Origin of the sequence: Limisphaera sp. VF-2, assembly GCF_049537125.1 — a bacterium.
Lineage (GTDB): Bacteria > Verrucomicrobiota > Verrucomicrobiia > Limisphaerales > Limisphaeraceae > Limisphaera.
In genome coordinates this window covers 346,029-461,371 of sequence record NZ_JBMVQY010000002.1, presented here as the reverse complement: position 1 = coordinate 461,371, position 115,343 = coordinate 346,029, and the positions used below count along the sequence as shown (strand labels likewise).

Genomic DNA, 115,343 nt, shown 5'->3' with positions numbered 1-115,343 from the left:
TCTGTGGGCTCTCAAACTCTGTAGCCGCCGACGTAAGTCGGCGGATCCAAGCCGGGCCGGCACCGACGCAAGTCGGTCAATCACCTTCCATCTGCGTTTTCCGCGTGCTCTGTGGGCACTCCACTCCGTAGCCGCCCGCGGCAGCCGGCGGACCCTTCCATGATCCGCCGCGTCGCCACGGCGGCTGGCCGATGACTTCTGCGTGGTCTGCAGGCTCTCCCCTCTGCCGGTCTTTGGGTGGCGCGGGGTTCCAGCCTGCCGGATCGCGGATCTCTGGTCTGCGAGGCACCGGAGTTGGATGAGGGCCGCAAGTTCAGGAGCGCTATGGAGCTTGCCCGGGGTGTGTCTGGGTCTGGCTTCCTTGGTACCCTTGTCCGGAGCAGTGTCAAGGGGCCATCGAAGCGGCCTTTCCGCCCGCGGGCGGGAAGGCCGGGGGGCCGACCCGTTCGCGCAAACCTGGCGGAGTCCTTGACGCCACCCAGTCGCAGCTGGAACCGCCGATGCCCGTGTTCCCAGCTCGAACCGTTCCCAGAGCGGCCCCACCGGGCCAGCTCGCATCGGCAAGAAGGAGCGGAAACACCATGAACACCCTCTCCGCAGGTCTCGACCTTCGCCCTGGAAAACCCGCAGCTCCCCTGGGCCGGTTGCCTCTACGACCTGCCCAACGCCCCGGCCAGCCATCGCCGCCTGGTCCAGTTGCTCAGCGGCGACCCCGCCGCGCACGTCCTCTGCGAGGCCGCCGGCGGCTGGAAACGGTCCCTGCGGGCCGCCCTCCACCAGCCCGGCATGCGCGTCACCGTGCTCAACCCCGCCCGGGTGCGCCATTTCGTCCAAGCCCGGGGCCCTCGCCCAAGACCGGCCCCTTGGAGGCCGCTCGGTTAACCGCTCTCCCGCTTCTTTCCCGCCGACGCGGCCCATGGGACGGCCGGGACCGCATCAGTGGCCGGCCGGGCGCCGGTGGGACGCGCGCTCTCCGCGGCAGCCCTGGTAGTGGCGCGGGCCCACCGCCGGATGCGCACCTTGTATCCGTCGCTGTGTGTAGCAGCAAAACCCGCCAAGGCGGCCTGACAGCGGCGATGCGCACACTGCTCATCCTCCTGAAGCACCGGCTCAACGACCGCAGGCTCGCTCCGGCTCGAGCAGTCCCGTTGCTCTGAACCGTCCAACCGACTCGCCGGTCACACCAAAAACGCCGTATACGGCCCTGTGCAGCAGGCCGGCTGGCACACAGACTTTGTCCCAGCCTGGGGCTTTCCGACGTTCCTTCTCACCGGCTCCGGACAAAAGCCGTCTCCTTGCGTTTGGCCGAACGACGTTCCCACGCCATACACACACCGAACCCACATCACAGGCCGACACCACATCCTGCTGCAACACATCCAGTCCAGAGTGAGGCAGAGCCGTTCGAGATCGTCCCAACACACTCGCCACGTGCAAATGAGAGATATGCTGCCCCAATTGCCAGCCACAGCCACGTGGGGACGGATCGCAATGGTCTGGCTCTGCCCGTCCGGCCATGCATGAAACCCACCACCCCTTTCTCACGGACCGCGCGAGGAACTCCCTGAAACGCATGGCAGGCGCGGAACAACACAACCCAATACAAAGGATCGCAGCCATTTGGCGACACTCGCGTGCGTCTACGTCATCGACTCCGATCAACAGCCCGGCCAAGAAAAGGCCGACGCACACCAGGATCGCAGTCCACGTTATGCTCTTCGTCGGCTTGTGGTCTTCCTATTTACCCTAGGCTCACACTTCGTCCAGGACGTTGCTTTGGGAATCCCAGAGGCCCGTCAACAAGAGACCCGTCACACCCCCAGGCTCCTGCCAGCCAGGCGGAGTCCACGGATCGATCTGGCGCGTCCACGCAAGGACCGCGCCACGTTTGACATCGCGCGTCGCGGAACCGATGACGTAAACACCCGCCCTCGTCACGGCTGGGATGATGTCGAGTCACGCCTCGGCGTTTGCTGCAATACTTCCGGTGGCATCACCTGAGACTTTCAGTTCGACGCCGAGCCCGACTGGTCCACCACCAACAACTGACATCCCACCATTCGGCCCACGGTCCTCGTCGAGCAGATAACCCTTGCCACCACCAGACATTTCACCAGAACACCACGTGACGGTCGTATTTGCGTGCGTTTGTTGTTGAGCCAGCGAGACGATCGCATCACTTCCATAATACACCCCGATCGGGTCACCTCACGGTATATCGACAGTGGCGGCAACTTGCCTCCGGAACCTTTCCCCACCCCCACTTCCACTCCGGCCTCAATGCTTGCGGTAGAGCAACCATCGCACTTCTCGACAACGCCTGAAGCATCCCATGCACGATAGATTCCCATGGCAATATTTGCAGAACATCTCCATTTCATTGTCCCTAACTTGCAGCCTCGATGTTGGCCGAGAATATCGATATGCTTCCTCGGAACCCGCGCAATGAATGCGTAACGATTCACATCCCCTCGGCCCTCGCCGACAGGATCTTTGGTTAACCCATGGACAACGGTGCAAGGGTAACCACGGAATTCATACTGCACTACGTCACTCGTAGAACAAGTGTGCTTGGTCGAGGACCGAAGCGGGTTCTCCTTGGGCATGAGACCGGTGGCGCGAATCGACTCGCCACACGGACCTTATTCGTAACGGCCGGTCTCGGTGCCGGCGGCCGCGGACAACAACCGCCAGGCGTTCCCGTTGCCCTCGTAGGTCACAACCTGCCTCCCCGAGGCCGGACTGCTCGCCAGCCGCACCCAGAGCAGACCACCCACCTCACCGTCCAGCGTCTCGCTGAGGCCAAGGCTCCACACGTAGCTGCGCACCAGCGCGTCGTTCGTCGTGTTCAGCTCGACCACGTGTCGGCCGAAAAGCACCGGATCGCTCACGGATTTCAGGTCCTCCGTCACCACCCAAACCCCGTTGCTCAGCACGTAGCTGGTCTGCCTCGTGCGCCGGCCCAGCGCATCGTACGCCCAGTCCACCCGACGCCAACTGGCCCGGTCGCTGGCCCCGTAGCTCATCACCCGCACCAGCCGGTTCTCCGCGTCCCAACTGTACATCCACCGCCCGTCCCGTACAAGGTTGCCATCCCCATCGTACACCAAGCTTTCAGCGCTCTGCGCCACAAAGTCCCCCCGCATCTCCGATTGCACCCGGTCCGGATGGCCCCGCACCACCCCAGGTTCGTCACCACCACCCACACCCCGCCGGTCCGATTGTTCACCTGCGCCTCCCCGTACCAATACCGCCCCTGTCGTACCACCGGCGCCCATTCGTTGGTCCCCCACCACAGCGTCACCGTCGCATTCGCCGCCAACTCCCCCGACACCGCCAATCCACGCCGCTACCGTTCGACCTGCAAGTGGTCTAAAGATTCTCGCCCTGCGTAGCACAGCCACCTCGCTGGAATCCGACGTCCCCTCAGCCCATTGCGCCTTCAGCGCTAGCGGAACACAGCAGCCCAGCCGATGCACCCTCCGCCGTCGCTGCCTTTGCCTGCGAACACAGGCACCAGCTATCCAGCACAGGATGCTGAACGAACAAGCCACGCTCTAGCCCGCCCGCGCTACGCTACATCTCCCCGCCCATCTGGCACAAACGCAGACTTGGGCCTTATTGCAGGAATACATCTGGAAACCTGTATCGTTTCCCTGGTTGCAGTTGCTTTATACAACTTATGCCGTTACTTGGCGCATTCATTCCAGCTACCGTACGTTCGCGACCGTCAGGGACACGAAATACTATCCCGTAGAGATTTGTAATTAGCGGACTGTGGTTGGTGAGCCCGTGTTCCGCCGCGATGTTGGTGGATTCGCGTACGAAAGTGTGCACCACCTCAGCTTCGAATGATGCTTGCGTTTTTAGCTCGACAAGTGTCTGCGCCACGTCCGTGACGTTACCCACTCTAAAGAAATCCCCGCGGCGGGCCGCTTCATAGCGGACGCCTGACATCACCACGAACACTAGGCCAAGCACCGCAATACAGCTGCCGACAAAAGCAAGTGGTAAGCGTGGAATCATTTCCAACAGTTAGAGAGGAGGGAACCTTCCAGGATCGGGAGGCGGTGGAACCTCCAGTTGGTGGACCAGCTTCGTTCCATCCGACGACACGCATTCAAGTGTGATCGATGGTGGAGTCACCACCGCGGAAATCCAGTACCCATCATCCGCTGGCGATATGAAGGTGGCACCAATGCTGTCGGTGTACTCGCGCCGGCCCCATCTACAGGTGCCGTGACTGTCTGCAACTTCATGGCTGGCTGACCACATGGCATCTTTCGGGGGCTGTGTCGGCTTGCTGAGGTTGTACCACCGAAAGGCTCCAGTTTCCCGCTGCACGTACTTGCATCGGGAGGCTGGCCCTTGGACCTTCCAGACGACGCGCATGTTGTTCCCAAAGCGCAAAGACCCATCAAGATTAATGACCCATCCCCACTCAAACTGGTCGTTCCCGGGCGAAAAGGTCACCGTGACACTAATGCATTTGCAGGGACAGTACGGCGGATGAGCCTCTGCGCACATGCCAGGGATGGTAAGGCCCAAGAGGTCATAACGCTTCACCGGGGAATTCTCCGCGTAGCCATAGAGATTGAGACCTCCCCATTCCCTGACAGGGTCCCTGCTTAACCACCTCCCCAAGCCCGCGTTGTAAGTACGATACTCATAAAGGACCAAACCGCTGTGCGCATCCGTCCGCTTGGTGCTCAAGCGGAAGGGGTGGGAGGGAGCAGCGGGGCCAGTGGTGCGGAGGGGTTCGCCGAAAGGACCGTATTCGTAGCGCGCGGTCTCCCTGCCGGTGCTGCCGGAAAACAACTGCCATACGTTCCCGTTGCCGTCGTAGGTCACAAAATGCGTTTCCGAGGCCGAACCGCTGGCCAGCCGCACCCAGAGCAAGCCGCCCACGCCACCGGCACCGTCCAGCGTCTCGCTCAGATCCAAACCCCACACGTAGCTGCGCACCAGCGCGTTGTTCGTCGCGTTCAGCTCCACAATGTGCCGGCCAAACAGCATCGGATCGCTCACGAATTTCAGGTCTTCCGTCACCACCCAGACCCCGTTGCTCAATACATAGCTTGTTTGCCTCGTGCGCCGGCCCAATGCATCGTACACCCAGTCCACCCGACGGCAACCGGCCCGATCGCTGGCCCCATAGCTCATCACCCGCACCAGCCGGTTCTCCGCGTCCCAACTGTACACCCACCGCCCGTCCCGTACAAGGTTGCCATGTGCAACGTAGCTAAACCGCGCACGCATTTTCGACACGAACGCCTGACCCGTGATCCTGCTTTCCTGCCGTCGCCCGAAGCCAATCGGTGCCGCAGCCCACGTTCATGACCGCCGCCCGACCAGATCCTCGGCATTCTCTCTAGGCAAGTTCCCGAAGCAAGAGCCGCTATTCCCATCCGGCAGCTCCATGTTAAGGCCCATTCTGAGCGCGTCGGTGGCATCGTTCAGCACCTGCGCACAGCCCCGCGGCCTGCGGCTGACAACTCTTCTGACAAAGCTCGTCGTTCACTGCAAACAATTGCCATGAAATACAGTACTGGTGTTACACATCATTCTCGCTAGCCGTAGCAAGTAACGCGGTATCGCACCCCGCGACGTCCGTATGGTTTACCTACGTGCCATCTATCCTATCACCGGCGAGCTGCAAGCGGCCGCGGATGTATCGGATTATTTGGTGGCGCCACTGTGTACCAACGCTCTTACGTAGTTGTGTATCTGCTCAGGTGTCCCTTCACGGACAAGCGTCCGAAACGTGTTTAGCCGTTTGCGCTTTTCTTCCTCGTTCGCTTTGTCCTCCAGCTGTAACCAGATAGCGAACATCGTCGCATCGGCTGGCAGTCTCGAATATTGAAAGTGCATGTGCTGAGTTTTGAGAAGCCGTCTGAGCCCCAGTTCTCTCGAATTCGCGAGCCTCCAGTCCGCTGGTAATTCGTGAACACCATACTGCTTTAACAGTTTAGAATACTCGGTGTCTGCAATGGATTCGCGGTAAATACGGCCAAAGCTCACGCAGACCACCTTCACCCTGCCGCTATTTATGTCGAAATAACTGTACGAGGTCGCGGCCACCTGGGGAAAGGCCAAGACAACAATGGTAACGATCGTGAGCGCGGAGAAAACGCCCGCGGCAACTTTCGCGTACATTGTCATCTACCCGCTGGTTTGCACTGTCTGTCGGCGTTCTGCTTGTCACGCTTGAAGACGATCCAGTCCTCCTTGTCAACGTGCATCAAGACCTCAAGCAGGTAGGCATCATTGTAAGGATTTGAGGTCTCGTCATCAGTTCCCTGGCCATGTGAGATCTCGTGAAACATCGTCGAGTCTCGATCGTTGGCGCTTTGCTTGAACCATCCATTGTCCAGAGTGAGTTCATCGTCATACCAAGGAACCGGCGAGTTCCAGTACTTCGCATACACGTCTCCCAAATCCCCGCGGTAGATTTCCAGATTCCAGCCGGGATCTTCAATCTCCCTGACCATGCCCTCCAAGATCCTTTTGAGGTGTTCGAGATTTTTAATGAGCTTCGCGTACGCGGCACAGCGACACAGCTTGGAAAGCTTGCTGATGTTGTCGTCCATCTGCTGGATCAACGCTTTGGCCCTGTCCCTGACTCGCGCGATCGAGTTCTGGATTCCCTGCTTCTCCGCTTCACTGAAGCTGTCCTTCCACTCGTATTCGTAGAGGCCGAGCAAATCGAAGGCGCCGAGAGGATCGCAGCAGAGGAACCCGTACAGATTGTTCTCTGCTTGCCGAGCACGACCAGGCCAGCGCCCTGCACTCTCAAAGCCCGCCTCCACGACAGGATCGCGGCTAAGCCACTTTCCCAAGGCCGGGCTGTACAACCGGTACTCGTAGAGTACCAGTCCCGTGGCCGGGTCGGTGCGTTTGGTGCTGAAGCGGAAGGGGCTAGAAGCGGCGGCAGGACCGGTGGTGCGGAGGGCGTCGCCGAAGGGACCGTATTCGTAGCGCCCGGTCTCCGTGCCGGTGCTGGAGGAAACCAACTGCCACACGTTCCCGTTGCCGTCGTACGTGACGAAATGCGTCCCGGACGCCGGACCGCTCGTCACGCGCACCCAGAGCAGACCACCCACGCCACTCGCACTATCCAGCGTCTCGCTCAGGTCCAGGCCCCAAACATAGCTGCTCACCAGCGTCTGGTTCGTGGCGTTCAGCTCGACCACGTGCCGGCCGAACCACACCGGATCGCTCACGAATTTCAGGTCCTCCGTCACCACCCAAACCCCGTTGCTCAGCACGTAGCTAGTCTGCCTCGTGCGCCGGCCCAGCGCATCGTACGCCCAGTCCACCCGACGCCAACTGGCCCGGTCGCTCGCCCGGTGGCTCATCACCCACCCCAGCCGGTTCTCCGCTCCCCAACTGTACACCCACCGCCCGTCCCGTAGAAGGTGTCCAGGAGCCCCCCGAGCAGGAGACTTACATTTCCCCGTCGCTCAGCAACGCTCGGCAAATGGACTCTGTCTGACTTCCGCCTGGCCTCCAAAACCATGCGCTCCGCCTTGTCACTGAGGCGAAGGAAACACTGCCTCAGGGCAACTGCAACAGTATACGACTGGCCTTCTGGGCGACAAGCCCCATCCCCATGATCAAGCCAGTACAGAGCCCCAGGAACGCCGCCACGATGATGAAGCACATCCTTAATCCGCGCTCCTGCTGCTGGTGCGACCGGTACGAACTCCGCAGCGCCGCTACCAGGTCGCTGTGGCTTCCTCCACGCCACACACCGACAAACACCCACGCCGCATAAAAAACAACTACGTACGCCAGATAAAGATGAACGAGAAGTGAAAGCAGTTGCAATAGCAGAAATGGCCACAACTCGCCCGCTTGATGTTCACTCGCCATACTGAGGCCGAGCGTCGTCGCCATCCCAACTAGGCAAGCAACCGGAAAGGCCATGAAATGCATCGCAGCACGCTGGTCATAACTGCCCACACTGAGGGAATGCTTGCGAATGTACACAAAGCACCTTACCCAGATGCCAATGCCGGCTACATAGGGCAACGCCCACAACAGCGATGTGCCAAGATGTCGCATGCTGTCACTCAGTCACCCGCTCCATACAGCGTTCATAGCCTTTCTGGCATTGCTCCAAGCCGTCATTGAAGGCGTCAAGACACCGTGCGCTTGAGACGAGGAACACGATGCTGTCGACTCCGGCGCAAAGCACGACACAGGTGGCGTAATGTCCAGAAGGTAGCCACTTTAAGCAGCCGAGGACGCAGGCGGCAAGACCTATTCCGATACTTGGCCCCGTGCAGCCCAAACAGCTTCGGAGGTTCTGCAGATTGTCACTCACGCACCTCGTGAACCACTGTTGGCACCACGCCGCCTCGATCCTCAGGCCAAGAACGTCCACGCGGCTCACACCGTTATTAGCAACCCATCCGTATGGTGGGCCCAAGCTTTCGGCTCTCAAGAGCTTTTGGTCTCTTAGAGGCTTTCCGGTGGAATAAAAAGAGATGAAACTTTCATCTGCCAACGGATCTCGGGTCAACCATCTTGCCAAGCTCAGGCTGTAAGCGCGGTATTCGTAGAGTACCAGCCCCGTTGCCGGGTCTGTGCGTTTGGTGCTGTACCGGAAGGGGTTGAAGGGAGCAGCGGGGCCGGTGGTGCGCAGGGGTTCGCCGAAGGGGCCGTATTCGTAACGGGCGGTCTCCGTGCCGGTGCTGGCGGAAACCAACTGCCAGACATTCCCGTTGCCGTCGTAGGTCACAAAATCCGTCCCCGAGGCCTGACCGCTCGCCATCCGAACCCAGAGCAAGCCGCCCACGCCACCGGCACCGTCCAGCGTCTCGCTCAGGTCCAGGCCCCACACGTAGCTGCGCACCAGCGCGTGGTTCGTAGCGTTCAACTCTGCAAGGTGCCGGCCGAACCACACCGGATCGCTCACGAATTTCAGGTCCTCCGTCACCACCCAAACCCCGTTGCTCAGCACGTAGCTCGTCTGCCGGATCCGCCGGCCCAGCGCATCGTACGCCCAGTCCACCCGACGCCAACCGGCCCGATCGCTCGTCCCGTAGCTCATCACCCGCACCAGCCGGTTCTCCGCGTCCCAACTGTACACCCACCGCCCGTCCCGCACAAGGTTGCCATGCCCGTCATAGATCAGGGTTTCGGGAGTCTGTGCCACAAAGTCCGACCGCACCTCCGATTGCACCCGGTCCGGATTGCCCCGCACCACCCCCAGGTTCGTCACGCCCGCCAATCCACCTGTGCGCTTGGGCGTCCGCCAGTTGCTGCGAGACATTTCCGCCGACTTCCGTCGGCGGCTACCGATTTGTCTCCGGTGGTTCACCTGCGCCTCCCCGTACCGGTACCGCCCCTGCCGCACCGCCAGCGCAACGAATGGTCCGCACTTTCCGGCAGGGCCCGCACTGCGTCGGCCGCAGTACGACCTCCGGTCAGGGCCAATCCCGGCTGAGGCGCGGGTCACCGGACCAAAGCGGGTGCGAAAACCGTGCTCATGCTCTTGACTCAGCCGCCGGCAAAGACCGGGCACCAGGGCGAGGTGACATCGGCCCCGACCCGGGGAGCAGCCTTCACGAGGCGGGGCTGAACTGGTTTGGGCCGAATCCACTCGCTGGCCCCCAATGCCACGGGGTGCAACCCCGACGGCCATGGGGCGCGCCGCACGGACCGGTTCGACCGTCCGTTCCACCGCCACTGCCCCCAACTCCGAGGACCAACCCGAAGCCGGGCTCCGCGAAGGGACCGCGGCAAAAACGCAAATGGGTTTCGTCGCTCTCTCCTCGCTCTGCATCGCCGTGACCCGTGCGCAAACATCGCAAGGGTTCGATCAGCGCCCGGACAATCTGCCTTTCACTGGCGCTCCGAGAGGGCACCCTGATTCGTGGCATGTTGAACCTCGAGCAGACCTTTGTGGTTCGGGGAGAGGTGCAGGAACGGCTGGCCCGGGTCATGCACGAGCGCGAGAGGCTGGTTCAACAGCTGCAGCGTCTGGTGCGCGGTGCCAAGGTGCTGGGCCTGCCCGTGGTGTGGGCCGAGCAAAACCCGGCACGACTGGGCCCCACGGTGGCGGAGTTGCGAGTTACTGACCGACCAGACTCCGGTGACGAAGATGACCTTCAATTGTTGTGCGGACGGCGGCTTTCAGCGCGTGCTCGAGGCGGGAGCTCGGCCCCAGGTGTTGATGGCCGGAATCGAAGCGCACGTGTGCGTCTATCAGACGGCGCGAGCACTCGCGGCTGCGGGGTACGAGGTGGAAGTGGTTGCGGATGCGGTCTCCTCTCGCAATCCGGAGCACAAGGCACTTGCGCTGGCCAAGCTGCAGCAACCGGGGGTGGGATGGACCTGCGTGGAGATGGCGCTGTTCGAGTTGTTGCAGACTGCGGAGGCGCCGGCGTTCAAGGCGATTCTGGAGATTGTGAAGTGACCGCGAGGCGCCGAAGGTCGGCGGCTAGGAGACTCGGCCCACAGAGCACGCCAAGAGAAAAGGCCCACAGAACACACAGATCACGCAGAAGAAAAAAAACAATGCTGGCAGGGTCTGCCGATGGATGTCGGCGGCTCCGAGTCTGTGGACGGGAAGGCCGCGGTCCGGCAGGTTGGAAACCTCCACTGCGGAGGCAGCGGGTTGGTCGATGCCAGCCCACCGCCATTGCCCATGTGCGTGCTCCATGGGCCATCCAAAAGGCCCTCTGAGTGATCTGCGTGATCTGTGGGCTGAAGAGAAGAATCTGGTTGGCGTCCGCCGCCTCAAGGCGGCGGCTACGAGGCGCAGAGCCCACAGAGCACACAGAAAGAAAAAGCCCACAGAGCACACAGAACACGCAGAAGAAAAAACAATCCTGATCCGATCCGCCGACGATGTCGGCGGATACGAGTCTGCGGACGGGGAGGCTGCAGCCCGCCAGGTTGGAAATCACCGCTACGGATGCGGCGGGATCGCGGCCGTCCAATCCATGCGAGACCGACAGTGCCGTTCCGTTTTGAGCGGATTGCGGAATCGTGCGGAGCGTTGAGTTCTTGGTCGTGTCAAGAGCGGATTTGGCAAGCGATCCTGGCCTCCCCTCATGGGTTTGGAGGTGGCAAGCCGGGCGCGGGTTGGACCAGGTGCGCTGGGCCGGAACAATAATGGCCATTGGAAACTCGATTTTGCGCCACTCCGGGTTGCGGATCGCCCTGGCCCGCCCCGCCTTTGCCCCTTCAGCTGGGTAGGTTTACGGTTTCTTTCCTCGCCCGCCGTGGGTGCTCAACGACTGTCCTGCGCTCCCCTCCCGCGCCCTCGGAGTTTGGCCTTGCTCCGGGTGGCGCGGGCGGGTATGGTGAAACGCGGTTGGCTGGGGACGGCTTGCCACAGTGCAGCCTCCTCTTGTGCTGCAAAAGATTTGGAACGCCGGTTCCGCAGCGGCCCGCACAGGACGGAGAGATGGCCGAGTGGCTGAAGGCGACGGTTTGCTAAACCGTTATACGGGCTTAAACCCGTATCGGGGGTTCGAATCCCCCTCTCTCCGCCAGTTTTATTTTCGAGACCCGGCCTGTGGCCGCGGCCGGACTTGACGCACACCCGCGCTGCTGGTTAGCGGTGGTTTCCCGGGTCCCCGACAAAGGGATCGGAGCACGGCCAGGTTCTCCACGTCCTCGTGTAGATCCTCGGATTTCGGCGTCTCCAAGCAGGCAGGATGCCGCTCGAAACGCGGGTCGTTCACAATGTGCCGGAAGCCATCCAGCCCCACATGGCCGCGTCCGATGTGTTCGTGCCGGTCCACGCGCGATCCCAACGGGGCCTTCGAGTCATTCAGGTGAAAGGCCACGATCTGGTCCAGTCCAACCGTGCGATCCACTTCGGCCATCACCCGGTCCCAGCCTGCAGGCGACCGGATGTCGTGGCCGGCCGCCAGCAGATGCGCCGTGTCCACGCAGATGGCCAGTCGCTTCGGATCCCGCACGCGGTCGTACACCCAGGCCCAGTGCCACAGCTCGGCTCCCAAACAGGTCCCCTGACCGGCGGTATTCTCGAGGGCCACTCGGACCTTCGCCGTTTTCGTGGCCTCGAAGGCCTCGTCCAGGGCGCGCACGACCTGTCGCAACCCCGCTTCTTCGCCGGCCCCCAAATGGGCACCGGGGTGGAGCACGAGGAAGGGCAATCCCAACGCCGCTGTCCGTTCCAGCTCCTGAATCAGGGAGCGGATGGATTTCTGCCGATTGGCCGAGTCCGGCGCCGCCAAGTTGATCAGGTAGCCGGCGTGGGCGAAGATCCAGGCCAGCCCCGAGGCCCTCGCCGCGGCGCGAAAGTTCGCCGCCTCTTCCTCCTTCAGGGGCCGGGCCAGCCACTGCATGTTGTTTTTCACGAACAGCTGGCAGCTGTCGGCACCGATGCGCCGGGCACGGTCCAGAGCTGTGACCAGCCCGCCGGCCGTCGAGCAATGGGCTCCCAAAAGCATGCGCGATGGTAGCGAGGGTCGGCCGGGCCTGTCGATGCGCCGGAGCCGGGTTGCGCGAAACATCAGCCTCGGGCAATTTGTGCACCGTTATGGACGTCGTTACCTTATCACGGGTGCAGTTCGCGGTTACGGCCGCGTTTCACTACCTGTATCCGCCCCTGAGCATTGGTCTGGGTGTGATGCTGGTGATTTTCGAGTCGCTCTGGCTCCGAACCAACAACCCGCTCTTCCACCAACTGGCGCGTTTCTGGACCCGCGTGTTCGCGCTGACCTTCGCCATCGGGGTGGCCACGGGCATCGTCCTGGAGTTCGAATTCGGCACCAATTGGGCCAATTATTCCCGGTTTGTGGGGGATGTGTTTGGGAGCGCGCTGGCGGCGGAAGGGATTTTCGCCTTTTTCCTGGAGTCGGGTTTCCTGGCGGTCCTGTTGTTCGGCTGGGACAAGGTCAGGCGGGGCACGCATTTCCTGGCCACGTGCATGGTCTGTCTGGGGGCCCACTTCAGCGCCATTTGGATCGTGGTGGCCAATTCGTGGATGCAAACACCGGCGGGGTATCACATCGTCGAGACGCCCCTGGGGCCGCGGGCGGAGATCACGGATTTTTGGGCGATGGTGTTCAATCCCTCTGCGATGCACCGGCTGTCGCACGTGATTTGCGGGTGCTGGCAGGCTGGCGCGTTCCTGGTGGTCAGCGTGGGAGCGTGGTATCTGCTCAAGGGGCGGCACCGCGACTTTGCCCGGCAATGTCTGAAGTATGGATTGGCTTTTGGCCTGGTCGCGTCGTTGTTGCAACTGGTCACGGGCCACATCAGCGCGGTCGGCGTGGCGAGGAATCAGCCGGCCAAACTGGCCGCGTTCGAGGGGCACTTCGAGACCAGCGCGCGCGCGCCCTTGTATCTGTTCGGGTGGGTCAACGAAAAGGAGGAGAAGGTGTACGGGCTGGCCATCCCGGGTTTGCTGAGCTGGCTGATACACGGCGATGTGAACCAACCGGTGACCGGCTTGAAGGAATTTCCCCGCGAGGACTGGCCCCCGGTGAACCGCTCGTTCCAGTTTTACCACCTGATGGTGGCGGTTGGTTTTGCCTTGATTGGGATTGCCCTGGTGGGGTGCTATCACGCTGTTCGTGGCACGCTGGAAAATCACCGGTGGCTGTTGTGGGTGTTGGTGTTCTCCGTGCTCGGACCGCAAATTGCCAATCAGGCCGGCTGGTTTGCCGCGGAAACCGGGCGTCAGCCATGGATCGTGTACGGGTTGATGCGCACGGCGGAAGGCGTGTCACCCCATCTCAAAGCCGACGTGGTGCTGGCGTCGCTACTCTTGTTCACGTTCATCTACCTGCTGCTCTTCGCCGTGTTCCTCTACCTGCTCAACGAGAAGATTCAGCATGGCCCAGATGAGGCGGACCTGATCCCGACCGGAAAGCTGGCTCTGCCATTCCGACCAGAGAAGGCCTGAGATCGGGACAGACCGTGGAGTGAGAAAGCTCGGATTCCTGCTTCCATCGCGCAAGGCCACGGAGGCGCACTCCGAATCCGGCCCCTCGTGGTCTGGAGCCCCGGACGGCCCGGCCGCCTCGGCGCGCTGGCGGGGTTCACGCGGCAACCCCCGAGCCGTTCATTCGTGTCGAAGCGCCTCGACCGGGTCCATGCGCGCGGCGCGCAGGGCCGGATAAAGGCCGAACACGACGCCCACCAGGGCCGAGATGGTAAAGGCCAGGACGGGTGACCACCAGGTAATCAATGTTTTCATGCCCGCCGTCCACGTCACCACGAAGGGAATGGCGGCTCCCAACAACACGCCGAGGAGGCCCCCGGAGGCGCTGAGCAGCACTGTCTCCACCAGAAACTGCAGCACAATGTCACGGCGCCGCGCCCCCAGGGCACGGCGAATCCCGATTTCCCGGGTGCGTTCGGTGACGCTGGCCAACATGATGTTCATGATTCCGATGCCGCCGACCAGCAGGGAGATGGCGGCAATCGACCCGAGCACGATGTTAAAGATCTGTTTGGTTCGTTCGGCCCGCTTGAGCAGTTCGAGCGGGATGATGATTTCATAATCGCGCTTGCCGTGTCCGTGCTCCAGGACACGCCGGATGGCTTCTGCCACGGGCATCACGTCTTCCTGCCGATGCACCTTGACGATCACCTCGTGCAGGGCCACGCGCTCCCTCTCAATGCTGCCGGCCCGCCGCCGGATCAGCGTTTCCCCGTAGCGGATGCGCGCGGTCTCCAGGGGGATGTAGAGCCGGGGGATGCCGGCGCGGCCGGCCTGGCCGGGGTTTGAGGGTTGCATATCCGATTCCTCCTCCGCGGCAATCGGACGCGGGCTCATGACTCCGATGACCCGGTAGTAGTGCCCGCCGACGCGCAGTTCCCGACCCAACGGTGATTCCAAGGGGAACAACAGCGGCACCAGTTCGGACCCCAGGACGCAGACACTGGCCCGTGTCTCCATGTCCCAATCGTTGAAGAAGCGCCCCTGCGCGACCTGATGATTGCGCATTTCCGGGTACCACGGCACCGTGCCCACGACTTCGCAGTCCACCCGACGGGTCCGGCTCCATGCGTATTCGCGAATGGTCCGGGCCGGTACGACGATGGTGACACCGGGAATCGTGGCGCGGATGCGCCGCAGGTCGGTGTAGGTCAGACCATACTGCAGTACGAAACTCCGCGTGGCCTGGTCCGTCAGTTTTTGATCCTCGGGCGGCTTGACGCTGCGCAGGATGATGTTCTGACTGCCGAGGTTTTTGATCTGTTCCTGCGCCTCGTAACTAGCGCCCTCCCCGATGGCCAGCATGGCGATCACCGAACAAACGCCAAAGACAATCCCCAGCACGGTCAGCAGAGACCGCAACCGATGCAGCCACAGACTGCGAATCCCCAGCCGCAGCGTCCGCCGGAACCGGCTCCAGACCGCGGGATGCGAGAAGCCGGACTGGATCGTGTCAGTGTTCACCAGGCTCAGTCCTCCGAAGAGCATGCCGGGTTCCGGGCGATCGCGTCCAACCGCAACCTCGGAGCCGCGCCAGCAGGCGCGGGGCCTCTCCCCGGGTGGGAAGCCCGGTGAACAACCACGGACGCCAGATGAACCACGGCGGGCTCATGCGGTCGGAACTGTCACCGGAGCGGTTTTACGGACGTCACTTTCCACCAACCCGTCGCGCATCCGCAGAGTGCGCTGGGCCCGATCGGCCACTCCGGGGTCGTGTGTGACCAAAATCAGGGTTTTGCCCTGGGCATGGAGCTCATCGAAAAGCTCGAGGATTTCCCGACCCGAGGCAGAATCGAGGTTGCCCGTGGGTTCATCGGCCAGGATCAACAGCGGATCGTTGACCAGGGCCCGGGCGATGGCCACGCGTTGTTGTTGCCCACCCGACAATTCGTAGGGCCGGTGGTGCAGTCGGTGGCCCAGGCCCACCCGCTCCGCCATCTGGCGGGCCCGTTCCCGGCTGCGATCCTCCGGCCAGCCCTGGTAGAAGAGGGGTACTTCGATGTTTTCGAGGACGGTGAGTTGCGGGATGAGGTTGTACGACTGGAAGACAAAGCCCAAACGCGAACCGCGGATGGCCGACAGGGCGTCATCGTCCAGGGCGGACACGTCCTGACCCCCCAGCCAGTAACGGCCCGAGGTGGGGCGATCGAGGCAACCGAGCACGTTCAGCAAGGTCGATTTGCCGCAACCGGAAGGGCCCATGATGCTGACATACTCTCCCGGCTGGATCACGAAGGAGACCCCGCGCAGGGCCTCCACCACCACCGGGCCCATTTCGTAGTGCTTGCGTACCTGCTCCAGCTGAACAATGGGCGGGGACATGGAAAGGTCAGCTTCGCCGGGGCGGGCTTGGTGGGCCGGGCAGTTGCGCCGCCCGGGCCGGTGCCGGGGAGGCTTCTCCCTCCTCCTCCGGCCGGCCCCCCGGGCTCTCCAGGGACACCGGGGGCCGCAGGAGGACCAGTTCGCCTTCGCGCAGGCCCTCGCGAATCTGGATGAACTCGTCGTTGAACTCGCCGATTTGCACCGGTCTGCGTTCCACGCGGCGGCCGCGGGCCACGTAGCAGACGTGCCCCCGTTCGGCCGGCACGACGCACTGGACCGGCACGTACACCGCGTCTTCCAACCGGTTGACCAGAATCTCCACTTTGGCACTCATGCCCGGCTTCAGCCACTCGTGAACACCGTCAATGGTCACGGTCGTTCGGTAAACCTTCATGTCCGGGTTGATCCATCGGTTCTGGGAGTCCGGCAGCACGGCCACCCGGGTGACCTCACCGGTGAGCACGAGGTCCGGAAAGGCGTCCACCGTGATGCGGGCTTTCTGACCCCTGCGGATTTTTTTGATGTGGCTTTCATGGATGCGAACGGTGACGGCCATGCGCGTCATGTCCGGAATGGTGATGATGGTCTGGCGCTCGCGGACGGTGGCCCCTTCCCGAATGGCGTCTTCATCGCGGTAGATGTAATCGTCGCGTCCACTGCCATACACGACCAGGCCGGGTTTCTGGGCGCGAATGACGCATTTGGTCAGTTGGTCCCGGAGATCCTCACGCTGTCGGCGTTGGACCTCGTATTGGGCCTGCGCCGAGCGGAGGCGCGCCTCGGCCTGGGCCAGCCGGGAAAGGGCCTGACGGCGGGTCTTGTCCAGCTCCCGAATGGCATCGAGATACTTGGAGAGGGTTTCCTCGGCGGTTCGAGCAAACTCGTATTTCAAGTACAAGGCACGAGCGGTTTCGGCGGTCTGGACCTTGAGTCGGGCGTTTTCGTAGGCAATCTCATCGCGCTGCAGATCGTTGCGGGTGACGAAGCCTTTTTCGAAGAGCCGCCGGGTGCCTTCCAGCGTCACCGTGGCCTGGCCGAGCTCCTTCTGCGCCACCTGGAGGTCGTCTTCGAGCTTGCGCAGTCGTTGTTTGGCCTCTCCATCGCCCAAGGCATCCAGACTGGCGTAGCGGGAAAAGTCCACCTCGTGCGGAGAGGGCAGACGAAGACTGGCTTCGGTGGGCAGGGGCGAGACGCCGTTGAAAGGCAGCAATCCAGCTCTCGGCACCTGACCCGAGGATGAGATTTCCACGGGCTCCGGCAACTGCGCCAGGACGGGCAGGGACTGTCCGTCTGCCCCCTCGACCGTGTCCCCCGGGCTCGAGGATCCCTGGAGGCGGGGGGCGGCACCTGCGCCGTCCCGGGTAGGCGCGTGCAGTTTCGGGGCGAGTGCAGCAGTGGACGATTCCGGGACACCGCCCGGGCTCGTGGTGGTCAGGGAGTTGGTCATGACGCTGGCCACGATGAGATCCAGGCCGAGTTGGCGCAGGATGGCCTCGGCCACCTGGTCGCCCAGCAGCTTGTCGAAGTCCATGCGGGCAAACCGCACTTTCTGCTGTGCTGCCGCGAGGTCGGTCAGGTTTTGATTGAGCTGGATCTGATAGTTCTGCTCGGCGTCGGCCAGGCTGGCGGCTGCGTTCTGGAACTGGATTTCCTGTTGCACAAGCTGCTTTTCAATTTCCGAACCATCCAGTTCCACCAGCACCTTGCCCTGGCGCACGTCCTCTTCGGTGACCAGGTAGCCTTCTTCCACGATGCGGAGGATTTTGGTGCCCTGGTAGCCAACCCGCACCTCGCATTTGATTTCCTGTGATTCGAGGGCCTCGATGCTGCCGGACTCCAGGACCGTGATCTCCAGGGGGCCGCGCCGGACGGCAAACGTGGCGCCCTGTGACTCGCCGGTCGATCCCGGCCGCATCAGCCACCAGCCCAGCAGAGCCACGGCCAGGGCGGCGATCCCCCAACGCGCCCGCGGGTGTTGGGTCCACCATTGTCGCCAATCAAGGAGCCTGGACATGTTCCACCTCCTGCCATTGACCGCGGTCCTTGATGTAAAGGATACCCAGGTTGTTCCAGAATTGCAGCCGTGCGATGGTGTGGGCCACGAGGGCCTGGGTCCGTTGGTTGCGGGAATTGACCAGGTCGTTCTGGGCGTCCACGAGGTCCTGGGCGCGCGCGCGGCCCAGCTCGGCCAACAGGTTCTGCTCTTCGACGCGGCGTTCCGCCAGGCGCACGCCAATCTCGCTGATCTCGTAATTCCGTTTGGCTTGGTCGAGGGCCCGCCAACTGTCGCGGACCTGGAGCTTGATCTCGTCCTGCCGCTGTTCCACGCGGCGTGCGGCCTGATCCAGACTGATGAGGGCGGTTCGGTAGGCGTTGCGCTCGCTGGTGCGGTCCAATCCGGGATCGATCTCGAGGCCCGCGTTGTAGCTGTAGCGACCGGTCTCGGGCAACGGCAATCCCGTGGTGTCGTCGGGATCGCTGCGCAGGGTGACGGAAGTGGTCAGATCGACGCGTGGCTTGAGCATGTTGGCGGCCAAACGAACCCTGCGTTCTGCATCTGCAAACTGATCCTGCACATTGAGATAATCCAGCCGAGCGGCCAGGGCGATCCGGATGGAGTCTTCCACACTGATGTCCGGGTGTTTGATCTGCAGAGTTTCCAGCTCCCGGTCGTCCAGCACGATGTTGGCGTCCAGCGGCAATCCCAGCAGGAGCTTGAAGTTGTCCAACGACTGCTTGTAGTTGCGGACGGCATTGATCCAGGCGCTTTCGGCGGAGAGTTCCTGTTGGGCCAGGCGCCCCAGATCGCTCTGGGTCACGCGGCCTTCCTCGGCCAGGGCACGCGTGCGTTCCGCGTTGCGCCGGGAGCTCTGGAGATTCAGATAGGCGTTGCGCACCCGGTCCCGATCTCCGAGCACGTTGTAGTATGCGGAGGCGACCTGAACGCTGAAATCGCGCCGGTACTGCACAAAGTCCCGCAGGTCATAGAGCATCTGCCGTTCCGCCTGGGTCAGTGCCTCCATTTGCTGCTGGTAACCGGCATCGCGCACCAGGGGACGTACGAAGGTGGCGGTCAGTTGGGACGACGGACGCTGGCCACCGGTGAGGAACCGGAGGAAGGAGGTGGTCAACGAGGCACTCAGGCGGCCCACGTCCTGGATCAGCCAGGAGGCTTGCACGGCACCGGACCCGCTGACGCTCCGCTGCTCCACCAGGGCATCACTGAGGACCGGGCGCAGCTCGCCCGTGGTCTGATCCAGTTCGTAGCGGACTGCGCGTTCGGTCTGGCCGCCGAAGGTGCCCTGCCCTCGCGCCGCGAACAGCGGTCGAAAATTGTGCCGGGTCAGCGTCAGGGCCAGGGCCGACAAATAAAGTTGTTCTTTGCGGGCTTGATAGGCGCGGCTGTGGGTCACGGCCAGCGCAAGGGCGTCCTCGAGTCGCACGATTCGGGCGCCGCGTTCGCTTTCTCCATCCGGTCCGAGAAACTCCTCCACCTTTTCATTGACGGGCAGCGAGTCCCACCGGATCAGATTCGTCCGTTCCAGCGTGAAATTGGGATCCATGTTGGGCACCAGCGGGCTTTTCTCCCGGATGACGTCGTACGCAGCCCGGTCGGCCGCGTCGCGGTAGTGGGCCGTGGTGCAACCGGTCTCCAAGAGCGCCCCTGCCAGGGCCGCGATGGCAATGGAACCCCTCCATTGGAACCAACGTCGAGAACGTGAGGCCGGGTCCGATTTGCAGCCAGTATCCGCACGCGACATAGCGCCCCTCGTTTGGACCTTACGGATTCCCAGACTGTTCAAGAGTCGGACAAAACCTGGCTTCGGGAACACCACCCTGCGGCCCTCCCCACGGCGCGCCGGGCCCCTTACCCCTTATGCGATAATCCAATCGAGGAGCCAAGTCACCTCCGAAACGTGTGGCCGACGCAATGCGGCCGATGGGCCCCGGCCGTGGGGCCCGGAAAGTTCCCGGGGCGGGCCGTGCCGGGATCCGAGCCTGTGCCGGCTTCCGGAGCATCGCACAGGAGTCCGGGCTGATCAGCCCCCGGGGGCCGACGTCCGTGCAAGAAACTCCTCAAGCCGCAAGCACTGCCCAAGTGCACCGGCTCTCCTCGAGGTCATCGGGCGGCCCTTTGGGCCGCCTCAACCCGTGGCTCCGGTCGCGACACCAGCAGCCGGGACGAGGTCGGCGCCATTTTGTGGCCCCGGGCAACGCAGGGCCGAGTCGGCGGCAGTTCCGGCAGGGCCGGTGACCCCGCCCGAGCGCGTCTGCCCCGGGCGCACGCGCCGGGATCGGACGCGGTGGGCGTCGGGAGCCCGCTCAGCCTCCTCGGGCGGGCGCGTTCAGAGACTTTCTCCAAAGAGATTGGCCAGTCGGGCGGCCAGTTTCCGCCGCGCCACGGCGAACGAGAAGTATTTCAGCCCGAGCTCGTAGTTGATCCGGGCCCATTCCTGCCGCAGCGTCGCGTTGTGCAGGATCTCGCGCACCTGTTCGACGATGTCGCGGGTGACAAGGTTCGACATCGAGATGGTGCGGAAGCCGAGCGGGGCCAGGTCGCGGGCGTAAACGGCGTACGTGTTGACCACGACGGGCTTGCCGAAATAGATCGCCTCGAGAAACGCGTTGCCAAAGCCCTCGTAGTAGCTGGGGTAAGTGACCAGGTCGGCGTGGAGATAGACATCGAACAGTGTGTACACCTTTTGCCCGGCCGCGTTTCGGCCCCGATGCTCCGCCACCCGGTCCGCGATGAACCGCACGTCAATCCCGGCGTCGGCGATGCGGTCGTGCAACATCGCCACATAGGCATTGCCCTCGTCCCCGGCCGGGTGGGAGATGACCAGTTTCGCCCGCGGATCTTTCAGGCGCCGGACCAGCTCGATGGCGTGTTCGATGCCCTTGCGGGGCACCACGCGCGTCGGTTGCAGGATCAACCAATCTTCCTCCGTCAGTCCGATCTCCTGCCGCAAATCCCGGTTGTACTCGTCCAGGCCCGGCGGCGGGGTCTCAAAATCGAGGACGTTGGGGATGATGGCGGAGGGCAGGCTGCAACGCCGGGCCAGCTCTTTCTGGGCCATGGAGTTGATGACGACGTGCTCGATGCGGTGCAGCGAAGGCGGAAATGCCGCGTGCAGGTAATCGTTCACCGCCGACAGCACATAGCGTTCTCGTTCCCAGGTGAAATCATGGTGATGGGCGATGGCCGGCAAGCCGGTTTCCGCCAGCACCTCGGTCATGGCCAGGCCCAGCGGCACGTGCATGGGCAGGGAAAGGATGTTCTCCGGGATGACCACCTCGATCTGGAACCGGTCCAGGAACCGGTAGATTTCGTCCTTGAGGCGTTCCTTGAGGTGCTGGATTCGGTTCGTGAGCTGTCGGGATCGAGTGGTCACGCCGAACAGTTGCGCCTGCAGTTCGGCAACCTCGGGATGGCCGAAGAAGGCCAGGGGCACGGCGTGGCTGATTTCGGCGGGCGCATCCAGTTCCCCCGCCATCCAGAAGCATTGGTGCTCCATGCTCTGGAGGATCTGCGCCCACTTCCGCGCTTCCAGGGTGACGCCATCGGTGCCGCGAAAGCGCGTGGAGATGAATCCGATTCGTTTCGGAGTCGCGGTGGTGAGGATGCAGGTGGTCATCGGTTTCGCGCCGTGCACGGGGGCGCCGGTCGGGGCGTCGATCTTCACCGGAGTTTTTTGACCAGAATCTTGGAGCGTCGCCCGCTCTGTTCGTACTTTTCGCGCCGGGTCGGGGGCAGGTCCTCCGGGGTGCCCTCGCTGAAGCCGGCCTTGCTTTGGAAGTAGGTAAACGTCTGGGTGGAAAGGGCGAACAGCTCCCGCAGACCCAGCTCGCGGGCGCGGTTTTCGATGAACTGGATCAATTTGCGGCCGATGCCCTGGTTCTCATGGCTGGGTTTGACATACAGACAGGCCAGTTCGCCCTTGCCTTCTTCCGGGTACACGTGCAGGGCCACGCAGGCCACCGGGTTTCGGTCGATCTCGAACAGGAAGTAGTCGCCGATCTGTTTCTCGATGGCGGCCCGGCTGCGGCGCAGCAGTTCCTCGGTGGCCATTGCCTGCTGGATGAGGGCATAAATGGTCCGGGCATCCTTCTTCTGCGCGCGGCGGATCTGCTGGTACTCGTCGGCGTACACCAGGGTGCCGATGCCCTCGTTGGAAAACACTTCGGCCAACAGCCCTTCGCTGATGCGGCCGTTGATGATGTGGACGCGCTGGACGCCGGCGCGGCAGGCGGCAGCGGCGTGACGGGCCTTCGAAAGGAGCTCGGGGGGAAATCCGCCCGGGGCCTGTGCCAGCAATTGTTCCAGTTCCGCCACCATGGCCTGCCGGATGGGTTTGCCCTGGTGCTCGAGGGCATCCCGCGTGGTGACGAAGATGAGTTTGACCGCCTTCAGACCGGTCGCCACCGCCAGGGCCACGCTGTCGGAATTGACCCGATAGGTGTGGCCTTCGCCGTCGAAGCCCAGCGGGGGAATCACCGGGATGATGTCGTGATCCAGCAAGGTTTGCAGCAACGCCGTGTCCACGCGCTCCACCTTGCCCGTGAACAACTGGTCCACGCCGTGGAGGATGCCGGCCGGAAAGGCCACGATGGCGTTGGGACAGGCGCCCCGGAGATCGGTGGCGGCCAGGCCCTCGAGAATCTCGTGCGTGAGCCGGTTGGCCGCGGTCAAGGCCAATCGCAATGTGGCCGCATCCGTGATTCCGTCCCCGTCCAGGTCCGAGGCCCGGACCTGCTGTTCCCGGGCCAGGGCCTCGATCTGCGCCGAGGCGCCGTGCACCAGCACCACGTGAATGTTCAGGGAGCGCAGGACGGCGATGTCCAAGAGCAGGTTGGAAAAGTTGTCGTCCGTCACCACCGCCCCGTCCAGCGCAATGACAAAGGTGCGTTCGCGGAACTGGGGGACGTACTGCAGAATCCCACGAAGATCGGTCGGTTTCACAACCCTCCTCCACGCTGCAGGCAGCCACGGCGGGTTACCGCCCCACGGTTCCCCTCGGGAGCCCGGTCCCGTCCGGTGCTTTGCCACTCCGGCGCATCGGGTCCTACCATGCCTCGTCCGGCGGAAAACAATTCCGGTAACGCACGCTGTTGCGGGGCACGGCCATCATGGGGGCGACTGCATCCCGCCAGGCCGCATAATGCGGGGTGGCCTTGTGCGCGGCGGGGGCCTCGGCGGATCGATAGACCTCCACCAACACAAACCGGGTGGGATCGTCCTCCTGCTGCAACACGTCGAACCTGGCGACGCCGGGTTCCTTGAGGCTTTCGCGCGCATTGGCCAGCGTGGCATCCAGGAAGGCCTGCATGCATTCCGGTTTCACCTGCACATGCACATGAACCACCAACATATGGGCGTCGTTGTCTCGTTTGCGTTCGGACCTTAACGCAAGGACCCGGCGCATAGCAACCATCCCATGGCCCGCCCCGCCCCAGCCGAGCGGCGCGCCACCGGCAGCGCCCAAAGGGTCACCGGGTCCGCCTGAGCCGGTGTCCGCGCGGCGGCATCCACCGAGCCCGGCGTGCTGCCATTTCCCACTTGGGCTCGCCCGGTCCACGGGGGTAGTTTGGGACCGTGCCCGAGAACGATTTGTTCCATCCATCCCGGCAGGGGCCGGACGCCCGAATTGAACGGCCCCCGTCCCGGCAGGAGCCGCTGGCTGCGCGCATGCGCCCGCGCACCCTTGAGGAATTCGTGGGACAAACCCACATCCTCGGCCCTGGCCAACTGCTCCGCCGGGCGATCGAAGCCGACCGGATTCAATCCCTGATCCTGTATGGGCCCCCGGGCACGGGCAAAACGTCGTTGGCGCAGATCATTGCCCGACGGACCCGATCGCATTTCGAGCGGTTGAGTGGCGTGGAGGCGACCGTAAGCGATTTGCGGCGGGTTCTGACCGGGGCGGCGCATCGGCTCGCCAACACCGGTCAACCCACCATCTTGTTCCTCGATGAGATCCATCGGTTCAATCGCGCGCAGCAGGACGTGCTGCTGCCCGAGGTGGAGAGCGGGGTGATCCGTCTGATCGGCGCCACCACCGAGAACCCGTTCTTCTTCGTCAATGCGCCGCTGGTGTCCCGCTCGCAAATCTTCGAGTTGCAACCTTTGTCGGAAGAGGAACTTCTTGTCCTGCTGCGCCGGGCCCTGAGCGATGCCGAACGCGGGCTGGGGTATCTTCGGTTGGAGGTGAGCGAGGAAGCCCTCCGTCACCTGGCGCGCGTGGCCGATGGCGATGCCCGCAAGGCCCTCAACGCCCTGGAAATCGCCGCCCTCACCACCCCTCCGGGATCCGACGGCGTGATTCGGGTGGGCCGTGTCGAGGCCGAACAAAGCATCCAAAAGAAAGCCGTGGTCTATGATGCCACGGGCGACGCCCATTACGATACGATCTCGGCGTTCATCAAATCCCTGCGCGGCAGTGACCCGGATGCAGCCCTGTACTGGCTGGCCAAGATGATTCATGCCGGCGAAGACCCGCGTTTTATCGCCCGGAGGCTGGTCATCTGTGCTGCAGAAGATGTGGGGTTGGCGGATCCCATGGCGCTGGTCCTGGCGGTGGCGGCCCAACAGGCGGCGGAGTTCGTCGGCTGGCCGGAGGCGCGGATTCCCCTGGCTGAAGCCACCGTGTACATCGCCACGGCGTACAAGAGCAACAGTGCGTATCGCGCCATCGAAGCCGCGCTGGCCGACGTCCGGCAAAACCGAACGCAGCCCGTTCCCCGGGCGCTGCGGGATGCCCACTATGCCGGAGCGGAGCGCCTGGGTCACGGCGCCGGCTACCAATATGCCCATGATTTCCCGGGACACTTCGTGGCCCAGGACTATCTGGGTGTGGACAAGGTCTTCTACGAGCCGGGCGACCAGGGTGCGGAGAAAAAGATCCGGGAACGGGTCGAGTTCTGGCGTGCCCAGTTTGCCCGCGCGCGCTCCGGCGCCGGGGGCAAGGCCTCCTCGAATGCAGAGGGCGAACCGGATCGCTGAGGTTGTGCCACCGGATTCTTCCCACTCTCTCCAGCAGGCCAAGGCCGCTCTGCGACAGCAGGTGCGCCGGGCGCTTGCCGCCATGGACGCCCACACGCGTGAAGCGCAGGGCCGGGCCGTCTGCGACCGCATTCGCCATAGCCGGGAGTGGACCCAGGCGAGGTGTGTGGGCCTCTTTGCCCCGCTCCCGGACGAACCCGATCTGCGGCCGCTTTGGCAGGAAGCGCTGGTCGGGGGCAAAACGCTGGTCCTGCCCCGGTGGGACTCGAACACCGGCACCTACGTAGCCGCCAGGATTCAGGACCCGGCCGCTGACCTGGTGGCCGGCCGTTACGGCGTGTTGGAACCCCGGCCCGAGCTGCCGATCGTGGCCTGGGAATCTCTGGACTGGCTGGCCGTGCCGGGGGTGGCGTTCGATCGCCGGGGCGGGCGCCTGGGCCGCGGCGCCGGCCATTATGATCGCATCCTCGCTGCGACGCCGGCGTTCCGTTGCGGCGTGGCTTTCGCGTGTCAGTTGGTCGAGGCCGTGCCGGTGGCGGAACACGACCTTCGCGTCGATGCCGTGGTTACCCCTTCGGAGTGGATCCGCTGCTTTGCCGCGACAGCGCCGCGGCGATGACTTGTTCGAGTCCAGTGCGAAAGGACCCGGCTTCCATCCTCAACCCCGGTCAGGTTCGCAATTGCCCCTGCCCAAAGCCGATCCACTTGTAGCTGGTGAGTTCCTCCAGGCCCATGGGCCCGCGGGCGCCCACCTTGTCGGTACTGATCCCGATTTCGGCGCCCATGCCGAACTCGCCTCCGTCGGTAAAACGCGTGGAGGCGTTCCAGTACACCGCGGCCGAATCCACGCCGGCGAGGAATTGGCGGGCCGTGGCTTCGTTGGAGGTAACGATTGCGTCGCTGTGGGCACTGCCGTAGTGGTTGATGTGCTCGACGGCGGCCTGGACGCCGTCCACCACGCGCACGTTCAGGATGAGATCGTTGTATTCGGTGTACCAATCCTGCTCACTGGCGGGTCGCAGTTCCATGGCCAGCTCCCGCTGCAGAGGTTGCAGGGCTTGCAGGGCTTCCGGGTCGGCGCGCAACTGGACCTTGCGCTGGGCCAGGGCACGCCCGATACGCGGCAAAAAGCTCGGGGCGATTCTGCGGTCCACCAACAGGGTCTCCATGGCGTTGCAGACGGCCGGTCGCTGGCACTTGGCGTTGAGCACGATCTGCTCGGCCATGTCCGGGTCCGCCTCTCCATCCACGTAGACGTGGCAGACGCCTTTGTAATGCTTGATGACCGGCACCTTGCTGCAATCGGCCACCGCCCGGATGAGCCCCTCGCCCCCGCGCGGAATGCAAAGATCCACGTAGGAGGTCAGCGACAACAGAATGGGAATCGCCTCGCGGTCCGGGGTGGGTACGACCTGAATGGCATGAGCGGGGAAGCGGGGTCCGAGGGCGGCTTGGCCGGCCGAGACCATGAGGCGGGCGATGCATTCGTTGGACCGTTGCGCCTCGCGCCCGCCGCGGAGGATCGTGGCGTTCCCGGACTTGAAGCAGAGGCCGGCCGCATCCGCGGTGACGTTGGGCCGCGCCTCGTAAATGATGACGATGACGCCGATGGGCACGCTGACCTTCTGCAGCCGCAAGCCGTTGGGCCGGACCCGCTCCTCCAGGACACGTCCCACCGGATCGGGCAGCGCCGCCACTTCGCGCAGCCCTCGTGCCATGGCGCGGATGCGGGCCGAATCGAGCCGGAGTCGGTCCAGCATGGCCGGGCGCAACCCCTGCGCCGTGGCCAGGGCCATGTCCTCGGCATTGGCCTCCAGCAGGTCCGCCTCCCCCGCCTCAAGCGCCTCGGCCATCGCCAGCAAACAGGCGTTTTTCTCCGCCGTGCTCAACAACCCCAGCGCGCGGGATGCGGCTTTGGCCTGCCGGGCCAGCTCCGTCAGTTGCTCTGTCAGCGTCATGGCCATCACCTTAGCCTGTCCGCTCCCACAGCGAAAGTCAGCTCGAGGTTGCCACTCCCCTTGCCCCACCCGCCCCGGTGGTGCGAAACCACTCCACAAACCGTTGGATACCCTCCTCGATGGGCACCCGGGGCTGATACCCCAGTCGTTCTCGGGCCTTGGTCAGATCCGCGTAGGTGATCGGCACATCTCCCGGCTGCGGCGGCAACGTTCGGCGGACTGCTTTTCGGCCCAGCGCATGTTCCAGCAACCGAATCAAATCGTCCAACCGCACCGGACGCGAATCTCCGAGATTGAAGATTTCGAAACCGAAGGACTGGCGCATGCAGGCCTCGATGCCATCGAGGATGTCGGTGATGTAGGTGTAATCGCGTGCCGAGGAGCCGTCTCCGTACACCGGCAGGGGCTGTCCGGCCTGGATCAGCCGGGCAAACTTGTGAATGGCCAGGTCCGGTCGCTGCCGCGGACCGTACACGGTGAAGAACCGCAGCATGACAATGTCCAGGCCATACAGGTGGTGGTACACATGGCCGAGAGCCTCACACGCCACCTTGCTGGCCGCGTACGGCGAGATCGGCGCGCTGACGGGATCCTGCTCTGCAAACGGCACTTTCGCATTGCACCCATACACCGAAGAGGAGGAGGCCAGGATGAACTTTCTCACCCCGCTCCGCCGGGCCGCTTCCAGTACCCGGACCGTGCCCTCCACGTTCACCCGCTGGTACAGTGCCGGGTCTTCGAGGCTCGGCCGCACCCCGGCTCGCGCCGCCAGATGAATGACCTGGTCGAAACCCGCCTCACGGCACAGGCTCCCCAGGGGTTCCGGCTCCGTGATGTCGCCCTGGACGAAGGTGAAAGCACCCCCGGCACGGGCAATTTCTCGCAAGTTGCGGCGTTTCAGTTCCGGGTCGTAAAAGGGATCCAGGTTGTCGAAGGCCCACACCGCATGACCGGCCGCCAGGAGCCGCTCACACAAGTGCGACCCGATGAACCCGGCCCCACCGGTTACCAGAATTCTCATAATGCGCGCACGCCCTCGCCGCCCCACCGGTCACAAGGGCGTCAACCGCCCCGGCTGCGTGCGCCCGAACGGTCCCCCCGCCCGGGTCGAAAAACGTCTCATGGCCGCAACACGATTTTGCCGTGCAACGTGCGCGTGCCGAGCACGGTGCTCTCCTCCTGCCACCGATGCGCCTGCGCCGCCTCCGACAGCGGCAACACGTGCGCAATCCGCATCCGCAGGCGCCCCTGGCCCATCCACTCATTGATCTTCGCCGCACATTGTGCCACCTCGGCGGCCGACGCGTTGAACATGGCAAAGCCGTACAACGTGGCATTCTTGACATAGAACGGCCCCACGGGAAACGGCGGCCGCGCCTCGCGTCCCGCCAACACCACCATGCGTCCGCGCAGGGCCAACAGGCTCACCGCGAGATCGAAATTGGGATTCCGACCGGTCTCGATCCAAACGTTCACCCCCTCGGGCGCAAATGCCCGGATGGCTTCCGGGAGATTGTCCGCGCGATAGGAAAGCGCCAGGGCAGCCCCCAGCTCGCGACAGGCCGCCACCTTTTCCTCCGTACCCGCGGTGGCGACGACACGGGCTCCGGCCAGCCGGGCCATCTGCACAGCAGCCGATCCCACCCCGCCTCCGGCCCCGTGAATCACGACCACCTCCCCCGGTTGCACACGCGCAAACTGAAACAACGCCAGATGCGCCGTCACCCCCACCAGGGACATCGCCACCATTTCTTCGTCGCTGACGCCCGGCGGGACCGGATGCAACCATTCCTCGTCCACTGCGGCCAGCTCGGCAAAGGTGCCCGGCCGACCCGCGAAGCCCTGGCCGGTTGCCCAGACCCGATCTCCCGGTTTGAACGAGCGGACCTCCGGGCCCACGGCGATCACTTCGCCCACCAGGTCGCGCCCCAGAATGTAAGGGAACTCCAGCGCGGCCGGAACCATCCCCGCCCGCACGTACACGTCAATGGGATTGACGTCCACGGCACGGACGCGGATGAGGCATTGCCGCGGCCCGGCCACCGGGTCGGGTAACACACCGTATTCGATGACCTCCGGAGGGCCGGTGCGTCGGATGAACGCTGCGCGCATGCGCCCAGCCAAACCGGAGCCGTCCCACCTGTCAAGCCGCCGGGCACCTCACCGGATGCGCACAAAGCGTTTGCCCGGCAACTGCCGGACCAGCCGTTTCATTTCGAGCCCGAGCAGGGCCACGGAAACCGTGGACGCAGGCAATCCGCTGTCGCGGATGATTTCGTCGACGAAACGTTCTTCGGAGCCCACCGCCGCCAGGACTTTCTGCTCGGCCTCCGACAGCTCGAGAGCGCGGGCGGCCATGGCATCGGTTTCCGGGCCCGGTCGGTTCGAAGGGGGAAACAGGTATTCGAACTCGCTGAGGATGTCCTCGACACTTTCACACAGCTTGGCGCCCTTCTTGATCAAATCGTGACACCCCTTGCTCTGCGGGGAGTCGATGCGCCCCGGCACGGCAAACACCTGTCGGCCATAGTCGGTGGCGAAACCGGCCGTGATCAGCGCGCCGCTGTTCAGCCCGGCTTCCACCACCACGGTGCCCAGGGTCATCCCGGCCACGATCCGGTTCCGAATGGGGAAGCTCTGCCGATCCGGCGGTCGGTCGAAGGGAAACTGCGTGATCACCGCGCCCTGGGAGGCGATGCGCTGGAAGAGTTCCGCGTTTTCCGGCGGGGTCACGCGGTTGATTCCGGTGCCCAACACCGCCACGGTGCGGCCCTTCGCACTCAGGGCGCCCTGGTGGGCCGCCGTATCGATGCCCCGTGCGCCGCCGCTCACCACTGTAACTCCCACGTAGGCCAGTTGGTAGGCCAGCTTGCGTGCCACCTCCAACCCGTAATGCGTGGTCAGCCGCGAGCCCACCAGCGCCACCGCGTTCTTGTCGCGCGGCAGCAACTGCCCTTTCACGTAGAGTACGAGCGGCGGGTCGTAAATCTGCCGTAACAGTTCCGGATACTCCGGGTCCGACTGGATCAAAACGCGACAGCCGAATTCGCGAATCCGCCGCAACTCGCCGCTCAGATCCACGGTTTGCTCCCAGCGCACGATGGCCTCGGCCGTCTCCTCGCCGATGCCCTCCACCCGCAACAACTCGTCCCTGGAGGCCTGCAGAACGCGAACCGCCGAGCCGAAATGCTCCAACAACTGCCGGGCCCGCACCGGCCCAATGTGATCGATCATGTTCAGGGCAATGAAGGCCTCGCGCTCGTCCATGCCGCCGCACGCAATAACGCAGGCAAGCGTCCGCGGGCAAGCCTCCAACGCATCAGCCCTGACGAACTGCTCCTTCCTGCGGCACGATCAGGTCCACCCGAACGGTGTCCGGCTGTTGGGGGTCATGGGGACGATCGGTGAACGAGGCCAGCACCATGGGGCGCGTGCCGATATTCTGAATGGCATGGGCCACCCCGGGCGGGAAGACCAACCGCCGCGCCTCCCCTTCGGCCACCATCAGCTCCTGCACCGCCCCCCCGCTGACCCACCGCACGCGGGCCGGGCCCACCACCAACAAAATTTCGGTGGTCTCCCGATGATAATGGTTGCCGCGCACGTGCCCCGGTTCGGTCCACACCACATGCACGTTGCGCAGCCCCGCCAGATGCCGTTCATCCACCGGCTCCACCACCCACCCCCGTACATCCCGGACCAGACGAAGAGGCTCGATCGAAACTTGCGCTTCCATGACTTCGTTTACCCTAGCACCCCGGCCGTGCGGCGCCAGAGAAGAAACCGCGTGCTCTGCTCCCCAGCCCTCTCCCCGACCTGCAGACCGGCACCCGGCTGGCCCCGGGCGACCTGGCTCTCGGACCGCTCTGCGCCCCGGAAGCCTCTTCGGCTGCTCCTTTTTCCTGTCCCTGTCGCAAGGGCGGCGCGCCAGAACAAGCCGGCCTCCGAGTTGAAAACAGCGCGACTCCGGATCAGTCCTCGCGATTCTCGTGGGCTCGATGCGCCCCCGTGTGTCGGCTTCCGCGGCCACCGGACTTGTGCGGCGCCCCGTTGGCGAAACGGTTGCCGCACGACGATCAGAGCCTGGGTTCCATTGGCCAACCCGGCCTGATCCTTTGTGTGCGCCCATCAAAAAGCCCGGGCGGCAGCAGTTCATATTCTCGGGGTTCCTGCTCATCGACTTCCGCACCGAAACGCCGACCGCGCGCCCGCCGTGCGCACCCTCACTTGCCCGCAGCGGCTCGACAAGGTGCATCGGCTGCGCCAACCTGTGCTCGATGGCGAACGAAAGTGGCGAACGTTCACCCCTGGACATTTTGTGGGAGGAGTACGGGGAGGTATTTCGGGACTTCGACGACCTGACGCTGGCCCGCTGGCTGGCTCAAACGCTGGGTCAGTTGCAGGGGCGTGCCTGGCGGATGTCCCATCCGCTGGTGGCGGCGTATCGGTTGGCGGCCCAGGAGGCCCATCGACGCGGCGTGTGGTTGAAACGGCTGGCCACCCCTCCGGCCGCCTATCCGGAATCCCCCTGCTGCCGCGCTCCCATGCTTCCCCTTTTGACGCGTGACGTGCGGGACACCGGCCTGCTCTGCCAGCATTGCAATGAAACTCTGGTCCCTTTCGAGGAGCTCCCGGAGGATGTGCGGCCCGATCTCGAATTGTGGGCGGCCCAATACGCACCCGTCCATGGCGTGGCCCACTGGGACGATCGGCAGCGGAAAGCCGTGGGCAATTATGACCGCGCGCTGGATCAGGCCGCCGAAGAGGCCGAACGCCTGCTTGTGCGCGCGGGCAGCGATCTGGCGCCCCGGCTGCTCGACTTTTACCCGGCGGTCATCTGGGAGGATCAGGACGAATGCCTCGACGTCCGCCCGGAAGATGTGTTGCTCGAACCGCCCCGGGAATGATCCGCAGGGTTGCGCGGCGATCCGGGCGCCTTCTCAGCCGCCGCTCAGAACCTTCTGAGCGGACCCACCGCGCGGTGACCGCTCCGCCCGCTGCCGCAGCTCCAACGGTCCAAACAGGCCGTACGCGACCGTGTGATACTCGCGGCCCGGGGGTGGGCCCTCCTTTGGAGCGGTCCGAAACATCCCCGGCCAGGCGGTCCCCAAGGCCGGTCGCCCGTGATGCGGCCCCAGCGTGTTCTTCAACGTGCCGTAGACAACCACTTCGACCCAGTTGGATCCCGACCGCAGAACGCGGGTCACGTCGCAGGTCCATGGCGGAGACCACACATAACCCGCGAGCCGGCCGTTGACGCGCACCTCTGCGACGCTGCCATTCCACTCCGGCAAGCAGAGCTCGAATCGGCCGCGTCGGGACTCCACACGGTAAACCTGCCCATACGCGACACGGCCGCCATAGAACGGATGACCCTGGTCGTTCCAACCCAGCGCGTCTGGTTCCAGCCCGCTGCCATCCACCAGATGCCGGGCCAGACGCCGATGCGGCAGCAACTCGCTGGAGACACCGGCCACCCGCACCTCCATCGGGCGGCCGGTTCGGTCCAGGAACTGGACCTCTGCCAGCCCCACAAAGGCGTGGTCGGGGGCATCCGCGCCGGCCGGGTACTCCACCCCCTGATGATTCCTGAGAATCTCGAACCGCACAGATCGGACCGGGGGCAGGCGGACCTCGAGTTCCTGCGCCGCATCGCCGCGCTCCAGCTCCCACCGGCCCGCGTCCACATCCCAAACGCCGTCGCGGCGCGTGGAGGCGCGGATTCGGAAATCGCGTACGCCGCGGCCCGTCAAATCCCGTACGTGCGCCTCTGCATAGTTCCAAATGCGAATTCGATCCACCGCCCGCGGCTCTCCCCCCAGGTCGAATTCCACCCAGGGAGCGGGATCCGATCGGCCGGAGAGGTAGCCGATGCCGGCACTCAGCCACATGGTCCCATCGGGTTGCACACTGACCCGGCCGGGGCTTCGCAGCCGTCCCGGCTGCAAGGGTCGGTCCGGCACGATGCAAAACCCGCGCGCGCCGGCCTCCAGGGCAAAACCGCCCACGACGTACACGGACTCCAGTTCATGCCAGAGCGAGAACGGTCGTGCCCGCAATCTCACGAGGTTCCGGCCGGACCGGGCCGCATGCTTCAAAGGCAGCCAACCGAACGCTCGATCCAGCCACCATCGCCCCGGGTCCGGTTCCAGTCGCTGTCCGTTGCAATCGACCTCGTAGAGATCCGGGCGCTCGACCACCAGCGCCAGGTCCGGTGGCACCGGCCCGGCAATCTCGAACTCGTACGTCGCTTCGAACCCGCTGTCCGCGGCGAATGTGCGACGCAACGTTTCGTCGCGAAACTGCACCGCGCTGTCCCAGGGATTCCCCGCAAACCCGTGCTGTCGGAACACGAACTGCGCCGCTTCCCATACGTACACATTCGATCGCGTTTCTCCGCCCGCGGTCACCGTGACAAAGTCGAGTTTCAGCACGTTGGGATCGAGTCGACGCACGACCATCGGTCCCTCGGGAGGCAGTGCGACCCCGCTCTCTTGGGCGGTGACGTGCGAGGCCACCGCCCGATCCGAGAGGCTCAACAGGAGGCTCCCGCAGGGGGGCAGCTCGAAATCCGTCACCCACCAGCCCTGCACTCTTCGACGGGGAAACGCGTGCCGTTGACCGGACTGCGGATCCCATACCTCAACGGCCCCATACCGCGAGAGGACCTGGCCGCGCGAGTCGTGTTCCGCGCTGGTGTTGACCAGGAACAGCAGCTCTCCGTCCTCCAGCAGCCGCCGGTGATGAAACAATTTGCCGCGATCGCCGGCTTCCCGCGCCACCACGGTGGTCGCCTGACGCAGTTGATGCGTTACAAGGTTCTCGACCAATTCAGCCGCCCCGATCTGCCGCCAGCCGGCCGCACCCCGCGCAATTCGTTGCGGGCCCTGCCCGGGCACCGCATCACAGCACTCCAGATTCGTGGAGGCACACCACACCCGCCCGCCCGCCAGGGCATACCGCGTCAGCAGCTCCCAGGTGGTGCGGGTAAGGGTCTCCGTGCCCGGCGGAATTACCACGAGATCATACAACGCCGCGCCGACCCGCAAACGCGGTCCCTGCACAGCGGCCACTCGAGCCAACACGTCTTCCGATCCAAAATCATATTCCACCTGCGACGCCTCCAGCCGCAGCAACAGGTCAAAGAACCCGTCTCCCAACGCTTGTAGCCGTGCCGCATCCCCTTGATACATCCAGGCGGTGGTGGTGGGTTCCAGGACCAAAATGCTGGCCGGGCTTTCGCCTTGCGTCAGGGCGGCGCACAACCGGGCAAAGTAATGGGTCAACGAGTGGTAGGCCGGCCACCAGGGTGCATGATACGAGAAACTGGGCGGGTGATCCGCCTTTCGGGCGCCGCGAATGGTGACATACGAGAGATGCTCGTTCAGCGTGTTGACCCCGAGGGCCAACAGCCAATCGCCAATGCGCTTCATGTCCACCAAGCGAAGGTCCCATCCGGAGGCTCCGTAAACCTCCACCAGCGAGCGGGCGCGCCCCATTTGGCGGGCCACACTGGCGACCTCGCGCACTGACCGCACATTGCCGAACTGGGCGTGCGTGTGTTCGGCATACTGATTCATCAGGATGTCAATGCCGGGCCGGTGCTGCCAGGCCGCCATGGCCATGTTGTCGGGGGTGAGCAGAGCCCGGGGCCATTCGTGCTCCCAGTAATGGCCGGTCAGTTCCAGTCCCCGCGCCTCGCATGCTTCGAAATAGGGCCGGGCCCAGCGTTCCACAAACAACTCGTGCACCGTGCGCACATAATCATGCCGCACCCGACGCCAGTCCCCCACCGGCAGGTGCAACGAGACCAGATGCGGCCGCAAATCGTATCCGCGTCTTTCAGCAAAGACGCCGGGCAGATCCGCCGTCCACGGCCAGCCGCCCGCCGGCTGCACGTGCGGTTCGTCCGTGAAGACGCCCGGAACGCGGCGGCCGTAATGCCGGCCCGCCACCCGGTCGTACCCGCCGAAGGTGAGGCGCAGAAATGCCTCCGTGACCCCCGGTGTCAGTAGGTTCACGTAACTGCGCCCGCCGTGCCAGGGCGAGTTTCCGGCCCGTTCCACACGGGCCACCAGCCACCGCTCACCCTTTGGCGCTTCCCCCTGCCGCACGCGTTCCGTCACGTCTTCCGCCCGCGTTCCATCCAGGCGGTACACGGCCACTACATCGTCGCTGACCACAGGCCGTTCCGAAGTTTCCCGAAACACCAGGCCCAGGCCCCGCGACTCGGGCATCGCCTCGGGCACCCAGCCTCCGGCGAATCCGCTCGGATACGAGTTCTCGTCGTAAATCCAGAGGTTCATGTCGAGCCGCTCGGCCTCCGCCAATGCCGTTGCCCAGAGGCGAAACCAATCCCCTTCCAAATAGGGGGTCATCAGGCCGGGTCGCGGATGAACGAAGGCCTGGCGGATCCCCTGCCCGGCCAGGTCGCGCAACGTCTGCCGCACCTGTTCCTCGGTGAGCCAGTCGTTCCAAACCCAGAGCGGTCCCGTGGAGTATTCCCGGGGGGCGCCGCAAAGAGCCGATGCACTGCCGCCACGCTCGGCAACGGGGAGGCACCTGCCGCACCCGCCACGCTCAACCACAAGCTCAAGCCGCCGACCCCCGGCAGCAAGAAGTCCCTGAACACGCAAGGCCTCATCGCAAGTCCTGGTTTCAAAACCGGTTCGCCCCCGAGCTTGGTCCCGCCTCCAGCCACCGGGCAACGCCAAAACGAGGGCCCGAAAACTCCGTGAGCTCGCCAGGCTCAATGCCCGACCGCGCCACCAGCGAGCCCGGAGTCGTCCCGCGATTCCTTTCTCAAGACCCGGCATTCCCGCCGCGGCCCTCTGCGCCGTCGCACACGAACAGCCGCCCGTCATGCACCGAGGGACATCGGAACCAGATGTGACATCCACCGGCCCGGGCCGCCGGCGATCTCGAGGCTTGCGACATCCCCGTGCGTCCGACCGGAAAGCATCCGCAGCCGCAAGTGAACGTGGGCCAACATGCCATTCCGCGTGCGCAGGCGGTAGCTGCAGCGGTTGCAGGTTTTCCGCTCCACCCTCCCCCTGCAGACGGGAGGTCTCCGATGCGAGGGTTTGGAAGCCGAACGACAACTTGACTCGCGACAGGGCCGAGGGAGCGCGCCATCGCCTTTCGGGCCGGTGAGGATTTGCGGCAATCCGGGAGCGGCTGCCCGTTCGCTTTAACGGCCACGCGGCTGCGATTCGAAGCTCCTTGCCTCCGGCCCGGGAACGGAGTCCTCCCGCCACAAATCCGGTGTACGAACCAGCCGCTCCAAGATGGCCGTGTCCGCCGCGGGAAACCGATGCCGACGCAGCGTTTGGCGCCCGACCCATTTGATCGCGCTGCATCCGAGCGGCCGGGGCTGACCCGACAAAAGTCGGCAGAGGAAGAATCGGATCTCCACGGTCCGTTCCGGGTACGCGTGTTCCACCGTGGCCCAACACGGACCCACCGCAACCCGAATCCCCAGTTCCTCCCGCAATTCGCGTTGCAGACAGGCTTCGAAGGTTTCGCCCGGCTCTCGTTTGCCCCCGGGGAACTCCCACAGCCCGCCCAGATGCGACCCCATCGGCCGACGCGTGATCAACAGGCGGCCGCCCTGAAACAGGAGGGCCGCGGAGACTTCCACGCGGGGCCCTGGGGAAACTGCGGGAACCTTGTCCATGAGGAGCATCAGCGCGCCGGCCGCGCCCGCTCAACGACCCACGCTCTTGTACACCCAGCCCAGCCGCTCCATCTCGCGCGGGTCGAACAGATTCCGGCCGTCGAACATGATCGGATGGGTCATCACCCGGCGGGCTCGTTCCAGGTCCAGCTTCTTGAATTCCTCCCATTCCGTGGCGATGACCAGCGCGTCGCACCCCACGGCCACTTCGTTCATGTCGGCCACGTAGGTGGCCTCCGGCAACACGGCCCGTGCCTTCTCCATGGCCCGGGGATCGTGCACCCGCAAATGCGCACCCTCCTTGAGCAGGCGCCGACACAGCTCGATGGCCGGCGACATGCGCACGTCGTCGGTGTTCTGTTTGAAGGCCAGACCCAGCACGCCCAGGGTCTTGTCCTTGAGCACCCAGAGCGTGTCGGTGATCTTCTTCATGAACCGGTCCATCTGCTCGGCGTTGATGCGCTGGACCTCTTTCAACAGGCGGAAATCGTAGCCCACCTGTTCGGCGATCTTGATGAAGGCGCTCAGGTCCTTGGGGAAACAACTGCCGCCGAATCCCAGCCCCGCCTGCAGAAACTCGCGGCCGATCCGGTGGTCCATGCCCATGCCCAGGGCCACTTCCTGCACATTGGCGCCGGTGGCCTCGCAAATGATCGAGATGGCGTTGATGTAGGAGATCTTGAGTGCCAGGAAAGAATTCGACGCGTGCTTGATCAATTCGGCCGAGTTGAGGTCGGTGACGATGATGGGGGCCTGAAACGGCTCGTAAATCTCGCGCATGACGGCCACCGGCCGCTGGGAACGCACCCCGATGACAATCCGGTCCGGGTGCATCAGATCCTCCACGGCAAATCCCTCGCGCAGGAATTCCGGGTTGCTCACCACGTCGAAATCCACGGGCGCGCGGCAGTAACGGCGAATCGTTTCGGCCACCTTTTCGCCCGTACGCACCGGCACCGTGCTCTTGTCCACCACGATCTTGTAGCTGGTCATCGAGGCGGCGATCTCGCGGGCCACTTTCTCGATGATGCTCAAGTCCACCGATCCGTCCGGCAGCGGAGGGGTCGGCACGGCGATGAAGATCACCAGCGACCGTTCGACCCCCTCGGCAATGCTGGTGGTGAACCGGAGACGGCCGGCGGCCACGTTCCGCTGCACCAGTTCCTCCAGTCCCGGCTCGTAAATCGGCATGCCGCCGGCCTTCAGCAGCGCCACCTTCGCTTCATCGTTGTCCACGCAGGTGACATCGTGCCCCACCTCGGCAAAGCAGGCTCCCGTCGTCAGCCCCACGTAACCGGTGCCGATGATGCTGAGTTTCATGGGAACCTCCCGCCCTTGCGTTGCCCGGGCCGGTCCGCTCCAGCGCTAGGGTTGGGTCGGCGGCGTCAACCCGTTCGTGGAGCTCTCCCCACCGGGCTGCGACGGGACCAGCTCCGGATGCGCTTCCAGCAAGGCCTGCAGATACAGCCGGGCTTCGCCTCCCAGCCCGGCCATCGGCAGCGCTCGTGCGACTTCCTCGTAATAACGCCGGGCCCGCTCCCATTCTCCCCGCTGCTCGCAGAGCTGCCCCAGCCGCAGCCGTGCCAGAAACACCACGGGGTCGGTCTCCAGGCGCCGCTCGGCCAGCGACTGGTATCGATCCATGGCCTCGTTCGTCCGGCCCTGCGCGTGCAGACAGGAGGCCAGCCCGAACACGGCCTGGTTCAGCAACGGACTTTGCCGGTACTCGCGCAGGAACTCCTCGAACCGTGCCTGGGCCCGCACCAGGTCGCCCTCGGTAAACAACGCCGTGGCCGCCAACAACAGCGCGTGTCCGCCCGCCCGGGTTCCCGCATACCGCTGTGCCACTTCCAACAGGGGGCCCGACGCCAGACTCTGCGTCTCCCCCAACAACATGGGCGCGACGGCCTCGGACAGGGCCCGCGCGGCCGCGACCTCGCGCTGACTGCGGGCGTACAGGGCATAAGAAATCCCCAGAGCCAACACCAGGACCGCGACGGTTGCGTAGCCGATCTGCTTCTTGCGAAGCTCCAGCCACCCCAACGCTTCGATCCACCATGCCGGTTCGGAAACCGTTGCTGCCATAATAAGCGCGCAATCTCCTGACAGGTCCCGTCAAAGGCAAGTCCGAAATCCCGGCCGTTTTCGAACCCGGCACGATTCAGGTTCTGGAAAGCCCAAATGCTTGGCGCCATGTCGGGCATCCTCGGCACGGCGCAACCCAGGGAAAACAGCACTATCCTGGGATTCTTGAATTCGGGGCTCAGACACTGAAAGGCGCCCGCCCAACCGGGCCAGACAGCTTCCAGGCACACAGCCAGTGGAGAAGGTGCGTTAGCTGCCCCGGGGGCACGCCCCCGGCCTCAAGACATCCGACCGCCCCCGCCCTGCCACAAGTCCCAGGGCTTGGCGGCCCTGGTGCGGAAAGGCAGGGCCACCTTGGCCCCTTTCCGGGCCGAGGCGTAGGCCGCGAAGATCGCTTCCAGTACCGCGCGACCGTCCTCCCCGGTCACGGCGGGCGGATGGTCCAATCGGACGCAGTCCACAAAGTGCGCCATTTCCTGGGGAAATCCGTAGTTCCAGGCCTCCTCGTAGATGGGGAAACTCCAACCCACGGTGGACCCGGCTTTTTCCACGGCGTAGTCGTAGCCCACCCGGCTGTACGCGAGGATGGCATTGCCATGGAGCAGATCCGCGTAAGCCACGCCCAGGTCCCCGTACACCTCGGCGCGGTCGTCCATGCCGCCGGGTTTGGTCCAGCTTTCCTCGGCCAGCCCGATCACGCCGTTTTCGAACTCGACCAGAATCACCGCGTTGTCATCGCCGCGTGTGCGGTGGCGATGCACCCGGGTGGCCATCTGCGCGTACACCGATACGATGCGGGGCCGGCCCAGCATCCAGCGGAAGAACTCGATGGCGTGACACCCCATGTCCATCGCGACCCCGCCGCCGGACCGGTTCACGTCCCAAAAATGAGCCGCGTGGGGGCCGTCGTGTTTCTCCGATTGCTTGAGCAAGGTGGGTCGGCCCAGGGCACCGCTGTCCAGGAGCTGTTTCAGACGGACGTACTTCGGCGCGAAGCAAAGCTCTTCGGCATACATCAGTTTGACCCGCCCCTTCCGACAGGCGTCGATCATCTGATCGGCCTCCCGCAGGTTCAGGCACAGGGGCTTCTCGACGACCACATGTTTGCCGGCCGCTGCTGCGTCGATCGCCATGGGCGCATGGAGGTCGTTGGGCGTACCGATCACCACGAGGTCCAGTTCCGGCATTCGCAAGAGCTCGCGGTAATCCGTAAACACGTGCGGGATGCCGAACCTGCGGGCAAAGGCTCGCACCCGGTTGCGCCGCGGCGAAGCCACGGCCGTCAGGACGGCATGCGGACAACGCTGCAGCGACTCGGCGTGGATGGTGGAAACGAACCCCGACCCGATGAGCCCGACGTGCACACATTCTTTCATAAGCCTGTCTGCTGTGCGAGGGCAGCCGCGGTGCAGCCCGCTCCTATTCGGGCAACCTTCCCAGGCCCAGTGCGGCGGCACCCACCAGGCCGGCGTCGGAGCCCAGAGCGGCGCGGCACACCTCGATGGAGTGGCCACGAATCTGGGTGGCCCGGGCCCAGCGCTCCCGCATCGCCGCGGCAAACCGGTCGAACAGACGGCGCATCAGACCGCCCCCGAGGACGAACCGTGCGGGCAAAACCGCATGTGCCAATGTCCAGGCGGCATCTGCCGCAGCCCGGGTGGCGCGCGCCACAATCGCCTGCGCAACTGGATGGCCCTGCTCGGCCGCTGTCAACACCGCGGAGGCCTCCGTCCAACCGTGCGGGGTCCCCGCAGTTGCCAGGGCCGTACCCGAGGCCAGCGATTCCAGGCAGCCCTCCATCCCGCAGTAGCACCGCGGGCCGCTCTCGCTCACCAGCACGTGGCCCAGCTCCGGATGTTGGCCGCGGCTGCCGCGATAAATCCGCCCACCGAGAAGAATCCCTCCGCCCACGCCCGTGCCAAATGTCAGCATCACCACCGGGTCGTGTCCCCGGGCTGCCCCCACCCACCATTCGCCCACCACGGCAGCATCCGCGTCGTTCTCCAGTCGCACCTTCACCCCGAACCTTTCCTGCAGTGCCGTAACCACGTCGCAGTCTTCCCATCCGGGCAGTGTATAAGGGTTGTGGATCCGGCCCGTGCGGGGATCCACCGGGCCCGCGCAGCCCACGCCGATACCGCGCAGCTGCGTCGTTTCCAATCGCACCTGTTCCAGCAATTGTTCGACCGCACGGATCCACTGGCGCACCGCCCGTTCGAAACCCAGTTCGGGTCGGGTGGGCATTTCCAAGCGGGCCAACACCCTTCCCTGCTCGTCCACGAGGCCCACCGCCGTCTTGGTTCCGCCGATGTCGATCCCCACGGCGAAGCCCCCTGACCCGCCCGGCCGGTCCATGCCCTCCTCCCTCGAGACTCAGTCCAGCTCAGCCGCAGCTGCGCGATCGCAGCAAATCGTCACCCGGGGATGCAGCCATAAAAACGAGGCAGGGAAGGCCGTTGTGATCACGGGTTCGCGCCACAGCCGAGCCAGTACGGACGCCTTGCCTTCTCCGCAGACCAACAGCAGGATCCGCCGGGACGCCAGCAAATCGGCCATTCCCAGCGTAAAGCCGCTCATCACGCGAGCTCCGGTCTCGGCCAGCATCGGATGTTGTTGCGTTTCGGGAGTGAGCCGGGCAAGGTGCGGCCCCGGCTGCAACGCCGCCGCCGGTTCATTCATCGCCAGGTGCCCGTTTTTTCCGAGACCCAGGATGCACAGATCCATCGGCCCGTGCCGGGCAAGCCACGCTGCCATTCGCTGACATTCCGCCGCCGGATCGGTCGCCTGACCGTTCCAGCCGAAATACTGCTCCGGCCTGACCTGCAGGGGGCCCAGCAACCGCTCCCACAGATACCGCTCGCTGGAACCAGGATGGTCCGGACTCAGTCCGGCCCACTCGTCAAGCTTCAGCCAGCGCACCTTTTGCAGCAGCTCCGGTTGGCGTCGGCCCTCCTCCACCAGCAAGGCATAGGTCCGGGCCGGTGAGGCTCCCGTGGCCAGGCAGATCAACGCATCCGGTTTTTGCGTGATGACATCCAGGATCCGCCGCAGGGCCTGCCGACTCATCGTCTCCACATCCGGGGAAACCACTAGTTCCGGTTGAAAGACGCGAGCTGCCCCGGCCCGCTCTGCCACGTTCACGGGACCCCCGGTTGCCTCTTCCCTCGGGCACGTTGTGGATGGCGCTGGTCCGTTCATCAGAGTGAATCTGGGCCGCTGGTGCGAACTTGTCCATCGGGAGAGCCCGCCGTCGGGCAATCCGCCGCACCGCCGCATGCTAGCAACCCCGCCAGCAACGGGGGCACCCCGAGCTCGTGTCGGCCAACCTCGCCGGCCTCGACCGCGCCCGACGCCGGCCCGCGGCTGCCCCGGGGGCACCCTCTCAAGAAAGGGACGCCCCCCCACCGAGATCGGATCGGGACAGTTCCGGGGCCGGGCCGGGCGCCCGCAGCGGCAGCGGATGCCATACAAACCAGAGGCAGATGAAGAACATCAGGGTGCACGACACGCCGAGGACCTGCAGGATCTGAGTGGGGCTGGCATGAAACGTCAACAAGCCCAGCACGTACACCACGGCCAGCGCCACCAGCCACGGGACCACCCGATAATCATTGCGCGCCAACAGATGATTGACCAGGACGTTGGCCAACGCCAGCGGCAGCATCGCCCCGGCGTACCATGGCAGGATCGCCATGGTCGGCTCCACATACGCCCGCGTGTACACGAATCGCACCAACCAGGGCCCCACCAGGCAAAGACCCACCCCGGCCACCACCACAAGGATGGCCGTTGCGGTCAGGGTGATGCCCAACAGGTTGCCGTCCTCGGCCCGCACGGTGCTCCGCACGACCTTGGGAAACATGACAGCGGCCAAGGGTCCCACCAGCCAGATCAGGCCCCGGGACAACGTACCCGCGCTGGCGTAATAAGCGGTTTGCTCCGGAAACCACCATTTCACGAAGACCGTGTCGGCGCTGAAGAGGAACAGCGTCACCCCAAACCCCAAAAACAGCGGCAGGGTCTGTCGCAAAAGCGCCCTGGCTGCGAGCGGCTCGGCCGGACCGGTCCAAATCCGACGGCTTTCCCACAACCCCAGCAGGACGGACGCCGCCACCCCCAACAATGCCCCGAGCAGGATGGACGTGGCCTCGGGCCGCCACCACCACACCAGCGCCGTGGCCGTGCCCACGCGCACCAGCGCATTCGCCAGCATGGAAAGGCCCAACCAGAAAAAGTCCTGCGCGCCTTGTAGCATCCCCCACACGATCGGCATCCACAGACAGCCCAACATGAGCAGCAGGGTGATCCAGATGGCCGACGGATGGGCGATCGTCAGTTTCCGGCTCAAAAACGGTTCCAGAACCACCACCACGGTGGCGCCCACGCTCCAGGCCAGCGTCAGCCAACCCCACAAGCCGCGAATCTTGCCGGCCAGAATGCGGTGCCGGTCCAGGGCCAGATCCGCCGCGGTCTGCTGGGCAATCACCATTTGCATCGGGATCGCCGGAATCAACATCGTCAAGGTCAACAGGGTCACCGCGGTGGCGTACTCGGATTCGGGAATGAGTTTGGCGAGGAAATGGACCCCGAGCATCACGATGCCCGTGACCAGGTTGACCACCATGAGCCAGCTGCTCTGGCGGAAAAACGTGCCCCGGTCCGCCGCCACCGAGCTGAGTTTGTGGCCTGCCAAGTCGGTTGTGCTCATGAAGAAACAGTCGGGTGCCCCGGTTCAGGGGAGATCCTCCAGGAATCTGCAGAGGCTGCGTTCGGCCCGTTCCACCTCCGCCAGGTGCACCCATTCCTCCGCCGTATGGGCTTGGGCAATGTGGCCCGGACCGTACACCACGGCCGGCATCCCGCCCGCCGAGAGAATCGCAGCATCGCAGAAGTACGGCACCCCATACACCCGGCGCTGTCGCATGGCCCGCAAAAACCGGTCCACCCAGGGATGATCGACCGGCGTTTCCAAAGGGGGCGATTCAGCCTTGGCCATCGGGGTCACCTGGGCCCGTAGCCCCCGTTGACGCAGGAACGTTTGCAGTTCGCGAAGCACCCCGCGGGGCGTCTCGCCCGGCAGGGTTCGCCGATCCAGTTCCACCCACGCCGCATCCGCCACAATGTTGGGCTGGGTGCCCCCCTCCACGCGCCCCACCGAGACGGTCGGGGACCCCAGCAACGGATGGCGTCTGCCGCCAAGGATCCCGGCATAATCCTCTTCCACCGCCAGGATCACCCGCGCAATCTTCGCGATCGCGTTTTGGCCCTGCTCCGGCGTGGCTGCGTGGGCGGCACGGCCCCGGACCTCGACGCGCACCCACACGCTTCCCTTGTGCGCCGTGACCACACGCAGGCGCGTGGGCTCGCCCACCACCGCCAGGTCCACGGACCAACGTTGCGCGGCCAGCCGACGCGAGCCGGTCTGCCCGTATTCCTCGTCAACCAGGGCGGCCAACACCACCTCCGTTCGCCGGGGACGACGGCGACCACGTGCCACCCGCGCCAACGCAGAAAGCATGGCCGCCAGCGATGCCTTGGTGTCACACGCCCCCCGTCCATACAGCCGATTCCCGCGTCGGCGGACGCGGAACTGTGCCTCCTCGGTCACCGTGACGGTGTCCATGTGCGGGGCCAGCACCACGCGGTGTTGGGCGCGCTCCGGAGGGGTCAATCGCACCAGCACGTTGCACCGATCGTCCTGAACCGGCTGCGTCTCGACGTCCAGGCCCGCTCGCCGGGCCCGGTCGATGACGTACGCCGCCACGCGTTGTTCTCCGGCCCACGCCACCCCGGGAGGCGCGAAGGCCGGATTGACACTGGGCAGCTCCACCAGCTCCGCCAACCACTGAACCACACGCGACATGCGGCGCGCAGTCTAGCCCAATCCCGCAGAACCGGCCAAGTCCGACACCGCTGCCGCGGGGAAGGGCTGGACAACCCGGGCGCCCCGCCCTAAACGGTGCGGGTGCCAAACTGGGAAGACCATCTGTTGGCCGGCCTGGCCGTGCTGTTCATTGGGTTGTCCAAGGCGGGCTTCGGAGGCGGCCTCGGGATGTTGACCACCCCGTTGTGCGCGCTGGCGTTTCCGTCCCGCGACGCCATCGGGATGCTGTTGCCGCTGCTGTGCGCCGGCGACGCCTTTTCGATGTACTACTACTGGCGCAAATGGGAGGCGCGCAATCTGTGGTACCTGTTGCCGGGGGTGGTGATGGGTGTTGTCCTGGGGGTGCACTGGATCGGCCGTTTCACCGCGCGGGAGTTGAACGTGGCCATCGGTGGGATCGCGGTGGGATTCGTGATCTTCCAAGTGTTTCGCGACCGGATTTTCCGCGTGGAAGGCGCCTTTCAACCCAATGCCGGGCTCGGCTTCCTCTTCGGTCTGGCTGCGGGGGTTACCTCGAGCTTCGCCCATGGGGCCGGGCCGGTCGTGAGCATGTTCCTGGTCCCCCAACGTCTGCCCAAAGAGATTTTTGTCGGCACCACCGTGCTGGTGTTCACGTGGATCAACTGGATCAAGGTGCCGTTCTTCGTCGCCAACGGCGTCATCACCGTCCACACCCTGACCCAGGGGCTGCTCTACTTTCCCCTGGTCCCGCTCGGGGTCTGGTTGGGGGTCCGACTCAATCGCCGCTTTTCCGAAGCGGCCTTCGCCCGAATCGTTCTGGCCACCCTGTTTCTGACGGGGCTGCAGTTGATCTTCAATTTCCGTTTTTGACCGGGCCCGCACCGGCTCCGGATGCTAGGAACCCGGCACGATTCCCGGGAACCAGCGTGCCTGAACCCAGATCACCGTGGCCAACAGCAACGCCAGCCCCACGCTGTGCCAGAACACCGCCCGCAGCACCGTGCCCACGTCCGGGCTGTCCGGCCGGCCGCCCGTCGCCACGCTCGCCACCACAATGCTCTGGGCATCGACCATCTTGCCCATCACACCTCCGGCGCTGTTGGCCGCGGCCATCATCACCGGCGAGAGGCCCAATTGTTCCGCGGTCACCTTCTGCAAATGCCCGAACAACACGTTGGACGAAGTGTCGCTGCCCGTCAGGGCCACGCCCAACCAGCCCAGAAGCGGCGAGAAAAACGGAAACCACGGGCCGGTGGTCGCCAGCGCCAACCCGAGCGTGGTGTCCGTACCGCTGTAGCGCGTCACAAAACCCAGCGCCAACATCAGGGCAATCGTCACCAGCGAGACCCGAACCCGGCGAAGCGTCTGACCGTACAGCCGCACCAATGCGCCCGGCCGCAGCCCGAGCCCGAGCCCGCTGAGGATTGCAGCCAGACCGACCGCCGTCCCGCTGGCCGACAGCAAATTGAGACGGTACCACGCGGGCTCGGCGGTCGGCTCAGGGGCCGCGGGCGGCACTTTGATGACCGCCTCGTGCAACGCCGGCACCGGCCAGCGCGGTGCGAACCAGCCATCCAGCGTATCGCGAATCGGTTTCAACGTACTCAGCGCCACCAACCCCGCAAAGCAGATCCACGGCAGGGCCGCCCGCCACCCCGGCATCCCCGTGCCGCTGACCGGCCAAACTCCCGAGCCCGAGACCGGCTGAATCTCGGCCGGACGCCACCACCGCAACAAAAGAAGGGTCGCACCCAGACTCCCCAGGCTCGCCACAATGTCCACCAACCACGGACCGTGCAGGTTGCTCACGAGAAACTGCAGCACGGCAAAACTGCACCCGGTCACCAAGCAGGCCGGCCAGACGCCCACCATGCCGCGCCAGCCGCTCTGCGCCCACACCAACCAAAAGGGCACCACCACGGCCACCCACGGTAATTGGCGTCCCACCATCGCGCCCAGGGTCACTTCATCCAGACCCGTCACGCGCGACAACGTGACAATCGGAATCCCGACCGAACCAAAGGCCACCGGGGCCGTGTTCCCGATGAGTGCGAGCACGGCTGCCTCCAGGGGTCGAAACCCCAGGCCGATCATCAGCGCACCCGTGACGGCCACGGGCGCCCCGAAACCCGCCAGGCCCTCCACAAACGCCCCGAAACAAAACGCGATCAGTAGCGCCTGGATCCGCCGGTCGGCCGAAACGCCGGCCAATCGTCGCTGCATCTCTGCAAATCCGCCCGTCTCCCACGAGACCCGATACAGGAACATGGCGTTCAAAACGACCCAGCCGATGGGGAACAGGCCAAAGGCCGCACCATGCAACGCGGCGGCGCCCGCCAGCGCGACCGGCATGCCGTAGATGCCGGTTGCCAGCGCCGCAGCCACGCCAAGCGCCGCCAACGCCGCCAGGGGTGCACGCACGCGCCACACCCCCAGCAGCGCCAGCAACGTCAACAGCGGAACCGACGCCGCCATGGCCGAACGCCCCAAATCCCCCAGCGGCGTGTAGTGTTGGGACCAGGTCAATTCCGGCGGCATGGATGGCCCCTTTGAAATCGAACCCGCCTCCGGGGTCAAGAACGCAAACCGCAACGGGCAGTCAAAATTCGTACCGCGTCCACCGCAAATCCTCCGACTCGCAAGCCCATCACGTTCCACGCGCGCCCCGGAGAGGATTCGAGCCGGCACCGCATTTTCCTCACCCTCCGCCTCCGCAACAGACCCCTGTCCGATCTTTGCCGAGCCGCCCTGATCCCGCCGGCATGAACGGCTCAGGGGCCGGCCCGCCGCGCCCCGGGCGCCCCTGGCGGTTTGACTTCCCGTCCCGCCCGCCCGTGCCTATGCTGCGGCGCATGAACGCGGTGGCTTTGATCACCGGTGCCTCCCGCGGCATCGGTCGCGGCATCGCCCTGGCACTGGCACGCCTGGGCTACGATTTGGTTTTGAACTACGCTGGTCGCGCCGACGCGGCCGCGCAAACCGCCGCCGATTGCCGCGTCGCCGCCGAGGCCGCCGGCCGCTCCATCCGCGCCGAGCCCTGCCAGGCCGACATTAGCGTGGCGGCGGATCGGCAGCGCTTGCTGGACTTCACGCGGCAGACCTTTGGACGACTCGACTTGTTGGTCAACAACGCCGGCGTGGCGCCCACCGTGCGCGCCGACATCCTGGAAGCCACCGAGGAGAGCTTCGACCGCGTCCTGGCCATCAACCTCAAAGGGCCCTATTTCCTCACCCAACAGGCCGCCCGCTGGATGATCGAACAGGTTCAAGCGGCTCCACCCGAGGCGCCCAGGCCCAAGATCGTCATCGTCTCCTCGATCTCCGCGTACACCGCCTCGGTAAACCGGGGCGATTACTGCCTCAGCAAGGCCGCGCTGTCGATGATGACGCGGCTGTTCGCGGTGCGGCTCGCCGACCACGGGATCGGCGTTTACGAAATCCGACCCGGGATCGTGGCCACGGACATGACGGCGGGCGTCAAGGAGAAGTACGACCGTCTCATTGCCGAGGGACTGACGCCGATCCGGCGCTGGGGGACCCCAGACGATGTCGGCCGGGCCGTGGCTGCCATCGCCTCCGATCTCTTTCCCTTCAGCACCGGCGAGGTCTTCAACATCGACGGCGGTTTCCATCTGCACCGGCTCTGAACCGCCGCCGCCACTGTTACCAACCCACGCCTATGGCTCTGCGCATCGACTCCAAACTGAACAGTCGTCAACTGGTCCCCGCCATCGAGCGCCTGTTCGAACTTTCGGCGGAAAAAATCCTTTCCCTGGAAAAGACCTGGGCCCCGGAACGGGGCACGCCCGTCTTCACGGTGCGCGGTCGATACACCACCCGGGGGTGGACCGAGTGGACCCAGGGATTTCAATACGGCTCGGCCCTGCTGCAGTTCGATGCCATGGGCGAGGATCGTTTCCTGGAGATCGGCCGGCGCGGCACCTTCCAGCGCATGGCCCCGCATTTGTCGCACATCGGCGTGCACGACCATGGCTTCAACAACATCTCCACCTACGGCCAACTGCTCCGGCTGATGCACGAGGGCAAAATCCCCGAGCAAGCCGAGGAACGGGCCTTCTACGAGCTGGCTCTGAAGGTCAGTGGCGCCATCCAGGCCTCGCGCTGGACACGTCTGGCGGATGGCACGGGCTTCATCCACAGTTTCAACGGGCCGCATTCCTTGTTTGTGGACACCATTCGGTCGCTGCGCGTGCTGGCCGTGGCCCATCAGCTCGGACACGTCCTCATGAGCGAGCAGGACGCGCGGATTTCGTTGCTGCAACGCCTCGTCCACCACGCGTGGAACACCCTGCGCTACAACATCTATTATGGCGAGGGCCGCGATGCCTATGACGTGCCCGGCCGGGTCGCCCACGAAGCCATTTTCAACACCACCAGCGGCCAGTTCCGATGCCCCAACTCTCAACAGGGGTACTCGCCCTTCAGCACCTGGACCCGCGGCCTGGCCTGGGCCCTGCTGGGTTGCGCCGAACAACTGGAGTTCTTCCACGCCGGCGTCCGGGGCAGCGACGAGGACTTCGCCGCCGCCGGCGGTCGCGAAGCCTTCCTGGCTCAACTGCAGCGCGGCGCCCTCGTGACCGCCGACTTTTACCTCGCCCACTGCTGTGCCGACGGCGTTCCAATGTGGGACACGGGCGCCCCGCAACTCCATCGGCTGCCCCCGGACTATCTCGACCGTCCCTCGGATCCCTTCAACCCTTGGGAACCCGTGGACAGCTCCGCTGCCGCCATCGCGGCCCAGGGACTGTTCCGCCTCGGCAACTACCTCTGGGCCCACGGAGAACCCGCACGGGGCCGGCGCTATCGTCAGGCCGCACTAACCATCGCCCGCACGCTGTTCAACGAGCCCTACTTGAGCACCGACCCGCGACACCAGGGCCTGATTCTGCATTCGGTGTATCATCGCCCCAACGGCTGGGATTACGTAGCCCCGGGACAGAAGGTGCCCAACGGGGAAAGCTCCATGTGGGGCGATTACCACGCCCGGGAATTGGCGCTGCTGATCCTGCGGGAGGCCCGTGGCGAGGTCTATCCCACCTTTTTCAGCGGCGTAAGACACGACTGAGCAGGTCCCCGGGCACGAGGTTGGAGAAAAGGGCGGGACGGAGGATCTCTCCGCCCTCGCCGCGCAGGCCCGCAGGCGCACAGCCTGGCCACACAAGGCCCCCTGGCCGGGGGGTCCCGACCGACAGGGTCAGTACTCGCGGCCCCGGAGGCGCCCCGGCATGGGCACCGGGTAGCGCCCGTCCGGACCCGGCTGCAGCGGCGCCGGCGACTCCGCCGTCAACCGGTCCAGCCCCGGCGCCATCTCATGCTCGCAGTTGAGCATCTCCTCCAGCGTCACCTCCTGCCCCGTGTGCGCCGCCATCCGCCCCATCGACGTCACCACACTGGCCATCACCCCACGCTCCAGCTCGTTGTACGGCTCATCCCGCACAATCGCCGTCAACAAATCCCGCCACTCGTTCACATACGGATTGTCCTGCCCCGCCGGCACCTTCGACTCCCACACCAAATCCGACCGCCGCATCTGATGCGTCTTGAATATCCGCGACGGCAACCCACAGTCCCCACTGCTCGAGACCACCGCCATCCCCCGCGTCCCGTGCATGTAACTGGCATACAAATCCTGACAGCCCGTCATGCACCGCCCGTCAAACATCAGCTTCGTGCCGTCCGCATACGTGTACTCCACCGCATACACGTCGAAGTTCTGATCCACATACGGCCGACCCTCCGCGTCCGTCTTGTAGTGCCGGCCCCCCAGCGCCTGCGCCCGCACCGGCCAGGCGTTCTTCATCCAGCACAAATGGTCGATGATGTGGATGTAAAAGTCGCTGAACGAACCTCCGCTGGCCCACAGGAAACTGTGGAACCGCCGCACCTGGTACATCAGTTCGCTCATCTCGGGTGGTTTGGGAGTGGACGCAAAAAAGCCGACCGGTCCGTGCATGCGGTAGCCGCGCTGGAGGATGATCTCGCCCAGCTCCCCGTCGTGCGCCCGCTGCGCCAGCTCCTGCAACGCCCGACTGTGCCGCGACATCAACCCCACCCCGCACTTCAACTTCCGCGCCACCGCCTGCTTCGCCTGCTCCAACATCCGCTTGCTCGTCGGCCCGTCCACCGTCACCGGCTTCTCCATAAACACATGCAACCCCCGCTCCAGCGCATACCCAAAATGCACCCACCGAAACGCCGGCGGCGTCGCCAAAATCACCACATCCCCCGGCCGCAAACACTCCATCGCCCGCTTGTACGCATCAAACCCCAAAAACCGCCGCTCCGCCGGCACCTCCACCTCCCGCGGAAACTGCCGCGACAGATTCTCATAGCTGCTGCGCAGCCGGTCCTCGAACACATCCGCCATGGCCACCAGCTTCACCGGCACCACCCCCGCCTGAATCGCATCACTGACCGCCCCCGTGCCCCGGCCCCCGCAGCCCACCAGGGCCAACTGCAGCGGCCCGCCCGCCGCCGCCGCATGCACGTGCGGCAGGGCCACCCCCGCCAGGGCCGAGGCGGCCGCCCAACGGCCGGTTTGAATCAAAAACTCCCGTCGATTCGGCAATGAGTTGGTCGAGGACATCTCGTTGTTGGTCGAGGACATCTCGTTCATGGCGGGATCCTCCGCAGAACAGGCCGGGTTTGTCAACGCCCGGCTGAAACCGGGTCTGCCAGCACGGTGTGCCCTTGGAGCCCGCCTGCTTCAGAAAGGCAGCCCCTGCAGGAACGTCCCATGCGGTCTCCGATCGGGCCGGCTGCTCCTCAGGCCGCGTCTCAAGCGCCGCTCAATTGGTTCGCCCGCCCCGGTCCACCGGCACCGGGGCAGGGACCGTTTCTCGTGCACGTTTTCAGTACTCGCGGTTGCGGAGCCGTCCCGGCGTCGGCACCGGGTAGCGCCCGTCCGGACCCGGCTGCAGCGGCGCCGGCGACTCCGCCGTCAACCGGTCCAGCCCCGGCGCCATCTCATGCTCGCAGTTGAGCATCTCCTCCAGCGTCACCTCCTGCCCCGTGTGCGCCGCCATCCGCCCCATCGACGTCACCACACTGGCCATCACCCCACGCTCCAGCTCGTTGTACGGCTCATCCCGCACAATCGCCGTCAACAAATCCCGCCACTCGTTCACATACGGATTGTCCTGCCCCGCCGGCACCTTCGACTCCCACACCAAATCCGACCGCCGCATCTGATGCGTCTTGAATATCCGCGACGGCAACCCACAGTCCCCACTGCTCGAGACCACCGCCATCCCCCGCGTCCCGTGCATGTAACTGGCATACAAATCCTGACAGCCCGTCATGCACCGCCCGTCAAACATCAGCTTCGTGCCGTCCGCATACGTGTACTCCACCGCATACACGTCGAAGTTCTGATCCACATACGGCCGACCCTCCGCGTCCGTCTTGTAGTGCCGGCCCCCCAGCGCCTGCGCCCGCACCGGCCAGGCGTTCTTCATCCAGCACAAATGGTCGATGATGTGGATGTAGTAGTCGCTGAACACCCCTCCGCTGGCCCACAGGAAACTGTGGAACCGCCGCACCTGGTACATCAGCTCGCTCATGCCCGAGGGCCTGCGGACGGAGAATCCGCCGGGCCCGTGCATGCGGTAGCCGCGCTGGAGGATGATCTCGCCCAGCTCCCCGTCGTGCGCCCGCTGCGCCAGCTCCTGCAACGCCCGACTGTGCCGCGACATCAACCCCACCCCGCACTTCAACTTCCGCGCCACCGCCTGCTTCGCCTGCTCCAACATCCGCTTGCTCGTCGGCCCGTCCACCGTCACCGGCTTCTCCATAAACACATGCAACCCCCGCTCCAGCGCATACCCAAAATGCACCCACCGAAACGCCGGCGGCGTCGCCAAAATCACCACATCCCCCGGCCGCAAACACTCCATCGCCCGCTTGTACGCATCAAACCCCAAAAACCGCCGCTCCGCCGGCACCTCCACCTCCCGCGGAAACTGCCGCGACAGATTCTCATAACTGCTGCGCAGCCGGTCCTCGAACACATCCGCCATGGCCACCAGCTTCACCGGCACCACCCCCGCCTGAATCGCATCGCTGACCGCCCCCGTGCCCCGGCCCCCGCAGCCCACCAGGGCCAACTGCAGCGGCCCGCCCGCCGCCGCATGCACGTGCGGCAGGGCCACCCCCGCCAGGGCCGAGGCGGCCGCCCAACGGCCGGTTTGAATCAAAAACTCCCGTCGATTCGGCAATGAGTTGGTCGAGGACATCTCGTTCATCGCTGCATCTTTCACAGGAGGCAGCCGTGCCGTCAACGCCGGGCGCATGAGGGAATCCGTTGGAGACACGCTCACTCGGGCCGGACACCGGCCCGCCCCAAATGGCGCAGGGTCCGATCCGCGGCCCGCGCCACCCCGTTCACATGGCCGGTCCCGGAGCAGTCTGCACTCGCCGATTTGACAGCGCCCTTCTTGGGGCTTTACTTGGCTCATGAGCACGACCGCTTCTCGGATGACCCGCCGCGCGTTTCTGCAAACGGCTCTGGCCGGGCTGGCTCTGGGGCGCACCCTGCTGTCCGCGCAACAACCCGGTCCCGCCGGGATCCCCACCCGACCCCTCGGCCGCACCGGCGTGCGGATTCCGATCATCGGCCTGGGCGGCTGGAACATTGGCGCGGTGCGCGACGATGCCGAGGCCATCGCCATCATGCACGAGGCCATCGACGAGGGGGTCACCTTCTTCGACAACGCCTGGGAATACCACGACGGACGCAGCGAGGAACTCATGGGCCGCGCCCTGGCCTCGGGCGGCCGCCGCGACAAGGTCTTTCTGATGACCAAGGTCTGCGGCCGCGATTACCGCACCGCCCGTCAACACCTGGAAGACAGCCTCCGACGGTTGCGGACCGACCGCATCGACCTGTGGCAGTTCCACGGCATCAAATGGGACGATGACCCCGACCTCATCTTCGCCGAGAACGGGGCCCTCAAGTGTGCCCTGGAAGCGAAAAAGGAGGGCAAGATTCGGTTCATCGGGTTTACCGGTCATCAGCACCCGCGTTTCCACCTGGCGATGCTCGCCAAAGACTTCGCGTGGGACGCCGTGCAAATGCCTCTGAATCTGTTGGACGCCCACTACCAGAGCTTCCAAAAAGAGGTCCTGCCCGTGTGCCACCGGCGCAACATTGGCGTGCTGGGGATGAAGGCCCTGGCCTCCCAAAACGGCCGGCTGGTCCGAGAACTCGGCATCCCCGCGCCCACCCTGCGTCGTTACGTGCTCAGCCTGCCCGTCACCAGCCTGGTCTGCGGGATCCAGTCCCGGGCTGATTTGCGTCAAGACATCGCGATGGCCCGGAACTTTCAGCCCCTCACCGAGGCGGAAGTCGCCGAGCTTCTCGAAAAGGCCAAGGGCCCGGCCGCCGACGGCCGGATCGAACAATACAAGGTCGGCAATTACGGCTGCGACTGGTGGCATCGCCATGCACGACAGGCCTGACGCCGCACTTGCACCCGGGCCGCGCGGTCCTTAGATTTACCTCGGCCGGTATACCGACGCAGGTCCTGCCTGCGGCGCCCGGCCCGGTGGCAGGGTTCTTGGAACTTCCTGCCGATGCCAGGGTAGCTCAGTTGGTAGAGCAGAGGACTCATAAGCCTTTGGTCGGGGGTTCGAGTCCCTCCCCTGGCACCAGCTTTTCGCAAAGCCCGGACTCAGCTCCGGGCTTTGCTGCATCCGGGTTCTTGGCCCGGGGACCGGCTGGCGGGAGCGACTCGCGTGCCTCAGGAACTTCACCTCCAGCACAGCGACCGCAGCTCACAGCAGATTGTGCCGATTGACCCGATGGCTCCCCTCAGGGAAAAGCCGGCTCCCGCGCCCTGGCCCATCCTGCCGCAACCGCTCTACGGCCGTCCCCCGCATCCAAGATCCCTTCTCAAGAGGATGGTTGGCGCATCCCTCGGGCCTTGTCCCTCCCCGCACTTCTCAAAGCTCAATAAGCGGGCTACTGTAAGGAACCCGGGCCACCAGATGCAGGCTCGGCCCGGCCGACAAGCCAAATCGCGCGGAAGGCCATGAACGAAACCGAATTGTTGCAACTCGGCGTGCCGCCCGGAGAACCCCTCCGGCAGGCCCAGGCGCTGACCGAACGCTGGGAAGCAGCCGGTCGCGATCCCGAACAGATCCGCTCCGATCTGAAAGCGGTGCTGGCGGATCCGGAGGTTTTTCGCGGCGACCCGGAGCGGGGCGCGCTTGCACGTTCCCTGCACGCCGCGCCGCCGGAGGTGGCGGCCGACGGGGCCCCATGGCGCCAGTGGGGACAAAAACTCGAGCCCGAAGCCGTCCAGCAAATGGAGCGCGCCTGCCGGCTGCCCATCGCCCTGGCCGGAGCCTTGATGCCGGACGCCCACGTGGGCTACGGCCTGCCCATCGGGGGTGTCCTCGCCACGGACAACGCCGTGATTCCATTCGGGGTCGGCGTGGACATTGCCTGCCGCATGAAACTCAGCGTGCTGGACCTGCCCCTGAGCGATTTGGAACGCCGCAAGGACCGCCTCATCCGGGCCATCGAAAGCGAAACACGCTTCGGCGTGGGCGCGACCTTCCAACACCGGCGGGAACACCCCGTCATGGACGAGGACTGGTCCGTCAGTCCCGTCACCAAACAGTACAAAGACCGCGCCTGGGCCCAGCTGGGCACCAGCGGAAGCGGCAATCATTTTGTGGAGTTCGGTGTATTGACGCTCTACGAACCGTTGCGCGGGTTGGAGCCGGGCCAGTACCTGGCCCTGCTGAGCCACAGCGGGAGTCGGGGCACGGGCGCCGCGGTTTGCGACTACTACAGCCGCGTGGCCCAATCGAAACACCCGCGCCTGCCGCGGGAACTTCGACATCTGGCATGGCTGAGTCTGGACAGTGCAGAAGGCCAGGAATACTGGGCCGCCATGGAGCTCATGGGCCGTTATGCGGCAGCCAACCACGCCTGCATCCACCGTCACATCGCCCAGCATCTTGGCGCCCAGGTCCTGTTGGACATCGAAAACCATCACAACTTTGCCTGGAAAGAGCGGCACCGGATTCAGGGCCGTGAACGGGAAGTGATCGTCCACCGCAAAGGCGCCACGCCGGCCGGCCCGGGTGCCCTGGGCATCATCCCCGGCTCGATGGCCTCGCCCGCGTTCGTGGTTCGGGGAAAAGGGAATCCGGCTTCGCTGCACTCCGCCGCGCACGGGGCGGGTCGCGTCATGAGCCGAACCGCGGCCATGAAGCGGTTCGACTGGAAAGAGGTCCAACGCTACCTGAAAGAGCGCGGGGTCACACTGATCTCCGCCGGGCTGGACGAGGTCCCCATGGTCTACAAGGACATCCACGAAGTCATGGCCGCGCAGGCAGACCTCGTGGAAACGGTGGCACGCTTCGAGCCACGCCTCGTGAAAATGGCGCCGCATGGGGAACGGCCGGAAGATTGATCCTTCGACGCCCGCAACCGCAGGTGTCCCCCGCGAAACTGCGGAGCCAATGGATGGATGGCTGCGGAATGTGAACCGGGAAGGCCCGGCCGCCCGTGCGCCGCTTCCGGGGCATCGATGGGGGCCGGCACATCGTGGCGAACCGCCCAGGCGATGGGTCGCTCGCAGCCTCCATGGATCCGGTGCTGCGTTTCCCGGGCCGTCCGCGCAAAGACTCTGAGCGCCGGCCGTTCAATCACCCTTGCCGGCACAAAAAGGGAGAGCTCCTCACTTTCCAAAAACGCGCAGGGCACGGACGGTGTCCGTGCCCTGCCCAAAGTGTCCTGCCGAAGCCCGGCTGACTCAGCTCCGGCGTGCGCGGCTGCGAGCCAGGAGGAACAGCAACCCGCCGCCCAGGCCCAGCGCCAACACGTTCGGCTCCGGCACCACGGCTTCCACGCGGGCACCGAAATTCATCGGGATCCCAAACTGATTGGTCTTCAACAACCAACCCTGGATCGGATCCTTTTCCCAGTAGCTCGTATAATTCCAACCGGTCGTCGGCGGGTCATAAATGTCCAACCCTGCCCGCTCGCCGGCGCCCGGGTTCACATTCAAGAACTGGACGCTCCAAGTGAAGCTATCCGGAACGATCACAGGATTCCCGCTGTTCCCGGCCAACAAGGTCGCATAGTCCAATACGATGGTCTGCCGCGGAGTTGCCGGAATGCTGAAGGGGCCACTGTCATACAACAAGGTCCCGGGAGCAATGAAGGCATTATGACTGGCGTAGAACGCGTCGTTGGCGTAAAAGCGCACCCGGATCTGCTCGTCCCCGGAGAAATTCTCGCCCCAATACTGGAAGGTAAAGGTCGAGATCATCCGCTCGGGGCCAGGGGCCAAAAGGATTTCGTCGCCGACCTCGGCCGGACCCGGATTGAACCGGATCACCAGATCGTTGGACGAGTTGTCATAAACGAGGGTTGCGCTTTGGCCAACCGCACCGCCGAGAACTACTGCAACAGCGCACGTGAGAATCTGCAGACGTTTCATTGTTTCAGCTCCTGGCTCGACCTCGCTCTCCTCTTTGTTAAACCGCGGCCAGATTAAGCTGCAACCTTCGGTCTGTCAACAGGTTTCTCGGAATTTTTTCAAAGAGTTCCAAGCCGGCCGAGGCAGTGAAGCGGCGGAATTGCCCCGCGCAATTGCAGCAAGCGCCGCTGGGAACCAGCCGCACGGCTCAACGGTGGCGTGGATTTGTCCGGGAAAGCCGCTCTCCGGCCGACACCCGCTCGGGACGGTCCACCGTCGCGGGCACGGGAAGGAATCGGGACGGGGACTCGCCCCCGGGCTTTCCAGTAAGCTCGAAGTTCCGGGCAAACCTCCGCGCATCCCCAAGCCCGGCCGACCGGTGTCTGGCGCATCCTGACCACCTCCCCCCGCCGGTTCGACCGCTTCTGCGACTCGACGTCAGAGCACCGAGCCCTGCCGGAGCCCACGCAGAGGCGACCGTGGCGAGGGGCGCCTGCTGCGGAACCCCATCGGCGGTGGCGGCGCGACCCAAAGCCGGCCGCACTCCAACGTTGAAGCTCGCTGTTCGCTCTGCTTCAATGGCAGGCGTCATGAACGTTGCGTCTTCCAACGCCACGCCAAAGCCGTTGTCGGAACGACAACGGGCGGCCCTGGTGACCCTGCTGGGCGACGAGGATCCCCGCGTGTTTGCCGCGATTCGGGAACACGTCCTGGCGCAAGGGCCCGCCGCCGTCGACTGGCTGCGCCCTCACCTGATCAGTCGCGACCCCGTACTGCGCAAGCGCGCCCGCGCCCTGGTCAACGAACTCGCCCGTCGCAACGCCGACGATCGCTTCCTGCAGTTCTGTCTGCGTTGTGGGGAGAATCTGGATCTGGAACAGGGCGCCCTGCTGCTGGCCCAAACCCGGGATCCCGATTTGAACCCCGAAGGGTATGAAGCCCTCCTGGAGAGCTATGCCGCCACGTTGCGCGAGCGGATCAAACCCCGCAGTCACGCCCGGACCCGACTGCACTTGTTGAATGCCTTCTTCCAGAACGATCTCACCTTACTTTGCAGTCCCGAGTTTGCGCTGTGGCCCAACGCCAACTATCTCAACCGGGTCCTGGATACCAGCGTGGCCAGCCCGCTGGCCGGCGGCCTCCTCTACCTCATTTTGGGCCGGCGCCTGGGACTCCCTCTCACCGGCATTTGGTTGCCGGATCTGTTTCTATGCCGGTTCCAATCCTCCACCGCCGAGTTCTTCATCGACGTCTCCGGCGACGGCGCCCTCCTCAGCCGGGCCACCGCGGTCCGCATGGTGCGGAGCCGAATCCCCGGCAGCCGCGAAGCGGATCTGAAGCCGGCCACGGAACGTCAATTGCTGGCGGCGCTCTGCGCGCAACTTTACGCCGCCCACGCCAGCGAGGGTGAACCCGAAGAAGCGGCCCGTCTCCGTCGCTATCAACTGGCGCTGGAACGCCCCCGGGGTGCTTGAACCCCACCTGAACACGTGGGCCCTGCCCCGAGGCCCCGATCCGAAGACGCCCTGCCATGTTCCGCCGACTTCGTCGCCGACGCCTGTCGCCCGAGGAAAAGGAACGCCGACGCTTTTACCTGCTGCCCGGCATGGGCGGACGCGCCTTTTACCGCAAACAACGTCGGATCCGCATGGCGGCCATCGCCGTCGGCCTGGTGGTCTCCGCATTGGTCGCCCTCATCATCTATCTCATGAACACCCGACCGTTGCGATGAACTCCAACTCCGTCCGGTCGATCCCTGCAAGGTCCCCGACGGTGCAGGGCCACCTCGGCGGCTCGCGAGAACCGACCCTCCCCGGAGGCAACGCCGGCGTCGGCCCGCACCCGGGGAACAAGCCGGCAGGAGTGTGTCCTCGTCCTCGATCACCCTCCGCGAGGAACTCGCCGTGACTCACGAGCATGAAGAACACTGCTTCCAGCAAGGAGCGTTATGTGGTGCTCATGGCGGGGGGCCGCGGCGAGCGGTTCTGGCCCCTGAGTCGCGAGAAAACACCGAAGCAACTCCTGCGCCTCTTGGGTCGCAAATCCCTGCTGCAACTGGCGGTCGAACGCCTGCAGGGACTCGTGCCCCCTTCACGGGTCTTCGTGATCACCACCGCTGTCCAGGCGGCCGAAGTTCGGCGCCAACTGCCCCGGCTGCCCCGGGCCAACGTGGTCATTGAGCCCATGGGCCGGGACACGTGCGCCGCCGTGGCCCTGGGCGCTGCGGTGGTCGCCGCGCGCTGCCCCGGAGCCGTCATGGCGATGCTGCCGGCGGATCACGTGATCCACGACGCCGCCCGCTTCCGCCAAACGCTGGCCGACGCGTTCGATGTGGCCGCGCGTGAGCCGGTCATCGTGACGCTGGGGATCCCGCCCACGGAACCCGCCACGGGCTACGGTTACATCCGCGTGGGCGAGCGGCTCGAACTTCCCCACAACTCCCCCCGCGCCGACACGATCTTCCACAAAGCGGAGGCGTTCGTGGAAAAGCCAACCGTCGAGCGTGCCCGCGAGTTTCTCCAGACCGGTCGTTACCGCTGGAACGCGGGCATGTTTGTCTGGAGCGTGCCCACGTTGCTCCGCGGACTCGAGGAACATCAGCCCCGCATCCATGCCGCCTGCCAACGCTGGATCGCCACCGGCCATTCCCCCGCACGGCTGGCGCGTCTGCTGCGCCGGGATTATCCCACCCTGCCGCGGATCTCGATCGACTACGCCCTCATGGAACGCGCCACCAACGTCGTCGTCGCCGACGCTTCCTTCGACTGGGACGACGTCGGCTCCTGGTCCGCCCTGGCCCGGCACCTGCCCCGCGACGCGGCCGGGAACACCCTGCAAGCCGACTGTGTGACCGTGGATGCGTCCGGGAATCTTGTTCTGGATGCCCGGCCGGGGTCGGCGCGCACCCTGATTGCGCTGGTGGGCGTGCAGGGTCTCGTGGTGGTTCACACCCGGGATGCCGTGCTGATCGTTCCCAAAGATCAGGCGCAAAAGGTGCGCGATCTCGTCCGCAAGCTCGAGACGGAGCCGAAGTACCGCTCGTTGCTCTAAACCCCGGGTGGGCAGCCGGCCCTGCGCACCTTTCTTCCCCGGCCTACCGCGCAGGCGGGCTGGTCGCCGGCAGTGGCTCGGCCTCCAGCGCTTCTGCCTGAGTGAAGTCCCGGCCCAACGTCCCCGGCTCTTCGCCGCGATGACGCCGGGCCAGCAACATGTACAGGGCCGGGACCACCAGCAGGGTGAAGAGCGTTCCGATGGCCATGCCACTGACCACGATGAGTCCGATGGAGTTTCGCGCCGCCGCCCCGGGGCCGCTCACCAGCACCAGCGGAAAGTGCCCCGCCACCGTGGCCACGCTGGTCATCAACACCGGTCGCAGCCGGATCAACGCCGCCTGTCGAATCGCCCGCAGCTTGTCCAGTCCCGCCCGCTGAAGTTCATTGGCGAATTCCACGATCAGAATGCCGTTCTTCGACACCAGTCCCACCAACGTCACCAGACCCACCTGCGAGTAAATGTTCAGCGTCGTCGTCCAGCCCGACGTGAAAAACGGCGTGTTGGGGTCCGGAATGCGCAGGAAGCAGAACAACAGCGCCCCGAACATCGCCAGCGGCACCGATCCCAGCAGAATGATGAGTGGATCCCGGAAGCTGTTGAACTGCGCCGCCAGAACCAAAAAGATCAACGTCAGCGCCAGGGCAAAGGACGGCAGGAACTTCCTGCCCTCCACGCGCAACTGCCGCGATTCCCCGGTATAGCCGATTTGATAACCGGTCGGCAGAAGACGGGCAGCCTCCTGCTCCAAAAACCGCAGCGCCTCGTCCAGCGGGCGGATGGCCACCCCGCTCAGCTTCACCGCATTGAACTGTTGGAAGCGGTGCAGCGCGCGCGGCCGGGTCCGCTGCTCCAGCCGCGCAATGGTGCTCAACGGGATGGGTTGGCCATTTGGCCCCCGGATGTAGGTCTGCTCGATCTGTTCCGGCGTCAGTCGCTCCACCCGGATGGCCTGCGGAACGACCCGATAACTGCGGCCCTGCAGACTGAACCGGTTCACGTAATTCCCGCCCAGCAGGGTGGTCAGGTCGCCCCCGACAGAGGCCAGGCTCAGGCCCAACGCGGCCACCTTGTCGCGATCCAAAACGAGTTCCACCTCGGGCTGATCGAGCTTGGTGTCCAGAATCGGAGGGAACGCAAACAAACCGCTGGCCGCGGCACGCTGTTGCAGTTCCTCGGCAAATCGCAGGATCTCTTCGGGCTCCGCCGTGGAACCAATGACGAATTCCACCGGGAAGGTCCCCCCTCCGGGCAGGGGCGGCGGCGTGGCCACCATCGTGCGGATGCCCGGAATGCGGTTGACCGCCTGCTGCACTTCCGGCACCACCTCGAACACGCTGCGCTGCCGTTGCGCCCAGGGTTTGAGCACCAGCCCGCTGAATCCGTTGTCCGCAAACGTGATTTGGAACGTCTGCTTCGCCTCCGGCACCCGGAGCAGCTCCTCGTTCAACAGCTCGGTGTAGAAGGTCGTCTGCTCCACCGTGGCGTCGGCCGGCGCCTCCACGATCCCAAAAATGACATTCTGATCCTCCGCAGGGGCCAGCTCCTTGGGCGCCATCTGGTACATCGGCACCACGAGGAGGCTCAATCCCAACCACAAGACATACACCGCGACGCGAGCCGACAGGGTGGCATCCAGCACTCGGGCGTAGGCGGCACGCAGCCGGTCGAACGCGCGGTTCACCCACCCGGCCAACCCGCGCGTTTCGCGCTCGGGATCGAGCAGCCGCGCCGAGAGCACCGGAGAAAGGGTCAACGCCACCACGCCGGAGATGAACACCGCGCCGGCCAGTGTGAAGGCAAACTCCCGAAACAATGCCCCCGTCAGTCCCCCCTGGAATCCGATGGGCGCGTACACGGCCGCCAGGGTCAGAGTCATGGCAATGACCGGCCCCACCAGTTCCCGTGCCCCCACCAGGGCGGCCTGCAGGGGCGGCAGCCCCTCGCGCACATGACGCTCCACATTCTCGACGATGACAATGGCGTCATCCACGACCAGCCCCACCGACAGCACGATCGCCAGCAGGGTCAAAAGGTTCAGCGTGAATCCGAACACCTGCATCAGGAAGACCGCCCCGATCAGCGAGAGGGGAATCGCCACCAACGGGACCAGCACCGAACGGAGCGAACCGAGGAACAGGTAGATCACGATCGCCACGATCAGCAGCGTCTCGCTCAACGTCCGCAGCACCTCGCGAATCGAGTTCTCGATGTACTCGGTGGCATCGTAGGCGATCCGTCCTTCCATCCCGCTGGGCAGGTCCTTCACAATCGCGTCGACCTCGGCGCGCACCCGGCGGATCACGTCCAGCGTATTGGCCGTCGGCAACACCCAGACCCCCATGAAAACGGCGCGCCGACCGGTCATGCGGACTTCGCTGTCATAGTTCTCCGCCCCCAACACCACGTCGGCCACATCCTGCAACCGCACCAGCCGATCCCCTTGCCGGTGAATGACCAGCTGGCGAAATTCCTCGGCCGACCGCAGGTCGGTGTTGGCCGTCAAATCGACCTGCACCAGGGCCCCCTTGGTGCGCCCCAGGGCCGCCAGAAAGTTGTTGGCCACCAGCGCCTGTCGCACGTCCTCCGGACCCAGGCCATACGCCGCCAGCCGATCCGGCTTCAGCCAGATCCGCATGGCAAAGGTCCGCCCGCCCAAAATGTCGGCCCGCTGCACCCCTTCGATCGCCGACAGGCGCGGTTGCACCACGCGCACCAGGTAATCCGTGATCTGGTTGGCCTCCAACAAATCGGAAGTAAACGCCAGATACGCCGCCGCGATGCTGCTCTCGGCGTTCTCGATGCTGATGACCGGAATCTCCGCTCCGGCCGGCAGATCGCCGCGCACCTGGTTGACCCGCGAGCTGATCTCCGCCAGGGCTTTGTTCGGATCGTAGTTGAGCTTCAACCGGACGGTGATCGTCGAAATCCCCTGACGACTCACCGACTCGATGTAATCGATGCCGTCCGCGGCTGCGATCGCCCGTTCCAGCGGCACGGTCACGAAACCGCGCACCAGGTCCGGACTGGCCCCGACATACACGGTGGTCACCGTAATGGCGGCATTGTCCGTGCGGGGGTACTGGCGGACCGTGAGGGTAAAGATGGCCTGCAGACCGGCGATCAGGATCACCAGATTGACCACCGTGGCCAGGACCGGCCGCCGGATGAAAATGTCCGTGAACGCTTTCATCGGTTTCCCCCCTCAGCCCTCGGGCGGTCGCGGTTCCAACTGCGGCTCGGGTGTGGGCAGGTCGGTCACGCTCACCCGCATCCCGTTGCGCAGTTTGAATACGCCCGCGCTGACCACCTGTTGTCCGGGCTGCACCCCCGCGGTCACGCTCACAAAGTCCCCCCTGCGCCGGCCCAGCTTGATGAATTGCTGTCGGACGAGGAACCCGCCGGAGAGACCGTTCGTCGCCGGCTCCACGACGAACACCGAATCCCCGTACGGTGCACTCAGCACCGCAGTGGAAGGGATCATCGTGACGAGATCGGCCTCCGGCAGAACCACTGCCGCGCGCACATACATCCCCGGACGCAGTGCCCGGTCCTTGTTGGCCACGGTGGCCTGCACGCGCACGGTGCGCGTGGCCGTGTCCACCTCCGGATCCATCGCGGTCAGCGTGGCGCGGAACACCCGGTCCGGGTACGCGTCACTGGTAACCTCCACCTCCAGGCCGGGTCGCAGTTGCCCCAGGGTTTGCTGCGGCAGGGCGAATTCGATGTGCACCGGATCCAGCGCCTGCAGGGAGACCACCGGCTGGCCGGCCTGAAGGTACTGGCCCAGATGCACCTCGCGGATTCCAAGCAGCCCGGCGAAGGGGGCCCGGAGGGTTTTCTTGGCAATGGTGGACCGGATGGCCTCCGCCCGTGCCTCGGCCTGCTTGAGGGCCGCCTCCGCTTCGTCCAGTTCGGCTTGCGAGACCGTCTGCGACTCCCGCAGGGCGCGCAACCGTTGCACGTTCAGTCGCGCCAGATCCACCCGCGCCTCCGCTTCTCGCAGTTCCGCTTCCTCCGTGGTCGTGTCCAATCGCACCAACAACGCCCCCGCTTCAACTTCCGTGCCGGGTTCGAACGCGATCTCACGGACCACCCCGGGCAGTTCCGCCGTGACCTTCACCCCGCGCACCGGCGTGACCGAGCCCACCGCCGTCAACAGCCGCGGCCAGGATTCCTGGCGCACGACAAATACCGAAACGTATTCCGCAGGCGGCGGCTGCGCCTGCGCGTGCGCGATCATGGTCCGAATCTGCCAGACCTTCAGACCGGCCAGCCCGGCCGCCATGACCAACCAAATCCCCAAGGCAATCCCGATTTGCTTTTTCATGCTCTGCCCACCTCCGGGCGGGAACGCTTGGCCCGGCGGTCCGAACCTGCCGGCCGCACGCCGCCTCCGCGCCCGTTCGATGCAGCTTGCTGCCCCGGCGGACCCGGCACGGCCGCAGCGCCCTGCAGAAACAACTGGACCAGCCGCTCCGCCATCCGCCGATCCGGACGGCACCCGGGAAAGATCAGCGAGGCGGCCAGGCAGTGATGGGCCAAACCATAAAAGGCCTGGGCCAATTCTTCGCTGGTGTAGTGGCGACTCAGTTCACCCGCCTCCCGGGCCGCCTGCATGGCGTTGCGCACCAGCTCGAAGTTTCGTTGACAAAGCGGCCGGCAATCGAACCCGCGCGGCGCATCCCCCGCCGGGGCAAACATGGTGGCCACCGCCAACTGATAGAGCTCCCGATCCTCGCAAAACGACTCGAACATGGTCTGCATCACCGCCACCAGCCGGGACCGGATGTCGTGACCGGACTGCAGCGCCGCGGCCAGGCGGCGGTGCCGGGCCTCGTGGGCCTCGGTCACCAGCGCACGAAACAGATCCGCCTTGTCCCGGAAGTGATAATAGAGCGCCGGTTTCGAGACCCGCGCCGCCCGGGCAATATCCTGCATCGCCGTGGCCGCGTAACCGCGCTCGGCGAAACACCGCAGGCCCGCGCGCAGAATGCGCTGACGGGTCCGTTCGGCAACACCACCTACCCGTGCCATCGAAAAACTGACCGAACGGTAAGTCAAAACTGAACCCTGTCAAGCCGGGGAAAGGTCGCGATGCCCACGGCCTTCCCCCGCTTGCCGCGACACTTCGAAAACGGCTCCCCCGGGGAGGGCATGCCGCGAGAATTCCTGTCCATGCCGCCCGATGCCGTCTCCACCCCGGATTCCATCCCGGCCCTTCAACGGGCCGAGCGAATCCCCACCTGCCGCCCCAACGCATCCAACGCGGCCCGGGCGCGACGCGAAAGAGGAGTCTCCCCTGCCACCATCGCCTCCGGCAGCCAGGGGAATCGGATCAGCCTCGCCGGCTCCAGATACGCTGCCAACAGCTCCCGATTGAGCCGGGTCAATGGATGCGGCTTTGCGGGGTCCATCAACACGCCCACGGCTTTTTGCGTCCACCGGGACCCCAAAGCCTCCCAGACCAGCCGTACCTGATTCACCACCCCCAACCGGTTCGGCGCCACGACCACGGGCACCGCCCCGAGGGCGCGCAGCAGGTCTCGATTGTCGAAGTCCTCCCCAATCGGGCTCAGCCAGCCCCCGGCGCCCTCGACCACCACCACTTCGAAGCCCTGCGCGACCTGCCGCACATGCTCCACAACCTGCTCTCGCTGCAGCGACTGTCCGAGGCGCCGCGCAGCCACCACCGGCGCGACCGCCGCGCGATACCACCACGGGTTCACACGGTCCAGCGGCAATGCCCTGCCCGAGGCCTCCCAGAGGCGCCGGGCATCCGTACGCCCCCCGGAGCAGACCGGCTTCAAGCCAATCACGCGCAGACCAGTCCCACGCAAATGACGAACCCACGCCGTGGCCAGGACCGTTTTCCCCACCCCGGTGTCCGTCCCCGTGATGTACAGCCACATAAGCACCGACAGTCTGGGCGGGGGTCGGCAGGCCGGCAATGGCGGAACCCGGCGCCCGGGGCCGTCGATTCATCGGCGGTCGGAGCCGGACACGGCAGTCTGGTCATCCCCCTGCCTCTGCCTCGGCCCTTCAGCCGGGACGCTTGAGCCGAACCCCGAACGCCACGACAGCTCGATCCGCGCGGCCCGCCTTGCAAGCCGGGCGCAGAAGCGGAGGCGCGCGCGGTTGACGCCGGGTTGCCCCGGAGCCCCTGGGCGCGGCTGTGTCGAGGGTGCCCGGGGCGGGCACCCGAGAAGGCCCGCCACAACCCCAACGGGACCGGGAACAAAAAAAGCCGGCCCGGTCAAACCGCAGCCGGCCAACCCAAGAAAGCGAACGTTGGGAAGACGCAGACGATCAGTCCGCGTACTTGACGCTGCAACCGTAGGGCTTGGTCTGGGTCACCTCGGGCTTTTCGCCCGCCAGCAGTTTGTTGACGACTTCCCGCACGTAGTTGCGCGCCTTCCGAGGATCTCCGCTGGAGGACGCCCGATCGTCAATGGCGCCCTGATAGACCAGTACCCCGTCCTTGTCGATGACGAACATGTGCGGCGTGGTGCGCATGCCGTAGGCTTTCCCCACTGCGCCGGAACTGTCGTGGATCCAGGCCGTCGCTTTGATCCCCAATTCCTCCCATTCTTTCTTGGCGGCTTCCGGCGTCCGATAATTCGAGTGCCCCGGGTGCACGGAGTTGACCAGCAACCATACCACGCCTTTGCCCGTCAGCTCGGCCTGCAGCTCCTGCATCGCCTTGGTCTTGTAATGGTTGGCGACGAAGGGGCAGTCGTAATTATACGACTCCAGCACAACGATCTTGCCCTTGTAATCCGACAGACGATGGGTCTTGCCCGTGATGTCCGTGGCGGTGAAATCGGGCGCCGGCTTGCCCACTTCAGCCGCGCCCCAGGCCACGGTCGTTACGGTACCGATCAACAATGCGGCCAATGCTCGTTTCATGGTCGTCCTCCGTTTTTCGCTGGTTGCAACGCGCGACGGGAACTTTGCCGCATAACCCGCACTTGTCAAATGGGTCCGAAATGAACGTGGCCGGGAAGATCCGGGGGCGGATTCCTCGAACATGGAACCCAGTGGAGCGCTCTGGCCTCTCCATTTTCATTTTCAACCGGGCCCCCGTGTGCCGTTGCCATCGATGATCCCGAGAGACGCACGCGCCAAGGTCGGGGAGCCCGCCGCACCGCCGACGCGCGGAGATCGTCCCCTGCCCCGGACTTTCACCGCCTCCCGCGCCCGGCCGCTTTGGAGGCTGCCTGCGCCTTGAGCCGGGGTAGTCCGCTTTTCCCTCTTCTGCATCGCGGAGGGCGAGCCGAGCCCACGCCTGCCGTCGGCCCGGTCAGCGCCCGGGCCATCCCCACGGGCGGTCACTCGACAACGACCGGGCCTTTGATACGTTTCCGTTGTGAGCTTCGTTGCCGAATTCGAACGTTTGCCGCTGCGCTCCCTGTTGGAGCGGGCCCGGACCGCATCGCGCGCTGCGGTGCGGGAAAGCCTCGACCGCAGCACGCTGACCCTGGCGGATTTTGCGCATCTTCTGTCCCCTGCGGCCGCCGAGTTTCTCGAGCTCATGGCCCGGCGCTCGCACGCACTGACCGTCCAGCGGTTTGGCCGGGTCATCCGCCTTTTTGCCCCTCTTTATTTGTCCAACGAGTGCATCAACGTTTGCCGGTACTGCGGGTTTTCCCGGAACAACCCCATCTTGCGGGTGACCCTGACCCTGGAGGAGGTGTTGCAAGAAGCCCGCGCCCTCAAGGCGCAGGGTTTCCGCAACCTGCTTCTGGTGGCGGGCGAACATCCCAAATTTGTTCCCGTGGCCTACCTGCGGGACTGCGTGGCTGCCGTCCATGCCGAGGTGCCGGCCGTGTCGCTGGAAGTCGGACCGTTGTCTGTCGAAGACTATCGTCCGCTGGTGGCGGCCGGCGCGGAAGGTCTGGTCGTTTATCAGGAGACCTATGACCGCGCCGTGTACGCGGAAATGCACGTTTCCGGCCCCAAACGGGACTTCAACTGGCGCCTCGAGACGCCGGAACGGGCCTATGCTGCGGGGTTCCGTCGCCTCGGCATCGGCGCCCTGTACGGTTTGGCCGACTGGCGCTATGAGGCCCTGGCAGTGGCCGCCCACGCCTCCTACCTGTTGCGCAATTGTTGGAAGGCGTTTCTGACCATCTCCCTCCCGCGGTTGCGCCCGTGCGCCGGCGAATTCCAACCACTCGTGCACATGACGGACCGGGAGCTGGTCCAGCTGGTCTGCGCCTTTCGTTTGATGTTCCCGGATGTGGGCCTGGTGCTGTCCACCCGGGAGTCGCCCAGGTTGCGGGACGGCCTGATTCCGTTGGGCATCACGCTGATGAGCGCCGGCAGCCACACCGAGCCCGGCGGCTACACCGGGGCCGGACGGGATCATCTTCACCAAACCGTGCGGGGCCGCATCGTGGACGCGGGCGCCAGCGAATGGGCCGCCCCGCCTCCGGAGCACCCAACCGCCGCCACCGAACAATTCGCCATCGCAGATACCCGGTCGGCCGCAGAGGTGGCCCAACGGATTGCCAGCCTGGGCTACGAGCCGGTTTGGAAAGACTGGGACGCCGCACTCTGCGGGAGCTGAAGTCCGGGCCCGCTCTCACAACTGCGCGCTCCCCTGTCGGTCGCTCGTTACCCCACGCGCCATGGCCGCCCAACGCAACCCAACCGCAGAACCCCAGATCGCGACAGCGCACGACGATTTCGGCCATCGGGAGGCGTTTCGCAGGTTGCTGTCCGGACCCGATCCCCTCCTGGCGCTCGCTCCCATGCAGGACGTCACGGATGCGGCGTTCTGGCGGCTCGTTCAGCAACGTGACGGCGCGGATGCGTACTGGACCGAGTACACCCGCGTCCACGTCACCTCCCGCCCGGAAAAAGCCATCGTGCGGTCGATTCTGAGCAACTGCACCGGCCGGCCGGTCGTTGCGCAAATGATGGGCAACGACCCCGAAGCGCTCGCCCGCACGGCCCGCGCCCTCGCCTCCCTTCCGGTGGCGGCCATCGAACTCAATCTGGGCTGCCCTGCCCCCGTGGTCTACCGCAAGTGTGCCGGAGGCGGACTGCTCCGGCACCTCGATCTCCTGGATCGCATCCTGGGCACGCTGCGCCGGGCCACGCCCCTGCCCCTGAGCCTCAAGAGCCGGATCGGATTCGACACCGAGGCGTTGTTCGACGAGCTCCTCGACCTGTACGCGCGTCATCAACCCGATTTGGTGATCATTCACGGACGCACCGTGGTCCAGGGATACCGGTTGCCCGTTCGTTACGATCTCATCCGCCGTGCCGTGGAGCGACTCCCCTGCCCCGTCCTCGCCAACGGCCACATCTATGACGCTCATCAGGCCCTGGACGTGCTCCGGTTCACGGGTGCCCGGGGTTTGATGATCGGACGCGCTGCGATCCGCAATCCCTGGCTTTTCACTCAGATTCGTCAGGTCCTGGCCGGGCAACCTGTGTTCCGTCCCACCGGCCGTGACCTGCTGGAATACATCGAGCAACTCTGGCAAACGTACGCCACGCCGGGTTATCCCGAGCGGCTCCAGACCCAACGCCTCAAGCTCTTCCTGAATTTCATCGGCGAAGGATTGGGCACCGATTCCGCAGACTTTCTCCATGCGATTCGGCGCGTGCACACCCGAGCCGAGTTTTTCGAGGTCTGCCGCAGGTTCCTCGATCACGACCAGCCCTTGGAGCTGGTACCCCACCCGGCGCCCGCAGGGACCCCTGCACCCGTCACCCCGCCTCCCGAACCGTCGGCGCGGCCCGCACCCTCCCTTCAAAGCGCACCCGCCAATCGCTGAATGCGTCGCGCCAACTCCAGATCCTTCTCCGTCAACCCGCCCGCATCATGCGTGGTGAGGGTGAACGTCACGCGATTCCATCGAATGCAGATGTCCGGGTGATGGTGCAAACGCTCGGCCAGCCGCCCCACCCGGTTCACCAAACGAAGGGCCTCCACGAAGTCCTTGCACTCGACGGTGCGCTCCAGGGCGTTGCGGCGCCGACGCCATCCCGGCAACGAGGCCAGCGCCTCGCGAACTGCTTTGGGAGCCAAACGCTGCATGGCTGAAACTTGGCCGGAATCCGACCAACTTCAAGCCCCCTCGCCGGGTTCCCGCAGCCGCGGAGGCACGGCCGGGCCCGGAGGTGGAGCCTGCGGAACCGGACCGGATGGCCCGCGACTCGCTTCCCACCAGATCTGTAGGCTGGTGACGCCCGCCCAGGCCCATGCCACGGCAAACCAAACCACGGCGCGCTGCAGCCACGCCAAATGCAGCACCTGAGCATCCAACGGTTCCCCTGCCTCCAAACTGTTCCAAGCTGCCCGAAGCACCGCCGCAAACCACACCACCGCCAGGCCCACCGCGGCACACGCCAGCACCATCTGCCCGGCCCCGGCCCAGCGATGCCCCATCAGCCACGACCCCAGGCCCGGCGTCGCCAATTGATTCAATAAAATGGCCACCCGCGCCCGCTCCGCCACCGGAAGCGATCGCCACTTGGCAGTCCTCCAATCCCGCATCAGCAGCGACGCCTAGGCGGTGCGGGTCAGAGCCGCTTTTACCTCGGGCTGACTCAATACCACCAGGGCCCAGATCCCGATGGGCAATCCGAGGAGACAACACGGCGAAGTGCACGGAATCAGGGCCAAAATACTGGCCGCCATGCTCCAGCCGTAGCTCCGCAGTTTCAGCATCTGGACGGCTCCATAAGCCACCACGGCCGAAATGGCCAGTCCCAGTAACGAACCGAACACCCCCAGCATCGAACTGAACTGAACGAGTTTCTCCACCACTTCGTCGCCGAGCTCCGCCTGCAATTCGCCAAGCGGCTGACCCATGAGATACCAAATCAGGGCGAAGAAGTTTGTCACCGCGCCCAGGCCCGCGGTCACCAACAGCCCAATGGCCGGTCCCATCACCTTTTGCTCCGGTCCCCGAGAAGCCGTGGGCACCGTTGCCGATACCGCAATCGGAGGCACGGACACCCACAGATCCGCAAACTCCGGAAAGTCCCGCAGCGGCCGCCACTCCGTCGTGCCCTCGGCGCAGGCACGTGTGTCGGCATTCGCCCGGTTTTCCCGCACCCATTGCCGAATCTGGTCCGCCGAAACCGGCCCGTATTCCCGGCCGTCACCACCGATGATCTTGTACATGGCTAGCCTCCGATGAGAGATTGTTGGCCCGGAGCATGAGCGCCCGTCATCCCTTGTGCAAGTCCCGAAAGGCCGCCGCTCGACCGCTCCCCGGGTCTCCGTCTGCCGTAGCATGTTGGCCAGTAGGGCTGACTACTAGTGGGTGCGCACCTGCACCTCGGCAGGCAGTCGCAGCGCCGGTCGCAGCGGATCGACCACTTCCCAAACCTCCGCGCGCGCCCCTCCGTCAATGCATCCAACACCATCGCCACCTTCCGGGAAGCCTCCGGATCCACCGCTGGCTTCAGCTCCTCGCATGTCTGCCAGATAAAATCTCGGCCGATGAGAACTCGGCCTCAGGTTCGGCTCGGAGTGTGCAAGAGACGACGCCGCCGGCGCAGGAGCGAATGCCGCGGAAATCCACCCACCCTCTCCAAGGGGCGCGCCCTTCGCAGTCCACGGACCGTACTGGCCATCCGCGCGCCGAGGGCGTATCCGGCCCGTCAGCCCGGGGCAAACGCTCCGGGAATTCGGCCCGCAAAACCCATCCCGCCCCGAAAGGGCACAATCCGAGGCCCCCTCATCGCAAGGGCCGGGCGTGCCACATCGAATGCCGCGCCCTCAGGGCGGCATGAATTGCGCGAACCCAGTTGCCTAAAGGGTTGCCCTGGGCTGACGAATTTCCGCCCCGTTGGGGCGGCCAGCCAACGCGCCGAGGGCGTGCCATTCGCCTCTCATGGGCGCGATCTGGCTCCGCAGGGCAGGCCCTGGGCAGGCGATTTCCACAGATCGGCCGGACAAACGGCGCGCCGAAGGCGCAAAGCCCTTTTTGCCCCCCTCGATGAGTTCGATGGGAATGAACTCGCAAAGGCTGCTTTGAAAGGGGTCGCTCGCAGCACTGGCGCAGGCAGGACCCCGGCGCCGCAGGTTCGCTGAGCGGCGCATTCCAGACGTTGGACTTCCCTTGAAAGCGCGACGGTGTTCCGGGCATCTGCGGCTCGGCGAAGCCGGAAAAACGTCATTTTCGTGGGATCCTCGAATCCGGGGCCCAAAGACTGAGTTGTGTCCCACGGACATCCGGTCGGACTGACGGCTTGCCAAACGGGGCGCCGGCTTCATATTGTTTCTTGGCCTGAGAACGACGCCCTCGGCAGCGGAGCTTTTCTCCTTTCGTGGGTTGGTAGCTCAGTCGGTAGAGCAGCGGCCTTTTAAGCCGTTGGTCCGGGGTTCGAGTCCCCGCCAACCCACCATTTTTCTGGGTCAGGCCCGGATCCATCCCCTCGTGCCCGCGCGCGCGAAAGACTCGATGATGCCAACCCAAGCCCGGGCACATGCAGAACCGGATGAGCGAGCAGGTTTCTCGGCAACGTGGCCAGGCCCCCGACCGCATCAGGGCCGCCGGGCCGGTTCCAAACGCGGATCGTCCAGGTCCAACCGGTAGAGCACTTGATTGTAATCGTAACGCGGCGTCGGCTCGGGTCGGTCGGCGAACTCCCGACTGTACGTCCCCTCGAACAGCAGCACCGGCGAATCCCCACGCAGGATCTCCGCGTGGATCCGCGGATTGTAAAAGGTATAGTTGTCGTGGCTGAGCACCTTGACCGCTCGGCCCCAGGGTCCCAACGGCGAGGAAGCCTCGGCATACCAAACCTCGCCAAAGGCCGACGGTCGGCCGAACCGTTCCATGAAAACCGCCACCCACCGTTTCCTCCATGGATGCCAGGCAATGGATCCACTGTGCGGTTCGACCCTGCGGCCGTCGGCAGCAACCAGATGATCCGGCGCATCCACGCGCTCCCACTGGGCCGGATCCGACCACGCCTCAAAAGTCGCCGGACATCGCAAACGCGGGAACGGGTTGCCGAAAAGCAACCAAGCCCGACCCTGGTCGTCCTGCCACCACACCGCATGTCCTTCCGGCACCGCAGGCGCTTCCGGTCGATCCGCGGATTTCGTCCAGAGTTCTTTCAAAAACTCGAAGCGTTCGTCGGCATCGTCCCAAATGCAAAGCCCCCACCGATAGACCTCGAGAGGCGGTTTGATCTTGGCGTAGACGGCGACCAGCCGCGCCTGCCCTTCTCGGTTGGTCACGCTGGCCAGGCCGCTCAACCAGGTGGGCCCCTCGCCCGGCATTTCGGCCACCGCTCGCGGTTGCCCCCGGCTGTCCCGAAACAGGTCGAACCGCATGCGAATCGGCGGCTCCGGTTTCGGTAGCGGCTCCAGCGAAGTGGTCGCACTGGTGGCGTGAAAAATCCCCAAGGGATACCGGGGCAGCGTTGTGTCCCCCCAGACCCAGTGCAGCCGCCCCCGATGCGCCGCAATCTGGACGCTGTCACAGCCCCACACCCCGGACTCCGGCTCGTTGGCAAACTCGCCGAGCTTCTGACTTTCCGCGAACAATCCGGCGCCGGTGAGCCGACCGAGCCGGCGCGCAAGGACCGAGCGGCGCACCTCGATGGTCACCTCCCCGCCCGGCACCGGCTTCACGCGCACGCCCCGCATCGCGAAGCCATCCGGCTCGACCCCGTACCCTGGACTGCGCACCTCCAGCCAGACCTCCCGGTTCATGAGTTCAGGCGCATCCAGCGCCACGACGCCGGCGTTGTCGCTCACCCACCGCATTTGATGGGTCGTGCGCAACTCCACCAAGGGCACCGGCCAGCCACTGCCCGCTTCTACCACCCGGACCCGGAAGGCACGCCACACCTCCGCCCCTGCGCCAAACGTCGCCAGGACCAACAGACCCGACAAGATCGCCAAGCCCCACCAGGGCCGGCCTTGTCGCACGTGCCCCGGGCCCTGCCGCAGCTTCTGAATGAACCCGCGTTGCATTTTCGCCACCGAACTTTCCGTCCGACCACGCCACAAGGCAATGCGGATTCCGAAGCTCGTTGACGTGCACACCAAGGAACGTGTCCCGGTCCCGGCGACGAGGATTCGCTCCAGCTCCCGCTCCGGCGGCTGCACGGCTAACGGTGCGAATCCCACGATCAGCCCCGTCCCAGAGAGCCAGCGCCCCTGTCCTCCTTTGGGGGCCATCCACGAGCCCCGCGCAGCTTTCGCGACCCCCTCCGCAACGCAGACCCCCGGAGTCGTTGCCAACACCACGAGGCCGACCCCGGCCCCTGCCGCGTTTCCGGTACTTTCAAGGCCCACCGACCCGGCGCAACAACCGCCCTGGATGCCGGATGAAAAAGATTAGACAAAACGAGGCCGGCTCCACGTCCTTGTAGACAGGAATGAGCGACGAGGATCCACTGGCCCGTTGCTATGACGCCCACGCGAAGGGCCTGTTCGCGTATCTTCTGAGCCTCACGCACGAGGAGGAGGACGCCCGCGACCTGTTGCAGGAAACGTTCCTGCGGCTGGCCCGGCAGCCCGATTTGCTGGATGCGGCCCGCTCGGAGCGTGCGGTGCTCTTCCGCATCGCTCACAACCTGGCCATGGATTTCCACCGTCGACGCACGGTGCGCGACCGCTTCCTCCAAAGCCAAGGGGCCCAGGATTCCATCCCGTTCGCCCCCGCAGAGGATCCCGACGAGGCCGCCTTTCGCGCCGAGGCAGCCCGGGCACTGTCCGACCTGCCGCCGGAGCAACGAGCCGTGGTCCACCTGAAACTCTGGGAGGGTTTCACCTTCGAGCAGATCGCCCGTGTCCTAGAGATTTCCCCCAACACGGCCGCCAGCCGGTACCGCTATGCCCTGGACAAATTGCGCATCCGTTTGCGTCGTTGGGTTGAGAACTCGAGTCAAACCACCGCAGGAACCATGAAGCCATGAATCTGCAGGACCCGATCGAAACCCGGCTGCGCCGGCTGCCCTTGCAGACCCCGGCCCCGGAATGGCGGGCCGCCATCTTGGATGCAGCCCGCGCCGCCGCGTCTTCGGAGAGCCCCCACCAAGCGCCAACGATCCATGGGCTTTGGCGCAACTGGCTGCAGGCCATCCTTTGGCCGAGTCCGCGTGCCTGGGCCATCCTGGCCGGCTGCTGGTTGGCGGCCCTCACGTTACAATGGAGCCTGCCCGCGTCGGACTCCTCCCTTCCCACCGCTTCCCCTCCCACCGAACTGGCGCAACGCTGGCAGGCCTGGCAGGAACGAAAACGGTACATGGCCGAGCTGCTCCGTGAGTTGGCCCCCCGATCGGACGAGCCCTCCCAGCCCGTTCCAGCTCCCGCACTGCCCCCACGGCAAACCCTGGTGGAACCGCTGCAACCCGACGAAAGCAGCATCGCTGCCTAGGTCTCTGCCATTCCTATGAACACCCCGTTTCCAGCGTGGTGGAAAAGGCCTCTCCGAGGGTGGAAGGGGTGGAGCAGTGCCGCGGCCGCCGCACTGGCCGTGGCCCTGGTCAGCGGGGTCATTGGCCACAGGCTCTGGCCGGCGCCACCGAAAGTCATTCTCACCTTTCAGGACTGGGTGCTGAGTTCGCTGTTCGCCACCGCGTGCGGTTTTGCCAGCTACTTCGTTCTGCGCTGGCTGCTGCATCCCAAGCGTCTGCGCGCGCTTTTCTTCGCGCTGGCCTGCATGCTGACCCTGGCAATGCTCGCGTTCGTGGTCGAGAACTGGCGGGGACATCTGGCCTGGCAACGCGCCCAAGCGCTGGCCGAGGCGCGCGGATTCTTGCTGGACTACAAAGCCCACATCCCGCCTGCCATCCCCGACGAAGTCAACATGGCGATGGCGCCGTTTTTTGAACCGGACCGGCTCACGATGACCGCCACGAACCTTCGGGATCTCCCGTCCGGCGCGGCAAAGCATTACTTCGTGCTGGAGCCGATCTCGCCCACGACTCGCAATGCACCCGGTTTCGGCTCCTGGCAGCTGGGGCAGCGGCTGCCGCTCGAGGCGTGGGCAGCGCTGTGCCTCAGCAACCGCCTCCCGATACAGGTTCAGGAGTGGTTGCGGGAGCAGGGCGTGACCTCGGTGCAAGCATGGCAGGCGTCGCTCCGTCAGAAACACGGGAGCTCTGCGGCCATCGTGGCCGAGATGCTGCGCGCCTACGACGCGCCCGTGGCGGCTTTCGTCGAGGCCACCCGTCGGCCCCAGTGCCGGTTTCCCATCCGCTACGAATGGGGGCCCGAAGCGCGACTGCCGCACTTGAACACCTTGTCAAAAGCAGCCGACCTCCTGACTCTGCGTGCCTGCGTGCGTCTCGAACTGGGAGAAGGCTCGACCGCCCACGAAGAGGTGCTGGCGGGCCTGCGCCTTATCCAGGCCATGGAAACCGAGCCCATCCTCCTCTCTCTGCTGGTGCGTCAGAGGTCCTGCGAAAGACTCCTCCAGGCCGTCTGGGAGGGGCTGCTCGCGGGTCGATGGGACGAAAGACAACTTGCCGAGCTGGAACAGGTGCTCGAAAAGATCGAGTTCCTGCGCGAGCTCCCGCGAGTCCTGCAGGCAGAGTGCGCGCTCGCGCTGTGGACCCTCCGGGGAATCAGTTCGGGAACGTATGCGCCCAAGGAGGTTGTGGGACAGGAATTCCCATTTGATTGGCCTCGCTGGCCCTGGTGGCTGCCCCATGGGTGGGCGGACCAGAACAAAGCAAACCTCGTGCGCTATTACCTGGATCGGGTGGCCCCTGTGATAGACCCCGAACAATGCACCGTCCGGAAAGCGGCGGCCCAGCAATTGGAGGCATATTGGTCCAAACACTCCTCTGACGATGGCGAGGGGCAGACGCTGCGGCGGACGGGGCCCTACAACTTCCTCGCCGTGGGTCTCGCTGCCTCCATCCCTGTACAAAGGCTCGCCTTTGGACAATCAGCAGTCGACCTGGCACGTGTCGCGTGCCGGATTGAACGCTTCCGAATCCGTACAGGCCAACTGCCGGACGAGTTGAAGGATTTGACCGACGAGGGTCCGCTACCCCCCGACCGCATCACGGGTCAGTCGCTCCGCTACCGGAAGCTCAGCGACACCAAGTATCAGCTTTACGCCACCGGATGGGATGGCCGCGACGACGGCGGCGTCCGTCCCTCCACACCTTTGCAGCCCACGCGCTTCCATCCCTCGCGCGCCGCGGACTGGATATGGCGGACCGCAGACGATTGAGCCCGGCCGACGCCAGCCCGCCAGAAGTCCTGCCCCGGCGCCGTGCCGGGAGCAGACAGGCTGCGGGTCACTGCGCGGGTGCCCGCCTGCCCTGCCCCAACCCCCAAAGCCCGGGCTGCGTGGAGAACTCCGTCAGATCCGAGGGATCGCCGCGCTCCAAGCGGTGCAAAGCCGCCGCCAAACATTCCAGGTGCCGTTCCAGGGTAAACTGCTGCAGAAAATGGCGGCGCAGCGCCTCGAAATCGTCCGCCCACATCTGACGGCCCAACGCTGCCGCCACCGCCTCCGGGTCCCGACTCGGCACCACGCCCGGGTAGTCCGGCGGCAACACCTCGGCAATGCTGCGGTATCGGGTGGTGACCACCGGCAGCCCGAACGCCAGCGCCTCCACAATCACCAGGCCAAAGCTTTCCGCAGGATAGTACGTCGGAAAACACATCACATCCGCCTCGCGCAACGCGGCCTCTTTCCGTTCACCGCTCACAAACCCCAGGTATTCCAGCAAGGGCCCTGTTTCCGGATCGGCCTGCAGAGCACGAAACTCCGCCTCCTCCTCGGCCCGCGGAAAACTCCCCGCCACCCATAACCGCACGCGCAGGGGACTGTTTTGCTGTCGCAACCGCCGATGCAATCGCACCACACCCTCGATCGCATCGAACAATCCCTTTTCCCGCAAACAATGGCCCAAAAACAAGACCCGCACCTCCTCGGGCCCGGCGCCCGCCATCGCCAGATCCTCCGCCGCGGGAGTTCCCCCCGACACCAGCGCGCGCCGCACGGCCAGCCGGGCCCGCCGTCGCGGCAACACCCTCGAATCGAAATGAGGACACGGATCCGGTATGCCGTTGGGCACCACTGCCACACGCTGGGGCCAGAACTTCTGTACATCGCCGCGGTTGAAGCGGGACAACACGATGAACAAGTCCGCATTCCGGAACGCTCGCCAGGTCCAAACCCGCGCCGGCATGTGCGCCACCGTCTCCAACCACCGCCCCAAGCCGGCGGCGTGCCAGTGCAAAATGACCCGCCTGAAAAACGGCCGACAAAGCGTCATCACCAGCCAGTCGCGATACAGAGCCGAGTACTTCCCCGGCGCCGGGACGTAGTAGAAGTTCTCGACCCCGTACCGAAATCGAATCCACAACGCCTGCAGACAGTACCCCAGCAGCAGGATCAGCTTGCCCGGCCGAAACTCGCCAATGTCCTGCAGGTCTTTCGAGACCCGCGCGTTCACATGATAGCATTCGATGCCCAGGGGATGTTTCTCAGTCCCGGCGGACCGCCCACGCCGGTCCCCGCCGAACCCCTGCAGCATCAGCTGGACCATGTAGCTCTGCCCGTGATGCGGCGGTGGTGTATGCGCGAATACCAACAGCTTCATGGTTCTTCGATTCCCCGCCCGAAGGAGCTCCCAATGCGCCTCGGAGCCTCCGGCTCCGGATCCGCAGAATGGCCACACCAACCCGACCGGTACCGGGCCGTGCGCTCGACTCGCGGACGTCCTGCGCCCGCCGCGTCACCTGCCCGAAGCCCGCGGCACACGGTGAAGCCCAACCTTGCTCCTGCCCACAGATTGGCCGGGCTGCACGCGACCCGTACCTCGCCACTTCCGGCTCAAAGACCCCGCGGACATCGACTCGATCGTATCCCACCCGATCGTGGGCAGCCCTGCCCTGTCCTCGCATCGCAAAAAGCATGGCGGAAGGGGTGGGATTCGAACCCACGGTAGCCTTGCGGCTACGCCTGATTTCGAGTCAGGTGCCTTAAACCACTCAGCCACCCTTCCGCCCGGAGGGTGATCAAAACATCCCTCTTCCCCAGCACCCGGGCAAGTCGAAATCCGGGCCCGCCGTGTCCGCCGACTCACGTCGGCGGCTACGGACAAGATTGGTAGCCGCCGCCGGCAGGCGGCGGATACCTGGGAGCGCTGGTCTCCGACTTGCCGTATCCCTGCCTCCAGCCGGCAGAGGTCGCGAAAGGCAGAACCATCGCTAGATCCCTCAGGAAAGACCCACCCTCACTCCGGGCAACCATCGAAGCGCCCGTCGGCTCGCGCCCTCCACATGTACCCCGCAGCGCCCATAGACCGGAGGTCTGCGATCCGGCAGGCTGGAAGCCGCGCTACCGAGTAAGCTCGCAGAGCCTACTTTGCGGCAGCCGTCGCGGAGACGCGGCGGGTTCGGGCTGGTCCGCCGACTCCCGTCGGCGGCTACGGACAAAAATGGTAGCCGCCGCCGGCAGGCGGCGGATATCGGGGAGCGCAGTCAAATGCAAGGTCTCTTGACCTACCGGATCGGCGGGTTCCAGCCGCCAGACGGGATTTCGTAGCCGCCGCCGGCAGGCGGCGGAGCCGGAATCTGACCACAGCCCCGCGGCCCGCACGGCGGACCTCGCGAAGGCACAGGAATCAGGGGACGCTTCCAGCGAGTCCTGTGGGTGGCCATGGGGTTGACGAATGGTAGCCGCGTCGGAGACGCAATGCCGGGTGAGTCGGTCAAGCGCCCCCGCCGATGGCTCTTGAGTTGGTATCCGCCGACTCACGTCGGCGGCTACGGATCTGAAGATTGGTAGCCGCCGGCAGGCGGCGCACGGGTCCTCGCTCGTAGTTTCCACCCACTCGCGTCGCCGGCAATGGGACTCCGGTACTCCGAACCAACAACCCACAGAACGCGCACCACGAAAGCCCACAGAGCACGCAGAACACGCAGAAAAGGTAAAGGACGGAGTCTTGGAAGAACACCAGCACGCCCATGGCTGTAGCGGGCTCGATCAGGCGGTCGCGATCCCGCCCCTCGTAGCGTACGTCGCCCGACCTGCCGGATCACCGCCTTCGGGCCGACAGACACCGCGCAGCTCACCAGGGTTCGGAATCTTCGGAGCCGGTCAACTTGCCCGCTGCGCACGGTCCTGGTGCTCTCCCTCTCCTCACGACCCCACCAGGCTTCCGAAACGACCTCTTTAGTGCTCCAATCGGCACGTCCTACTCGCCCGGCGTCTCTCCCGCCCCACTCCCGGACCGCACCATGTCGAACTCCCGCTCCGTGCGCAGTCGCAACTGACCACAGGCAGCGTCGATGTCCACCCCCTTCTCCCGGCGAAGCGTCACCGTCACGCCCGCACGGCGCAGGGCCTGATAAAAGGCCTCGCATGCGGCCGGAGCCGGTCGCCTCCATTCCAACCCCTCGACCGGGTTGTAGGGGATGAGATTTACCTTGGCGTGCAGCCGCCGCGCCAATGCGGCCAGGGGCGGGACCTGATCCGGGCTGTCGTTGACCCCTTCGATCAAAATGTATTCGAACGTGAGCATCCGTCCCTTGCGCTTCTGATAGTACTCCAGCGCCGCCACCAGCTCGGCCAATGGATACTTCCGATTCACCGGCATGATCCGGCCCCGCACAGCGTCGGTGGCGCCGTGCAATGACACCGCCAACCGAAACTGCTCCGGCTCCTCCGCCAGACGCCGGATGCCCGGGACCACGCCACTGGTGGAGATGGTGATCTTGCGGGCGCCGATGCCCCCGCCCCACGGAGCATTCAGAATCCGAAGAGCCCGCATCAGGTTGTCGTAATTGGCCAGCGGCTCGCCCATGCCCATGATGACCAAGTTGTCCACCAACCGGCCGGACCCGCGGTTTGCGCCCCGCTCGGATCCTTCTTGCGTCCGATGCCAGCGCTCCACCGCCAGCACCTGCTCCACGATCTCGTGCGGCTGCAGGTTGCGTTTCCAGCCATCCAACCCGCTCGCGCAAAACCGGCAGCCGTACGCACAGCCGACCTGGGTGGAGACGCAGAGGGTGTGACGATCCGCGGGCTCGCCGTACAGGGCCGGATTGGCGGGGATCAAGACGCTCTCGATGAAGGCGCCATCCGGCAGGCGCCACAAGAACTTCCGCGTTTGGTCGGCCGAGCCCCGCAGTCGTATGCAGACCAGCGTCTGCAGCGAAAAATGCTCCCCCAGTCGCTGCTGCAGCGACCGCGGCACATTGGTCATCGCCGACCAGTCCGTCACGCAGTGCCGGTACAACCACTCCAGCACCTGGTCGGCACGATACGCCGGCTCGCCCCAGGCGGTCACCTGCGCCTGGAGTTCTTCCCGGAACAATGTTTTGATGTCTCGCACCACACTCATGGTAGCCGGGTTTCCGACCTTGCCAACTGCGCGGAGAGACTCGCCCCCCGCGGTCGCCAGCCGACCTCACCCGGTGCCCGACCCGCAGAGCCCAAACCCTCGTGGTTCGTTCCCGACGGTCGATGGGCCGTTTCGTCTGTAACCCACGGGCGCTCCTTCGTCGTCTGATGGGCTGTGGGATCCGGGCAATTTCGCAGCCGGCATCGAACCCTTTGGCAGTGCCGGCCGTGCAGAGACGCGGATGGCGCCTCCAAATAGCAGCCAGGAGAGCATGTCGACCCCGCCCATGGACAAGATGGGCGAATCGGGTTCCCGGCTCGGCCGGGGCCGCGAATTCATGCCTTCTCCGCAACACCGGGCGGGGGGGCGACTCCACGCGCCGCGGATGGCACTCTTGAAGAGCGACCCGACGTGCAACCAACCGCGGCAGTCGGGGTGCATCCCTGCATCCCTCCCCGCCCGGGGCGCTCCGTCGGTCCCTCTACAGGATTGGGGGGCTGCTGCATGGAGACCGACCCGTCAATTCGCAACGAGCCGTTCTCAGCCGTGCTTGTGAAGCCTCTGCCCCACCCGCACGTCCAATTCCTCGTGCAAAGCATGAGGATGCGTTTGCCCACGGAACGTGCCCTGTCTGGACCGCCCCGGGGCGGCCGCCCCGGTTTCACGTTGATCGAATTGCTGGTCGTGCTGGCCATCGTGGGCGTCCTCGCCAGCCTTCTCCTGCCCACCGTCAGTCGGGCCAAGGAAACCGCCCGCCGCATCGCCTGTCTCAATCATCTGCGCCAATGGGGACTGGCCATGCAAATGTACGTCCACGACAACGACGGCCGATATTGCCCGCGCACGCACCCGGTCCGCTGGCCCCATCGGCTGAGTCCCTATGCGCCCGATGTAAAGCTGTTGCTTTGTCCCAGCGACGTCGCCCGACCGGCCACCGGCAGTACGGACCCTTCTCTCTGGCCCGCCGACGCCGCGCCACGGAGTTACATCTACAACGCGTGGAACGACTACTACCGGACCTTCTACCCGGCGGGCGAGTGGCGCCAAATCGTCTCCAGCAACGGCCACGCCATTCGCGAAACCGAGATCCGCGAGCCCTCGGAAACCTGTGTGTTCGGAGAGAAGCAACCCGACTCCACGCATTGGTACCTGGACTACGAGCGGTTCGAGGACATCACGCAGTTGGACCAGGCGCGGCATGCCGGCGGGCGTCGGGCGGGATCCGGCCAGGGCGCCGGCACCGGCTCCAATTACACCTTTGCAGACGGAAGTGTGCGATTCCTCCGGTTCGGGCGCACTGTCTGGCCGGTCAACCTCTGGGCCACCACCCCCGAGTGGCGCAATGCCGGCGGACCGCTGCCTCCCTGATCCCCGGCGCAGGCCCGGGGAACGGCGACGTGCCCTCCCGGCCGGACAAGAGTCGTTGCCCGGGATCTCGAATCAACGACGTCCCCGATCCGAGGTCGGCGCTCCTTCGAAAAGGCCCCCGGAGCATGTCACTCCGTAGCCGCCGGGGGAACGCGGCGGAGGATCCGCGGGTCCGCCGACTTACGTCGGCGGCTACCTCCTCAAGAGCCCACAAAACACACAGAAAGAAAAAGCCCACAGAGCACGCAGATTACGCAGAAGCAAAAACACCTGAATAGGATCGGTCCGCCGACTCACGTCGGCGGCTACGGGTTTGGGACCTGGTAGCCGCCGCCGGAAGGCGGCGGACCCAAGCACTAACTACTGATCCACGACCTGAAAGGCTGCTCCGAACAGGATTGCCATTGGATCCCAAATGAATCCGCCGATTCCCATCGGCGGCTACAGATCTCAAGGCCTCGTAGCCGCCGCCGGAAGGCGGCGGAGAGGGATCAATCCAATGACTGGCGTCGCCGGGTACAGAGTTGAAGGTTGGTGGCCGCCCCCAAAAACGAAGCCGGTACTGGATGAATCCGCCGGCTGCCGCCGGCGGCTACGAGCAATCATGGTCCACCCGCTACCGTCGGTGGCTACCAGATCGAGACCCGCCGGCTGACGTCGGTGGCTGAGGGACTTCAAAGAAAAAACCTTCTGTGTGATCTGTGTGGTCTGTGGGCTGAGGCAAAGAATCCGGTCGGTAGCCGCCGCCGGAAGGCGGCGGACCGAGACTCCAAATAGAAGCCCTCGCGCCGGCAAGGCAGCCACTGCAGGAACTCACCGGTCGGTAAAAGCATCCACCGACTTCCACCCATGGCTACCTTGATCGGCGTCCGCCGACTTACGTCGGTGGCTACCTCCTCAAGAGCCCACAAAACACACAGAAAGAAAAAGCCCACAGAGCACGCAGATTACGCAGAAGCAAAAACACCTGAATAGGATCGGTCCGCCGACTCACGTCGGCGGCTACGGGTTTGGGACCTGGTAGCCGCCGCCGGAAGGCGGCGGACAAGACTCGAGGGAGCTTTCCACCGACTTACGTCGGTGGCTACGTGATTGGCGTCCGCAGGCTCGCGTCGGCGGCTGAAAGGTTGCAAAGAAAAAACCCTTCTGTGTGATCTGTGTGGTCTGTGGGCTCCAAAAGGCGTTCTGCGTGTTCTGTGGGATCCGTGGGCCCTCCATCAAGCGCGTTCTGCAGGCTCTGCGAGAAAACATTGAGGATTCTGCGCGCTCTGTGCGATCTGTGGTTTCCTCGAAAGCAATGTGCCCGTGGTCCCGTGCCCCGGGGGCCCGCAAACACCTCTTCCGCGTGATCCAGCGCCTGCTGCAGCGTTGATACCCAGCAGGTGCACGCTGCGAAACGAAAGGATCGCCGGAGCGGCAATAGCCCACGACTCGCAGGGCCGAACATCACGGGGACCCGGGGCCACCGAGCCTCCCGCCTTCGGGTCGGCCGCGCTGTTTCTCGAGCGCGCAAGGCACGCTGAACAGCAGTGCCACCCGTGCGGCTCGTGCAGGAGCCGTTGTGGCGAGGTGAACGCCCCCACCTTCTGCGAGGCTGTTGCGCAAGCGCGGGTGGGATCGCCAGTACTCTGCTCCAGCGATCCCAGCTTTGCTGCGGACTTGCTTTTCGGGTTCTGCCCCTGCCGTACTTGCATGGACCAACCGGGCATCACATGGATGAAGACCGACAATGAACGACATCGTCCCCGGACGTGTTGCGCGCGCGCCCCTCAGTATCCGGGGGCTCCTGGAGAAGACGACCCTCCTGGCTCTCCTCGCCACCGCAGGGGGCTTCGCCGGCTCTTGGCACTGGCTGTTCGAACTGCTGACCCATTGGCGGCTGCACCTGCTGATGGCTCTGGCCGGGTTGGGCGCAGTGTGGATTCTGCAGCGACGCCCGACTTGGGCGGCGGCTGCATGCCTGGGCGTGCTGTTGAACCTCATCCCCATCCTCCAGGCCCGAGCCTGGGCAGTTGCCCCCACCGCACCGGCCCCCGGCCCCATCCTGCGCGTCCTCAGCATCAACGTCCATACTCTCAATCCCCACGCCGACCGCGTGCTGCACTGTATCCGTGAAGTCGATCCGGACCTCGTGCTCTTGATGGAAGTGGACGATCGCTGGATGCGGCAGTTGGAGCCGCTCGGCGCCACCCATCCCTTTCTCCAAGCCGCGCCGCGCCCGGACAACTTTGGGATCGCCCTTTGGAGCCGCCTCCCCTGGACGCATGCCGAGATCCTGACACTCGGTGAGGCCGAGGTGCCCTCCGTCGCAGTCACTCTGGAAAAGGCCGGGCGCCGCCTTTGTGTGCTGGGAACACATCCCCTGCCGCCGGGATCCGCCGAATACGCACGTCTTCGCAACGACCAATTGCGGGAAGTGGCGGTGTGGGTCCGCGCGCAACCGGCGTCTGTGATGCTCGTGGGAGATCTCAATGCGGCGCCCACCAGTCCGGTTTTTCGACAACTCGTCCGTGACCGCGGGCTGCGTCCCGTACGACACCCCGTGGGCCGTGGCACCTGGCCGGCCTCCCTTCCCCTCGGGCGGATTCCGATCGACCACGTGCTGGTCACGCCGGACCTGCGGGTGATTCGGTTCGAGGTCGGCCCTCCCGTCGGAGGAGATCACTTACCCATCTGGGTGGAACTGAGCTGGCCGTGACGCGGTGGGCTACTCACCGTGTCGCGGGCGCACCAACCGGCTGACTTGTTATGGACTGCACTTCCACGCGTCGCGGCGGATGCCACGGGATTTCTCGCCCGTCGATTCGCAAGACGCGCGGAAGGAGCTCGATGGTCGTCCCCTGCAGATCCAGGACCACTGCGCCCGGCAAAAACAGCAAATCTTGAAAGACACATCGCCCCCCGGGCACAGCAAAGGGCACCGCCCGGGCTTGGTCGAAGCGGACCCGCTCCGCCGCCGGAAGCGGTTGGTCCCCCGGCCAGGGGAGGACCACCTCGATCAAATCCAACCCAAGCCGGGATTGCCGGATCTGCAGCACCAATTGATGCGCAACTTCCTCGGGTTGGAATTGAATCTCCCACGGACCGTTCCGAACACGCCGGTGCTCGATCCACGCGAAGCCAACCGCGTACAGAACGACGGCAAGCCCGGCAGCCACCACCAGGTGCCACCGCAACCGGTCTGGAATCCAAACCCGTCTCATGACGACCGTTTCTGCAAACCCGCCGGCCCCGAGCATCGGCCGTGCGGACCAAACCGCCGACACCGCGGCGCCCGCACCGGGAGCCGTCCTGCCCTGCGCCCGACCCGTCCTTCGATTCCGCTCCGCATGACGTTGGGACCACCTTGGCAGCCTGTTTGCCCATGCAGCAAGCGCTGAAAAAGCCTCTTCGCCTTCCGCCCGGCCCGGGGCCCGGCACCAGAGGCATCGACGCGATGCACCGCGTGGGGCCGCTGAGCGACGGTCCCGGATTCCCGCATCTTTCGCAGTCCGTTTTGACCTTGTCAGCAAGCACCCGGGTTCCTTTCCCTGATTGGCGATGACGACGGCCAACAAGGTGACCATCCTCCGGATGCTGCTGATCCCGTTTTTCGTGGTCGAAGTGCTCTACTACGTGCAAACGGGGCTGGAGATTCACCGGTACGTCGGGCTGGCCTGCTTTGCCGTCGCCGCATTGTGCGATGCCGTGGATGGTTTCCTGGCACGGCACTTTCACCAGCAGAGCGAGTTGGGCGCAGTGCTGGATCCGCTGGCCGACAAACTGCTCCTGGTGTCGGCCATGGTTTTGCTGAGCTTCGATCACGCGCCATATCTGGAGCGTGTGCCCTTGTGGCTGACCGGTACGATTCTCGGAAGGGACATCCTCTTGGTGGCCGGCCTGGGGGTGATTCACATGACCGTGGGCAAGGCCGTGGTGCGTCCCCGCTGGGTGGGCAAGGTCGCCACCGTCCTGCAAATGAGCGTCGTCATCTGGGTGCTCCTGAAGTGGCACGGGACCGCATTGGACGTGCTTGCCCTGGCGGCCGCGGTGACCACCGGGATTTCCGGTCTGCTTTACATATGGGACGGGGTCCGTCAACTGAGCGCCAGTCCCAGCAGCGGACCGTCGCTGCCGCCGCGTGCCGCCCCGCAAGCGGCGGAAGCGCGAAGTTCGGCCCCGTTCCCAAACCAGGGAAGTGAGATCCACAAATCCGAGTCATGAAACCGCAAACTCCCCGGTTGCCAGAAGGTGCACCTGCACCCGAATTCGAAGCCCTGGCCCAGGACGGTCGCCCGTTCCGATTGCGTGACTTCCGGGGCCGGTGGGTGGTGCTCTATTTCTATCCCAGGGATCACACGCCCGGCTGCACTCGGGAGGCTTGCGAATTCCGCGACGCCCATGCGCAATTCCAAAAACTGGGCGCAGTGGTGATCGGTGTCAGTACCGATACGGTGGCCTCCCACGCCCGGTTTGCCGAGCGCCAACGGTTGCCGTTCTTGTTGCTCGCCGACCCGGACCGTTCTCTGGTGCAACAATACGGGGTTTGGGGCCGGAAACGGTTCATGGGCCGAACGATCGAGGGGACGCTCCGGACAACATTCCTGATCGATCCCGAGGGTCGGATCCGTCGGATCTGGCATGGCGTGCGGCCCGCGGGCCATGCGGCGGAAGTGTTGGAAGCCCTGCGCCAGCTTCAAAAGGAACCCATGGAAACAGAGGACCGGTCGCCGACCCCGCTGGCCAAAGCCAGGCCGCGACGTTCTTAGGACTTGACGGAGCATCGCAGGGTGCTAGGAAGGCGGCAGAGGGCCCGTCGCACAACGTCGAGCCCGCAAACCAAGTCACCTACCGCCAAAAGTCGAGTCATGAAACGCACCTTCGCGATCTGGGGCCTGGCAGCCATGCTGGGATGTGCGGCTCCCATCCTCCTGGGAGGCGAGGGCTCCGAACCAAAAGCGGCAGCCCCGGCCGGCGAACGTCGGTCGCAAACAACCGCTCCGGCTCAGAACCGACCCCGCCCCTTGGCCGGTCGAATCGCCGAAGTCGACCAAATCCACAAAACGATCAAGGTGGGCAACTCGGTGGTGTACATCACTTCGGAGACGCGCATTACCAAGGACGGCAAACCAGCGATCCTGGAGGATGCCAAAGTGGGCGACGAGGTGGGCATCAGCTACGTGCGCGACGAGACCGGTCGGATGGTGGCACGCTCGGTGCGGATCGGTCCCCGGCCGGCGCAGCCGCCGAGGCCGGCGCCCTCGCGACCCGCACCGCCACCGCGTCCGGGGCCGGGTAGCAGCTCGGGCGCCCAGTGAGACGGGCGGTCGCCCCGACCCGGCGCAGCCGCGGTTTGCAGCCCACAGAAACGAAAATCCGCAAGGCACACAGAAGACAAAGCCCACCCGATCACACAGACCCCGCGGAAGCGAAAACCAGATTGCGCAGACCGCGCAGAGAACGGGAACCGACTCACTCGACGGGAAACCTCTCTGCGAACGCCGTCGCAGCCGATTTCCTGAAGCGACTGCCGTCGCGCCTCGGTGCCACAGGTCTCCCGAGCCGTGCCTGCGCCGGTCTCCAGCCGGCGGAAACCGTGTAGTTCGCCCGTTCGTAGCCGCCGCAAGAACGCGGCGGACTGTCCCTCGGTTGGAGTGCTTCCGCCGACTTACGTCGGTGGCTATCAGAGTCACGCCACAGAGCACGCAGATTACGCAGAAGCAAAAACACCTGAATAGGATCGGTCCGCCGACTGACCGCAGCGGCTATGGATTCGGGATTTCGTAGCCGCCGCCGGAAGGCGGCGGACCCAAGCACTAGCTACTGATCCACGACCTGAAAGGCTGCTCCGAACAGGATTGCCAGTGGATCCCAAATGAATCCGCCGATTCCCATCGGCGGCTACAGATCTCAGGGTCTCGTAGCCGCCGCCGGAAGGCGGCGGACGAAACTCGAGGGAGCTCTCCACCGACTCACGTCGGTGGCTACCAGAGTCACGCCACAGAACACACAGAAAGAAAAAGCCCACAGAGCACGCAGATTACGCAGAAGCAAAAACACCTGAATTGGATCGGTCCGCCGACTGATCATGGTCCACCCGCTACCGTCGGTGGCTACCAGATCGAAATCCGCCGACTTACGTCGGCGGCTACGAGACAGCGGGGGTGTCGCAGCCGCAGCGAATCTTTCGCCTGGCTTCGTCCTCTCCCCTTTCCGGAAACCAGGTCCTTACTGTCTGCGTGTTCTGTGGGATTCGCGGGCCCTCCATCGAGTGCATTCTGCGGGCCCTGCGGGAGAATTTGAGGATTCTGCGTGATCTGCGTGATCTGTGGGCTGAGGCACAGAATCCGGTCGGTAGCCGCCGCCGGAAGGCGGCGGATGGAGAATCGTTCCGCCGACTGACGTCGGCGGCTACGGATTTGGGGTCCGGTAGCCGTCGCGGGTCCCCGATGGCCCTTCCCGTCGGCCGGCCCGAGCAAAACACTTGCCGACCGACTCCGCTTTGCGTTCCAATGCGGATATGCGAGGTGCCCGCTCCACCGACGTTGATATTTTCATCGACCCGCAGTGCCTAGGGGGCAGCCCGTCCGCCCCGACTTGGCAAGGAACGGAAGGCTTCTCGACCATGTCTCTCTCTTTGAACGGGAACAGGGAGTCTCCGCCCACAGGGCGGGGAGCACTGGCAAACCCTCGGCGTCGGCGCTTTCCCCAAGTGAGTCCATGACCGGTCGTGAACGGATTCTGAAGCATCTGGAGGGACAACCGGTGGATCATCTTCCGGTCATGCCCATCACCATGATGTTCGCCTGTGACCAGATCGGCGCCCGCTATCGCGACTACTGCACGGATTGCCGCGTGCTGGTCGAGGGCCAAATCCGGACCGCGGAACGCTTCGGCTTCGATTACGTCAATACGATGTCCGATCCCGCGCGGGAGGCAGCCGACTGCGGCGCGCGGGTGGAATTCTTCGATCATCAGCCGGCTGCGCTGGTGGAAGAGGATGCGTTGCTGGCCGACAAAACGCGCCTGGCGCGTCTCCGGATCCCCGATCCCCTTGGCGGAGGGCGCATGCACAACGCGGTTTGCGCCGTGGCCCTCTTGAAAGAACGCGTGGGCCGCGACCTGCTCGTGGAGGGCTGGATCGAAGGGCCGGTCGCCGAGGCAGCCGACCTGCGCGGCATCAACGCCCTGATGCTCGATTTCTACGACGACCCGGGCTTCGTGCGGGATCTGTTCGAGTTCGTGGTCGAAATGGAACTGCGGTTCGCACGGGCGCAGTTGGAAGCGGGGGCCGACCTCATCGGTGTGGGCGATGCCGCCGCCTCCCTCGTCGGACCCCGCTTTTACGAAACGTTCGTCTGGCCGTACGAAAAACGGCTGATGGACGGCATCCGCGCCCTGGGAGGACGCACCCGACTGCACATCTGTGGGAACACGCGGAGGATCCTTTCGGGCATGGGGCGACTGGGCTGTCACATCGTGGATCTCGACTTTCTTGTGCCCATGGCCGAGGGCCGCACCGCCATGGGCCCCGGGCAGGTCCTGCTGGGAAATGTGGACCCGGTGCGGGTGCTGCGCGACGGCACACCGGAGGAGGTCACCGCCGCAGTGGCCGCCTGTCACCAGGCCGCGGGCGCCCGCTTCATTGTGGGTGCCGGTTGCGAGGTGCCCCGGGACACGCCCCCGGAAAACCTTCACGCCATGGTCACCTACGCCAGGTCCCATTCCCCATGACCAGGGCACGGTCTCCGCAGGATTCTCCCTGAACAGTGGCTCTTCTGTCCCGATCGATACTTCCCGCTCCCATGCCTTCCGATGAGCTTCACGTCGTAACCGGCGCCTTCGGCTATTCGGGTCGGTACATTGCCCGGCGTCTCCTGGCCCTGGGTGTGCGAGTGCGCACGCTGACCAACCGCAGGCCCCGGCCGGAGTTGTTCGACCGACCGATCGAGGTGCACCCGCTGGCCTTCGACGATCCGGCACGGCTTCGGGAAGCCCTGCAGGGTGCTGCGGTGCTCTACAACACCTACTGGGTGCGCTTCGACCGGGCGGGGTTCAGCTTCGACCGTGCCGTGGCCAATACGCTCCGTTTGTTCGAGGCCGCACGCGCCGCCGGCGTGCGCCGCGTCGTGCATGTGAGCATCACCAATCCATCCGAAGCTTCGCCCCTGCCATACTTCCGCGCCAAGGCGCGTCTGGAGCGGGCCCTGCAGGAGTCGGGCCTTTCCTGGGCCATCCTGCGGCCGGCGGTCCTCTTCGGCGGGGACGACATTCTCATCAACAACATCGCCTGGTGCCTGCGCCACCTGCCGGTCATGGCCGTCTTCGGCGATGGATCGTATCGGCTGCAACCGATTCACGTGGAGGACCTGGCCGCACTGGCTGTCGAAGCGGGCCAAGAACCCGACTGCTGCCTGATCCATGCGATCGGCCCGGAGACGTTCACCTACCGTGGACTGCTGGAGCAACTGGGCGAACTCTTGGGTTGTCCCCGTCCCATTCTTTCGGTTTCGCCGGAAACGGGCTGGTGGGCGGCGCGGCTGCTGGGATGGTTCTTGGACGATGTGATGCTGACCCGGGACGAAATCGCCGGTCTCATGCAAGGGCTGCTGGCCGTGGACGATGTTCCGGCCACGGGCGTGATCCGACTGACCGACTGGGCACGTCGTCACGCCGCCACGTTGGGGCTTCACTATGCCAGCGAACTGGCCCGACGGAAGCCCATGACTGCTGAGGCCGAGCCACGAGGTTCGCGACCCGGGCGAAGCGAATGAAACCACTCATTTCCATCCACCTTCTGCCCTCGGGTCGGATTCTGAAGGCGCCGGCCGGCCAACCGCTGGCGGAGGTTCTCTTTCCGGAAGGCGTCGAGTTTCCCTGCGGGGGTCGGGGTCGCTGTCGCGGGTGCCGCGTGCGCGTGTTGTCCGGCGAGCTGCCGGAAACGGCGGCGGACCGAGAACGGCTGCGGCCGGAGGAACGTCGTGCCGGGTGGCGACTCGCCTGTCAAGCCGTGGCGGAAACGGATCTTGTCCTGGAACTGGCCCAATGGCAGGTGCCGGTGTTGACCGACGAGCGCCCGGTGCCGTGGCAGCCGGGCGAGGGTCTCGGCGTGGCGGTGGACGTCGGCACCACCACCATCGCAGCGCAACTGGTCGATCTGCGGACCGGCGAGGTAAGGGCTGTGCAAACGGCGTTGAACGCCCAGGCACGGCACGGGGCCGATCTGGTGAGCCGACTCGAGTTCGCCCTGCAGCCCGGAGGACGGAATACATTGACCGAACTTTGCCGCGGGCAGATTCATCAGATGATCCGGGACCTGATCGGGGATTCGGACGCCAGCCCGGCAGCGCTGCGGACGGTGGTGTTGGTGGGTAACACCGTCATGCATCATCTGTTCAGCGGTTTGGAGGTGGAATCGTTGGCGAGCTTCCCCTTCGAACCGGTCACCACCGAAGCACAACCCTTCCGGCCGGACCAGCTCGGTTGGCACCTTCCCAACGACGTGCGTGTCTGGTTTCTCCCGTGCCTGGGGGGCTTCGTGGGGAGCGATGTCCTGGCCGGGATCCTGGCCACCCGACTGGACGAGGCCCAAGCTTGCGAAGCGTTGCTCGATCTCGGCACCAACGGCGAGATCGTGGTGGCGCAGCAGGGACAACTCTACTGTACCTCCACGGCAGCCGGACCGGCCTTCGAAGGGGCGCGCCTCACCATGGGCATGCGTGCCGCCGCGGGCGCCATCGCCCGCGTGGCAATTCGCGATGGACGACTGGTCTGCGAGGTGCTCGGGGGCGGCCCTGCGCGGGGGATTTGCGGCAGCGGCCTGGTGGACGCAGTGGCCGCCGCGCTGGAGATGGGATGGATCACGCCCGGAGGCCGCCTGGAGTTGCCCGGGCTTCTGCCGTTGACGGACTCCGTGCATTTGACGCAACAGGACATTCGCGAACTCCAACTGGCCAAGGCGGCAATCGCCGCAGGCCTGCGACTGTTGCTGCGGCAGTGCGGCGCTTCCCTGGAGGCGATCCATCAGATCCACCTGGCCGGGGCATTTGGGAACGCACTGGATCCGGTAAGTGCGCATCGCATCGGGCTCCTGGAAGTTGACCCGGCACGCGTGCAGTCCGCGGGCAACACGGCATTGCGAGGAGCACGGATTGCCCTCTCCCTCCGGGGACCGGACGATCCCATTCTGGCTCGAATCTGCCGGAGCGTGGTGCATGTGCCTCTGCACACCCTCCCGGAGTTCGAAGAGACCTTTGCAAGCTGTCTGGGATTCCCTCGATCCTGAAACGGGCTCAGGAACAACGAAAAGGGCCATGTTCCTGAGAACATGGCCCTGCAGCGTCGGAGTCGAGACCGGCCGGGCTGAACCCTCCCCGGACCGGCTCGGGTCGCGTTTCTTTCTATTTGAGCTCGGCCAGGATTTTGCGCGCCTCGGCCACAAACCCGGCATTCGGATCCAGAGTAACGGCACGGGTCAGCGCCTGACGCGCCTCGTTCACGAGCTTCAGTCGCTGCTGGGTCAGGCCGAGGTAATAGAAGGCTTCCGCATCGTTGGGGCGTTGTCGGGTGTATTCGCTCAAGGCAGCCGCCGCCCGGGTATAATCGCCTCGTTGGTGCGCCAGGACTCCCACCAGGCGGGCGATGTCCAGGTCGTTGCGGTCGGTCTCGCGCACCCGCAGAGCCAGTTCGTAGGCCTTTTCCGGTTGCTTGAGAGGTCCGCCGTAGAGAAGCGCCAGCTCGCGCAGGGCCGGCGTGAAATTGGGAAAGATCGCGCGAGCGGATTCATACCACCGGGCACTTTCCGTTGCGTTGCCCTGCCGGGCCTCGAGCGCGGCCAGAGCCACCAGCGCCGGCACATGGTTGGTCCGTGCCTGCGCGGTTTGGCGCAAACGGGCGGTCTCCGCGGCCGCCGTGGGCGGCTGGGCCGACCAGGCCACCAGGCGTTGGAACTCTTCGATCTCTCGGGCAAGGGTCGGATCGGGCTTCAGACCCTGGGCCTGTCGCATCGCTTCCAGGGCCGCGGAAACCTGGCCGAGGCTGTAACGAGCCCAGCCGAGATCATACCAGATCCGGGCATCCTGGGGGATCCGCCGGGCGGCTTCCTCCAGGAGGCTCGCCGCCCACTTTTGATCGCCCTTGCGCCAGGCCAGACGTGCCAGAATGTGGGCGACCTGGCCGTCATCGGGTGCCAACTCGCGGGCGCGCCGCGCCAGCTCCAGGGCACGGTCGAGTCGGTCCGGTAACTCTCCCATGCACTGGGCCAATCGCGACATGAACACCACCGAACCCGGTGCAATTTCCAGCGCCTTTTCGTAGGCCTGAATGGCGCGCGGCCATTGTCCCTGCCGGACATACGCCTCTGCCAGGCGCGCCCACAACACCGGATCCCGCCCGTCCTGTTGGCTGCGTTTCTCCAGCTCGCTGATCTGCGCGGCGCTCAAAGTTTCGGGTCGCAGGTCCAGCAGGGCCAGGCGGCGCTGCGCGTCCGCGGCATGCGGGAAGTCGGGTCGCAGCTGAAGGGCCGTTTGCAACGCCACCCGGGCCGGCGTTTCTTCGCCCAGCATGTAGTGGGTCATGCCCAGGTGGTACTGGATTTCCGGTTCCTCGGGCAGTTTTCGGGCGCTGTCCTGCAACAACGGCAGGGCGCGGCTGTACTCCCCGCGCTTGAAATGGATCCAACCCAGCGTATCGGCCGTGGCCGGCTCGCCGGGCTGCAAGTCCACGGCTTGTCGGGCCAGTTCATATGCACGATCGAGTTCCCCCAGGTGTTCCGCGAGCAACCAGGCCAGATTGTTCAGAGCCGGGACATAACGCGGCTGCAACTTCAGAATGCGTTCATAGACCTCGCGTGCGGCCGTGTGATTGGTCAGCTCACTGTGCAACAGGGCCAACTGCATGAGCGAGACAATGTCTTTGGGATTCGCCCTGATGACGTTCTCCAGACGTTCGACGGCCTCCTTTTGTCGGCCCGTGGCCACATAGATCCGGGCCAGTTCGGTGTGGGCCGGCCGATAGTCCGGCGCCACCTCGACGGCTTTCAACAGGACACGCTCGGCCTCGGCGAGGTTCGTTTGGAAGATGTGGACCTGATAGAGAAGCATCCAGGGCAGCGGTGAGTTCGTGTGTCGCTTCAGCTCGGCCTCCGCTCGCTGTCGCGCCACGTCCGGTCTGCCCTGGACCAGGTCCAGTTGAAGCAATTGTTCGACGGCGGGCAGGTAACCGGGCCGCACACGCACGGCGTTCTCGAAGGAAGACCGTGCCGCATCGAGCTGTTGCCGCTGCCGCTGCACCAGCCCTGCCAGCAGGTAAGGCGTGGGGTTGGTGGGAAAATCGCGGGCCAGGCCCTGGTAAACCGCCAGGGCCTGATCGACTTCATTCCGGGCCTGATGCGCGCGCGCCAGCAGGAGTCGGGCCTGCCACTCCTCGGGATGTCTTGCGGTCACGGGGGTCAGCAACTGAATGGCGCCGGCGGCATCGCCGCGACGCAAACGCAATTCGGCCAGCAGGACCACGGCATCGGTGTAATCGGGGGCCCCTTGCAGGGCCTGTTCCAGACTGCTGACGGCCCGGCTGACGTCATTCACCATCAGCGAGGCCAACGCCAACTGGTAGAGCACCCGCGGATGGTTGGGCATCAACTTGAGCACCTTCTCCAGCTCGGTCACGGCGTTGGTGTACTGCCCCCGGGCCACGGCCAGTTGCGGTCGGAGCAACAACGCCGGCAGATTCATCGGATCGCGGGCCAGCACCCTGCGCAGCGCCTGCTCGGCCGCGTCCCATTTGCGCTCGGCCAGTTCCAACTTGGCCAGCTCGGTCCAGCCCGGCAGGTAGTCCGGGGCACGTTTCACCAGCTCTTCCAAAACCGCCCGCGCACCGGTGCGATCGCCGGTGGCCGCTTTGAATTCGGCATAGCGCAGATGATAGCCCGAGCGGACCGGCGCCAAATCCGCCGCGGCCTTGAACTCGGCCTCCGCTTCGCGGATCCGGTCGGACCGCGCCAGGATGACTCCCCAGGCGTAATGGGCCGCACTCGAGCGCGGCTCGACCTCCAGCGCGCGCCGGACGGCCGCCTCTGCCTGCGCCCGGTCCCCGAGCCGACCGTACAAGCCGCTCCAGGCCAGGTGATACCCGGCACAAACGGATCCGGATGGACGGAGTTTCTCGAGCCACTGCCGCGTCTCCGCCAAATCGTTTGTGGTCAGCGTGGTGTCCCACAACAACATCCAAACCTCGCTGTTCGTGGGCGCCCGGCTCACGACAAACAGCGCCTGTTCCCTTGCCTGTTTGGGATTGCCCACCGCCAGCAGGGTCTGCCCGTAAAGCAGGCGCATCTCCACGTCGTTCGGATCGAGCTCCGTCACCGCGCGCAGCACCTGGTACGCCTCCAACACCCGGCCCTGCTGATGAAAGATCCGACCCAGCTGCGTCAGAGCAGCTCGGTTGGTGCCGCCGTACTTCAGAGCGTTGCGGAACTCGATTTCGGCGCGGTCGTAGTCCCCGGTTTCCATCAAGGTCTGGCCCCGAGAAAGGTGCCGTTCCAACCGGGCCTCCCGCGAGCAACCCACCAACAACAAACCGGCGCCCAACAGAACCGCCAGGGCCCAGGGCCCTTGGGCCCTCGCTGAAATGGCCTGGTACATGCGTGGTTTCATAATGTCATTCCTTCGCTGTCCGCTCCGTCACTCCTCGATTCTCTCCAATCCCTCCAAAAGACCTCCAGCCCCGACTCCGATGTGCATTCGGCCTCTCGACTGCGCCTGTTTGGGGTCCATGCCCGTGGCTCCGCGATCCGCTACCTACCGCCGATCCCACCGGGCTGATCCGGAGGATGACCAGACGGCCGGCCTTCCGAGGCGCTCATGCCCTCCGGCGCCGCCGAGGGTCCCACCCTTCGCTGGTCCAGCCGGCGCAGCCACCAGACCAGCGCCAGGAACGGAACGAGCGAAAGAGCGAAAAAGATGGGCCCGCCCTGACTGTGCAGCGGCGAATCGATGATCCGGGGATCCACGTGAATGGTCAGCAGCGAAATGGTCACGATGCGAAAGGCATTGCGCAGGATCGCCAACGGCAGGACCGAGGCCACCAGGGCGGCGCGCAGTCCATAGGACCGAAGGAACCAGTAGCCGGCCACCCAGCTCACGATGAAAAGCACATAGGTGGAGCGGACCCCGCTGCATTCTTGCGCCACCATAATGGTCAAACCCGGCAATTGAAACACCAACCCATCCCGAAACAAGGTCGTGCCCGTCAGCCAAAACATCCCCGCGGCGGCTTCCGCCGAGGCATGCTGCAGAAAGATCTCCACCCCGTCGCGCACCATCGAAGGCATCGGCAATACAAACACCAGGAACAACAACGGGAACAGGTAGGTTCTTACAAAGCCACTGCCCAAGAAGCCCAAGATGCCGGCCCACAGGAAGCAGAGCCAGGCCGCCACCGGCCACACCAGTCGATCGCACGGTTCGGACAGGAGGCCGGCCGTACCCAACCACCGGGATGCCTGCAGCGCTGCCAGACCGAGCATCGCCGGGACCACGGCCAGGACCGGAGCGCCCCGCACCTGGGCCGGGCGTTCGCCCCACCGCTGCCAGATGAGATAAAGCGTGATGAAAGGAATGAGGAAGACGTGCGAGTACAATTCGGTCTTCCAGGCAAAGCGGGCGTACTCCCCCAGCGGGTTGGCGAAGACCGCCGTCAGCACCACCGCGTAGAGCACCCACCAACGCAGCGGACGTTCCAATGGCACACCGGGAGCCGATCGGCGCCATCGGGTGGTGTCCGACATTCGGGAAAACAGTGAGGTCGAGGTCTGATCACTCACAGCAGGTCTCCCTGACGACACGATCTATAAGCACACAAAGCCGCGGGCAACCTCGGCACACTCCCCGGCCGAGGTTCCCTGGTTTTAACGCAACCGGTTCGAGCCCGCGTCCACGTCGAGCCGTGCTCCACCCCCTCGTGGTGCCATCCCGTTTCGCCCCGGACTTGACCCCCTTCTGCCGCCCCCGGTGGCGGATGCAGCTCCACACCGCTGGGTGACTGGCACATGCGAAACTCAGCATGCTGCGGATTGGCCCAAAAGCAAGTCCAGCACATCCACGCGGGCCGCTTCACAACGCACCCACGCCCGCTCCACCGCGAACGGCGTAGCAGGTAACATGCCGAGTCACCAGCACATGCTTCGTACGCTTGGACACCCCCTTGAAACCTGCGGGGATCCACCTGGCTGTGGCCGCCTCCCCGGCGGAATCAAGTCGCCGCTTGCGGCCATCCGCCTCCCCCGCTTACCCAAACCGGGCGGGGACAGTTCCTCTCACGCCTTCCAAACCTGACCGGGTCGCGTGGGACACCCCGCCATGGCATTGCGGGTGTCCACAATGCAGTCGGCCCATTCCGCCAACTGACGGTAGTTGACACAGGCATGATTGGTGGCGATCAGAACCACGTCGAAACTCCGAATCGTCGCCTCGTCCCATGGAACCGATTTCTTGCCCGCCCAGTGGGGATGCTCGCGGGTGGGTTTGATCACCGGCACATAGGGATCGTGGTACTCCACGATGGCGCCCCGTTGATGCAGCAGGTCCATCAAAACGTAACTCGGCGACTCCCGGTCATCGTCCACGTTGGGCTTGTACGCCAGACCCAGGATAAGAATCCGACTCCCCTTGATGGAGCGGGTGCGCTCGTTCAAGGCGTCGGCCACCCGATGCACCACGTACTCCGGCATCGAAGTGTTGATTTCTCCGGCCAGCTCGATGAATCGAGTGTTCTTGCCGTACTCGCGCGCCTTCCAGGTCAGGTAGAAGGGATCGATGGGAATGCAATGTCCACCCAACCCGGGCCCCGGATAGAACGCCATGAACCCGAACGGCTTGGTCTTGGCGGCTTCGATCACCTCCCAAATGTCAATGCCCATGGCGCTGTACACCAGCTTCAGTTCGTTGACCAGCGCGATGTTCACGCTCCGGAAGATGTTCTCCATCAGCTTCGTCGCTTCCGCAGCGCGACACGACGACACCGGCACGATGGTCTTGATCGCCCGCCGATACAGAGCGCTGGCGCGCTCGAGACACGCCGGGGTCAAGCCTCCCACCACCTTCGGGATCTCCGCCACCCGGCTCTGCGGATTGCCCGGGTCTTCACGCTCCGGCGAAAAGGCCAGGTGAAAGTCCTGACCCGCCTTCAGCCCTGACCCCGCCTCCAGGACCTGGCGGAGGTCGGTGTCCGTCGTGCCGGGATAGGTGGTGGATTCCAACACCACCAGCGTGCCGCGCTGCAGATGGGGGGCGATGGCCCGGCCCGTGTTCAAAATGTACGAAATGTCCGGCTCCCGATTCTTGCTGAGCGGTGTCGGCACACAGATGATCACCGCCTCCACCTCGCGGACACGCGAGAAATCCGTGCTGGCGGAGAACCGGCCCGCCGACACCTGCTCGGCCACGTCTTTGGCGGCGATGTGATGAATGTAACTCTGACCGCGGTTCAAGACCTCCACTTTGACCGGGTCGATGTCCAACCCGAGGACCTTCACACCGGAGCGGGCGAATTGCAGCGACAATGGCAGGCCGACGTACCCTTGACCGACAATGGCGATGTGCATGGCGCGTAGTGTGTTCAATCGTCCGGGCTGTTGGCAACTGGGGACTGCAAAGCGGCGCTCGGCGATCCAGCGGCTCAGACGCTGGAGCTGGACGACACAAGCCCACAGATCACGCCAAAAAGAAAACCCACCGAGCACGCAGATTCTCGGTCGCCGCCGGCAGGCGGCGGAAACCAGATGACTCCACCGACTCCCGTCGGTGGCCACGGATTCCAGAACCGGTAGCCGCCGGCGTAAACCGACGGACCCCGTAGCGCGGGTTTCCAACCTGCCGTATCGCCGGCTTCCAGCCGGCAGATGCCGCGAGATCGATCATGCAGTAGCCGCCGCGCGAACGCGGCGGACAATCCCAACCTGGGCATCCGACGACTACCGTCGGCGGCTACGCGGTAAGGCCCACGGAACACGCAGCACACACAGAAGGAAAAACCCACAGAGCACACAGAACACGCCGACTGGAAGTGATCCGCCGATTCCCGTCGGCGGCTACGATGTCGAAGGCCCACGGTGCTCGCAGAAGGAAAAGCCCACGGAACACGCAGAACATACAGAAGGGAAAAACGGCAGACTTGTTGTGGAGCAACAGTCGGACCTCAGCAGCCACGGTTCTGGCGGGCCCTCCGCGCACGCAATGGTAGCGCAGGTTTCTGAACCTGCCGTAGCGCCGGTTTCCAGCCGGCAGAGGCCGCCCGGCTACAACTTCCGCCCCAAGGCTTCCCACTCCACGCAGACTGGAAGTCCGCGATCCGGCAGGCTGGAAGCCTGCGCTACGTGTAAAGCCCGCGGAGCCCCTCCAACGGTAGCCGCCGCCGGGAGGCGGCGGAAGCCAGATGGGTCCACCGACTCACGTCGGTGGCTACGAAGGAGAGCCCACAAACAACCCAGAAGAAAAGCCCACGGAGCACACAGAACATGCAGACGGGGCGTGATCCGCCGATTCCCGTCGGCGGCTACGCAATAAAGCCCACGGAACACGCAGAACATGCGGAAGAGAAAAACAGCGCGCGGTTTGTGCAACCACAATCAGGCCTGCGCCGTCATGGTCGAGCCCACTGGCTCAGAACATGCACCCGTCCCGCAGCCTGCGGCGTCACCCGCGCGACGCCGGACAGCTCGCCCCGGCCCACCGTACTCGCGCCAGCCCGCGCACGGAACGTGCTGACACTCCTTTGAGCCACCCAACCGGCTCGGCCGTCAGGCGTCGAACTCGTAGGACAAGTATACCGCCACGCCCTTGGAGCGCGCATACTCGCGTACCCCGGGCTCGCTCTCCATGTGCGCCACCAGCACCCCAAACACAGGCCACCCGGCAAAACCCGCCCAGCCGCCCCAGCCGCCGCTCCACGAACCGATCCACATCCGGCCGCGACAACTACGCCTTGCTCTCCCCCACCACCCACACCTCCTGCCCCTGCCGCTCCCCCCGCCCGAGAATGTTCACCTCCACCGCTTCCCCGCGCGCGTCTCGTACATAATCCCGACGCAGCCGTTCCCGCAGCCGCAGCCCACAATCCCGCTCCAACAGCGGCGGGAGTCCCCGATAGGCCGCGTTCTCCAGCGTGTAACCCACCGTCATCGTCAGCCCGCCCACCTGCCGATTGGTCTCGTCCAACCGCCACGACAATGGCTGGACTGCTTCTTCCGTCCGCCGTTGGGCTTCCGCCAATTGGTTGAGTCTCTCCTCGGTCCGACGTTGCGCCTCGGCCAACTAATCGACCCGCTGCGTCAGGGCTTCCAATCGCTCCTCCGTACGCCGCCGGGCCCCCGCCAGTTCGGCCAACTGCTGCTCGGTGCGCACCTGCGCCTCAGCCAGCTGGCGCAAAGCCGCCTGCAGCGGGTCGATCGCCTCCCGGACCTCGGTGCGCACGTGCTCCTGTGTCAGCGCATCCAGCACCATGGCCACCTTCCGGGAAGCCTCCGGCCCCAGCGCTTCCTTCAGCTCCTCGTATGCCTGCCAGACATTCATCGTCATCTTGGTTCTGCCGGGCAACCCTGTAGAAGTCAAAGGGCACCGGGTCATCCCGCACGATTGACTCTTCTGAACACCGTCTCCCCGGCGGGGAGCAGTCGGTCCGGGCCACCCCGGGAGGCTCCAAGCGTTCCTGACCTCCATGGGGCCTTTCTTCCGGCCCTGCGATCGGCGCGCGACCCGTCCCGGGTGATTCTCACGAGCGGGCACCCAAAGTCGTCGACCTCTTGTGGCGGGGGCAAAAGCTCCGGCGCTCCCACAGCCCGCGCCATCGCCGGCCCCGCAGTATGCTGGGTCGAACAGCCCGCTCCCCTTCGAAGCTCGAACGGGACCCGGAGTGCTCACAAGCTGAGCCCATGAATGGCGCGAGCCACACCTGGCACCCGGGCGCCGCGACCACGGAAACAAAGCACAAAACGCCCCGGCGCGGTCCCGGCGTCAGGAGTGCTTCGCGCTGCCCGACTTCATTGGCCCTCTTCGAGACAACTCTGACTTCCCTCTGGCCTCTGTGCTTTCGCAGGGCTTGAAAACGGTGCCTGAGCCCTAAAAGCCGGTGGTTCCCAGGCAGGGCGTCGAAAAGGTCCTGTAACTCGCAAAAAACACGCGAATGATCTCGAAGAATCGAGGGTCATTTTCGCAGGACCATCAGTTCTCAACCCGCTGCTGCGCATGGACGCCCGGATTTTCTTCGGAATGATCTTCGAGGGTCGTACCCTGCCGCGGGATCCTCGGGCCACCAAGCGGCCGAGTTCGAGGTCGCTGATTTCCTCCAGGTCTTCCACGAACCCCGACGGCACGGTCGCCGGCAGCGCGGAGAGATTTCAGCTTCGCCGGCGGGCGTGGCGAGGCCACCAGGCGGACAGGAGCAGGCCCAACGCGAGTAATCCTGCCGTTCCACCTGCGTCGGGCATGCCTCTCGCGATCCGGTACCCTTGAAATGACATCACAAGATCGTCCACCGCCAAGCCGTCGTCGGCACCATTGGCGTCGAAGTCCCGCCACTGGATCCACCACTCCTGTCCCGGCAGAATCTCGAGATGCTCGATTGTGTAGCTTACGAAGCGTCGATGATCTGTGTCGTTCCCGTTCCTCGGTCCCACGGATCCTCCCTGGTCCGGCCCCACGAAGTCCAACTCAGGAACGAATGCCCAGATACCATCCAAAAGCGATGTCGCGTCAAGGCTGTAAAGGAAGGTGAGCTGGTCCCGGCGGCCCAGCGCACCCACCCGCCATTGTTCGCCCCAGTAGGAGATCGTAATGGCCGTGATGACGTGATCCGTGTCATTCCGGAACTGTGCACCGAAAACCGTCCACAGGTTGCCGCTTTGCAGGCTCCCCAGCGCCCGCTCGGTGCTGCCTGAATCACCAAAGCTGTACGTGTCTCCAATGTTTGAGCTCCCCGTGCCCGCGCGGTACTCTTGGTTGGCATTTATGCCGAATTCCCATATGGCCCATCCGGGCGGAAGCGCCGTGTTGTCCGTGCCGGAATTGGCCAACGTGTCGAAGTTTTGGGTGTAGGGGGTCATGATGTCCGTGATGCTCACAGGGACGGCCAAGCCACAAACGGCCGCCCCCAGGCACGTCATGTAAGCGAGGATTCGGATGCTCATGCGGCAGCTCCGTGTTCGATTGGACCGCCCACCGACAGGGCGGGCCGGCTGCCGCACCCCACCCGGGGTGCCCCCTGGGAAATATCGCGTCGTCCAGCCCGGGCCCTGGCCCCATCGGGACAGATCCAAGGTTGTCGAGCTTCGCCACGGGAAACGCAGGAGACATGCCAACGTGATGCATAACGGTCCAATTCGGTTGTATCTACCTACATATCAAGAACTTCAAATGACATCCTTAACATTGGCGGTTGACGGCCGCCCACGCACGAAAGTGTAAATCCATCCGACGGCGCCACAGACCGATCCAATAGCATCCAATTGACTAACAATGTGTTGTGAGAGCTGAGGCCGGTGTAAACTCCACCGACGGCTTGTCAGGAGACTTGACACAATCCCGACCGCAAGCTCGTAGGGCACCCCTGAGGGCCCGCCGGGGAAGGCCATCGAAAACGCAGGATGCCCCGGACTGCGGTCCAAAGATGGAGAGATAAACGCCCGAAAGAGCACGTGATTCGGGAGCTGCCGCGCGAACGTGGCGGATCGCGACTCGGTCCACCGACTGACGTCGGTGGCTATGGATGTCATTGGTAGCCGCCGCCGGAAGGCGGCGGACAAATCTTGCCTTGCAGTTTCCGCCGACTCCCGTCGGCGGCTACGCCGTAAGGCCCACAGAGCACGCAGAATACACAAAGGAAAAGCCCGCTGAGTACGCAGAAGGAAAAACCCACAGAGCACACAGAACACGCCGACTGGAAGTGATCCGCCGATTCCCGTCGGCGGCTACGCGGCAAAGCCTCCGGAGCAGTCAGAACACACAAAACTCGCTTTTCCCATTCGCGACGCAAGAAATGCCTGCGACCATCCCTTCTCGAGAGGCGTTTCAAATCGGAAGGCTTCCAGTCGACAGCACATTCAAGAATTTAGATTTCTGCGTGGACTGCCTGATCTGTGGGCTTCCAAAGGTCGCGTTGATCCGCGTGTTCCGTGGTCTCGGGGCGGCTCGGCGCGAAGCCGCGGCTGTAAAACGATCCGGTTCGAAAGCAGGATAAGTTTCGCGGGCCGCCGATCGGGACCCGGCTTTTGCACGGAGCAGTCCGAGCCGGCGGGGAACCCGAACAAAAGAGTGGCGCCCCAACTGCGAGGCGCCACGGAAGGCAACACCAGGTGAAGAGCAAAGGCCTTGGATCAACCTTTCCGCCGCAACACCGCCAAACCGACCAAGCCACTACCCAAAAGCACGAGGGTCACTCCGCCGTCTGGCAGGTAAACCAACATGTCCTGTTTGGGAACCGTCCAGTTTCCCTGGTCATCCTTTCCCCAAAGATTGATCACAGCGACTCGATAGTTGGGATTGACCACAGTGTAATCCTGTTTGGCGGCGGCCGCTGACCCAAATTTGGCAATAACCAAATTGTAGAATGTCAGGTCGCTGGGCAAAGAGGTTTGTTCATCCTCGAGCCACCAGATTGTCTCCTGTAGGGCACGGGCGGACGCCTCCCGACCCGCTCCCGGCGTGTAATCATACCCGGCCAGGTTCCCCTCGGCGAACTGCTTGTAGAGCCAGGCGGAGCCGATCGACAGAGGATCGGGGGATCCTCCGCCCTTTCCGCCCATGACGGCCACGGTATTCAGCACCGCCAATAACGGTTGGCCGCTGAGGAACTCATTCACTTCCAAACAAAATGTCTGGAACCCTCCGTCCACCAACGTTTCCAAGGCGTAGTGAGCGGGGTTCGCCCACGGCGAGCCTTTCAACGTGAACTCACCGCCACCGTAAGTGGGGTCGTAGTACCCGGCGGTCCGGACAACGGTCACGAGTGTAGCTGACGCTTGTCCGGCCACCAAGAGCGCCGCCGCAGCCGCCACCAGTGTTTTCGCCAATTTTGTGGTTTTCATGGCTCACCCTCAAATACCGCGTTGCTGTCTGAAAAAATAGCACCGCGCATGCCAGCCAATCGGCAACAATTACCGGGTATCCAGCCATTTTTGCCCAATTCCGCCTTCATCAAAGGCTTATGCAGATTCCAAATGCCGAACACCGGCAGTCCAGCCTCCACAAGGGCTCGACAGCCTTTGGAAAAGTGTAAATGGTTCCGACGAAAACCCGGCGATTCGAAGGCAACTGCGAGCCGGTTCTCATGCAACTCTTTAATCAACAGGCGCTTGTAGAGCCTTCCAAAAATGTCAACTCTGCCGACACGGATTCTGGGAAAACTTACACTCTCGGGCCCGGCGGCCCCAGTCCTGCCAGACCCGTTCCCGCACGCCTTGGACCGAGCGACCATGGGTTGGTCGGTAGCATGCTGGGGTGCAACGGGTTGCGTGTCGCGAATCGGCTGGGAACCCGGATCTTGGCAAATCACCAAGTCGCGACGCGGAAGCATGGGCGGACTTGTGCGCCGGTCCACGGGCCGAACCGGATGCCGGAAAACTTCAGCTCGAACACTGCCGAACGAGGCCAACGACTCATCCGCGCCTCGGAGAGACTGCGGTCCTCTCCGGAACCCGTGTTGGTTGGCAGCCTTGACCCCAGAAGCTCGCGCTTCCTCGCGCACTCAGCGCCCGAGGGCGTGCTCCAGATACCTGGCGAGAGCCATCGGCGACCCAGGATCCAGTCCACCCCAGGTCGTTGCCATGCGTAAGGCATCCAGACCTGGGCCGGGGGCAGGAGCACGGGTCTGGCCCCCAGCCGGACGTTGAAAACGTGCCGCGTGCGGGAAAGCTCTTCCTCCACCTCCTCGCCCTTCAACATGCGCTCGGCCAACCCCCGGTCCATGGCTCCAAAATCCACAGACTCGCAGCCCCACTCCGATGCCCGCAGCAGGGCTTCTACGTTAAGCAGGGTGTTCGGATGGGCCTCTGGCGCCTGTTCGTTCCACCCCTTTTTTTCGAAAGTGCATGTTTTGCCGAAACGCAGGAGCAACAGACCAGCCACCAGCTCCCCGCGTACGCGAGCGAACAGGACCTTGATATCCGGACCGAAAGCATCCCAGCGCCGATACAGTGCATCTACGCTGGCCGGATTCGGCGCCACGCCCTGTCTCCGGCAGGTATGACACATTAAGTCGAAGAACCGCGGCAGGTCGGATCGGCCCCCTTCGACGATTTGTACCCCCTTTTCGACGGCCTGTCGGGCTTCTCGACGTGCCGTTCGTCCCACGCGCGCAAGAATCGCCTCTCTGCCACCCTCCAAGCTGGCGATCAGCGTCGCATCGATAATGCCCGGAACAGGATTCCGGCAAAATCCGCAGCGCCGCAGATCTTCGGAGCGAATGCGGCTCCGGTCGGGTGGTTGGAGGATCAACGCACGCAAACGTTGTGCTCGGGCGGCATCCAAAACCCGGCGCAACGCGTCGGGGACGGACTCTGGACCTTCTCCCGCCAGCACGGGACCCTTGTTGACGAACCCGATCCGTCCCAGGCGAGTGCTTTTTATCAGCATCAGGAAGCCACCTTCGATTCGCCCCTCCGCCCCCCAAGTGTAAAGCCAGGCCTGCCAGCCATCGCCCTGTTTGACGCGCGCCCAGCGGACCGACTGCTGGTACTGGCCCCGAGGCTGGCCGAGGAGGAACTCTTCCCAGTCCCACGCGATTTCTTCCAGCGGCCCCTCGGGCGCAATGCATTTACCCTCCAAGCCCGGCGCCGGGTAAGCGCGAATCCCGGTCTTGCCTATGCTCATGGGTTGATTCCCTGGCTGATCACGTTCGCGACCCGGGCCACGGTTCCCGCCGACGCACTCCACGGCTCACCCAGGAGACGTTTCTTCAGATCGGGGCGGAACCGTTCCAAACCCCAGGCAAGCAGGGGATGAATTCGGCAAAAGGCCGGCAGAGTCACCACCTCTGCCCCGCGCAAGAGGTAGAACTGATCCACACTCGCATCCGCACCCTGCTTGCGGAGGCCGGCGTGCACGCGATGCACCCCTGATGTGGCCGCCGCCAGTTCCCGTACGACGTGTAACATCAAGCTGGCCACCTGCTTTCGCAGAGCCGCGTCGGTTGCAAAAAAGGTGGCGTAGAGCAGGGCATCGGCCACCCGTTGCACGATGCCCACTGCCTGAATGCCGGAGCTGTCGAAAGCACCCAGGACGCGTACTTTTGGGTGTTCGAAGACCTTCTCGGCCCAGGCGCGGTACCGGTCGGGACGGACGCGATCCGCGCGATAATGGTATCCCGTTCGCTGCTGAAACTCGGCGAACACAGGGTGGGCACGGAGCAGTTCATGGACCTCTGTCAACGGACGGACCCGAAACTCGTGCTGCGCTCTCCGAACCTCCCAACGGCGTTTTTTATCCATCGACTCCAATGAGTAGTCAGCCGCGTTCTGAAACATCAGGCAGGCGATCGATCCATTCGCCCTACCGGGATCCCCGACGGCATATTGCCAGGCCCCCCATCTGGCGGCCAACGGGGGCCGGACCGCGGCCGGATCCAGCACCTCGAACGGAATCAGCGGCCGGTAAAACAGCGGCCGGACGCGCCGCCAGAAAACCCCGCCCGACTCCACGATCCGGGCCCCCATGGCGCGCTCATACGACGCCAGCTCGGCGGGCGTCATGGACTCGATCACTGTTTGCATCCCTCGATGGCGCTTCTACTTTCAGGCCGCAATTCTCGCAACCGATCGTTTCCCAAAGATCCTCGACCGAAGGTCCTCAGGGCCGGAGGACTGCGCGATTCCACAGGCCCCCTGAGCATCTCATCCAGTAGCCACCGCGGGGACGCGGCGGACTATCGCCCGCATCCGCTTTACGCCGATTTAGCCCACAGAGCACGCGGAATGCGCCCAAAACAACCCACAGAACACACAGAGCACACGGAAAAAAACTTGAGTCCATCCGCCGGCTAACGCCGGCGGATACGAAGGCGAGCCCACAGGACACGCAGAGCTCGCAGAACCCACCGCGTAGCGGCCGCCGAAAGGTGGCGGATTCGGCACGAACATGTCAGTTCACCCTTCCGGGTGTTCCGTGTGTTCTGTAGGCTCGAAAGAACAACCCTCGGTAGCAATTACCGGAGGGCGGCGGACACTTGCCGCGTGGGGTTTACGCCAACACCACCGGCGGCTAGGGCGGCGGCTCCAAGCATGCTGCCAAAAGGCAAGTGGCGCCCCAGTTGGGGCGCCACAGACGATAACGCGTTGCGAGCTTGGCTCGATCAATCCTTCCGGCGCAGCATGGCCAACCCCAACAGGCCACCGCCCATCAGGACCAGCGTCACCCCGCCATCCGGAAGGTAGACGAGCATGTCCTGCTTTCTGGCCGTGTAGTCCGGTTGGCCCGTAATCTTGTCGATCCCGTACATGTTCACCACGCGAACATTGAACCCGGCCGTGGACGGGTCGTAGTCGGCCCTGGCGGCAGTCACGGTGCCGAACTTGCTGAGGATCAGGTTCCGGAACGGATTGCCGGCACCTGGATCCCCCTGCTCGTTTTCCAGCCACCAAATGGTCTCCTGCAGCGCCCGCGCGGACGCTGCCCGACCGGGACCCGGGGTGTAATCGTAACCCACGAGGTTCCCCTCGGCGAACTGCTTGTAAATCCAAGCCGTGCCGATGGACAGAGGATCCGGACTGCCGCCGCCCAGCCCACCGTTGACGGCAGCCAGGTTCAACTCGGCGGCGAAAGGCTGGCCGGAAATGCCTTCGTTCAATTCTAGGCAAAAGGTCTGGAACCCACCTGCCACCAGAGTCTTGGGACTGTAGTGAGCCGGATTGGCCCAAGGCGACCCCTTCAAAGTGAACTCACCACCACCGTACGTCGTGTCGTAGTACCCGGCGGTCCGACTGACCGTGACCGTCACAATGGCGGAGGCGCTACCGGCCATCGTGGCCGCCATCGCCACCACCAAGCACTGCTTTTTCCATGCGCTCATCATGTTCATGTCCTTTCTCTTCACACTGCGTTACCGTTTCTACGAAAGTTAACTAGCACCTTCCGTGCCATCGAGTAAATCAGATTTTGGGACAGTTTGAAACAATATACATTTCGTTGCCCATCAACATGTTACAATAGCCACATGCTGAAATCGCCCAAGTCGTTCAACCGCCAAAAAGTTCGAAAGTGTAAAATCCACCGACATTCGAACTTGATTTGGACCGGCTAGACGGTGACGGATTCTACGCAATGCGTTGAATTACAAGACCTTGTATTGAACCAAAAAGCTGTCAGGTCCACCGACGCCCGAGTCGGCGAAGTTTACACTCGCAACACCCAAAACCCCGCCAGCCAAGCCACCTCGGCCAAAGCCTCGAACCAAATCCTCCAGACGTTGGATCTCACGGTTCGGGTACGCCCGCACCGACCGTGCCGGTCGAAAAGGCGCCTCCACGCAGCCATCGTCTCGGCAGGCTCCAGACAACCCCGGCCAGCGCACCCGGCGCCTTCGACTCGAAAGCCTCAAGCGTGCCGTAGCCGCCACGGTGGCGCGGCGGACAGTCCCGACCTGAACATCGGCCGATTCCTGTCGGCCGCTACGAAGGAAAAGCCCACAGAGCATGCACAATGCGCAGAAAAAAGCCCGAAAAAAGCACACAGAAGGAAAATCCGCAGAGCAGACAGAACCGGCAGATTGGAAGTGGTCCGCGGACTGCCGTCCGCGGCTACGAGGAGAGCCCACATGTCACGCAGAACACCCAGAAGGAAAACCCACAGAGCACATGGATTCGAGGTAATCCGCCGACACCCGTCAGCGGCTACGCGGTAAAGTCCACAGAGGGCGCAGACCATCCAGAACAAAAACCGTAGGTGACACGCAGCGCCCGGAGAATTGAAACGGCACAGTCGTCCACATGCTGCCCCAAGCATGAGACCACAACGGATTTCGGGGAGGCCACCGGAGAAACGCCTTCGCAGCTACAGTCTTCCCGGGCGCCCATACTGCCGACATCCGACCCGCTGCCGTGGCCACCTTTCTCTCCATAGCCGCCGCCGGCCTGCGGCAGATCCAGACCCAAGATCGGGCCCATCCTCACACGGTGGGTCTCCAGAACCGCCCTAGACCGATCCGCCGATTCACATCGGCGGCTACGGACGTACAGCTGGCTGACGGCCGTCGCAAGGCGGCGGATTCGGCACGAACATTTGAGTCCAGCTTTCTGGGTGTTCTGTGTGTTCTGCGGGCTCAACAGGAGAATCCACAATCGCCGCCGCGGGGACGCGGCGGGCAATCCCGGTCTGTCGCTTCCACCGCCCCACTTCCTTGGCTGCGGAGCCGGAGTTCAATACCCACTGCAACGATGGGCGGACCCCGCAAGAGTCCGCCGACTGACGTCGCCGGCTCAGCTGGAAGGGCTCCGCCAAACGCGGCGCAGGGCCCACAACCCGCCCGCCCCGAGGATCAGCAGTGCGGCGGTGCTGCCGGCGTCCGGCACCCGGGCGATTCGCAGCGCCCCGCCGGGCGTGTCCCACCCGACCCACAACCGCAGCCAGGCGTCCTTGGCGTCCCAGGCGTTCACCCAGCCGCTCAGGATCATCTCGTACTCATGAGCGGGGTTTATGGTGAAGCTGTACGAACTCGCAACCGTCGCTTCGGGATGGTCCGCCAGCTGCCAGCGCAGCAGTACTTCGTCCAGCGTCAGGTCACGCAGCACCAGACTCATGTCCTGTTCCTGGGCACTGTAGTTCCAGTATGCTTCGGCCTGAAGCGTGAAAGCCAGGGTCGGCGCACTGGCCACGAACCGCGTTCTCGATTCTGCTGCCACGCTCAGGCCGCTGCCGGCGAGATTGCCCATGGCCCCGCCAGCCATCGGTAGATCGGACGGGGCGCTGTACGCTGTCATCCAGAGCGAAAACGGTCCCAGCGCGCCCTGGGCCGCAGACCATCCGAAGGGCTCCGAAGCCGCCCTCCAGAACAGCATGGACGCATCGCTGCTGTGGTGGCGGAAAACGCCCGCCTCTCCGCGGGCATTGCCCTCCGGTTCGCTCCAAAGCTCCAGCCATTCCCCCCGGACTTGGGAACTCTGCCAGGTAATGTCGACCCCCAGGGCTGGGAGCAGGGCGTTGGCTACCGCGGCCGCCACACCCAGCCAAAACGCTCGCCATTGTCCGGTCTTCCAGCGACAATGCTTCACCTTTTCTAGCCTAGCACTCGCGGGTTTGCGACAAACAGCCCCGCACTCGTCGTTCCCGAATCGCATCGTCCTTCAGAAAAGCAGGCTTCATGCCTACATGCTACCTTGATGGGGTCGGAGCTCGATAGGCTCCCGCACGGGCGCAACGGCCCTGAGCATCAAGAGTCGCCGCTGCAAATCCACGAGGAACCCCAGGAACGCGGTGAGGGGGCGCCCGGCGCCCAGCCATGGAGGCCTATAAGGCCTGGAGCCTTGACCCCGGAGCCACGCCGTTCCCTTGAAGAGGGCGCCACACAGTATGCTGCCGCAGTTCGTTCACTCCGCCGGCATCCTGGACACCGTGACGCCTACTGGCTGATTTCACGATCGGACGCCCGGCCCTCCGTGACAGTCTCGTGCGACCAACCCCAGGCCCCGGTCGGCGCGTAAATCCACATTCGCTTCTGGTCCACCGGCGAGCTCTAGGGCTCCGCGCGGCCATGCCCGGCCCGAGTCGTGACTTCTCGAAAACGCCCGCATGCTCCTGCTGCCTCCCAGTATACCGGCCACGCAATCCTCTTGGGATGCATCGCCCCATCTCACACCCAACCGGGGATGGAAATCTCCAGCAGCACGAGCTCAATCAGCAGGGCATAACCTCCTGCATGCCACAGGCCTTTCCCATTAGCTCTCGTGGTCCGATACGACCCCGGAGCGTTGTTTCCTACTGCTGTTCCAGCGCTCCCCCAACTGCCGGACCCATGGCTTCCAATTGCAGAGGCGCTCCTTCCGGAACCGCGCGCCGGAGGAGTTCGCCAAATATTTCTCTAAGACGAATCCGTGCCGTTTCGGCTTCAAGCGCGAGGCGGTCACGTACCCCCTCGCGCTGCCGATAAAGCTCCATGACACGAGCGACTGCCTCCGCCTCCCCGGTCGTTCGTCCATCGATCACCCAATCGCGCATGCCAACGGACTCGAACACACCCGCGAACTTGCGGCTGTAGGCAATGCCCACCGTGGGAATGCCCTGGGAAAGAGCGCCAAGGCAGGCGTGCATGCGCGATCCGATGAAGAGGCCGCACAGGCCGATCACCCCTTTGATCTCGTGACAGTCGTATTCCCCGGTCACGATACGGACCCGCGCCTGCAGGGCTGGTGGCAAGGCGGCTCGCACCCGCCGACAAGCCTCCGGATCGCTTTCGACACTCTCCGGCGGAGCATAGGTATGGGGAATCAACCATAGCTCACCAGAATGTTCTTGAAACAAAGCCTCGATCAACCGCGGCAGGAGCGCGACGTAATCCAGTTTCAGCTCGAACATGTTTTTGCGGGTGTAACCGCCATTGTACATGAGGCCATTTACATTCAGCCCGATCGGCCCGACTCCGCCAAGAGTCAGCACCTCTCTTCCTTCCTCGAGCGGAGGGTCGGTCTCGATCCTCCGGGGAGCCCGTGCCTCGAGAGCGAAGGCAACATCCGGACTCAGCCGCACCTCTGGCTTTTCGCCCACCAGTTCTTGGGCCACCCGTTGGCTCTCCCGATCCCGCGCCAGGACTACCGGCGCCCTGCGCAGAAGGTACCGTGCCAGCCAACGCGTCCACCGTCTCCCGTAGGGACCGTAAGTTTGCGGGAAATGGACGAGGCTGCCTTTCACGAGCACTACGGACCAAGCCGCCAGAAAGCCCAGCAAAAAGCGCCTCCCGCCATAGATGTCGCTGAAGCTGTCGCCCCCGCGGATATCGCCCACCAGGTCCATCTCCTCGATGGCCGCAATCCAGGGCGTATGGCGGCTCAGCCAGCGCCGCACGCGAGCATGGGGAAGCCACCGGTAGCACAGCGAGGCCAGCACGATCCACACCAGATGCTCGCAGGGCCGGGCCCGGGGCGAGAGCCGATAATTGACCACCTGCGCCCGCACGTCCCTGTCCCCCACTCGGAATGCAACTTCGCACGGTTTGTGGTGGCCGACGAACATGACGATCCTCGTGGCGCCCGCCTCCGCACACAACCGGACCAGCGATGCGCCCAGGGCCATCACGCCCCGATTGCCGGAGCTGACCGGCGTCCCCAGGATGCCGACGTTCACAAATCCTCCGAAACACGCTTCACAAACCGTCGCCTCTGCACATCAAGACCTCATTCGCGAGGGCGTTCATCGCAGACGGTCCGTGCTCTCCAGCATACCTAAAGCGGTGTGCCGCCGGGACGGAACCACCACCGGTCGAAGACGGTCTGCAGCAGCTCCCGATGCGTTTCGCACAACACCATGTTCCGGACGCCTCGCAACCGTTTCTCCCCGACCCAGAAGCGTTCCACCCAGCCTGTGCGGTTCAGCCAATGGAGCAAGCGGCCGTGGCCCAGCACTTCACTGAGGGCATCGTGTCTGGCCTGCTCGCAGAATCGAAGCCACTCTGCGTCCACGAACGCGGGGTCCGAGACCAACGCATTCCGCTGCGCCATCCGTTCATGCCACTCCTCAGCCTCCGCGCCGTGCAGCAGCCTCGCCCCGGGCGGAGGTTTCGATTGACGAAAAGGAATGCATTCCATTCTCGCCTCCCGACTACGGAGGAGCTCCAGTCGGACCAGAAACCCTTCGTGAAACCCTGGTTTGTTCCGATAGATTTCTTCATCCATCACCAACGCTCCCTGGCCATAAACGATGAAGCCATGGCGGTATCGCTCCCAGCCCCCCAGGGCATGCGGATGCTGGACGATCACGGCAGTGGCGCCCAGTTCGATGAGAAACCGGCACAGTCGCTGCACCCGGGGCGTCACCGGCTGGAATTCCGCCGCGCCATGATACAGCACGATCCAATGATCCCAGTCTCCACCCTGCTCACGAACCGTTTGCACCAGCGTAATCAGGTCGACCGGATTCGCGCCCGGAGCCTGCGCATCAGCAACCGAGAATTCTCGTTCGGCCACGGCCAGGATGGCCACTCGAATCCCCTGCAATTCGCAGACATAGGGCCGGGCGGCCTCCGCGAGATTCTCCCCGGCACCCACCGTGGCAATTCCTGCCCTCCGACATGCCTCCAGCGTACTACGCAGACCTGCTGCCCCGTGGTCCAAGATATGGTTGTTGGCCAGAGTCAGCAGTTGGAATCCGGCCGTCCGAAGGACCTCGGCACAGACCGGCGGGGCCCCGAAAACGGGCCCGGTTTTGCGGATGGGCGAGGGCCGTTGGATGAGCGGGCATTCCAAGTTCGCCACGACGAGGTCGGCACCGCGAAACAGCGGCAGTAAATCGTGGAACAAAGCGTCCACGTCTGCCACTTCGAAGTAGCGACGGTTCTCGCCGATGGGGCAAACGTCAGCGCCGATCAATAGGCTGGCCACAGGTTTCAGGAACAGGGACCTTGGACTGACTTTTACGATTGCTCGAGAACCAAGGGCACACTCCCTTGCATATGCGGGAGTTTGGGCGGCGTCTGTTCCCACCAGCGGGTTGCCAACAGGGTCTGGATCTCCTCCCGTGGTGCACGCCACGCTACGACGCGCGCGGGAAACCCGCTCACGATGGCGTAATCCGGCACGTCCACGCAAACCACCGAACCCGGCCGCACCACAGCGCCGATGCCAATGCGTCGTGTGGGCGGCACGACTATGACCCCGTGTCCCAACCAGGCGCCGTGCGCGATTTCCAAACTGCCGAAAGACAGAGAGGGCCCCGAGACCTTCCCCAGTTCCGGGTTATAGAAGAATCCGTGGCTGGAGAGAAGGTTGAAGGGGTGGTTGCGCGTGAATGTACGCACCGTGTCCGCCACCCAGCAGTAACGCCCAATGCGGGTACCTCGATGGAGCACGGAAGGCTTTTCTCGCCAGGGCCAGTAGCTGTAAGCCCCGATCTCCAGCCCGTAATCCTGCTGCAGCAGCTTCCGAATGGAGCCCGAGAACGCAGGGCCATTTTCCCACCTCACAATCCAGCGACGGAGATGCTTGCGCAGGGATTCACTGGCCATCGCGCGGTACAGTGGGAGGATCCACGCCACCCGATAGACCAGGTCCGCGGCCGGCCCATGGCTTGTCTTCCTGGACTGGCTGTTCATGCGGACGCTCACCTTTGTGTCAAGGGTTCTTCGAGCGGGCGCTGCACTGGCAGCCCCGAGCGGAACAGTTCATCCACTGGTTTC

At 64.7% G+C, this 115,343-nt stretch carries 91 protein-coding genes and 4 tRNA genes (1 of these 95 only partly in view); 29 read left to right on the top strand and 66 right to left on the bottom strand.

Annotated features, from left to right (window positions below):
* Window positions 1-1,752 precede the first annotated feature (1,752 nt).
* From ACPDIT_RS09215 to ACPDIT_RS09175, 9 genes are all read right to left on the bottom strand, one after another.
* A complete protein-coding gene (locus tag ACPDIT_RS09215; protein ID WP_423442910.1) occupies window positions 1,753-1,938 on the bottom strand; it encodes a hypothetical protein in 186 nt (61 codons plus the stop codon).
* Window positions 1,939-1,956: 18 nt separating this feature from the next.
* Window positions 1,957-2,193 (bottom strand): hypothetical protein, encoded by a 237-nt coding sequence (locus ACPDIT_RS09210; RefSeq protein ID WP_423442909.1) that lies wholly within the window; start codon window positions 2,191-2,193, stop codon window positions 1,957-1,959.
* A gap of 449 nt (window positions 2,194-2,642) precedes the next feature.
* Window positions 2,643-3,206 (bottom strand): hypothetical protein, encoded by a 564-nt coding sequence (locus ACPDIT_RS09205; RefSeq protein ID WP_423442908.1) that lies wholly within the window; start codon window positions 3,204-3,206, stop codon window positions 2,643-2,645.
* A gap of 412 nt (window positions 3,207-3,618) precedes the next feature.
* The gene (locus ACPDIT_RS09200) at window positions 3,619-4,026 is read right to left on the bottom strand and encodes a hypothetical protein (RefSeq protein WP_423442907.1); all 408 of its coding nucleotides are present in this window, start codon (window positions 4,024-4,026) and stop codon (window positions 3,619-3,621) included.
* A 9-nt stretch (window positions 4,027-4,035) separates the two neighbouring features.
* On the bottom strand, window positions 4,036-5,259 hold the full coding sequence (locus ACPDIT_RS09195; RefSeq protein WP_423442906.1) for an RHS repeat domain-containing protein: 1,224 nt from the start codon (window positions 5,257-5,259) through the stop codon (window positions 4,036-4,038).
* 420 nt (window positions 5,260-5,679) lie between these two features.
* Window positions 5,680-6,156 (bottom strand): hypothetical protein, encoded by a 477-nt coding sequence (locus tag ACPDIT_RS09190; protein WP_423442905.1) that lies wholly within the window; start codon window positions 6,154-6,156, stop codon window positions 5,680-5,682.
* Window positions 6,157-6,158: 2 nt separating this feature from the next.
* Window positions 6,159-7,397: an RHS repeat domain-containing protein gene (locus ACPDIT_RS09185; protein WP_423442904.1), complete on the bottom strand. Its 1,239-nt coding sequence runs from the start codon at window positions 7,395-7,397 to the stop codon at window positions 6,159-6,161.
* Between the two features lie 160 nt (window positions 7,398-7,557).
* Window positions 7,558-7,992 (bottom strand): hypothetical protein, encoded by a 435-nt coding sequence (locus tag ACPDIT_RS09180; protein ID WP_423442903.1) that lies wholly within the window; start codon window positions 7,990-7,992, stop codon window positions 7,558-7,560.
* Window positions 7,993-8,071: 79 nt separating this feature from the next.
* Complete coding sequence (locus tag ACPDIT_RS09175; RefSeq protein WP_423442902.1) at window positions 8,072-9,229, bottom strand: RHS repeat domain-containing protein; 1,158 nt, start codon at window positions 9,227-9,229, stop codon at window positions 8,072-8,074.
* 771 nt (window positions 9,230-10,000) lie between these two features.
* On the opposite strand from ACPDIT_RS09175, the gene ACPDIT_RS09170 reads away from it, so the two are divergent.
* Both ACPDIT_RS09170 and ACPDIT_RS09165 read left to right on the top strand, forming a co-directional pair.
* Window positions 10,001-10,426: an isochorismatase family protein gene (locus ACPDIT_RS09170; protein WP_423442901.1), complete on the top strand. Its 426-nt coding sequence runs from the start codon at window positions 10,001-10,003 to the stop codon at window positions 10,424-10,426.
* 990 nt (window positions 10,427-11,416) lie between these two features.
* Window positions 11,417-11,510: transfer RNA gene (locus tag ACPDIT_RS09165), tRNA-Ser, on the top strand.
* Between the two features lie 3 nt (window positions 11,511-11,513).
* Here ACPDIT_RS09165 and ACPDIT_RS09160 read toward each other — a convergent pair.
* Window positions 11,514-12,437 (bottom strand): deoxyribonuclease IV, encoded by a 924-nt coding sequence (locus ACPDIT_RS09160; RefSeq protein ID WP_423442900.1) that lies wholly within the window; start codon window positions 12,435-12,437, stop codon window positions 11,514-11,516.
* Between the two features lie 89 nt (window positions 12,438-12,526).
* On the opposite strand from ACPDIT_RS09160, the gene ACPDIT_RS09155 reads away from it, so the two are divergent.
* On the top strand, window positions 12,527-13,897 hold the full coding sequence (locus ACPDIT_RS09155) for a cytochrome ubiquinol oxidase subunit I (RefSeq protein ID WP_423442899.1): 1,371 nt from the start codon (window positions 12,527-12,529) through the stop codon (window positions 13,895-13,897).
* Between the two features lie 159 nt (window positions 13,898-14,056).
* Here ACPDIT_RS09155 and ACPDIT_RS09150 read toward each other — a convergent pair whose 3' ends face one another.
* From ACPDIT_RS09150 to ACPDIT_RS09120, 7 genes are all read right to left on the bottom strand, one after another.
* Window positions 14,057-15,400: an ABC transporter permease gene (locus tag ACPDIT_RS09150; protein ID WP_423442898.1), complete on the bottom strand. Its 1,344-nt coding sequence runs from the start codon at window positions 15,398-15,400 to the stop codon at window positions 14,057-14,059.
* A gap of 144 nt (window positions 15,401-15,544) precedes the next feature.
* Window positions 15,545-16,258, bottom strand: a complete 714-nt coding sequence (locus ACPDIT_RS09145) for an ABC transporter ATP-binding protein (RefSeq protein ID WP_423442897.1) — start codon at window positions 16,256-16,258, stop codon at window positions 15,545-15,547.
* A gap of 7 nt (window positions 16,259-16,265) precedes the next feature.
* Complete coding sequence (locus ACPDIT_RS09140; protein ID WP_423442896.1) at window positions 16,266-18,272, bottom strand: efflux RND transporter periplasmic adaptor subunit; 2,007 nt, start codon at window positions 18,270-18,272, stop codon at window positions 16,266-16,268.
* Complete coding sequence (locus ACPDIT_RS09135) at window positions 18,256-19,914, bottom strand: TolC family protein (protein WP_423442895.1); 1,659 nt, start codon at window positions 19,912-19,914, stop codon at window positions 18,256-18,258. The genes ACPDIT_RS09140 and ACPDIT_RS09135 overlap by 17 nt, the downstream gene beginning before the upstream one ends.
* A gap of 690 nt (window positions 19,915-20,604) precedes the next feature.
* Window positions 20,605-21,894: a glycosyltransferase gene (locus ACPDIT_RS09130; protein WP_423442894.1), complete on the bottom strand. Its 1,290-nt coding sequence runs from the start codon at window positions 21,892-21,894 to the stop codon at window positions 20,605-20,607.
* Window positions 21,895-21,938: 44 nt separating this feature from the next.
* Entirely contained in the window at window positions 21,939-23,219 is a 1,281-nt protein-coding gene (gene argA / locus ACPDIT_RS09125) for an amino-acid N-acetyltransferase (RefSeq protein WP_423442893.1), read from the bottom strand.
* Window positions 23,220-23,322: 103 nt separating this feature from the next.
* A complete protein-coding gene (locus tag ACPDIT_RS09120) occupies window positions 23,323-23,628 on the bottom strand; it encodes a putative quinol monooxygenase (protein ID WP_423442892.1) in 306 nt (101 codons plus the stop codon).
* A gap of 317 nt (window positions 23,629-23,945) precedes the next feature.
* Here ACPDIT_RS09120 and ACPDIT_RS09115 point away from each other — a divergent pair, with 317 nt between their 5' ends.
* The gene (locus tag ACPDIT_RS09115; RefSeq protein WP_423442891.1) at window positions 23,946-25,259 is read left to right on the top strand and encodes a replication-associated recombination protein A; all 1,314 of its coding nucleotides are present in this window, start codon (window positions 23,946-23,948) and stop codon (window positions 25,257-25,259) included.
* A gap of 4 nt (window positions 25,260-25,263) precedes the next feature.
* Window positions 25,264-25,878, top strand: coding sequence for a 5-formyltetrahydrofolate cyclo-ligase (locus ACPDIT_RS09110; RefSeq protein WP_423442890.1), 615 nt, complete (start codon window positions 25,264-25,266; stop codon window positions 25,876-25,878).
* Between the two features lie 49 nt (window positions 25,879-25,927).
* Here the strand turns inward: ACPDIT_RS09110 and ACPDIT_RS09105 are convergent, their stop codons facing one another.
* The 5 genes from ACPDIT_RS09105 to ACPDIT_RS09085 form a co-directional block, all read right to left on the bottom strand.
* Window positions 25,928-27,217 (bottom strand): glutamate-5-semialdehyde dehydrogenase, encoded by a 1,290-nt coding sequence (locus tag ACPDIT_RS09105; RefSeq protein ID WP_423442889.1) that lies wholly within the window; start codon window positions 27,215-27,217, stop codon window positions 25,928-25,930.
* Window positions 27,218-27,254: 37 nt separating this feature from the next.
* Window positions 27,255-28,238, bottom strand: a complete 984-nt coding sequence (locus ACPDIT_RS09100; RefSeq protein ID WP_423442888.1) for a GDP-mannose 4,6-dehydratase — start codon at window positions 28,236-28,238, stop codon at window positions 27,255-27,257.
* A gap of 98 nt (window positions 28,239-28,336) precedes the next feature.
* Window positions 28,337-29,329, bottom strand: coding sequence for an NADPH:quinone reductase (locus ACPDIT_RS09095; RefSeq protein WP_423442887.1), 993 nt, complete (start codon window positions 29,327-29,329; stop codon window positions 28,337-28,339).
* A gap of 48 nt (window positions 29,330-29,377) precedes the next feature.
* Window positions 29,378-30,484, bottom strand: a complete 1,107-nt coding sequence (dprA, locus tag ACPDIT_RS09090; RefSeq protein WP_423442886.1) for a DNA-processing protein DprA — start codon at window positions 30,482-30,484, stop codon at window positions 29,378-29,380.
* Window positions 30,485-30,536: 52 nt separating this feature from the next.
* On the bottom strand, window positions 30,537-30,953 hold the full coding sequence (locus tag ACPDIT_RS09085) for a cupin domain-containing protein (RefSeq protein WP_423442885.1): 417 nt from the start codon (window positions 30,951-30,953) through the stop codon (window positions 30,537-30,539).
* A 541-nt stretch (window positions 30,954-31,494) separates the two neighbouring features.
* On the opposite strand from ACPDIT_RS09085, the gene ACPDIT_RS09080 reads away from it, so the two are divergent.
* Window positions 31,495-32,124, top strand: a complete 630-nt coding sequence (locus ACPDIT_RS09080) for a hypothetical protein (RefSeq protein ID WP_423442884.1) — start codon at window positions 31,495-31,497, stop codon at window positions 32,122-32,124.
* A gap of 33 nt (window positions 32,125-32,157) precedes the next feature.
* Here ACPDIT_RS09080 and ACPDIT_RS09075 read toward each other — a convergent pair whose 3' ends face one another.
* From ACPDIT_RS09075 to ACPDIT_RS09035, 9 genes are all read right to left on the bottom strand, one after another.
* Window positions 32,158-35,805, bottom strand: a complete 3,648-nt coding sequence (locus tag ACPDIT_RS09075; RefSeq protein ID WP_423442883.1) for a glycosyl hydrolase — start codon at window positions 35,803-35,805, stop codon at window positions 32,158-32,160.
* A 602-nt stretch (window positions 35,806-36,407) separates the two neighbouring features.
* The gene (gene mutT / locus ACPDIT_RS09070; RefSeq protein ID WP_423442882.1) at window positions 36,408-36,893 is read right to left on the bottom strand and encodes an 8-oxo-dGTP diphosphatase MutT; all 486 of its coding nucleotides are present in this window, start codon (window positions 36,891-36,893) and stop codon (window positions 36,408-36,410) included.
* Between the two features lie 30 nt (window positions 36,894-36,923).
* Window positions 36,924-38,213: a UDP-glucose dehydrogenase family protein gene (locus ACPDIT_RS09065; RefSeq protein ID WP_423442881.1), complete on the bottom strand. Its 1,290-nt coding sequence runs from the start codon at window positions 38,211-38,213 to the stop codon at window positions 36,924-36,926.
* A gap of 45 nt (window positions 38,214-38,258) precedes the next feature.
* Complete coding sequence (locus ACPDIT_RS09060) at window positions 38,259-38,978, bottom strand: tetratricopeptide repeat protein (protein WP_423442880.1); 720 nt, start codon at window positions 38,976-38,978, stop codon at window positions 38,259-38,261.
* Between the two features lie 278 nt (window positions 38,979-39,256).
* Window positions 39,257-40,354: a Gfo/Idh/MocA family protein gene (locus ACPDIT_RS09055; protein ID WP_423442879.1), complete on the bottom strand. Its 1,098-nt coding sequence runs from the start codon at window positions 40,352-40,354 to the stop codon at window positions 39,257-39,259.
* Window positions 40,355-40,397: 43 nt separating this feature from the next.
* Window positions 40,398-41,333, bottom strand: a complete 936-nt coding sequence (locus tag ACPDIT_RS09050) for an ROK family protein (protein WP_423442878.1) — start codon at window positions 41,331-41,333, stop codon at window positions 40,398-40,400.
* An 18-nt stretch (window positions 41,334-41,351) separates the two neighbouring features.
* Window positions 41,352-42,119: a 6-phosphogluconolactonase gene (locus ACPDIT_RS09045; RefSeq protein ID WP_423442877.1), complete on the bottom strand. Its 768-nt coding sequence runs from the start codon at window positions 42,117-42,119 to the stop codon at window positions 41,352-41,354.
* 241 nt (window positions 42,120-42,360) lie between these two features.
* Window positions 42,361-43,686 carry a lipopolysaccharide biosynthesis protein gene (locus ACPDIT_RS09040; RefSeq protein WP_423442876.1) on the bottom strand — a complete coding sequence of 442 codons (1,326 nt, stop codon included), beginning with the start codon at window positions 43,684-43,686 and terminating at the stop codon, window positions 42,361-42,363.
* A gap of 24 nt (window positions 43,687-43,710) precedes the next feature.
* The gene (locus ACPDIT_RS09035; protein WP_423442875.1) at window positions 43,711-44,841 is read right to left on the bottom strand and encodes a M20 family metallopeptidase; all 1,131 of its coding nucleotides are present in this window, start codon (window positions 44,839-44,841) and stop codon (window positions 43,711-43,713) included.
* A 102-nt stretch (window positions 44,842-44,943) separates the two neighbouring features.
* On the opposite strand from ACPDIT_RS09035, the gene ACPDIT_RS09030 reads away from it, so the two are divergent.
* Window positions 44,944-45,693, top strand: a complete 750-nt coding sequence (locus ACPDIT_RS09030) for a sulfite exporter TauE/SafE family protein (protein WP_423442874.1) — start codon at window positions 44,944-44,946, stop codon at window positions 45,691-45,693.
* A 24-nt stretch (window positions 45,694-45,717) separates the two neighbouring features.
* Here ACPDIT_RS09030 and ACPDIT_RS09025 read toward each other — a convergent pair whose 3' ends face one another.
* Window positions 45,718-47,361, bottom strand: a complete 1,644-nt coding sequence (locus ACPDIT_RS09025) for an L-lactate permease (RefSeq protein ID WP_423442873.1) — start codon at window positions 47,359-47,361, stop codon at window positions 45,718-45,720.
* A 314-nt stretch (window positions 47,362-47,675) separates the two neighbouring features.
* Between ACPDIT_RS09025 and ACPDIT_RS09020 the strand changes: the two genes are divergently transcribed.
* Window positions 47,676-48,470, top strand: a complete 795-nt coding sequence (locus ACPDIT_RS09020; RefSeq protein ID WP_423442872.1) for a 3-ketoacyl-ACP reductase — start codon at window positions 47,676-47,678, stop codon at window positions 48,468-48,470.
* Between the two features lie 32 nt (window positions 48,471-48,502).
* Entirely contained in the window at window positions 48,503-49,909 is a 1,407-nt protein-coding gene (locus ACPDIT_RS09015; RefSeq protein WP_423442871.1) for a glycosyl hydrolase, read from the top strand.
* 129 nt (window positions 49,910-50,038) lie between these two features.
* Here ACPDIT_RS09015 and ACPDIT_RS09010 read toward each other — a convergent pair whose 3' ends face one another.
* Window positions 50,039-51,460, bottom strand: a complete 1,422-nt coding sequence (locus tag ACPDIT_RS09010; RefSeq protein ID WP_423442870.1) for a Gfo/Idh/MocA family protein — start codon at window positions 51,458-51,460, stop codon at window positions 50,039-50,041.
* Window positions 51,461-51,695: 235 nt separating this feature from the next.
* Window positions 51,696-53,087: a Gfo/Idh/MocA family protein gene (locus tag ACPDIT_RS09005; RefSeq protein WP_423442869.1), complete on the bottom strand. Its 1,392-nt coding sequence runs from the start codon at window positions 53,085-53,087 to the stop codon at window positions 51,696-51,698.
* A gap of 211 nt (window positions 53,088-53,298) precedes the next feature.
* On the opposite strand from ACPDIT_RS09005, the gene ACPDIT_RS09000 reads away from it, so the two are divergent.
* The 3 genes from ACPDIT_RS09000 (at window position 53,299) to ACPDIT_RS08990 (ending at window position 56,270) form a co-directional block, all read left to right on the top strand.
* Complete coding sequence (locus tag ACPDIT_RS09000) at window positions 53,299-54,303, top strand: aldo/keto reductase (RefSeq protein ID WP_423442868.1); 1,005 nt, start codon at window positions 53,299-53,301, stop codon at window positions 54,301-54,303.
* Window positions 54,304-54,419: 116 nt separating this feature from the next.
* A tRNA-Met gene (locus ACPDIT_RS08995) sits at window positions 54,420-54,495 on the top strand.
* Window positions 54,496-54,875: 380 nt separating this feature from the next.
* Window positions 54,876-56,270, top strand: a complete 1,395-nt coding sequence (locus ACPDIT_RS08990) for an RtcB family protein (protein ID WP_423442867.1) — start codon at window positions 54,876-54,878, stop codon at window positions 56,268-56,270.
* A gap of 342 nt (window positions 56,271-56,612) precedes the next feature.
* Here the strand turns inward: ACPDIT_RS08990 and ACPDIT_RS08985 are convergent, their stop codons facing one another.
* Entirely contained in the window at window positions 56,613-57,302 is a 690-nt protein-coding gene (locus ACPDIT_RS08985; RefSeq protein ID WP_423442866.1) for a hypothetical protein, read from the bottom strand.
* 569 nt (window positions 57,303-57,871) lie between these two features.
* Here ACPDIT_RS08985 and ACPDIT_RS08980 point away from each other — a divergent pair.
* The 3 genes from ACPDIT_RS08980 (at window position 57,872) to ACPDIT_RS08970 (ending at window position 60,332) form a co-directional block, all read left to right on the top strand.
* Entirely contained in the window at window positions 57,872-58,756 is an 885-nt protein-coding gene (locus ACPDIT_RS08980; RefSeq protein ID WP_423442865.1) for a transglutaminase family protein, read from the top strand.
* Window positions 58,757-58,812: 56 nt separating this feature from the next.
* Window positions 58,813-59,013: a hypothetical protein gene (locus tag ACPDIT_RS08975; protein WP_423442864.1), complete on the top strand. Its 201-nt coding sequence runs from the start codon at window positions 58,813-58,815 to the stop codon at window positions 59,011-59,013.
* 185 nt (window positions 59,014-59,198) lie between these two features.
* The gene (locus ACPDIT_RS08970; protein ID WP_423442863.1) at window positions 59,199-60,332 is read left to right on the top strand and encodes a mannose-1-phosphate guanylyltransferase; all 1,134 of its coding nucleotides are present in this window, start codon (window positions 59,199-59,201) and stop codon (window positions 60,330-60,332) included.
* A 43-nt stretch (window positions 60,333-60,375) separates the two neighbouring features.
* Here ACPDIT_RS08970 and ACPDIT_RS08965 read toward each other — a convergent pair whose 3' ends face one another.
* From ACPDIT_RS08965 to ACPDIT_RS08945, 5 genes are all read right to left on the bottom strand, one after another.
* Window positions 60,376-63,525 carry an efflux RND transporter permease subunit gene (locus tag ACPDIT_RS08965; RefSeq protein ID WP_423442862.1) on the bottom strand — a complete coding sequence of 1,050 codons (3,150 nt, stop codon included), beginning with the start codon at window positions 63,523-63,525 and terminating at the stop codon, window positions 60,376-60,378.
* Between the two features lie 12 nt (window positions 63,526-63,537).
* On the bottom strand, window positions 63,538-64,662 hold the full coding sequence (locus tag ACPDIT_RS08960) for an efflux RND transporter periplasmic adaptor subunit (protein WP_423442861.1): 1,125 nt from the start codon (window positions 64,660-64,662) through the stop codon (window positions 63,538-63,540).
* Window positions 64,659-65,369, bottom strand: coding sequence for a TetR/AcrR family transcriptional regulator (locus ACPDIT_RS08955; RefSeq protein WP_423442860.1), 711 nt, complete (start codon window positions 65,367-65,369; stop codon window positions 64,659-64,661). Before ACPDIT_RS08955 ends, ACPDIT_RS08960 begins: the two co-directional genes overlap by 4 nt.
* A 185-nt stretch (window positions 65,370-65,554) precedes the next feature.
* A complete protein-coding gene (bioD, locus tag ACPDIT_RS08950) occupies window positions 65,555-66,244 on the bottom strand; it encodes a dethiobiotin synthase (RefSeq protein ID WP_423442859.1) in 690 nt (229 codons plus the stop codon).
* Between the two features lie 397 nt (window positions 66,245-66,641).
* On the bottom strand, window positions 66,642-67,241 hold the full coding sequence (locus ACPDIT_RS08945) for a thioredoxin family protein (RefSeq protein ID WP_423442858.1): 600 nt from the start codon (window positions 67,239-67,241) through the stop codon (window positions 66,642-66,644).
* 460 nt (window positions 67,242-67,701) lie between these two features.
* Here ACPDIT_RS08945 and thiH point away from each other — a divergent pair, with 460 nt between their 5' ends.
* Both thiH and ACPDIT_RS08935 read left to right on the top strand, forming a co-directional pair.
* Window positions 67,702-68,904 (top strand): 2-iminoacetate synthase ThiH, encoded by a 1,203-nt coding sequence (thiH, locus tag ACPDIT_RS08940; RefSeq protein WP_423442857.1) that lies wholly within the window; start codon window positions 67,702-67,704, stop codon window positions 68,902-68,904.
* Between the two features lie 61 nt (window positions 68,905-68,965).
* Window positions 68,966-70,123 (top strand): tRNA dihydrouridine synthase, encoded by a 1,158-nt coding sequence (locus tag ACPDIT_RS08935; protein WP_423442856.1) that lies wholly within the window; start codon window positions 68,966-68,968, stop codon window positions 70,121-70,123.
* Here ACPDIT_RS08935 and ACPDIT_RS08930 read toward each other — a convergent pair.
* The 4 genes from ACPDIT_RS08930 to ACPDIT_RS08915 form a co-directional block, all read right to left on the bottom strand.
* Window positions 70,099-70,386 carry a 4a-hydroxytetrahydrobiopterin dehydratase gene (locus ACPDIT_RS08930; RefSeq protein ID WP_423442855.1) on the bottom strand — a complete coding sequence of 96 codons (288 nt, stop codon included), beginning with the start codon at window positions 70,384-70,386 and terminating at the stop codon, window positions 70,099-70,101. The two genes, ACPDIT_RS08935 and ACPDIT_RS08930, sit on opposite strands and share 25 nt — an antisense overlap.
* Window positions 70,387-70,416: 30 nt before the next feature.
* Complete coding sequence (locus ACPDIT_RS08925; RefSeq protein ID WP_423442854.1) at window positions 70,417-70,788, bottom strand: hypothetical protein; 372 nt, start codon at window positions 70,786-70,788, stop codon at window positions 70,417-70,419.
* Between the two features lie 69 nt (window positions 70,789-70,857).
* Window positions 70,858-71,478 (bottom strand): DUF4339 domain-containing protein, encoded by a 621-nt coding sequence (locus ACPDIT_RS08920; protein ID WP_423442853.1) that lies wholly within the window; start codon window positions 71,476-71,478, stop codon window positions 70,858-70,860.
* A gap of 135 nt (window positions 71,479-71,613) precedes the next feature.
* A complete protein-coding gene (locus ACPDIT_RS08915; RefSeq protein WP_423442852.1) occupies window positions 71,614-71,775 on the bottom strand; it encodes a hypothetical protein in 162 nt (53 codons plus the stop codon).
* Window positions 71,776-72,631: 856 nt separating this feature from the next.
* On the opposite strand from ACPDIT_RS08915, the gene ACPDIT_RS08910 reads away from it, so the two are divergent.
* Window positions 72,632-72,707 (top strand) — tRNA-Lys (locus tag ACPDIT_RS08910).
* 139 nt (window positions 72,708-72,846) lie between these two features.
* Here ACPDIT_RS08910 and ACPDIT_RS08905 read toward each other — a convergent pair.
* Entirely contained in the window at window positions 72,847-74,289 is a 1,443-nt protein-coding gene (locus ACPDIT_RS08905; RefSeq protein WP_423442851.1) for a hypothetical protein, read from the bottom strand.
* Window positions 74,290-74,696: 407 nt separating this feature from the next.
* Between ACPDIT_RS08905 and ACPDIT_RS08900 the strand changes: the two genes are divergently transcribed.
* Genes ACPDIT_RS08900 through ACPDIT_RS08890 form a run of 3 tightly spaced genes read left to right on the top strand, consistent with a single transcriptional unit; the run spans window position 74,697 to window position 77,506 of the window.
* A complete protein-coding gene (locus tag ACPDIT_RS08900; protein WP_423442850.1) occupies window positions 74,697-75,236 on the top strand; it encodes an RNA polymerase sigma factor in 540 nt (179 codons plus the stop codon).
* Window positions 75,233-75,697, top strand: a complete 465-nt coding sequence (locus ACPDIT_RS08895; protein WP_423442849.1) for a hypothetical protein — start codon at window positions 75,233-75,235, stop codon at window positions 75,695-75,697. Before ACPDIT_RS08900 ends, ACPDIT_RS08895 begins: the two co-directional genes overlap by 4 nt.
* 15 nt (window positions 75,698-75,712) lie before the next feature.
* Window positions 75,713-77,506, top strand: a complete 1,794-nt coding sequence (locus ACPDIT_RS08890) for a hypothetical protein (protein ID WP_423442848.1) — start codon at window positions 75,713-75,715, stop codon at window positions 77,504-77,506.
* 67 nt (window positions 77,507-77,573) lie between these two features.
* Here the strand turns inward: ACPDIT_RS08890 and ACPDIT_RS08885 are convergent, their stop codons facing one another.
* From ACPDIT_RS08885 to rlmN, 3 genes are all read right to left on the bottom strand, one after another.
* Entirely contained in the window at window positions 77,574-78,887 is a 1,314-nt protein-coding gene (locus ACPDIT_RS08885) for a glycosyltransferase family 4 protein (RefSeq protein WP_423442847.1), read from the bottom strand.
* 315 nt (window positions 78,888-79,202) lie between these two features.
* Window positions 79,203-79,292, bottom strand: a tRNA-Ser gene (locus tag ACPDIT_RS08880).
* Between the two features lie 1,194 nt (window positions 79,293-80,486).
* Window positions 80,487-81,635: a 23S rRNA (adenine(2503)-C(2))-methyltransferase RlmN gene (gene rlmN, locus ACPDIT_RS08875; RefSeq protein WP_423442846.1), complete on the bottom strand. Its 1,149-nt coding sequence runs from the start codon at window positions 81,633-81,635 to the stop codon at window positions 80,487-80,489.
* 603 nt (window positions 81,636-82,238) lie between these two features.
* On the opposite strand from rlmN, the gene ACPDIT_RS08870 reads away from it, so the two are divergent.
* Window positions 82,239-83,003, top strand: a complete 765-nt coding sequence (locus ACPDIT_RS08870) for a prepilin-type N-terminal cleavage/methylation domain-containing protein (protein WP_423442845.1) — start codon at window positions 82,239-82,241, stop codon at window positions 83,001-83,003.
* Window positions 83,004-84,732: 1,729 nt separating this feature from the next.
* Complete coding sequence (locus ACPDIT_RS08865; protein WP_423442844.1) at window positions 84,733-85,701, top strand: endonuclease/exonuclease/phosphatase family protein; 969 nt, start codon at window positions 84,733-84,735, stop codon at window positions 85,699-85,701.
* 13 nt (window positions 85,702-85,714) lie between these two features.
* Here the strand turns inward: ACPDIT_RS08865 and ACPDIT_RS08860 are convergent, their stop codons facing one another.
* Window positions 85,715-86,206, bottom strand: coding sequence for a hypothetical protein (locus ACPDIT_RS08860; protein WP_423442843.1), 492 nt, complete (start codon window positions 86,204-86,206; stop codon window positions 85,715-85,717).
* 337 nt (window positions 86,207-86,543) lie between these two features.
* Between ACPDIT_RS08860 and ACPDIT_RS08855 the strand changes: the two genes are divergently transcribed.
* The 6 genes from ACPDIT_RS08855 to ACPDIT_RS08830 all read left to right on the top strand — a co-directional run bounded on the left by ACPDIT_RS08855 (window position 86,544) and on the right by ACPDIT_RS08830 (window position 93,267).
* Window positions 86,544-87,206 carry a CDP-alcohol phosphatidyltransferase family protein gene (locus ACPDIT_RS08855; protein ID WP_423442842.1) on the top strand — a complete coding sequence of 221 codons (663 nt, stop codon included), beginning with the start codon at window positions 86,544-86,546 and terminating at the stop codon, window positions 87,204-87,206.
* Entirely contained in the window at window positions 87,203-87,751 is a 549-nt protein-coding gene (gene bcp, locus ACPDIT_RS08850; RefSeq protein ID WP_423442841.1) for a thioredoxin-dependent thiol peroxidase, read from the top strand. The genes ACPDIT_RS08855 and bcp overlap by 4 nt, the downstream gene beginning before the upstream one ends.
* A 99-nt stretch (window positions 87,752-87,850) precedes the next feature.
* A complete protein-coding gene (locus ACPDIT_RS08845) occupies window positions 87,851-88,300 on the top strand; it encodes a DUF5666 domain-containing protein (RefSeq protein WP_423442840.1) in 450 nt (149 codons plus the stop codon).
* Window positions 88,301-89,702: 1,402 nt separating this feature from the next.
* Entirely contained in the window at window positions 89,703-90,716 is a 1,014-nt protein-coding gene (locus ACPDIT_RS08840; protein WP_423442839.1) for a uroporphyrinogen decarboxylase family protein, read from the top strand.
* 71 nt (window positions 90,717-90,787) lie between these two features.
* The gene (locus tag ACPDIT_RS08835) at window positions 90,788-91,756 is read left to right on the top strand and encodes an SDR family oxidoreductase (RefSeq protein WP_423442838.1); all 969 of its coding nucleotides are present in this window, start codon (window positions 90,788-90,790) and stop codon (window positions 91,754-91,756) included.
* Window positions 91,753-93,267, top strand: coding sequence for an ASKHA domain-containing protein (locus ACPDIT_RS08830; RefSeq protein ID WP_423442837.1), 1,515 nt, complete (start codon window positions 91,753-91,755; stop codon window positions 93,265-93,267). Before ACPDIT_RS08835 ends, ACPDIT_RS08830 begins: the two co-directional genes overlap by 4 nt.
* A gap of 115 nt (window positions 93,268-93,382) precedes the next feature.
* Here the strand turns inward: ACPDIT_RS08830 and ACPDIT_RS08825 are convergent, their stop codons facing one another.
* The 17 genes from ACPDIT_RS08825 to ACPDIT_RS08745 all read right to left on the bottom strand — a co-directional run.
* On the bottom strand, window positions 93,383-96,634 hold the full coding sequence (locus tag ACPDIT_RS08825) for a tetratricopeptide repeat protein (RefSeq protein WP_423442836.1): 3,252 nt from the start codon (window positions 96,632-96,634) through the stop codon (window positions 93,383-93,385).
* A 140-nt stretch (window positions 96,635-96,774) separates the two neighbouring features.
* The gene (locus ACPDIT_RS08820; RefSeq protein ID WP_423442835.1) at window positions 96,775-97,767 is read right to left on the bottom strand and encodes an exosortase/archaeosortase family protein; all 993 of its coding nucleotides are present in this window, start codon (window positions 97,765-97,767) and stop codon (window positions 96,775-96,777) included.
* Window positions 97,768-98,295: 528 nt separating this feature from the next.
* A complete protein-coding gene (locus tag ACPDIT_RS08815) occupies window positions 98,296-99,582 on the bottom strand; it encodes a nucleotide sugar dehydrogenase (protein ID WP_423443161.1) in 1,287 nt (428 codons plus the stop codon).
* A 1,194-nt stretch (window positions 99,583-100,776) separates the two neighbouring features.
* On the bottom strand, window positions 100,777-100,941 hold the full coding sequence (locus ACPDIT_RS08810) for a hypothetical protein (protein WP_423442834.1): 165 nt from the start codon (window positions 100,939-100,941) through the stop codon (window positions 100,777-100,779).
* Between the two features lie 13 nt (window positions 100,942-100,954).
* Window positions 100,955-101,290, bottom strand: a complete 336-nt coding sequence (locus ACPDIT_RS08805; RefSeq protein WP_423442833.1) for a hypothetical protein — start codon at window positions 101,288-101,290, stop codon at window positions 100,955-100,957.
* Window positions 101,291-101,548 carry a hypothetical protein gene (locus tag ACPDIT_RS08800; protein ID WP_423442832.1) on the bottom strand — a complete coding sequence of 86 codons (258 nt, stop codon included), beginning with the start codon at window positions 101,546-101,548 and terminating at the stop codon, window positions 101,291-101,293.
* Between the two features lie 824 nt (window positions 101,549-102,372).
* Window positions 102,373-103,161, bottom strand: a complete 789-nt coding sequence (locus ACPDIT_RS08795) for a hypothetical protein (protein WP_423442831.1) — start codon at window positions 103,159-103,161, stop codon at window positions 102,373-102,375.
* 1,185 nt (window positions 103,162-104,346) lie between these two features.
* Window positions 104,347-105,057: a VPDSG-CTERM sorting domain-containing protein gene (locus tag ACPDIT_RS08790; RefSeq protein ID WP_423442830.1), complete on the bottom strand. Its 711-nt coding sequence runs from the start codon at window positions 105,055-105,057 to the stop codon at window positions 104,347-104,349.
* The gene (locus tag ACPDIT_RS08785) at window positions 105,054-105,317 is read right to left on the bottom strand and encodes a hypothetical protein (protein ID WP_423442829.1); all 264 of its coding nucleotides are present in this window, start codon (window positions 105,315-105,317) and stop codon (window positions 105,054-105,056) included. The genes ACPDIT_RS08790 and ACPDIT_RS08785 overlap by 4 nt, the downstream gene beginning before the upstream one ends.
* 203 nt (window positions 105,318-105,520) lie before the next feature.
* Window positions 105,521-106,840 (bottom strand): lipid II:glycine glycyltransferase FemX, encoded by a 1,320-nt coding sequence (locus ACPDIT_RS08780; RefSeq protein ID WP_423442828.1) that lies wholly within the window; start codon window positions 106,838-106,840, stop codon window positions 105,521-105,523.
* Window positions 106,837-107,739 (bottom strand): hypothetical protein, encoded by a 903-nt coding sequence (locus ACPDIT_RS08775; protein WP_423442827.1) that lies wholly within the window; start codon window positions 107,737-107,739, stop codon window positions 106,837-106,839. The genes ACPDIT_RS08780 and ACPDIT_RS08775 overlap by 4 nt, the downstream gene beginning before the upstream one ends.
* Window positions 107,740-108,317: 578 nt before the next feature.
* Complete coding sequence (locus tag ACPDIT_RS08770) at window positions 108,318-109,037, bottom strand: VPDSG-CTERM sorting domain-containing protein (RefSeq protein WP_423442826.1); 720 nt, start codon at window positions 109,035-109,037, stop codon at window positions 108,318-108,320.
* A 1,402-nt stretch (window positions 109,038-110,439) separates the two neighbouring features.
* A complete protein-coding gene (locus ACPDIT_RS08765; protein WP_423442825.1) occupies window positions 110,440-111,231 on the bottom strand; it encodes a VPDSG-CTERM sorting domain-containing protein in 792 nt (263 codons plus the stop codon).
* A gap of 703 nt (window positions 111,232-111,934) precedes the next feature.
* Window positions 111,935-113,296 (bottom strand): polysaccharide pyruvyl transferase family protein, encoded by a 1,362-nt coding sequence (locus ACPDIT_RS08760; RefSeq protein ID WP_423442824.1) that lies wholly within the window; start codon window positions 113,294-113,296, stop codon window positions 111,935-111,937.
* A 98-nt stretch (window positions 113,297-113,394) separates the two neighbouring features.
* A complete protein-coding gene (locus ACPDIT_RS08755; RefSeq protein ID WP_423442823.1) occupies window positions 113,395-114,549 on the bottom strand; it encodes a CapA family protein in 1,155 nt (384 codons plus the stop codon).
* A gap of 32 nt (window positions 114,550-114,581) precedes the next feature.
* Window positions 114,582-115,259: an antibiotic acetyltransferase gene (locus ACPDIT_RS08750; protein ID WP_423442822.1), complete on the bottom strand. Its 678-nt coding sequence runs from the start codon at window positions 115,257-115,259 to the stop codon at window positions 114,582-114,584.
* Between the two features lie 8 nt (window positions 115,260-115,267).
* A protein-coding gene (locus tag ACPDIT_RS08745) for a CatB-related O-acetyltransferase (protein ID WP_423442821.1) crosses the window boundary here: on the bottom strand, window positions 115,268-115,343 show its final stretch. It continues 482 nt past the right edge of the window; 76 of the gene's 558 nt are visible here — the last part of the coding sequence; its start codon lies off the right edge, out of view — the gene reads right to left on this strand; it ends in the stop codon at window positions 115,268-115,270.

Coding starts and splice junctions, on each gene's coding strand:
- ACPDIT_RS09035 (WP_423442875.1), bottom strand. CDS start 44,841: ATGTCGCGTGTGGTTCAGTGGTTGGCGGAGCTGGTGGAGCTGCCCAGT.
- ACPDIT_RS09160 (WP_423442900.1), bottom strand. CDS start 12,437: ATGCTTTTGGGAGCCCATTGCTCGACGGCCGGCGGGCTGGTCACAGCT.
- ACPDIT_RS09040 (WP_423442876.1), bottom strand. CDS start 43,686: ATGAGCACAACCGACTTGGCAGGCCACAAACTCAGCTCGGTGGCGGCG.
- ACPDIT_RS08860 (WP_423442843.1), bottom strand. CDS start 86,206: ATGAGACGGGTTTGGATTCCAGACCGGTTGCGGTGGCACCTGGTGGTG.
- ACPDIT_RS09200 (WP_423442907.1), bottom strand. CDS start 4,026: ATGATTCCACGCTTACCACTTGCTTTTGTCGGCAGCTGTATTGCGGTG.
- ACPDIT_RS09080 (WP_423442884.1), top strand. CDS start 31,495: ATGGCGAACGAAAGTGGCGAACGTTCACCCCTGGACATTTTGTGGGAG.
- ACPDIT_RS08970 (WP_423442863.1), top strand. CDS start 59,199: ATGAAGAACACTGCTTCCAGCAAGGAGCGTTATGTGGTGCTCATGGCG.
- ACPDIT_RS08960 (WP_423442861.1), bottom strand. CDS start 64,662: ATGAAAAAGCAAATCGGGATTGCCTTGGGGATTTGGTTGGTCATGGCG.
- ACPDIT_RS08920 (WP_423442853.1), bottom strand. CDS start 71,478: ATGTACAAGATCATCGGTGGTGACGGCCGGGAATACGGGCCGGTTTCG.
- ACPDIT_RS08825 (WP_423442836.1), bottom strand. CDS start 96,634: ATGAAACCACGCATGTACCAGGCCATTTCAGCGAGGGCCCAAGGGCCC.
- ACPDIT_RS08855 (WP_423442842.1), top strand. CDS start 86,544: ATGACGACGGCCAACAAGGTGACCATCCTCCGGATGCTGCTGATCCCG.
- ACPDIT_RS08820 (WP_423442835.1), bottom strand. CDS start 97,767: ATGTCGGACACCACCCGATGGCGCCGATCGGCTCCCGGTGTGCCATTG.
- ACPDIT_RS09005 (WP_423442869.1), bottom strand. CDS start 53,087: ATGAACGAGATGTCCTCGACCAACTCATTGCCGAATCGACGGGAGTTT.
- ACPDIT_RS08750 (WP_423442822.1), bottom strand. CDS start 115,259: ATGAACAGCCAGTCCAGGAAGACAAGCCATGGGCCGGCCGCGGACCTG.
- ACPDIT_RS08945 (WP_423442858.1), bottom strand. CDS start 67,241: ATGAAACGAGCATTGGCCGCATTGTTGATCGGTACCGTAACGACCGTG.
- ACPDIT_RS09060 (WP_423442880.1), bottom strand. CDS start 38,978: ATGGCAGCAACGGTTTCCGAACCGGCATGGTGGATCGAAGCGTTGGGG.
- ACPDIT_RS08895 (WP_423442849.1), top strand. CDS start 75,233: ATGAATCTGCAGGACCCGATCGAAACCCGGCTGCGCCGGCTGCCCTTG.
- ACPDIT_RS08830 (WP_423442837.1), top strand. CDS start 91,753: ATGAAACCACTCATTTCCATCCACCTTCTGCCCTCGGGTCGGATTCTG.
- ACPDIT_RS09105 (WP_423442889.1), bottom strand. CDS start 27,217: ATGACGCTGACAGAGCAACTGACGGAGCTGGCCCGGCAGGCCAAAGCC.
- ACPDIT_RS09115 (WP_423442891.1), top strand. CDS start 23,946: ATGCGCCCGCGCACCCTTGAGGAATTCGTGGGACAAACCCACATCCTC.
- ACPDIT_RS09020 (WP_423442872.1), top strand. CDS start 47,676: ATGAACGCGGTGGCTTTGATCACCGGTGCCTCCCGCGGCATCGGTCGC.
- ACPDIT_RS09140 (WP_423442896.1), bottom strand. CDS start 18,272: ATGTCCAGGCTCCTTGATTGGCGACAATGGTGGACCCAACACCCGCGG.
- ACPDIT_RS08930 (WP_423442855.1), bottom strand. CDS start 70,386: ATGCAGCGTTTGGCTCCCAAAGCAGTTCGCGAGGCGCTGGCCTCGTTG.
- ACPDIT_RS08885 (WP_423442847.1), bottom strand. CDS start 78,887: ATGAAGCTGTTGGTATTCGCGCATACACCACCGCCGCATCACGGGCAG.
- ACPDIT_RS08915 (WP_423442852.1), bottom strand. CDS start 71,775: ATGCGAGGAGCTGAAGCCAGCGGTGGATCCGGAGGCTTCCCGGAAGGT.
- ACPDIT_RS08985 (WP_423442866.1), bottom strand. CDS start 57,302: ATGAAACGTCTGCAGATTCTCACGTGCGCTGTTGCAGTAGTTCTCGGC.
- ACPDIT_RS09195 (WP_423442906.1), bottom strand. CDS start 5,259: ATGCGTGCGCGGTTTAGCTACGTTGCACATGGCAACCTTGTACGGGAC.
- ACPDIT_RS08795 (WP_423442831.1), bottom strand. CDS start 103,161: ATGAGCATCCGAATCCTCGCTTACATGACGTGCCTGGGGGCGGCCGTT.
- ACPDIT_RS09130 (WP_423442894.1), bottom strand. CDS start 21,894: ATGACCACCTGCATCCTCACCACCGCGACTCCGAAACGAATCGGATTC.
- bcp (WP_423442841.1), top strand. CDS start 87,203: ATGAAACCGCAAACTCCCCGGTTGCCAGAAGGTGCACCTGCACCCGAA.
- ACPDIT_RS09000 (WP_423442868.1), top strand. CDS start 53,299: ATGAGCACGACCGCTTCTCGGATGACCCGCCGCGCGTTTCTGCAAACG.
- ACPDIT_RS08975 (WP_423442864.1), top strand. CDS start 58,813: ATGTTCCGCCGACTTCGTCGCCGACGCCTGTCGCCCGAGGAAAAGGAA.
- ACPDIT_RS08980 (WP_423442865.1), top strand. CDS start 57,872: ATGAACGTTGCGTCTTCCAACGCCACGCCAAAGCCGTTGTCGGAACGA.
- ACPDIT_RS08810 (WP_423442834.1), bottom strand. CDS start 100,941: ATGTGGATCGGTTCGTGGAGCGGCGGCTGGGGCGGCTGGGCGGGTTTT.
- ACPDIT_RS09015 (WP_423442871.1), top strand. CDS start 48,503: ATGGCTCTGCGCATCGACTCCAAACTGAACAGTCGTCAACTGGTCCCC.
- ACPDIT_RS08770 (WP_423442826.1), bottom strand. CDS start 109,037: ATGATGAGCGCATGGAAAAAGCAGTGCTTGGTGGTGGCGATGGCGGCC.
- ACPDIT_RS09050 (WP_423442878.1), bottom strand. CDS start 41,333: ATGGACCGGCCGGGCGGGTCAGGGGGCTTCGCCGTGGGGATCGACATC.
- ACPDIT_RS08990 (WP_423442867.1), top strand. CDS start 54,876: ATGAACGAAACCGAATTGTTGCAACTCGGCGTGCCGCCCGGAGAACCC.
- ACPDIT_RS08955 (WP_423442860.1), bottom strand. CDS start 65,369: ATGGCACGGGTAGGTGGTGTTGCCGAACGGACCCGTCAGCGCATTCTG.
- ACPDIT_RS09100 (WP_423442888.1), bottom strand. CDS start 28,238: ATGAGAATTCTGGTAACCGGTGGGGCCGGGTTCATCGGGTCGCACTTG.
- ACPDIT_RS08815 (WP_423443161.1), bottom strand. CDS start 99,582: ATGCACATCGCCATTGTCGGTCAAGGGTACGTCGGCCTGCCATTGTCG.
- ACPDIT_RS09010 (WP_423442870.1), bottom strand. CDS start 51,460: ATGAACGAGATGTCCTCGACCAACAACGAGATGTCCTCGACCAACTCA.
- ACPDIT_RS08900 (WP_423442850.1), top strand. CDS start 74,697: ATGAGCGACGAGGATCCACTGGCCCGTTGCTATGACGCCCACGCGAAG.
- ACPDIT_RS08870 (WP_423442845.1), top strand. CDS start 82,239: ATGCGTTTGCCCACGGAACGTGCCCTGTCTGGACCGCCCCGGGGCGGC.
- ACPDIT_RS08965 (WP_423442862.1), bottom strand. CDS start 63,525: ATGAAAGCGTTCACGGACATTTTCATCCGGCGGCCGGTCCTGGCCACG.
- ACPDIT_RS09190 (WP_423442905.1), bottom strand. CDS start 6,156: ATGTACGCGAAAGTTGCCGCGGGCGTTTTCTCCGCGCTCACGATCGTT.
- ACPDIT_RS09155 (WP_423442899.1), top strand. CDS start 12,527: ATGGACGTCGTTACCTTATCACGGGTGCAGTTCGCGGTTACGGCCGCG.
- dprA (WP_423442886.1), bottom strand. CDS start 30,484: ATGGACGAGCGCGAGGCCTTCATTGCCCTGAACATGATCGATCACATT.
- ACPDIT_RS08775 (WP_423442827.1), bottom strand. CDS start 107,739: ATGCAAACAGTGATCGAGTCCATGACGCCCGCCGAGCTGGCGTCGTAT.
- ACPDIT_RS08890 (WP_423442848.1), top strand. CDS start 75,713: ATGAACACCCCGTTTCCAGCGTGGTGGAAAAGGCCTCTCCGAGGGTGG.
- ACPDIT_RS09065 (WP_423442881.1), bottom strand. CDS start 38,213: ATGAAACTCAGCATCATCGGCACCGGTTACGTGGGGCTGACGACGGGA.
- ACPDIT_RS08800 (WP_423442832.1), bottom strand. CDS start 101,548: ATGAATGTCTGGCAGGCATACGAGGAGCTGAAGGAAGCGCTGGGGCCG.
- ACPDIT_RS08845 (WP_423442840.1), top strand. CDS start 87,851: ATGAAACGCACCTTCGCGATCTGGGGCCTGGCAGCCATGCTGGGATGT.
- ACPDIT_RS09095 (WP_423442887.1), bottom strand. CDS start 29,329: ATGCGCGCAGCGTTCATCCGACGCACCGGCCCTCCGGAGGTCATCGAA.
- ACPDIT_RS09055 (WP_423442879.1), bottom strand. CDS start 40,354: ATGAAAGAATGTGTGCACGTCGGGCTCATCGGGTCGGGGTTCGTTTCC.
- ACPDIT_RS08840 (WP_423442839.1), top strand. CDS start 89,703: ATGACCGGTCGTGAACGGATTCTGAAGCATCTGGAGGGACAACCGGTG.
- ACPDIT_RS09085 (WP_423442885.1), bottom strand. CDS start 30,953: ATGGAAGCGCAAGTTTCGATCGAGCCTCTTCGTCTGGTCCGGGATGTA.
- mutT (WP_423442882.1), bottom strand. CDS start 36,893: ATGGACAAGGTTCCCGCAGTTTCCCCAGGGCCCCGCGTGGAAGTCTCC.
- ACPDIT_RS08790 (WP_423442830.1), bottom strand. CDS start 105,057: ATGAAAACCACAAAATTGGCGAAAACACTGGTGGCGGCTGCGGCGGCG.
- ACPDIT_RS08865 (WP_423442844.1), top strand. CDS start 84,733: ATGAACGACATCGTCCCCGGACGTGTTGCGCGCGCGCCCCTCAGTATC.
- ACPDIT_RS08780 (WP_423442828.1), bottom strand. CDS start 106,840: ATGAGCATAGGCAAGACCGGGATTCGCGCTTACCCGGCGCCGGGCTTG.
- ACPDIT_RS08835 (WP_423442838.1), top strand. CDS start 90,788: ATGCCTTCCGATGAGCTTCACGTCGTAACCGGCGCCTTCGGCTATTCG.
- rlmN (WP_423442846.1), bottom strand. CDS start 81,635: ATGAGTGTGGTGCGAGACATCAAAACATTGTTCCGGGAAGAACTCCAG.
- ACPDIT_RS08935 (WP_423442856.1), top strand. CDS start 68,966: ATGGCCGCCCAACGCAACCCAACCGCAGAACCCCAGATCGCGACAGCG.
- bioD (WP_423442859.1), bottom strand. CDS start 66,244: ATGTGGCTGTACATCACGGGGACGGACACCGGGGTGGGGAAAACGGTC.
- ACPDIT_RS09145 (WP_423442897.1), bottom strand. CDS start 16,258: ATGTCCCCGCCCATTGTTCAGCTGGAGCAGGTACGCAAGCACTACGAA.
- ACPDIT_RS09025 (WP_423442873.1), bottom strand. CDS start 47,361: ATGCCGCCGGAATTGACCTGGTCCCAACACTACACGCCGCTGGGGGAT.
- ACPDIT_RS09120 (WP_423442892.1), bottom strand. CDS start 23,628: ATGTTGGTGGTTCATGTGCATGTGCAGGTGAAACCGGAATGCATGCAG.
- ACPDIT_RS08905 (WP_423442851.1), bottom strand. CDS start 74,289: ATGCAACGCGGGTTCATTCAGAAGCTGCGGCAGGGCCCGGGGCACGTG.